The 115,343-nt window shown below is 44.7% G+C and carries 99 protein-coding genes, 2 tRNA genes and 8 pseudogenes (2 of these 109 only partly in view); 65 read left to right on the top strand and 44 right to left on the bottom strand.

Annotation, left to right across the window (positions count from 1 at the left end):
- Nucleotides 1-880: the 5' portion of a Do family serine endopeptidase gene (locus BUQ89_RS03825; RefSeq protein ID WP_028460630.1), read on the bottom strand. Its footprint begins 260 nt before the window's first position; 880 of the gene's 1,140 nt are visible here — the first part of the coding sequence; the start codon lies at nt 878-880; the stop codon falls past the left edge of the window.
- A gap of 72 nt (nt 881-952) precedes the next feature.
- Here BUQ89_RS03825 and BUQ89_RS03820 point away from each other — a divergent pair, with 72 nt between their 5' ends.
- Both BUQ89_RS03820 and mltA read left to right on the top strand, forming a co-directional pair.
- Complete coding sequence (locus BUQ89_RS03820) at nt 953-1,699, top strand: Nif3-like dinuclear metal center hexameric protein (RefSeq protein ID WP_028460629.1); 747 nt, start codon at nt 953-955, stop codon at nt 1,697-1,699.
- Nucleotides 1,700-1,952: 253 nt separating this feature from the next.
- Nucleotides 1,953-3,152, top strand: a complete 1,200-nt coding sequence (gene mltA, locus BUQ89_RS03815) for a murein transglycosylase A (protein WP_028460628.1) — start codon at nt 1,953-1,955, stop codon at nt 3,150-3,152.
- Nucleotides 3,153-3,399: 247 nt separating this feature from the next.
- Here the strand turns inward: mltA and BUQ89_RS03810 are convergent, their stop codons facing one another.
- Nucleotides 3,400-4,116 (bottom strand): DsbC family protein, encoded by a 717-nt coding sequence (locus tag BUQ89_RS03810; protein ID WP_036572403.1) that lies wholly within the window; start codon nt 4,114-4,116, stop codon nt 3,400-3,402.
- A 44-nt stretch (nt 4,117-4,160) separates the two neighbouring features.
- Nucleotides 4,161-5,330 carry a UbiH/UbiF family hydroxylase gene (locus BUQ89_RS03805; RefSeq protein WP_028460626.1) on the bottom strand — a complete coding sequence of 390 codons (1,170 nt, stop codon included), beginning with the start codon at nt 5,328-5,330 and terminating at the stop codon, nt 4,161-4,163.
- Between the two features lie 293 nt (nt 5,331-5,623).
- Here BUQ89_RS03805 and BUQ89_RS03800 point away from each other — a divergent pair.
- From BUQ89_RS03800 to BUQ89_RS03765, 8 genes are all read left to right on the top strand, one after another.
- Nucleotides 5,624-5,699, top strand: a tRNA-Met gene (locus tag BUQ89_RS03800).
- Between the two features lie 51 nt (nt 5,700-5,750).
- Nucleotides 5,751-6,068: a hypothetical protein gene (locus BUQ89_RS03795; protein ID WP_245812886.1), complete on the top strand. Its 318-nt coding sequence runs from the start codon at nt 5,751-5,753 to the stop codon at nt 6,066-6,068.
- A 60-nt stretch (nt 6,069-6,128) separates the two neighbouring features.
- Nucleotides 6,129-7,457: a tRNA (N6-isopentenyl adenosine(37)-C2)-methylthiotransferase MiaB gene (gene miaB, locus BUQ89_RS03790; RefSeq protein ID WP_028460624.1), complete on the top strand. Its 1,329-nt coding sequence runs from the start codon at nt 6,129-6,131 to the stop codon at nt 7,455-7,457.
- Between the two features lie 75 nt (nt 7,458-7,532).
- Nucleotides 7,533-8,522 (top strand): PhoH family protein, encoded by a 990-nt coding sequence (locus BUQ89_RS03785; RefSeq protein ID WP_083399484.1) that lies wholly within the window; start codon nt 7,533-7,535, stop codon nt 8,520-8,522.
- Between the two features lie 12 nt (nt 8,523-8,534).
- Complete coding sequence (gene ybeY, locus BUQ89_RS03780) at nt 8,535-8,975, top strand: rRNA maturation RNase YbeY (protein WP_028460622.1); 441 nt, start codon at nt 8,535-8,537, stop codon at nt 8,973-8,975.
- 82 nt (nt 8,976-9,057) lie between these two features.
- The gene (locus BUQ89_RS03775) at nt 9,058-9,891 is read left to right on the top strand and encodes a CorC family transporter (RefSeq protein WP_028460621.1); all 834 of its coding nucleotides are present in this window, start codon (nt 9,058-9,060) and stop codon (nt 9,889-9,891) included.
- A gap of 76 nt (nt 9,892-9,967) precedes the next feature.
- Nucleotides 9,968-11,776, top strand: coding sequence for a single-stranded-DNA-specific exonuclease RecJ (gene recJ / locus BUQ89_RS03770; RefSeq protein WP_028460620.1), 1,809 nt, complete (start codon nt 9,968-9,970; stop codon nt 11,774-11,776).
- Entirely contained in the window at nt 11,773-13,038 is a 1,266-nt protein-coding gene (locus tag BUQ89_RS03765; RefSeq protein WP_028460619.1) for an MgtC/SapB family protein, read from the top strand. Before recJ ends, BUQ89_RS03765 begins: the two co-directional genes overlap by 4 nt.
- An 82-nt stretch (nt 13,039-13,120) precedes the next feature.
- Here BUQ89_RS03765 and BUQ89_RS13675 read toward each other — a convergent pair whose 3' ends face one another.
- Nucleotides 13,121-13,258, bottom strand: coding sequence for a hypothetical protein (locus BUQ89_RS13675; protein WP_178377639.1), 138 nt, complete (start codon nt 13,256-13,258; stop codon nt 13,121-13,123).
- A 301-nt stretch (nt 13,259-13,559) separates the two neighbouring features.
- On the opposite strand from BUQ89_RS13675, the pseudogene BUQ89_RS13455 reads away from it, so the two are divergent.
- A pseudogene (locus tag BUQ89_RS13455) lies at nt 13,560-13,763 on the top strand (IS3 family transposase); the annotation flags it as partial.
- A gap of 175 nt (nt 13,764-13,938) precedes the next feature.
- On the opposite strand, the gene BUQ89_RS03750 reads toward BUQ89_RS13455, so the two are convergent.
- The gene (locus BUQ89_RS03750) at nt 13,939-15,441 is read right to left on the bottom strand and encodes an NHL repeat-containing protein (protein ID WP_028460618.1); all 1,503 of its coding nucleotides are present in this window, start codon (nt 15,439-15,441) and stop codon (nt 13,939-13,941) included.
- Between the two features lie 584 nt (nt 15,442-16,025).
- Here BUQ89_RS03750 and BUQ89_RS03740 point away from each other — a divergent pair.
- Nucleotides 16,026-16,670, top strand: coding sequence for an IS5 family transposase (locus BUQ89_RS03740; RefSeq protein WP_074202495.1), 645 nt, complete (start codon nt 16,026-16,028; stop codon nt 16,668-16,670).
- 542 nt (nt 16,671-17,212) lie between these two features.
- Here BUQ89_RS03740 and BUQ89_RS03730 read toward each other — a convergent pair.
- The 5 genes and pseudogenes from BUQ89_RS03730 to nirK form a co-directional block, all read right to left on the bottom strand.
- On the bottom strand, nt 17,213-17,587 hold the full coding sequence (locus BUQ89_RS03730; RefSeq protein ID WP_028460615.1) for a putative quinol monooxygenase: 375 nt from the start codon (nt 17,585-17,587) through the stop codon (nt 17,213-17,215).
- Nucleotides 17,588-18,239: 652 nt separating this feature from the next.
- Nucleotides 18,240-18,743 (bottom strand): hypothetical protein, encoded by a 504-nt coding sequence (locus BUQ89_RS03725; protein ID WP_028460614.1) that lies wholly within the window; start codon nt 18,741-18,743, stop codon nt 18,240-18,242.
- On the bottom strand, nt 18,740-19,399 hold the full coding sequence (locus tag BUQ89_RS03720) for a hypothetical protein (RefSeq protein ID WP_028460613.1): 660 nt from the start codon (nt 19,397-19,399) through the stop codon (nt 18,740-18,742). The genes BUQ89_RS03725 and BUQ89_RS03720 overlap by 4 nt, the downstream gene beginning before the upstream one ends.
- Before the next feature lie 36 nt (nt 19,400-19,435).
- Nucleotides 19,436-19,705: pseudogene (locus BUQ89_RS03715) on the bottom strand (IS5/IS1182 family transposase); the annotation flags it as partial.
- Between the two features lie 59 nt (nt 19,706-19,764).
- Nucleotides 19,765-20,883: a copper-containing nitrite reductase gene (gene nirK / locus BUQ89_RS03710; protein WP_028460612.1), complete on the bottom strand. Its 1,119-nt coding sequence runs from the start codon at nt 20,881-20,883 to the stop codon at nt 19,765-19,767.
- 671 nt (nt 20,884-21,554) lie between these two features.
- Between nirK and mfd the strand changes: the two genes are divergently transcribed.
- The 3 genes from mfd to BUQ89_RS03695 all read left to right on the top strand — a co-directional run bounded on the left by mfd (nt 21,555) and on the right by BUQ89_RS03695 (nt 26,400).
- Nucleotides 21,555-25,019: a transcription-repair coupling factor gene (gene mfd, locus BUQ89_RS03705; RefSeq protein WP_028460611.1), complete on the top strand. Its 3,465-nt coding sequence runs from the start codon at nt 21,555-21,557 to the stop codon at nt 25,017-25,019.
- Nucleotides 25,020-25,140: 121 nt separating this feature from the next.
- Complete coding sequence (yaaA, locus tag BUQ89_RS03700; RefSeq protein WP_028460610.1) at nt 25,141-25,938, top strand: peroxide stress protein YaaA; 798 nt, start codon at nt 25,141-25,143, stop codon at nt 25,936-25,938.
- A 93-nt stretch (nt 25,939-26,031) separates the two neighbouring features.
- Nucleotides 26,032-26,400 carry a nuclear transport factor 2 family protein gene (locus BUQ89_RS03695; protein WP_028460609.1) on the top strand — a complete coding sequence of 123 codons (369 nt, stop codon included), beginning with the start codon at nt 26,032-26,034 and terminating at the stop codon, nt 26,398-26,400.
- Nucleotides 26,401-26,534: 134 nt separating this feature from the next.
- Here the strand turns inward: BUQ89_RS03695 and BUQ89_RS03690 are convergent, their stop codons facing one another.
- The 3 genes from BUQ89_RS03690 to BUQ89_RS03680 form a co-directional block, all read right to left on the bottom strand.
- Complete coding sequence (locus BUQ89_RS03690) at nt 26,535-27,299, bottom strand: YiiX/YebB-like N1pC/P60 family cysteine hydrolase (protein WP_028460608.1); 765 nt, start codon at nt 27,297-27,299, stop codon at nt 26,535-26,537.
- 284 nt (nt 27,300-27,583) lie between these two features.
- Complete coding sequence (locus tag BUQ89_RS03685) at nt 27,584-30,892, bottom strand: DUF748 domain-containing protein (RefSeq protein ID WP_028460607.1); 3,309 nt, start codon at nt 30,890-30,892, stop codon at nt 27,584-27,586.
- A 284-nt stretch (nt 30,893-31,176) separates the two neighbouring features.
- On the bottom strand, nt 31,177-31,641 hold the full coding sequence (locus BUQ89_RS03680; RefSeq protein WP_028460606.1) for an FKBP-type peptidyl-prolyl cis-trans isomerase: 465 nt from the start codon (nt 31,639-31,641) through the stop codon (nt 31,177-31,179).
- A gap of 369 nt (nt 31,642-32,010) precedes the next feature.
- Between BUQ89_RS03680 and BUQ89_RS03675 the strand changes: the two genes are divergently transcribed.
- The 8 genes from BUQ89_RS03675 to BUQ89_RS03640 all read left to right on the top strand — a co-directional run bounded on the left by BUQ89_RS03675 (nt 32,011) and on the right by BUQ89_RS03640 (nt 39,321).
- Nucleotides 32,011-32,478, top strand: a complete 468-nt coding sequence (locus BUQ89_RS03675; protein WP_028460605.1) for a YbaN family protein — start codon at nt 32,011-32,013, stop codon at nt 32,476-32,478.
- Nucleotides 32,479-32,564: 86 nt separating this feature from the next.
- Nucleotides 32,565-35,369: a monovalent cation/H+ antiporter subunit A gene (locus BUQ89_RS03670; RefSeq protein ID WP_028460604.1), complete on the top strand. Its 2,805-nt coding sequence runs from the start codon at nt 32,565-32,567 to the stop codon at nt 35,367-35,369.
- Complete coding sequence (locus BUQ89_RS03665) at nt 35,369-35,698, top strand: Na+/H+ antiporter subunit C (RefSeq protein ID WP_028460603.1); 330 nt, start codon at nt 35,369-35,371, stop codon at nt 35,696-35,698. Before BUQ89_RS03670 ends, BUQ89_RS03665 begins: the two co-directional genes overlap by 1 nt.
- Complete coding sequence (locus tag BUQ89_RS03660; RefSeq protein ID WP_218146717.1) at nt 35,695-37,236, top strand: monovalent cation/H+ antiporter subunit D; 1,542 nt, start codon at nt 35,695-35,697, stop codon at nt 37,234-37,236. Before BUQ89_RS03665 ends, BUQ89_RS03660 begins: the two co-directional genes overlap by 4 nt.
- Nucleotides 37,236-37,727, top strand: coding sequence for a Na+/H+ antiporter subunit E (locus BUQ89_RS03655; RefSeq protein ID WP_028460601.1), 492 nt, complete (start codon nt 37,236-37,238; stop codon nt 37,725-37,727). Before BUQ89_RS03660 ends, BUQ89_RS03655 begins: the two co-directional genes overlap by 1 nt.
- Nucleotides 37,721-37,990 carry a K+/H+ antiporter subunit F gene (locus tag BUQ89_RS03650; protein WP_028460600.1) on the top strand — a complete coding sequence of 90 codons (270 nt, stop codon included), beginning with the start codon at nt 37,721-37,723 and terminating at the stop codon, nt 37,988-37,990. The genes BUQ89_RS03655 and BUQ89_RS03650 overlap by 7 nt, the downstream gene beginning before the upstream one ends.
- A 3-nt stretch (nt 37,991-37,993) precedes the next feature.
- Nucleotides 37,994-38,368, top strand: coding sequence for a Na+/H+ antiporter subunit G (locus tag BUQ89_RS03645; RefSeq protein WP_028460599.1), 375 nt, complete (start codon nt 37,994-37,996; stop codon nt 38,366-38,368).
- A gap of 167 nt (nt 38,369-38,535) precedes the next feature.
- Nucleotides 38,536-39,321, top strand: a complete 786-nt coding sequence (locus BUQ89_RS03640; RefSeq protein ID WP_036572394.1) for a polyamine aminopropyltransferase — start codon at nt 38,536-38,538, stop codon at nt 39,319-39,321.
- A 144-nt stretch (nt 39,322-39,465) separates the two neighbouring features.
- On the opposite strand, the gene BUQ89_RS03635 is transcribed toward BUQ89_RS03640, so the two are convergent.
- Nucleotides 39,466-40,884, bottom strand: coding sequence for a homospermidine synthase (locus BUQ89_RS03635; protein ID WP_051537470.1), 1,419 nt, complete (start codon nt 40,882-40,884; stop codon nt 39,466-39,468).
- Nucleotides 40,885-41,020: 136 nt separating this feature from the next.
- On the opposite strand from BUQ89_RS03635, the gene BUQ89_RS03630 reads away from it, so the two are divergent.
- From BUQ89_RS03630 to BUQ89_RS03585, 10 genes are all read left to right on the top strand, one after another.
- Nucleotides 41,021-41,200 (top strand): DUF3460 family protein, encoded by a 180-nt coding sequence (locus tag BUQ89_RS03630; protein WP_342742960.1) that lies wholly within the window; start codon nt 41,021-41,023, stop codon nt 41,198-41,200.
- Between the two features lie 1,108 nt (nt 41,201-42,308).
- Entirely contained in the window at nt 42,309-43,568 is a 1,260-nt protein-coding gene (locus BUQ89_RS03625) for an HlyC/CorC family transporter (protein WP_083399483.1), read from the top strand.
- A gap of 110 nt (nt 43,569-43,678) precedes the next feature.
- A tRNA-Arg gene (locus BUQ89_RS03620) sits at nt 43,679-43,755 on the top strand.
- Between the two features lie 424 nt (nt 43,756-44,179).
- On the top strand, nt 44,180-45,553 hold the full coding sequence (gene mltF, locus BUQ89_RS03615; RefSeq protein ID WP_028460595.1) for a membrane-bound lytic murein transglycosylase MltF: 1,374 nt from the start codon (nt 44,180-44,182) through the stop codon (nt 45,551-45,553).
- A gap of 60 nt (nt 45,554-45,613) precedes the next feature.
- A complete protein-coding gene (locus BUQ89_RS03610) occupies nt 45,614-46,219 on the top strand; it encodes a riboflavin synthase (RefSeq protein ID WP_028460594.1) in 606 nt (201 codons plus the stop codon).
- Nucleotides 46,220-46,236: 17 nt separating this feature from the next.
- Nucleotides 46,237-47,325 carry a bifunctional 3,4-dihydroxy-2-butanone-4-phosphate synthase/GTP cyclohydrolase II gene (ribBA, locus tag BUQ89_RS03605; RefSeq protein WP_028460593.1) on the top strand — a complete coding sequence of 363 codons (1,089 nt, stop codon included), beginning with the start codon at nt 46,237-46,239 and terminating at the stop codon, nt 47,323-47,325.
- A 95-nt stretch (nt 47,326-47,420) separates the two neighbouring features.
- A complete protein-coding gene (gene ribH / locus BUQ89_RS03600) occupies nt 47,421-47,903 on the top strand; it encodes a 6,7-dimethyl-8-ribityllumazine synthase (RefSeq protein WP_028460592.1) in 483 nt (160 codons plus the stop codon).
- On the top strand, nt 47,900-48,397 hold the full coding sequence (nusB, locus tag BUQ89_RS03595; protein ID WP_028460591.1) for a transcription antitermination factor NusB: 498 nt from the start codon (nt 47,900-47,902) through the stop codon (nt 48,395-48,397). The genes ribH and nusB overlap by 4 nt, the downstream gene beginning before the upstream one ends.
- A 110-nt stretch (nt 48,398-48,507) precedes the next feature.
- Entirely contained in the window at nt 48,508-49,479 is a 972-nt protein-coding gene (gene thiL / locus BUQ89_RS03590) for a thiamine-phosphate kinase (protein WP_028460590.1), read from the top strand.
- Nucleotides 49,460-50,005: a phosphatidylglycerophosphatase A family protein gene (locus tag BUQ89_RS03585; RefSeq protein ID WP_028460589.1), complete on the top strand. Its 546-nt coding sequence runs from the start codon at nt 49,460-49,462 to the stop codon at nt 50,003-50,005. Before thiL ends, BUQ89_RS03585 begins: the two co-directional genes overlap by 20 nt.
- Nucleotides 50,006-50,208: 203 nt before the next feature.
- On the opposite strand, the gene BUQ89_RS03580 is transcribed toward BUQ89_RS03585, so the two are convergent.
- Together BUQ89_RS03580 and BUQ89_RS03575 are read right to left on the bottom strand one after the other, a co-directional pair.
- On the bottom strand, nt 50,209-51,228 hold the full coding sequence (locus BUQ89_RS03580; RefSeq protein ID WP_051537468.1) for a M14 family metallopeptidase: 1,020 nt from the start codon (nt 51,226-51,228) through the stop codon (nt 50,209-50,211).
- A complete protein-coding gene (locus BUQ89_RS03575) occupies nt 51,222-52,685 on the bottom strand; it encodes a glutamate-cysteine ligase family protein (RefSeq protein ID WP_028460587.1) in 1,464 nt (487 codons plus the stop codon). Before BUQ89_RS03575 ends, BUQ89_RS03580 begins: the two co-directional genes overlap by 7 nt.
- Nucleotides 52,686-52,984: 299 nt before the next feature.
- Here BUQ89_RS03575 and BUQ89_RS13445 point away from each other — a divergent pair.
- A pseudogene (locus BUQ89_RS13445) lies at nt 52,985-53,127 on the top strand (IS5/IS1182 family transposase); the annotation flags it as partial.
- Nucleotides 53,128-53,543: 416 nt separating this feature from the next.
- Here BUQ89_RS13445 and BUQ89_RS03565 read toward each other — a convergent pair.
- A complete protein-coding gene (locus BUQ89_RS03565; RefSeq protein WP_051537467.1) occupies nt 53,544-55,385 on the bottom strand; it encodes a cation:proton antiporter in 1,842 nt (613 codons plus the stop codon).
- A 278-nt stretch (nt 55,386-55,663) separates the two neighbouring features.
- Between BUQ89_RS03565 and BUQ89_RS03560 the strand changes: the two genes are divergently transcribed.
- The gene (locus BUQ89_RS03560; RefSeq protein WP_281250603.1) at nt 55,664-56,281 is read left to right on the top strand and encodes a DNA-3-methyladenine glycosylase I; all 618 of its coding nucleotides are present in this window, start codon (nt 55,664-55,666) and stop codon (nt 56,279-56,281) included.
- A gap of 152 nt (nt 56,282-56,433) precedes the next feature.
- On the opposite strand, the gene tnpA (BUQ89_RS03555) is transcribed toward BUQ89_RS03560, so the two are convergent.
- Complete coding sequence (gene tnpA, locus BUQ89_RS03555; protein WP_074202493.1) at nt 56,434-56,850, bottom strand: IS200/IS605 family transposase; 417 nt, start codon at nt 56,848-56,850, stop codon at nt 56,434-56,436.
- 30 nt (nt 56,851-56,880) lie between these two features.
- On the opposite strand from tnpA (BUQ89_RS03555), the gene BUQ89_RS13890 reads away from it, so the two are divergent.
- The 3 genes from BUQ89_RS13890 (at nt 56,881) to BUQ89_RS03545 (ending at nt 58,568) form a co-directional block, all read left to right on the top strand.
- A complete protein-coding gene (locus BUQ89_RS13890) occupies nt 56,881-57,225 on the top strand; it encodes a helix-turn-helix domain-containing protein (RefSeq protein WP_218612768.1) in 345 nt (114 codons plus the stop codon).
- Complete coding sequence (locus BUQ89_RS03550; RefSeq protein WP_218612761.1) at nt 57,218-58,114, top strand: RNA-guided endonuclease InsQ/TnpB family protein; 897 nt, start codon at nt 57,218-57,220, stop codon at nt 58,112-58,114. The genes BUQ89_RS13890 and BUQ89_RS03550 overlap by 8 nt, the downstream gene beginning before the upstream one ends.
- Nucleotides 58,115-58,331: 217 nt before the next feature.
- Nucleotides 58,332-58,568 carry a thioredoxin family protein gene (locus BUQ89_RS03545; RefSeq protein ID WP_028462176.1) on the top strand — a complete coding sequence of 79 codons (237 nt, stop codon included), beginning with the start codon at nt 58,332-58,334 and terminating at the stop codon, nt 58,566-58,568.
- 233 nt (nt 58,569-58,801) lie between these two features.
- Here the strand turns inward: BUQ89_RS03545 and BUQ89_RS03540 are convergent, their stop codons facing one another.
- Nucleotides 58,802-59,287 (bottom strand): hypothetical protein, encoded by a 486-nt coding sequence (locus BUQ89_RS03540; RefSeq protein ID WP_074202492.1) that lies wholly within the window; start codon nt 59,285-59,287, stop codon nt 58,802-58,804.
- A gap of 726 nt (nt 59,288-60,013) precedes the next feature.
- On the opposite strand from BUQ89_RS03540, the gene BUQ89_RS03535 reads away from it, so the two are divergent.
- Genes BUQ89_RS03535 through BUQ89_RS03525 form a run of 3 tightly spaced genes read left to right on the top strand, consistent with a single transcriptional unit; the run spans nt 60,014 to nt 63,561 of the window.
- A complete protein-coding gene (locus BUQ89_RS03535) occupies nt 60,014-61,729 on the top strand; it encodes a MotA/TolQ/ExbB proton channel family protein (protein ID WP_036573668.1) in 1,716 nt (571 codons plus the stop codon).
- A gap of 3 nt (nt 61,730-61,732) precedes the next feature.
- Nucleotides 61,733-62,431, top strand: coding sequence for an OmpA family protein (locus BUQ89_RS03530; protein WP_028462178.1), 699 nt, complete (start codon nt 61,733-61,735; stop codon nt 62,429-62,431).
- Between the two features lie 5 nt (nt 62,432-62,436).
- Nucleotides 62,437-63,561 (top strand): HNH endonuclease, encoded by a 1,125-nt coding sequence (locus BUQ89_RS03525; protein WP_028462179.1) that lies wholly within the window; start codon nt 62,437-62,439, stop codon nt 63,559-63,561.
- A gap of 29 nt (nt 63,562-63,590) precedes the next feature.
- On the opposite strand, the gene BUQ89_RS03520 is transcribed toward BUQ89_RS03525, so the two are convergent.
- The 4 genes from BUQ89_RS03520 to BUQ89_RS03505 form a co-directional block, all read right to left on the bottom strand.
- The gene (locus BUQ89_RS03520) at nt 63,591-64,322 is read right to left on the bottom strand and encodes an LrgB family protein (RefSeq protein ID WP_028462180.1); all 732 of its coding nucleotides are present in this window, start codon (nt 64,320-64,322) and stop codon (nt 63,591-63,593) included.
- On the bottom strand, nt 64,315-64,683 hold the full coding sequence (locus tag BUQ89_RS03515) for a CidA/LrgA family protein (protein ID WP_028462181.1): 369 nt from the start codon (nt 64,681-64,683) through the stop codon (nt 64,315-64,317). Before BUQ89_RS03515 ends, BUQ89_RS03520 begins: the two co-directional genes overlap by 8 nt.
- A gap of 231 nt (nt 64,684-64,914) precedes the next feature.
- On the bottom strand, nt 64,915-66,204 hold the full coding sequence (locus BUQ89_RS03510; RefSeq protein WP_028462182.1) for a M18 family aminopeptidase: 1,290 nt from the start codon (nt 66,202-66,204) through the stop codon (nt 64,915-64,917).
- 274 nt (nt 66,205-66,478) lie between these two features.
- Nucleotides 66,479-66,673, bottom strand: coding sequence for a hypothetical protein (locus BUQ89_RS03505; RefSeq protein ID WP_074202491.1), 195 nt, complete (start codon nt 66,671-66,673; stop codon nt 66,479-66,481).
- A 229-nt stretch (nt 66,674-66,902) separates the two neighbouring features.
- Here BUQ89_RS03505 and BUQ89_RS03500 point away from each other — a divergent pair, with 229 nt between their 5' ends.
- On the top strand, nt 66,903-67,397 hold the full coding sequence (locus tag BUQ89_RS03500) for a CinA family protein (RefSeq protein ID WP_036573672.1): 495 nt from the start codon (nt 66,903-66,905) through the stop codon (nt 67,395-67,397).
- Between the two features lie 194 nt (nt 67,398-67,591).
- Complete coding sequence (locus BUQ89_RS03495) at nt 67,592-68,953, top strand: dihydrolipoyl dehydrogenase (RefSeq protein WP_177183607.1); 1,362 nt, start codon at nt 67,592-67,594, stop codon at nt 68,951-68,953.
- Nucleotides 68,954-69,030: 77 nt separating this feature from the next.
- Here BUQ89_RS03495 and BUQ89_RS03490 read toward each other — a convergent pair whose 3' ends face one another.
- Nucleotides 69,031-70,014: a dienelactone hydrolase family protein gene (locus BUQ89_RS03490; RefSeq protein ID WP_051537666.1), complete on the bottom strand. Its 984-nt coding sequence runs from the start codon at nt 70,012-70,014 to the stop codon at nt 69,031-69,033.
- Nucleotides 70,015-70,276: 262 nt separating this feature from the next.
- Here BUQ89_RS03490 and BUQ89_RS13440 point away from each other — a divergent pair.
- A pseudogene (locus BUQ89_RS13440) lies at nt 70,277-70,594 on the top strand (transposase family protein); the annotation flags it as partial.
- 104 nt (nt 70,595-70,698) lie between these two features.
- Complete coding sequence (locus tag BUQ89_RS03480; RefSeq protein ID WP_028462184.1) at nt 70,699-71,235, top strand: hypothetical protein; 537 nt, start codon at nt 70,699-70,701, stop codon at nt 71,233-71,235.
- Between the two features lie 501 nt (nt 71,236-71,736).
- On the opposite strand, the gene sucD is transcribed toward BUQ89_RS03480, so the two are convergent.
- The 9 genes from sucD to mnmG all read right to left on the bottom strand — a co-directional run bounded on the left by sucD (nt 71,737) and on the right by mnmG (nt 80,860).
- Complete coding sequence (sucD, locus tag BUQ89_RS03475) at nt 71,737-72,624, bottom strand: succinate--CoA ligase subunit alpha (protein ID WP_028462185.1); 888 nt, start codon at nt 72,622-72,624, stop codon at nt 71,737-71,739.
- 11 nt (nt 72,625-72,635) lie between these two features.
- The gene (locus tag BUQ89_RS03470) at nt 72,636-73,817 is read right to left on the bottom strand and encodes a malate--CoA ligase subunit beta (RefSeq protein WP_028462186.1); all 1,182 of its coding nucleotides are present in this window, start codon (nt 73,815-73,817) and stop codon (nt 72,636-72,638) included.
- 239 nt (nt 73,818-74,056) lie between these two features.
- Complete coding sequence (locus BUQ89_RS03465; RefSeq protein WP_028462187.1) at nt 74,057-75,004, bottom strand: HpcH/HpaI aldolase/citrate lyase family protein; 948 nt, start codon at nt 75,002-75,004, stop codon at nt 74,057-74,059.
- 304 nt (nt 75,005-75,308) lie between these two features.
- Entirely contained in the window at nt 75,309-76,277 is a 969-nt protein-coding gene (locus tag BUQ89_RS03460) for an ADP-ribosylglycohydrolase family protein (protein WP_028462188.1), read from the bottom strand.
- A gap of 94 nt (nt 76,278-76,371) precedes the next feature.
- The gene (locus BUQ89_RS03455; protein WP_028462189.1) at nt 76,372-76,554 is read right to left on the bottom strand and encodes a Trm112 family protein; all 183 of its coding nucleotides are present in this window, start codon (nt 76,552-76,554) and stop codon (nt 76,372-76,374) included.
- Nucleotides 76,555-76,601: 47 nt separating this feature from the next.
- Nucleotides 76,602-77,438 (bottom strand): ParB/RepB/Spo0J family partition protein, encoded by an 837-nt coding sequence (locus tag BUQ89_RS03450; protein WP_028462190.1) that lies wholly within the window; start codon nt 77,436-77,438, stop codon nt 76,602-76,604.
- Between the two features lie 12 nt (nt 77,439-77,450).
- Entirely contained in the window at nt 77,451-78,254 is an 804-nt protein-coding gene (locus BUQ89_RS03445) for a ParA family protein (protein WP_028462191.1), read from the bottom strand.
- 39 nt (nt 78,255-78,293) lie between these two features.
- Nucleotides 78,294-78,965, bottom strand: coding sequence for a 16S rRNA (guanine(527)-N(7))-methyltransferase RsmG (gene rsmG, locus BUQ89_RS03440; protein ID WP_028462192.1), 672 nt, complete (start codon nt 78,963-78,965; stop codon nt 78,294-78,296).
- Nucleotides 78,962-80,860 (bottom strand): tRNA uridine-5-carboxymethylaminomethyl(34) synthesis enzyme MnmG, encoded by a 1,899-nt coding sequence (gene mnmG, locus BUQ89_RS03435; RefSeq protein WP_028462193.1) that lies wholly within the window; start codon nt 80,858-80,860, stop codon nt 78,962-78,964. Before mnmG ends, rsmG begins: the two co-directional genes overlap by 4 nt.
- Before the next feature lie 1,080 nt (nt 80,861-81,940).
- On the opposite strand from mnmG, the gene BUQ89_RS03430 reads away from it, so the two are divergent.
- On the top strand, nt 81,941-82,339 hold the full coding sequence (locus tag BUQ89_RS03430; RefSeq protein WP_028462194.1) for a surface-adhesin E family protein: 399 nt from the start codon (nt 81,941-81,943) through the stop codon (nt 82,337-82,339).
- 686 nt (nt 82,340-83,025) lie between these two features.
- Here BUQ89_RS03430 and BUQ89_RS03425 read toward each other — a convergent pair.
- Nucleotides 83,026-84,099 (bottom strand): annotated as a pseudogene (locus tag BUQ89_RS03425) (IS5 family transposase).
- A 360-nt stretch (nt 84,100-84,459) separates the two neighbouring features.
- On the opposite strand from BUQ89_RS03425, the gene BUQ89_RS03420 reads away from it, so the two are divergent.
- Both BUQ89_RS03420 and BUQ89_RS03415 read left to right on the top strand, forming a co-directional pair.
- On the top strand, nt 84,460-85,686 hold the full coding sequence (locus tag BUQ89_RS03420) for a YcjF family protein (RefSeq protein WP_028462523.1): 1,227 nt from the start codon (nt 84,460-84,462) through the stop codon (nt 85,684-85,686).
- A complete protein-coding gene (locus tag BUQ89_RS03415; RefSeq protein ID WP_028462524.1) occupies nt 85,686-87,236 on the top strand; it encodes a GTPase family protein in 1,551 nt (516 codons plus the stop codon). Before BUQ89_RS03420 ends, BUQ89_RS03415 begins: the two co-directional genes overlap by 1 nt.
- A 178-nt stretch (nt 87,237-87,414) precedes the next feature.
- On the opposite strand, the gene BUQ89_RS13885 is transcribed toward BUQ89_RS03415, so the two are convergent.
- The 3 genes and pseudogenes from BUQ89_RS13885 to BUQ89_RS13875 form a co-directional block, all read right to left on the bottom strand.
- Nucleotides 87,415-87,690 (bottom strand): zinc ribbon domain-containing protein, encoded by a 276-nt coding sequence (locus BUQ89_RS13885; protein ID WP_218612758.1) that lies wholly within the window; start codon nt 87,688-87,690, stop codon nt 87,415-87,417.
- An 11-nt stretch (nt 87,691-87,701) separates the two neighbouring features.
- Nucleotides 87,702-87,973: pseudogene (locus BUQ89_RS14540) on the bottom strand (transposase).
- A 359-nt stretch (nt 87,974-88,332) separates the two neighbouring features.
- On the bottom strand, nt 88,333-88,512 hold the full coding sequence (locus BUQ89_RS13875; RefSeq protein ID WP_218612755.1) for a helix-turn-helix domain-containing protein: 180 nt from the start codon (nt 88,510-88,512) through the stop codon (nt 88,333-88,335).
- A 30-nt stretch (nt 88,513-88,542) separates the two neighbouring features.
- On the opposite strand from BUQ89_RS13875, the gene tnpA (BUQ89_RS03405) reads away from it, so the two are divergent.
- A complete protein-coding gene (tnpA, locus tag BUQ89_RS03405) occupies nt 88,543-88,959 on the top strand; it encodes an IS200/IS605 family transposase (protein ID WP_074202490.1) in 417 nt (138 codons plus the stop codon).
- A gap of 507 nt (nt 88,960-89,466) precedes the next feature.
- Here tnpA (BUQ89_RS03405) and secA read toward each other — a convergent pair.
- Nucleotides 89,467-92,190 (bottom strand): annotated as a pseudogene (gene secA / locus BUQ89_RS03400) (preprotein translocase subunit SecA).
- A gap of 89 nt (nt 92,191-92,279) precedes the next feature.
- Nucleotides 92,280-92,662, bottom strand: a pseudogene (locus tag BUQ89_RS14100) (M23 family metallopeptidase).
- A 569-nt stretch (nt 92,663-93,231) separates the two neighbouring features.
- Here BUQ89_RS14100 and BUQ89_RS03390 point away from each other — a divergent pair.
- The 6 genes from BUQ89_RS03390 to mgtE all read left to right on the top strand — a co-directional run bounded on the left by BUQ89_RS03390 (nt 93,232) and on the right by mgtE (nt 100,647).
- Complete coding sequence (locus tag BUQ89_RS03390) at nt 93,232-93,705, top strand: DciA family protein (protein WP_028461015.1); 474 nt, start codon at nt 93,232-93,234, stop codon at nt 93,703-93,705.
- Nucleotides 93,706-94,059: 354 nt separating this feature from the next.
- Entirely contained in the window at nt 94,060-95,916 is a 1,857-nt protein-coding gene (locus BUQ89_RS03385) for a ribonuclease catalytic domain-containing protein (RefSeq protein ID WP_028461016.1), read from the top strand.
- 102 nt (nt 95,917-96,018) lie between these two features.
- Nucleotides 96,019-96,924 (top strand): energy transducer TonB, encoded by a 906-nt coding sequence (locus tag BUQ89_RS03380; RefSeq protein ID WP_245813030.1) that lies wholly within the window; start codon nt 96,019-96,021, stop codon nt 96,922-96,924.
- 286 nt (nt 96,925-97,210) lie between these two features.
- Nucleotides 97,211-98,029, top strand: coding sequence for a shikimate dehydrogenase (gene aroE / locus BUQ89_RS03375; RefSeq protein ID WP_036572731.1), 819 nt, complete (start codon nt 97,211-97,213; stop codon nt 98,027-98,029).
- A gap of 236 nt (nt 98,030-98,265) precedes the next feature.
- Complete coding sequence (mtgA, locus tag BUQ89_RS03370) at nt 98,266-99,003, top strand: monofunctional biosynthetic peptidoglycan transglycosylase (RefSeq protein WP_083399505.1); 738 nt, start codon at nt 98,266-98,268, stop codon at nt 99,001-99,003.
- Nucleotides 99,004-99,204: 201 nt separating this feature from the next.
- Nucleotides 99,205-100,647: a magnesium transporter gene (gene mgtE, locus BUQ89_RS03365; protein WP_028461020.1), complete on the top strand. Its 1,443-nt coding sequence runs from the start codon at nt 99,205-99,207 to the stop codon at nt 100,645-100,647.
- A 67-nt stretch (nt 100,648-100,714) separates the two neighbouring features.
- Here the strand turns inward: mgtE and BUQ89_RS03360 are convergent, their stop codons facing one another.
- The 5 genes from BUQ89_RS03360 to BUQ89_RS03340 form a co-directional block, all read right to left on the bottom strand.
- A complete protein-coding gene (locus BUQ89_RS03360) occupies nt 100,715-101,803 on the bottom strand; it encodes a nucleotidyltransferase domain-containing protein (protein WP_036572736.1) in 1,089 nt (362 codons plus the stop codon).
- Nucleotides 101,796-102,704: an HprK-related kinase A gene (locus BUQ89_RS03355; protein WP_028461022.1), complete on the bottom strand. Its 909-nt coding sequence runs from the start codon at nt 102,702-102,704 to the stop codon at nt 101,796-101,798. The genes BUQ89_RS03360 and BUQ89_RS03355 overlap by 8 nt, the downstream gene beginning before the upstream one ends.
- 10 nt (nt 102,705-102,714) lie before the next feature.
- Nucleotides 102,715-103,002: an HPr-rel-A system PqqD family peptide chaperone gene (locus tag BUQ89_RS03350; RefSeq protein WP_028461023.1), complete on the bottom strand. Its 288-nt coding sequence runs from the start codon at nt 103,000-103,002 to the stop codon at nt 102,715-102,717.
- A 52-nt stretch (nt 103,003-103,054) separates the two neighbouring features.
- The gene (locus BUQ89_RS03345) at nt 103,055-103,471 is read right to left on the bottom strand and encodes a hypothetical protein (RefSeq protein ID WP_028461024.1); all 417 of its coding nucleotides are present in this window, start codon (nt 103,469-103,471) and stop codon (nt 103,055-103,057) included.
- 1,693 nt (nt 103,472-105,164) lie between these two features.
- Nucleotides 105,165-105,761, bottom strand: coding sequence for a Maf family protein (locus tag BUQ89_RS03340; protein ID WP_028461025.1), 597 nt, complete (start codon nt 105,759-105,761; stop codon nt 105,165-105,167).
- 57 nt (nt 105,762-105,818) lie between these two features.
- On the opposite strand from BUQ89_RS03340, the gene BUQ89_RS03335 reads away from it, so the two are divergent.
- The 10 genes from BUQ89_RS03335 to BUQ89_RS03290 form a co-directional block, all read left to right on the top strand.
- Nucleotides 105,819-106,319, top strand: coding sequence for a YceD family protein (locus tag BUQ89_RS03335; RefSeq protein WP_028461026.1), 501 nt, complete (start codon nt 105,819-105,821; stop codon nt 106,317-106,319).
- A 28-nt stretch (nt 106,320-106,347) separates the two neighbouring features.
- Nucleotides 106,348-106,527 (top strand): 50S ribosomal protein L32, encoded by a 180-nt coding sequence (rpmF, locus tag BUQ89_RS03330; RefSeq protein WP_028461027.1) that lies wholly within the window; start codon nt 106,348-106,350, stop codon nt 106,525-106,527.
- A gap of 69 nt (nt 106,528-106,596) precedes the next feature.
- Nucleotides 106,597-107,637 carry a phosphate acyltransferase PlsX gene (gene plsX / locus BUQ89_RS03325; RefSeq protein WP_028461028.1) on the top strand — a complete coding sequence of 347 codons (1,041 nt, stop codon included), beginning with the start codon at nt 106,597-106,599 and terminating at the stop codon, nt 107,635-107,637.
- The gene (locus BUQ89_RS03320; RefSeq protein WP_028461029.1) at nt 107,634-108,593 is read left to right on the top strand and encodes a beta-ketoacyl-ACP synthase III; all 960 of its coding nucleotides are present in this window, start codon (nt 107,634-107,636) and stop codon (nt 108,591-108,593) included. Before plsX ends, BUQ89_RS03320 begins: the two co-directional genes overlap by 4 nt.
- A gap of 3 nt (nt 108,594-108,596) precedes the next feature.
- Nucleotides 108,597-109,535: an ACP S-malonyltransferase gene (gene fabD, locus BUQ89_RS03315; protein WP_028461030.1), complete on the top strand. Its 939-nt coding sequence runs from the start codon at nt 108,597-108,599 to the stop codon at nt 109,533-109,535.
- A gap of 55 nt (nt 109,536-109,590) precedes the next feature.
- On the top strand, nt 109,591-110,331 hold the full coding sequence (gene fabG / locus BUQ89_RS03310) for a 3-oxoacyl-ACP reductase FabG (RefSeq protein ID WP_028461031.1): 741 nt from the start codon (nt 109,591-109,593) through the stop codon (nt 110,329-110,331).
- Nucleotides 110,332-110,489: 158 nt separating this feature from the next.
- Nucleotides 110,490-110,726: an acyl carrier protein gene (gene acpP, locus BUQ89_RS03305; protein WP_028461032.1), complete on the top strand. Its 237-nt coding sequence runs from the start codon at nt 110,490-110,492 to the stop codon at nt 110,724-110,726.
- A gap of 35 nt (nt 110,727-110,761) precedes the next feature.
- Nucleotides 110,762-112,003 (top strand): beta-ketoacyl-ACP synthase II, encoded by a 1,242-nt coding sequence (fabF, locus tag BUQ89_RS03300; RefSeq protein ID WP_028461033.1) that lies wholly within the window; start codon nt 110,762-110,764, stop codon nt 112,001-112,003.
- 20 nt (nt 112,004-112,023) lie between these two features.
- A complete protein-coding gene (mltG, locus tag BUQ89_RS03295; protein WP_028461034.1) occupies nt 112,024-113,022 on the top strand; it encodes an endolytic transglycosylase MltG in 999 nt (332 codons plus the stop codon).
- A 46-nt stretch (nt 113,023-113,068) separates the two neighbouring features.
- On the top strand, nt 113,069-115,343 hold the 5' portion of the coding sequence (locus BUQ89_RS03290) for a glycosyltransferase family 39 protein (protein ID WP_036572741.1). Its footprint extends 323 nt past the window's final position; 2,275 of the gene's 2,598 nt are visible here — the first part of the coding sequence; it begins with the start codon at nt 113,069-113,071; the stop codon falls past the right edge of the window.

The raw sequence follows: 115,343 nt of genomic DNA, 5'->3' as shown, positions 1-115,343 counted from the left end.
ACTCTTGTGTCATATCCTGCATACTGACACCCAACCAACCACGCGTTACACTACCCGATTGAATAATCTGCTCCATTATTTGTTGGGCAATATGCACAGGGATGGCAAACCCAATTCCCAGAGAACCCCCCGTACGAGAATAAATAGCTGTATTAATACCAATCAGGTTGCCTGATGTATCAGTCAGTGCTCCTCCAGAATTACCAGGATTAATCGCAGCATCGGTTTGAATAAAATTCTCAAAAGTACTGATTCCCACCTGAGATCGTCCCAACGCACCGATAATTCCCATTGTCACCGTTTGCCCCACACCAAAAGGATTCCCTACCGCAAGTACAATATCACCAACCTTGGCTTGATCAGATTGACCAAAGGTTATCGCCGGTAAATCCTTCAAGTTTATTTTTAGCACGGCAACATCCGTTTCGGGATCCGAACCGATAACTCGGGCGCTGGCTTTTCTACCATCTAACAGCGCAATTTCAACTTCATCTGCAGCTTCTACCACGTGGTGATTCGTGAGAATGTAACCTTCTGGGCTGACAATAACTCCAGAACCTAGACTAGTTGATCGTCTTGGTCTCGATTCAAAACGATCTCCAAAAAATCGCTGAAACATGGGATCATTCATTAATGGATGAGAAGGCTCCGTCACTTCCTTGCTGGTAAAAATATTTACCACAGATGGCATGGCTATCTTTGCAGCATCATAAAAGCTATCTGGCCGTAAGGTGCTCGTAACAGGAGCTGCTTCCTTAATAGTGACTAATGTTCCCCGAGGACTCCATGGCAACAATTCCGGACGCAATGTAGAAACGACAAAAAATATAGCTAAAAGCATCGTTACAGTTTGTGCAAAAATTATCCAGAGTCTGCGCATATTCAAAAGTAGTACTAAAGATTAAAATAACCACTATCGTGTTATATAGTGTAATAACTGGGAGACACATTAATGCATCGAAATGAACTTGAGAATTATCTGAATCAGTTACTAGAGATTTCTCATTTCCGTGATTATTGCCCAAATGGGCTGCAAGTGGAAGGGCGCGATAAAATTCGTAAAGTAATTAGCGGCGTCACGGCTTCACTTGATTTCCTGCAAGCCGCTGTAGCAGCCAATGCTGACGCCATACTCGTTCATCATGGTTATTTCTGGCGTGGAGAAGTCGAGCGACTGGTCGGCATAAAACATCATCGCATTGCTCTGCTAATGGCACACAATCTAAATCTATTTGCTTATCATTTACCGCTGGATGCTCATCGGGAGCTGGGTAATAACACGCAACTGGCTCACAGATTGGGTCTGGTTGAAACAGCTCGTTTTGGTGAGCAGGATATCGCTGTACAAGGAAAATTAACGCAACCCTCGACACTACGAGAATTAGGGAAAAATATATCCCGGGTTCTACTGCGCGATCCAATGATCATCGGCGATCAGGACAAACCAGTTCAACACATTGCCTGGTGTACCGGCGCCGCTCAAGGCTACTTCGAAGAAGCAGCTCAACGCGGAGTAGATGTGTTTATTACCGGTGAAATTTCTGAACAGACAGTACATATCGCACGAGAATCAGGCGTAGCATTTATCTCGGCCGGACACCATGCTACCGAACGTTATGGAGTACAAGCACTCGGAGAACACATTGCCCAGAAATTTGATATCCATCATCAATTCATTGATATCGAAAACCCGGTATAATCAAATAACTGAATACAATTTATCCATTGCTCAGACAGTTAAGCCGTACTCTATTATTTAATATAGATCGATAAAAAACAGCCATCAGTCTTTCTTGTCATCATCATCCTTTTTTTTACCCGAAAACATAGTCCACCACATAATAAAAATAAATAACCCCAAGGCTAAAACTGCTTCAATTGCGATTACCCACATATTCTAAGATCGTTATATTAGTTAATAAATTCTAGGATATTACTCTAGCTAAAATTTGATGAAAAACCAATTCAGTTTTCCTGTGATGCTTTTAGTCACATTACTCAATGCCTGCTCTACCGATACCGTTACGCCCACTGTCATGCCAGATAAGTCACCCGCATCTGTCATCTCACCATCGACCGGATCACCAACGATATCGACGCTTAAAGCAACTACATGGTCTGCGCTGACAGGTTGGGAGAAAGACGATCTCTTACCCGCATGGCCCGCATTTTTGCAAAGCTGTGTTGCTTTAAACAAACAAATATTATGGAAAAAAGCCTGTACAACTGCGGTTTCAATGCAACAACCAAGCAACACAATGGTGAGACATTTTTTTGAAACACACTTTATTCCACACCAAGTTATTAATGCAGACGGCAGTGATGATGGGCTGGTCACTGGCTACTATGAGCCTTTATTGCAAGGCAGTCGTAAGCCATCTGCGCGCTATCGTTACCCGCTCTATGCTACACCAGATAGCCTCCTGATTGTTGAATTAGGAGAAATATATCCTGAACTCAAAGGCTTAAAGCTACGCGGACGATTACAAGAACGTAAAATAGTCCCTTACTACAGTCGTGCCGAAATCATGAATAATCCTGAAAAATTACAGGGCCATGAACTGCTGTGGGTAGATGATGAGATCGAACTGTTTTTCCTTCAAATACAAGGATCCGGCCGGATTGCACTGGACAATGGTGAAACCCTGAAAATTGGATATGCCGAACAAAATGGTCATCCTTATAACTCTATCGGAAAATTACTGGTTCAACGAGGCGAATTACCCCTAGAAAAAGCTTCTATGCAAGGCATCAAACAATGGGGGCAACGAAATCCGGACAAACTGGCCGAATTATTGCAACAAAATGCACGTTTCGTATTCTTTCGTGAGCTACCCGCCGATCTATCGGGCCCACTGGGCGCATTGGGCGTGCCATTGACGGCCGGCAGAAGCCTCGCTATCGATCCACGCGCCATACCTCAAGGCGCTCCCACATTTCTTGCCACAACCTGGCCAAACTCTAATAAGCAATTACATCGTTTAATGATGGCACAGGATACCGGTGGCGCGATCAAGGGTGGGGTACGCGCCGATTTTTTCTGGGGTTTCGGCTCAGAAGCCGGAAAACAGGCCGGGAAAATGAAACAAAAAGGTAAAATGTGGGTACTCATGCCGCAGGGGTACACGCCACCAAAACTGGTTCAACAATAAGCCCGCTTATCTATTCAGATAAACAGGCTTTTACGGTATGTTGTCAATCATGGGCTCCATGATTGACAACATACCGCAATACTTTTCATGCTCTCTTTTGAATCAGGCGAAAAACCAGACGGTTCAGACTCTCGTTAGCTTCTACATTTCCCGAGACTTTTGCAAAAATTCTCATAAAAAGCTTCTTACTATTGATTATAAAGGGTTAATTTTTCAGCTGCTGGGGTTTTGCAAAGGTCTCTTCCCTTTAATGATTTTTTATTGCGCTATCCAACTTTTTCACAATCATCTCAATGGGAATCATTCCACCTACCACCGAACCATCAGCAAAAATGAGCGTTGGTGTTCCGTTTACCTTGTTTTCCTTACCTGCTTGAAGAAGAGTGGCCAACGGTGTTTCGCAGTCTTTGCCCTTTGGCGCAATATTCCTTAGCATAAAATCATCCCATGCCTTGACTCGATCTGTAGCACACCAAATTCCCGCAGCTACTTCAACAGAACCATTCAATATTGGATACAGTAAGGTATAAATGGTGACATCGGTAACCTTCGTTAATTCCTTTTCCAATTGCTTGCAATAGGGGCAGTTTGGATCAGTAAAGACAACCAATATACGCTCACCATTCCCCTTAATCGTTTTGATGGCAAGCTCCAATGGGAGGGAATCAAGAGCAATTCGGCGAGCATCTTTAATTTCCTGTAAGCGCTCACCCGTCAGACTTTTCCGAGTTTTTCCATCAACCACATGACCAAAAAAGAAATAATTCCCTGTTGCATCCGTATAAAATATCTCGCCATCAACCACTACTTCGTATAGTCCCAGATAAGGCGTTTTTTTCAAACTCTCGATTTTATCAACCGGGAAATGTAACCCGATTGACTCCCTGAGTTCTGACTGATCAGCCAGTACCATGCCAGGAAGCGTGTATACCAGCAAGATTAGAACCAATAAACTCAAACGCATGACGATGATCACTCCAATAAAATTAATGAAAGCCGGTTGAACATTTAACTCAAGGCATGTTGCATCAAGCGATTCTTTAATAACGGCAGACGGTTAGTTATTTCCAGCCCCAAATTTCGTAAGCGGGCAAGTGTTGGATTAGTATTGTTAAATAATTTTTGCAGACCATCAGTCATTAATTCCATAGCCAGAATATCTTCCTTACGTGCCCGTTCGTACTGGCGCAGCAGCATGAAGTCACCACAATCTGTTTGCGGGCCGCGTGCATTTAATATTGCCGCTAGCTCTCGTGTATCGCGCAGACCCAGGTTCACCCCTTGACCAGCAAGCGGATGAATACCATGCGCAGCATCACCAATCAGTGCCAAGCGGGGTCGAACCAGCCTCTTTGCACTCACAAAATTCAACGGAAAGCCCACGGGGCTGGTTATAAGCTGAAGATTACCTAATGTCTGACAGGAAGCATCAGCTACCAGTTGGCATAGCTCGGTCGCTGGCAAATCAAGTAAAATAGCGGCTTGTTCTTCGCTAACAGACCACACCATGGATACCCGCTTATCCGGCAAAGGTAATAATGCCAGCACACTATCTCGCTTAAACCACTGATGAGCAATGTTACGATGGGATTGTTCTGTACTAAAATTAGCTACCAGGCCAATTTGATGATAGGCATGCTGCGAAACTTCGATGCCAGCCTGCTGTCGCACCCAGGAATTGACCCCATCCGCACCAATCACCAACGCAGTTTGAAGCAGACTGCCATCTGTTAACTGCACATCAACATGAGACTCATGCCAGACTAATTCAGTGCATTGCACCGGGTTAAAAATTTCAAGATCTTGTTCTTGGGATTTAAGTACATGCCAAACCGCCGTTTGTAGCTGACGATTCTCAATAATAAAGGCTAACTCGGATAAACCAATATCATAAGCGCTGAAATCCAGATGAGTCGTATCATCATCACCGAATACTGTCATATCATAAACCGGCGTTATCCGATCGGCTTCTAACCCCTGCCACACACCCAGATTCTGTAGAAATGTCGCACTACCCGGACTAATTGCATAAAGCCGACTATCCCAGCTTGCATCAGCCGGAAGCGAGGCAGGCACGCGCGACTCTATCAGCGCTATTTTCAAACCACTACCTTTAAGCGCGACTACCAAGCTTGCGCCTACTAATCCACCGCCGATAATTACAAGGTCAAATTTCATAAATAGATTATACAGGTCCTTTACACTTGATAACTAATAATAATGTGCCGCCACTTTCTTTATATGGTCTCGCATCGCATCGATTTATCCGCGTGTGATAATCTACTATCGGATGTTGATTCATCCATCGATCATGACTACCATCCTACCATCGGAATATCTTTTTTATACTACAAAATACTGCCTGTCACACTTTATATATGGATTCACATAAATCCTTGTCAAGTCACATTATCGATCTTGACAAGCCTCATCCTCAAAGGCAAAATACTCAGTCTCGCATTAAAGCGTGTGGCGAATTAGCTCAGTGGTTAGAGCAGCGGAATCATAATCCGTTGGTCCGGGGTTCAAATCCCTGATTCGCCACCATATTTTTTATTGTCTATAGTAAAACTGACTAAACATATGAAAGGATTGTGGGTGATATGGTTTATACTCATCATCACGCTGATCAATCTGACCGCTAATGTTTATGCTCAATTGCAACGAAATTTCCCGACAGACAGCAAGCTAGGTAGACTGACGACATATGCATTTCCTGAAGTCAGAATCAATGATCAGTCCATGTATTTAAGTGTGGGCAGTCAGATTCGAGATAAAAATAATTTAATCATTTTGCCCGCAACACTGAACGAAACCGGTTTTATTCGCTACCAGCTAGACATAATGGGGCATGTCCATCGTATCTGGTTCCTGACTGCTGATGAAACTAGCCAGGCGAAAAAAGAAGAAAAATAACCAACCTAGACAACAGATTGAATTATCATATAACCTATTTGCAACTCCAACACCCTATTTGTGAGTAATAAGCTTTATATCAAAACCTTTGGCTGCCAGATGAACGAGTATGACTCGAACAAGATGGCCGATGTGCTTCGTGTTGCTCATGGCATGGAACAAACCAACGATCCTGCTGAAGCTGACATCATTTTATTTAATACCTGCTCAGTACGAGAAAAAGCTCAGGAAAAGGTATTTCATGATCTCGGGCGCGTCCGGCACCTGAAAGCATCCAATCCTCATTTACTGATTGGCGTTGGTGGCTGTGTTGCTAGCCAGGAAGGCAAAACCATCGTTAGTCGTGCACCATTTGTCGATATGGTATTCGGGCCTCAGACACTCCATCGATTGCCGCAATTAATCGCCGCACGCAAAGCGACAGGCCGAGCTCAGGTGGACATTTCTTTTCCTGAAATTGAAAAATTTGATCATCTTCCGCTCGCACGAACAGAGGGTGTCACCGCTTTCGTATCCATTATGGAAGGCTGCAGCAAATATTGTAGTTTTTGCGTTGTTCCTTATACACGGGGCGAAGAAGTCTCACGCCCGCTAGACGATATTCTGACAGAAATTGCAGTATTAACAGATCAAGGCATTAAGGAAATAACCTTGCTGGGCCAAAACGTCAATGCTTATCTTGGCGTCATGGACGATGGTGCTATTGCAGATTTTTCATTATTGCTTGAATGCGTTCATGAGATACCCGGCATTGAGCGTATCCGTTATACCACCTCTCATCCCAAAGAATTCACTACCCGCTTGATTGCCGCCTATTCAAAGCTACCCAAATTAGTCAGTCACTTACACTTACCCGTACAGTCTGGTTCTGATAGTATCCTGGCAGCAATGAAGCGTGGCTACACGGTTTCTGAATACAAATCCATTATTCACAGAGTGCGCGCAATCCGCTCGAATATCTCACTGACGTCCGATTTTATTATTGGCTTTCCCGGTGAAACAGACGCCGATTTTGAAGCCACTATGCAACTGGTTGAAGAAATGAATTTTGATGAATCCTTCAGCTTTATCTATAGCGCCCGCCCGGGAACACCCGCTGCTGATTTACCGGATAACACGCCTTACGCGGTCAAACTGGAAAGGCTGCAGCACCTACAAGCAAAAATTAATCAGCAGGCACAGAGAATCAGCCGACAAATGGTAGGTACCACACAGCGCGTTCTAATGGAGGGCGTATCCAAAAGAAATGCAGCCGAATTTCGTGGGCGTACTGACAATAATCGCATGGTAAACCTTGCGGTTGATCCAGAACTAATTGGTTGTTTTGTAAACATTAAAATCACTGACGCGCGGTCGCATTCATTACGCGGCGAAATAGTCTCCGACTAAAAACAGAGCGGGATCACTTGCAAAGTAATCCTACCACTGCGAAAATCAAACTATCGTAACAGTTCCACTACATACTTGAAATCAAAACCCATCGAGATTTCTTTTACGCCAGCTGACAATCTGCGCCTTGCAAATCTATGCGGTGCATTAGACGAAAATCTCAAACAAATTGAAACCGCACTAGATGTCACTATTGCGCGGCGAGGCGAGCATTTCAGTTTATCTGGCCAGGCAGATCAAATTAAACTGGCCGCACAAGTCTTGCGTAATTTCTATAATCAATCACAACACTATCTGTCTATTGAACAAGTGCAATTGGGTTTGATCCAGGCCATCAATCCGCATCACTTACCAGACCCAACTAATACTGACGCGTTGGCGACATCAAAAGCAGCGCCCGCCTTAATGACCCGGCGCAGTAATCTATATGGTCGGACGCCACGTCAAGCTCAATATCTACAACAAATCCAGGAACACGATATTACTTTCGCCATTGGTCCCGCCGGAACCGGCAAGACTTATCTTGCTGTAGCCAGCGCAGTAGATGCCTTGGAACGCGATATGGTGGCGCGCCTTATATTGGTACGTCCAGCAGTCGAAGCGGGAGAACGCCTGGGATTTCTACCAGGTGATATGACACAAAAGGTGGATCCCTATTTACGCCCCCTCTATGATGCGCTGTACGATCTAATGGGCTTTGATAAAACCAGCAAACAATTTGATCGCAATACGATTGAGATTGCCCCGCTGGCCTTTATGCGTGGGCGCACACTGAACCAGTCATTTATTATCCTGGATGAAGCACAAAATACCACGCCGGAACAAATGAAGATGTTTTTAACGCGGATTGGCTTTGGCTCCAAGGCGGTAATTACAGGGGATATAACACAAACCGACCTACCCAAGCATCAGAAAAGTGGTCTGGTTGAAGCCAAGCAAGTACTCAATCAGGTACGTGGTATCGCCTTTACTCATTTTAAATCTGAAGATGTCGTGAGACATCCACTGGTACAACGTATTGTCAATGCCTATGAAAGCTATGATGAACAGAAACGGGACGATTGATGAAACACGGTTATGGAGAAAAAACTCAAACTAACGGTGCAATATGCCACAAATATTGCAGACATTCCAACCCGGCAACAATTCCGCAGATGGATCAAAGCGGCACTGATGCAAGCGGCCGAAATTACACTACGCATCGTAGATGAAAGTGAGGGGTGCGATCTCAACTATCATTTCCGGGGCAAAAATAGCGCGACCAATGTTTTGACTTTTGTCTATGACGACACACAACCGCTCTCCGGTGATATCGTTCTATGCACAGCAATCATTGAACAGGAAGCGCAACAACAGCACAAAAATTTAACGGCACATTATGCGCATCTCACAGTACATGGCGTGCTACACCTGCAAGGCTATGACCATCAGAACGACACCGAGGCAGCAATCATGGAACAACTTGAGACTGAGATTATTACCAAACTTGGCTATGATAATCCTTATAAGGAGCAGTAGATTTGAGTAGATTAACCCCGTCGCTTTTAGTAAAAAGTTTTTTTTATTTTTTCTAACAGACAATTTGATGTATTTATACCATATGGATGACCCCGCACCTAAATCTGGATGGCTGGAGCGTCTTAGTACACTGCTCTTGCGCAAGCCAGAAGATCGCGAACAATTAATTACATTATTACATTCCGCCTTTGAGCGTAATCTGCTTGATTCTGATGCGCTCAGCATGATCGAAGGAGTCATGCAGGTTTCTGAAATGCAGGCACGTGACATCATGATACCGCGCGCGCAAATGGGCGTCATTGATATCAGCGAAACGCCCGACAAGTTTATTCCGTTTGTGATCGAGACAGCACATTCACGTTTTCCCGTGATCGAGGGCAGTAAAGACCACATCATTGGCATCTTGCTGGCAAAAGATTTACTCCGTTATTATGCGGGAGAAGAGGAATTTGATATCCGCGATATGTTACGTCCCGCCGTATTTATTCCGGAATCCAAGCGGCTTAATATCCTGCTCAAGGATTTCCGCAGTAACCGCAACCATATCGCTATTGTCGTTGATGAATATGGCGGCGTAGCCGGCCTCGTCACCATTGAAGATGTACTTGAGCAGATTGTTGGTGACATTGAGGATGAATATGATTTTGATGAGGAAGAAGATAATATCGTGCTGGAATCAGATAATCACTATCGCGTCAAAGCCATTACCGAAATAGACAATTTCAATGATGTACTGAATGCAAACTTTAGTAATGGAGACTGCGATACCATTGGCGGGTTGGTACTGAAGGAATTTGGCCGCTTACCAGATCGCGGCGAATCTGTTGTTATCGGTCACTTTAAATTTACCGTATTACGCGCTGATAGTCGTAGATTACATATACTGAAAGTTGAAAAAATTGTTGCAAACTCATAAGACTGCTCACTACCTGAAACGATGCTAATTCAATGGATAAGCCATCCAAGACTTAAGATAATATTTATCCTGATACATGGCTAAAATTACTGTCCGCAATTATTCTTCACAAGCTTTTAATATACTTAGCCAATCCGGACTGCCGCCTGTATTAGCCCGCATCTACGCAGCGCGGGGAATTGAAGAAACGCACCAACTTGAAACAGAGCTATCGTGCTTGCTTCCATTTGATCAATTTAAGAATATTATTCCAATGGCCGCATCACTCGCTGATGCCATTCTCGCAAAAAAACGGCTATTAATTATAGCCGACTACGACTCTGACGGCGCAACGGCTTGTACTGTCGGAATGCGTGTGTTACGAAAACTGGGTGCCACCGTTGACTATCTGGTTCCAAATCGTTTTGAATATGGCTATGGATTAACACCTGAGATTGTGCAGCTGGCTCATACGACCAAACAACCCGATATTCTCATCACCGTTGATAATGGCATCGCCAGCATAGCGGGCGTGCGCACAGCCAATCAGTTAGGCATGCAGGTATTTGTTACCGACCATCACCTGCCAGGAGACGAATTACCGGACGCAGCCGCGATTATGAATCCTAATCAACCGGGCTGTCATTTTCCCAGTAAAAATATAGCCGGTGTCGGCGTCATTTTCTATTTAATGCTGGCACTACGCGCAGAGCTACGCAAGCGCGGCGTATTCATGACGACCTCAACACACAATACAAGCCATCAATCCGGAGCCATAAAAGAACCTAACCTGGCCAGTTTATTGGATTTGGTCGCCCTGGGAACGGTCGCCGATGTGGTCAAACTCGATGATAATAATCGCATCCTGGTACAGCAAGGTTTGCAACGTATTCGAAAAGGCCGCGCCTGTGCGGGCATTAACGCCCTGTTAAAAATAACACGACGGGATTATCATCAAACATCTGCCTACGAACTGGGTTTTGTGCTGGGTCCCAGACTGAACGCCGCCGGGCGGCTAGACGATATGTCCCTGGGTATCGAATGCCTCATTACCGATGATGAAACACACGCCACGCATCTGGCACAACAACTCGATGAACTCAATAGCCAGCGCCGTGAAATTGAATCTGACATGCAGGAAAGCGCACTGCAGATGCTTGCAGCCATTATCGAAAAACAGCATGCGAACATAGACACATCGTACAGTCTCTGTCTGTTTGATCCGGAATGGCATCAGGGCGTCATCGGAATACTGGCATCCCGCATCAAAGATCAGTTTCATCGTCCAGTCATCACTTTCGCACCCGGCAATGGGGGTGAGCTCAAAGGCTCAGGGCGTTCGATTGGCGGATTCCATTTACGTGATGCATTAGATCTGGTTTCCAAACGCCATCCCGAGTTGATACTCAAGTTTGGCGGGCATGCAGCAGCAGCTGGCTTGACCATCAATAGCGATAATTTTGAACAATTCCGCGAGGCTTTCGAACAAGCCGCACAGGCGTTACTCACGCCGGCCGACCTGACACGCGTTATCGAAACCGACGGCCAACTCGATGAGACCGAAATCTGCTTGGAACTGGCGCATACTCTGACACAACAAGTATGGGGGCAAGGTTTCCCCCCGCCAACATTCAATGCATCTTTTTATGTGGAAGAACAACGCATCGTCGGTGAAAAACACCTGAAATTAAAACTTAGAAAATGCAGCCTCGAAGAAGAACAATTTCAGACCTCTGTGCAATCCAGTGATCTCTATGACGCTATTTTATTTGCCCACAGCGATCCGCTGCCAGAAATCATTGACGCAGTCTATCGATTACAAATAAACCAGTTCAGGGGTAACACCACCCTACAGATTCAAATCGATCACTGGTCTCAATCTGAGCGCTGGCCAACAACACAGTGAACATTGACTTCTTGCAGGGTGGAGGCCTGGAGTCATTACCTCAATTCGCTACCAGCCTCGCAATTGGTCTTCTAATTGGCCTGGTGCGCGAACGTAATCCAGCCGCTAAAGCCGGCCTGCGTACCTTTTCCCTGGTTGCATTATTCGGCACACTGGCCGCCATGTTATCCGAGAAAACCGATGCCCCATCGTTATTGCTGGGAGGTTTACTCATTGTGGGCTTGATGACCATCGCCGCTTACTTTCATGCAAAAGATGAAATCAATGATCCAGGTACGACAACCGTAGCAGCCATTATCATGTGTTATGGATTAGGTGCAACAATCTGGTATGGCGATACCACGCTGGCCATTATGCTGGCGATTATCACGGCCACCCTGTTGTATTTTAAAACCGAGCTGCACGGAATTAGCCAAAACATTGAGCGGCGGGATGTGGTTTCCATTCTCCAGTTCTCCGTCCTTACTTTTATTATCCTGCCCATATTACCCGACAAAAGCTATGGCCCTTACCAGGCCATTAATCCTTATCATATCTGGCTCATGGTTGTACTGATCTCTGGCGTCAGTCTGGCTGGCTACATTGCATTAAGGCTCTTCGGCCAACGTTATGGGGCCGTACTATTGGGCCTATTCGGCGGACTCGTCTCCAGCACGGCCACAACCCTGGTGTATTCACGTCGCAGCAAATATAAACAGGACTTTGTTCAGCTTGCCGTTGTCGTTATCCTCATTGCCAATCTCATGGTACTTATCCGGCTGGCGCTGGTCAGCGCAGTTGTCTCTCCGGCCATATTGCCCGTGCTATTACCGGTGCTCGGCTGTGGCCTGATCTTCGGATTGGGGATAACCGTTTACTGGTGGTATAAATTAAATCAACAAAATACAATACCCATACCAGAAATCAATAACCCAACCGAGATTCATACTGCAACAAGTTTTGGTCTACTCTACGCCGTTGTACTGTCTTTTGCCGCCTGGCTGTCAGATATCGCGGGTAGTAGTGGACTCTATATGGTCGCGTTGATTTCCGGAATGACTGACGTAGACGCCATTACGCTGACAAGCCTGCGCCTGTTCGGATTGGACAAACTAGAAGCCACTGAAACAGTCACCGCCATTTCTATAGGCATATTATCCAATATGGGTTTTAAGTTGGGATTGATATTTTTCATGGGTAATCCGTTACTGGCCAGACAATGCACTTTCGGTATGATTGCGACAGGCATTGGCATAGGGTTGGCACTATTACTTTTCAACTAAAATGGAAAAGTTATCGCAAAATATCAAGCGCTATTCTTTGCAACCAAATCAAATTTACCAAGCCGAATATTCGCACCATCGGTTAGCGCGATGAAATCAGTGGAGCGTATCCGCCAAACATGCCTCTCACGCCTTTGCTCAACGCGTCCTGTTGACAAGCCAGTACTACGAATCCTTCTTTACCTTCGACGCCACCGTTCAGATCGATGAATCGAACCATGAGACCTTTGCACGGCAGGCGGCACATTTGACTGCTCTTTGTGGTAAAATATTATTTTTAATCAACGAGATGAGTGTGCATTGCGAGCTTCTCAGATTTTGATGTCGTGCGTCGCACCCGCAAAGGAAACTTTCTGAGACTTTTGCAAAGGTCTCAAGCCTATGTGAATCGACGTGCTGCTCAAGGGATGTCAAATAAGGAAATTCAACGTTGCCTGAAGCGATACATTGTTCGCGAGCTGTATCCGCTTATTCTCGCAGATTTGTCAGATGCGGCACCAATTATTTGACATAGGAGCGTCAATGCGGTTGCAGAAAGTTTCTTTGGCAGCCTAAAACAGGAACGTGTCCAATGGAAAAGTTATCAGACCCGTTATGAAGCACAGCAGGATATATTGCAGTATATTTCCATGTTCTACAATAGTTACCGACTACATTCATATCTGGGATACAAAAGTCCAAATCAATATGAAGCAGAAGCCGCAAAAATGATAAAAGTCGCTTAACTGGGGTATACAGTTTTACTTGGCCATGCCAAACTTCGCAAATAACTCTGTCTTATTGCAGACAATAAACTGCCTCCTCAGTAAGCAGCATTAAAGTCTGATCCCATTAATTGCTATTGATTGGGTCAGATCAAGGATCGGCACTCGCTAGTGCCGATCGACCCGACATAGCTAATTATTGAGCGCCGACCAGTTCGGAATCGGAGATCTTTAGTTCCTTTCCGACAAAAATAGCGCCTTCAATCAGGCTGTTTTTTTCTATTTCCGCTTCACCATCGAGCACTAAGAAAGTCCCACGTGCGATACTGTCATCTTTTATTTTCAGCTTATCCTTACCCAGCAGATTAAAGATCACTTGGTTCGGCGTAACCCCGCCCTGCAGTACGATAACTGAGCCCTTTTCAATTGCCATTTCGCTAGTAACGTTAAATACGAACTCGGATTGCGCATCGCCCACCAAAGTCAGCGTATTATCTTTCAGTTTGATCTTTTTTACCTGAATCACATTAAGACCAGAATCGCCGAATATTGTGGTCGATTCTTTGATCTCACCAAATTCTTGAGTAGGCTTTAGATCTCCCGTCATCTTCGCAGCCTGCACCACATGTGCTACCATTCGCGAAAGATCCGCCATGACGGAGCCGCCGAGAATTGGCACCTTTTTATCCAGTTTAATTTTTTTGGCGTCAGGGTCGATGAAAAGCGTACCGGTAATCTCACCATCCTTAAGATCGGCTTCTGAATTCTCCGCAATGCCGACGTCACCGTTTATAATCGCTCCCTTCTCTAACTTAAATTTTGCTTTGTTAAATGCCAGCACACTGACCATCTCGACAATACCTGTTACGCTGGGTTGATACGCGATGCCTGTGGCGTTCTCCGAAGCCGGGTCATAACTACTGGTCGAAAAAGAAAAAATCTCTGCCCCGGTAGTACGGCTGAGATTGTAAATCCTATCGCTACCCCGGTCCGACACCCACAAGGAACCGTCTGACGTAGACACGGTAATGCCTTGCAGATTATCGAACGACGTGTCCGCTCCCAGCGGCAGTGACTGTATCAGTTCGCCGGTGCGCTCGATGTTGTAAATGGTATCCGTACTGTTGTCGACAATCCAGAGCGTACCGTCGAACGGGTCAATCGCGATACCCTGGGGGCTAATTGATGCAGGATCATACTTCGCAGTTGCAAACCGACTGACTACAGTGCCGTTTTTTTCTACCTCGAAGACCGTCGGCGTCGGACCAGAGCCTGGAACGGGGTCATCCACCACCCAAAGCACATCAGCGAATCCATCAATGGCAACAGCAACCCCTTCAGTCCCTTTAGTGCCAAAGCTCGCGGCTAATATCGGCTCGCCAAGCTGGTCGCCCGTGGTACTGAAGTTAATGAGACGGCCAGGATTCTCGCTGACGATCCACAGGGTTCCATCTCGTCGGTTGAAATCAATTTCAGAAGGGGCACCTAATGTAGTTTCAATCGGAAACGATGACAACAGTTCGCCGTTAAGAGTCACCTCATAAGCACTACGAGTAAAATCGTCGGTAATCCACAGACGTGGTTGCATGGTCTGTGCGTATGTTGCTGAACCAAATACCAACCAACATGCTGCAGCCACCAGATAAAAAAATCCTTTTGTCACCGAGCGTTCTAAAAGTAAACCGGATATTTTTTTCATTAATATATTCTCTCACCAAATTAGTATTATTATTAAATTCCACGATGGCACAACAAGGCCCTGTAATTCGGACCTTGAAGTAAATTAATCGTTAAACATATTAAATCTCCGAGACAAATTAATAATAATAAGCTTCCGGAATTAAAATGCTATAAGGAAAATGCCTAAATTAATTTAAGAGTCTGTTTCAAAATTCCTGCCCCAGGGTTGAGTGAGGGCTAATCCTTTGATTCACTAGTAGAGTTGTTGAATCTTTACAAGGAGGATCAAATGGTATGAACATCCTTCACCCGCAAGGATTATGTGCGAGGCCGCAAGGAATATGCAAGTAACATGAGGGATGCGGAATGGGAGAAGATAAAACCGTATTTTCCACCCCCTGCAAAAACCGGTCGCCCGCGTACCACCTGCCTTCGCTCGGTCATGAACCCAAATTTTCCATTAGGAGAACCTATTGAATACATTTGGAATTCTCTAAATTATGGTTGCTTTAATTTGCAAGTTTTTCTTCCTGATTGTTTTGATGTAGGCTATTCATTCCATTAGTTTTTCGTTATTGGGAAATTCCTAATGGAAAATCTGGGATGAACGCTATTTTCTACCTTTTGCAATCAGGCTGCCAATGGGACATGCTTCCCGGTGATTTTCCGCCGTGGCAGACGGTTTACCGATATTTTCGGGGCTGGATAAGGGACGGGACATGGAACCACATTCACGATACCCTGTACCGTTCCATTCGTGATCTGGAAGGGCGGAAAGAAAGCCCGACGCTGGCGACCATCGACGCGCAATCCGTCAAGACCGGTCCCGACGCGCGGGGCGATATCGGCTTTGATGCGGGCAAGAATGTCAAAGGCCGCAAACGCCATATTGTCGTCGATATTTTGGGTATGATCCTGAAAGCCGATGTCCACTCCGCCGGAATACAGGATCGAGACGGCGCGATTCTGGCGCTGGATAAAATCACGGGACGATTTCCATTTATCGAAAAGGTTGTCGCCGATGGCGCTTACGCCGGACCCATAGCCCAGAGCAACAGTCCCAGACCCATCGAAATCGTCAAACGTTCCGATCAGGTCAAAGGCTTCGTCGTCCTGCCGAAACGACGGATCGTCGAACGCACCTTCCCATATTTCTACTGCCTGCGCAAAATAGTCTTAGACTCCGTAAATCTTTGTATCCATTTAGCTCGCGTATCTGGCGACAATTCGTACACCTTAGCGACGTAATGAACAATGAACCGATTATACTTTCCATATATTATCTTTGCTATTTCATGCTGACTGGGCCAGCTCAGGCAAGGCCTTGCCTGCCATTCATACAAAATGCTGTTTTCATTCTTCTCAATTACATTCCATTTTGTTACACCGGGGCATTGCTTTTCCCTTATCGCTTTCAAACCATTAAGCGAGTCTTCTGGAGAATCACCACCCTGCCATGACTTACGATTAAAGTTTTGTATAGTAACCAGTTCCCGCCAGTTATTGATATCGTCTCCTTCACGTATAAACTCTGTGAAAGAATACTGGTTAGCTATCTCGGTGTTGTGCCCAGCCTTCCAACCAGGTTCAAATTCAAAGTACAGGTATTCATGTTCTTCCGTTTTTAGCGTAGCGCATCCAGCCGACAAAACGAGATATAGGAAGACAACAACTCTCGTCACATTTTTCATGACCCCCTCCTGGAATTGTTCTGTTTCGCCCTCAGCAAGCTGATCTGTCTAACGTTTGAGTTAAGCGGCACGCCGTTGCAGGTCCGCTTGAACGAAGGGTTAAGCCTCGCTCGCTCTGCGGATGCCCTCTTCTAGAACAAAGAACTGTGGATTCAAAGATGCCAGGGGTTCCCGAAGCTTCACGACTTCAGACGTCGGCGCATGCACCTCGAGCCGGATAATTTTCGCAATCTTAAGGGCTTCATCAAGCAAAACGCTAACATTCTCCAGGTGGGCAAGGACGGCTTCTGCATTCTCGTAACCCTCTCGACAGTGGGCGATGCTCCCATTAAACGAGAATGCATAGTGCATGCATCCGGGCTCAGCCTGTGTCCGGGTGACGAACTGAGAACCAAGAGCCTTGAATTCTGGAAGCTGACTTTCCTGTACTTCGAAATACGGGACCAAGGTGCAGCAGGTGTCTGGTTTGAACATGTGTCTCTCCTAGCGGTTGGGGGGTTGCACAACCAGGACCAATCGTAGCTGCGTTAACCACGCATCACAACGCACATCAGCTGTGGAGTACCTCAGCCGTGCTTGCGAGGCCTAACTAGAACTAGGCGTCCGAAATGACACAATATATTGCGTCAAAAATAACATCTATTAAGGCAAGTATCATGATTTTTCATTAATTTTTATAGCATTTGGTAGATTTAGCTTTCATTATAGCAAAGTCTTTAGATCCAATAGTATGATGAACACACAAGGATCACGTCTTGCATTAATGTAAGCAACAACCAAAAATATAGAGAAGAAGCAGCATGGATGTTATATAACAAGACCTGACACTTTTTTTGAGATTCATACTGCAACAAGCTTTGATCTACTCTACGTCGTTGTACTATCCTTTGCCGCCTGGCTGTCAGATATCGCGGGCAGTAGTGGACTCTATGAGCCTGTCCCGAAATAACCCAAAATTGAGATACTTATCGCATCTATTTGTTAATAATTAATCGGTTGTATAGTTAAAAACGAATAAATCATATATTACGAGACAGTTCCATAAACGATGACAGATGGATTGATAAGATATAGTAATCGTTTTGTATTCACTCCAATTCTCAGGAGGAATCTGTTGATGAGCACTTTATTTATCTGGTGTAACAAAAAGAAAAAAAGGCAAATCCTCGGTTATGCAGCCCGACCCGATGAACGTGCAACCCCTCAAAAGGATAAAACTGGACCACTTGCTCGCTGGCTTCTCGTCACGTCGAATTCTCACGGCCCAGTAATATGCCTGGCTTGATTTAAGTTGAATTTCCAGTGTGTGTTCTAATGCCTGAAGTCCCTGGCGATAATAAACTTCCGGTCCTATCGCCCACGTTAAAGGGCTATTTTGGTAGGTTTCGTGAATCGCGATATCATATTTGTCGGTTTCTATCGGCTCATCTATTGGACTCCAGCGCAATGTGGGTCTCAGACTATCAACTACAGGTGGAGAATATGACTCGTCCGTTACAAACACAGACCCATACCCCGATGCTTGAGTTGGTGGATAAACTGCGAAAACGGTCTCGTTTAATGTTCCACCGTAACCAACACAGCCACTAATCCAAAAAACACTCAGAAGCATCAGCCACCAGCGCTTCATTGCTTCTTCTCCAGCCGCATCAATCTCTTTTTGGCCGCTCCTTTGGCCCCAGGAATATTGATTTGTTGTTGGTGAAGCCCGTATCGATCATTATCAACAACCTGCATTTCAGGAAAGGCTCGTGGCAATTTCCAGGTTTTTTTAGAATACGCACGAGCGCCTGTTTGCATGAACTTAATTACGAGCTCACCTATATAAGCAGGTTCTAATTGTTCAGAAACCGAGAAATTCGCAAAGACAGGCCGAATCAAATAATGATTCCCTCGCATCCACTTAAAACTCGTGATCGTATAATCCCCGGGCGGCAAATGCCAACTGAAAGTGCCATCGTGAGCCAAGGTATAGACAACTGGTTCTGAATCCGAATCGGACATCAGATACAAATGAAATTTGTCCCACAAGGGTTCATCCCAAATAAAGGATTCATCATTAGTGACAACATTAACACGTCCAAAAATAATGGCCTCTCCAACCGGGACTGATTTCGCTGTTTTCAGATCAATAGGAGAACTTGGAGAAAGATGACGCGGGGGCTGGGCGCAACTTGTAAACAAAAATAGAATGGTCGCCACGACAAATAATTCGACGGCTATCTCATTCCCCTGAAAGACAACTCTCTTAAGGCCCCCTATTCGATTTATAAAAGCACAAGTCATCGCATTACACCTGAATAATCTAATCAGATAATCTAATCATGAGATGTTTGTCCGGAGAGCAATACATCTGATTTGCACAGCGGCAAGGAATGAAGCGGTATTTTCGGCGTATCTTGTGGCAATGCCGTGCCAACACTTGAGATGGAGGAAAGCATTTTTAACCAGATGTCGTAATTGATAGCGCTCTTTGTCGTAAGACCTTCGTGCTGTACGGTTTCTCTTTGAGGAGATTACGATTCCCATACCCTGCCTCCTTGCCTGTTCAAGCATTGCATTGCTGTCATAACTGCGATCTACCAGCAGATAAAACGGCGGTATGTATTGCTCTCCGGACAAACATTTCATAATTACATTATTTAGGCGTATCAATTAGTTTTAATAGGACCGGGCTTTGAAACTTGCTCCATTAAATCATTATTCCATTTGCCCTTTACTTCCACATGAGCTTCGCCGCCAAGCATAAATGCTTGAATCAAATCATGATTGAGATAAGCATAAAGACCTGGCTGCTTAAATGTGTAAATAGCGGCCACTGCTTCACCGCCATTGACATGCCAGGTTTCTCTGTCAACCGTGGGTGTATTCATAAAAGAGCCGCCAGGCCAGACTAAATCGCCATGTCCCCCTATTAAATGGATACGAGAATCTTCATTAGCTTGCGAATGAATAAACAAGACAGTTTCACCAACCGTGGCCTTCATTGCATTTTCGCCAGTTAAAGCACCTTTTTTCCCGTTGTAAGTTACATGTGTCGGAACGAGCCCGCGCATAACGGTTAAAGTATCAGTATAAGGCTCTACTGCATTTGAATATCGTTTGTAGTTTCCATTTTTGTCCTTTGGAATGTACCAGCCCTGTTCACCAATATAATAAGCCCTATCATAAACAATCTTATTTCCCTTATGATCTTTTAAGCCATCTTTTGGTAATATCATGAGCGCACCATACATACCTGAAACAACATGATAAGGAGTCATAAATCCTCCTGGCGCACAGTGATAAACATAAGTGCCCGGCATCTCAGCTTTAAAGCGCAATGTGACTTGCTCTCCTGGCGACACCTTGGTTAACGCACCACCGCCTAGTGCCCCCGTTGAGGCATGAAAATCAATATTATGTAAGAGCATGTTTGTGCTAGGGTTTTTAAGCGTTAACTCAACATAGTCACCCTCATGCACCACCATCATTGGGCCAGGATTAGTACCATTAAAAGTCATCGCTTGAACAAAAACATTGGGTTCAATTTCTATTTCTTTTTCCTCAATCACCATTTCCATTTCGATGATTCTAGGCTTCCCGGAATAAGCTTGTTGATGCTTCGGTAAAAAGGGCGGCGCAACTAAATCTTGCTGTACTCTCTCCAGGTCTTGTAAGTTTGACTGGGTGCCTACATTAGCAATATAAGATAATGCTTCCTCATCAGCATATGAAACCGATGAAAATGACACGAGATAGAAAGCAAAACACATGATTAATTTTTTCATTATTGATCTCTGCAGTATGTTAAAAATTCGAAACAAAAAGGCTATTCGAGCGCCTAACGTAAAGTTGATAGGCCCTGCGCTTTTACGAGGCGTTGTTGAATAAATCATAACGAAGTCGATACAAAATTCGGAATATAACCGCCGTTAAGCTTTTTTCAGTAGCTTCTCGCCGTCTACTCGCAAAGATCCATCTGGGGAAATATGTCGATAAAGCGTTTGGTGTGATCCCAGTTTCTTTGCATAAATCACTAATGTTTGTTTCCTGTCTCCCTATTGACGCCATAGCCAATCCTGATTTAGCTGGGTCATTTTATAAGGTGCACCGCCATTTCGGGATCCAGGGCGCAGCGGAACGTAAAACCCAGTTAATCACGCTAATCGGCCAGAGTCGCTCATACCGCATAGCACAGCAGCACGACTTAATGTGAAAACCGCCCAAGACGGAAAACCAGAATCGTCTCCTTACCTCCCTTGTCTGAAGGTCCGGTTTTTCGAAGATCTTGATAAAAATAAGCATCATGCATAAAATGACGCGGCTCACGTCAATTCCCGCTGCATAGTCGGAACGGAGAATTTCGGGTGAGAACTATCATATAATACTCGCTTTCTACAATCCAACAGTCATATTACACGGTCAGTGATATTGTTTCCCATGACCGATATGCCACGCAATGCAATTAAAGCTTATACCTCCTGCTCCCGGCGCCATTTCACGTTATGCTGGATTTGATGGCTCCAGTGATTCGCTGGCACTTGCCCAATTGGCACAACAGGCGAAACCGATCACTATCATTACAGCAAATGCACTGGATGCGCAAAGATTGCTGGAAGAAATTCCTTTCTTTGCAGCGGATCTAAGAATCCACCTATTACCCGATTGGGAAACGCTGCCTTACGATACGTTTTCTCCCCATCAGGATCTGATTTCAGAGCGGCTCGCTACGTTCTATCAGGTCATGAGCGGAAATTGCGATGTCCTGATCATGCCACTCACCACCGCACTGTACCGCGTATTACCGCCGGCATATCTTGCGGCATATATCTTTTTTCTGAAACAGGGCGACCAGCTCGATTTAGATGGACTCCGCAGCCAGTTAACACTGGGCGGCTATTCGCACGTCACACAGGTACTTTCACCGGGAGAGTATAGTGTTCGCGGTGGACTCATCGATCTATTCCCCATGGGTAGCCCGCTGCCCTACCGCATCGATTTACTGGATAACGAAATAGAAACGATACGCACTTTTGATGCGGATACACAACGCAGCATCTATCCTGTTAATGAAATACGGTTACTGCCCGCCCGCGAGTTTCCTCTGGATGAGGCTGGACGCACTTGTTTTCGTAGTAAATTCCGTGAACAATTTGAGGGCGATCCATCAAAGAGCCGCATATACAAGGATGTTAGTAAAGGGACGGCGTCCGCAGGGATTGAATACTATCTCCCCCTGTTTTATGAACAGACAGCCACCGTATTTGACTATTTACCACAAGATACGCTGATTTGTTTGCACCAGGATATCCGGCCGGTAATAAAAGATTTCTGGCAGGATACTCAATCACGCTATCAGTTACTTCGGGGTGATAGCGATCGTCCATTATTACCACCAGAAACCTTGTTTCTTCCTAGTGATCTCTTTTTCAGCAAATTAAAGCCTTATGCACGCATTGAAATGCTGTCTGATCCACAAGCACAGGATATAAAATGTATTGCGGAAAAAATAATCCGTCCACTGCCTTCTATTCAGGTTAATCGGCATGCTGATAATCCTTTAGAAAAACTCGCTGCATTTATGGCTGCGTTTACTCAGTCTAATGGGCGAATTCTATTGTTAGCGGAAAGCATGGGGCGGCGTGAATTAATCGCTGAATACCTGAACCAGCATCATTTATACCCAGATAATTGTGCTGATTACACGCAATTCCTGGCCAGCACACAGCCTTTTATGCTGAGTGTTGCGCCACTGCATAACGGCTTTATCCTTGATCAAGCGCAGATTGCTTTTATAACCGAAAGCGAGCTGTACGCCACGCATCTACATGGACGACGTGAGCGCGAATCTCGCAAAACAACGTCGACAGATACCCTGTTACGTGATCTATCCGAAATCAAACCCGGTGATCCAGTCGTACATGAACAGCACGGCATCGGCCGTTATTTGGGTCTGGTCAGCATGGATATGGGAGAAGGAGACAATGGCGCACTCAGTGAATTTCTCATTTTAGAATACCATGGCGGAGATAAGTTATATGTGCCCGTTTCACAACTATCCCTGATCGGACGATATAGCGGCGCTTCTCCTGAGTCTGCGCCACTGCATAAATTAGGCAGCAACCAATGGGATAAAGCCAAACGCAAGGCCATGCAGCAAGTTCGCGATACGGCAGCCGAACTACTCAATCTTTATGCTCAACGAGCTACCCGCAAAGGGCACGCCTTTGGCTTCAGTCAGCATGATTACGATGCTTTTACTGAAGGCTTTGGCTTTGAAGAAACAGCGGATCAAGCCGCAGCGATCAAGGCGGTAATCGCTGATCTGACATCAGACAAACCCATGGATCGCCTAATCTGCGGCGACGTGGGATTCGGTAAAACGGAGGTCGCATTGCGCGCAGCTTTTATGGCTGCTGCAGATGGCAAACAAGTAGCCGTGCTAGTTCCAACTACGCTCCTGGCTGAACAGCATTTTCAAAATTTCTCCGATCGCTTTAGTCTGATTGCAGATCAGTGGCCGATAAAAATTACAGAGCTCTCACGCTTTCGTTCAGCCAAAGAACAAACCCAGGCACTAGCAGAACTGGCTAAGGGAGAAATTGATATTATCATTGGCACCCATAAGTTGATTCAGAAAAGTGTCAAGTTCAAGAATCTGGGTTTGCTCATTATTGACGAAGAACATCGGTTTGGTGTGCGTCAAAAGGAGCAGTTAAAAAAATTCCGCTCAGAAGTGGATATTCTCACGCTCACCGCCACACCGATTCCCCGCACATTAGCCATGTCACTGGAAGGTTTACGGGATTTCTCTGTGATTGCCACAGCACCACAACGCCGACTCGCCATCAAAACTTTTGTCAACCGCTTTTCGATGGGGACTATTCGTGAAGCCTGTTTACGTGAATTAAAGCGCGGGGGACAAATTTATTTCTTACATAATGAAGTCAATACGATTCAACTCATGTATGAGAAACTGACTCAACTGTTACCAGAAGCACGTATCAATGTCGCGCACGGGCAAATGCGTGAACGTGAACTGGAACATGTAATGCGGGATTTTTATCAACAACGCTTTAGTATTCTATTGTGCACCACGATCATTGAAACCGGTATTGATATCCCCAGCGCTAACACCATTATCATCAATCAGGCCAATAAATTTGGCCTGGCTCAATTACATCAGCTGCGAGGTCGAGTCGGTCGTTCTCACCATCAGGCATACGCATACCTTCTAACACCCGAAGAAGAGGCACTGGGCGCACAAGCCAAAAAACGACTCGAGGCCATTCAAACCATGGAAGAACTGGGTTCAGGATTCTTTCTGGCCATGCACGATTTGGAAATTCGCGGCGCCGGGTCAGTACTCAGTGAATCCCAAAGCGGAGAAATGCAGGAAGTGGGCTTCCATCTTTACAGTACTATGCTCGATTCTGCCATTAAATCATTGCAAGCAGGACAGGAACCCGACATACAGCATCCGCTGGGTGTCGCAACCGAGATTAATTTGCATGTTCCTGCGCTACTGCCCGATAATTACTGTCATGACGTACATGAACGTTTGGTCTTATATAAACGAATGGCAAATTGTGTCGATGATGAGCAACTCGATGACATGCAACGCGAATTAATCGATCGCTTTGGCCTATTCCCTGATCCGGCCAAGGCATTGTTAAATTGTCATCGCCTGCGTATTGCAGCTAAGCCGCTGGGCATTATACGTATTGATGCCAGCACAGATCATATTCAGATTCATTTCATACCGAATCCACCCATCGACCCCGTCAGGATTATCCAACTAATCCAGAGTAATCGTGAATATGTTCTGTCTGGCCCTGATCGCCTGAAAATCCAGGCACAAATTCCATCAGTGACCGAACGGGTGGCACGAATACAGAACTTAATTCATACGCTCAGCACGTAAAATAAAATAGACATAACACAAAAAACCAGTACTATTCATACAGTCGTTTATCAGTTTTTCTGATATCACATTACATCAGATTTACAGTGATGATCAATCTCATATTTCAGGATAGTGATGCATGATTATTGTTATTTCACCTGCCAAAACACTGGACTTCGAAACACCGCCCGCTATCAAAGAGCACACCTTACCGGTCTTTCTGGATTGTTCGTCGGAACTCATTCAGCAGCTCAGAAGATTAGAACCGGATGAGCTCGGTCGCTTGATGAGCATCAGCTCAAAACTGGCCACCTTGAATTCAAATCGCTATCACGAATGGTCTTTACCATTTAACATGGATAACGCAAAACAATCCATATTCGCTTTTAAAGGTGACGTCTATACCGGTCTTGAGGCAGCCTCTTTGAATACCGTTGATATCAAATTTGCCCAAGAACATCTGCGCATTCTTTCCGGACTATATGGGGTATTGCGCCCGTTAGATCTTATTCAAGCCTATCGACTAGAAATGGGTACGTCGTTTAAAAATAATCGAGGCAGTAATCTATATGAATTCTGGGGCCATCGCATTACCGAATCACTGAACCAGAATTTGAAAAATGAGCAAAATCCTACAGTAATAAATCTGGCCTCTAATGAATATTTCAAATCGATAAAGACCGATCAGTTAAACGCCAGAATCATTACGCCCATTTTTAAAGATAATAAAAATGGCACTTATAAAATTATCAGTTTCTTTGCCAAAAAAGCGCGGGGCCTAATGAGCCGCTATATTATCCAGCACCAACTAACAGATCCTGAAGATATCAAGGCATTTGATTATTCAGGCTATCATTTTAATAAACACACCAGCACCGACAATGAATGGATCTTTACCCGAGAAGATATCAAGATGAATCATAGTAATTTACATTAGTCGATTTCCCACTCATTTATTACTATCGCCGCGCTTGTTATAAACAGACACGCGCTAAATATTAAATTAATATTTTTGATAAATATGATTAAAATGAATGCAGCAAAATGTGTCGATCTAGCAAAAACCTATGTTGCTCTGTCAAATAGTCACAATCTGCAACATATCGCACTGATGTTTATTGATGAAGCGACCTATCATTCCTCCTATTCCGGTGAACTTAAAGGAAGTCCTGCCATCAATGAAATGATGGTCAGTTTTTTCTCTCGCTTTCCGGATGTACATTGGGATGTACCGGAATATCGGATCACCGGAGATCTGAGTGTCGAATTTGAGTTCACCATGAATGCAACAGATGCCACATCCAGAAAGCGCGTCGAACGGCGAGGCTTGGAACAAATTAATTTTACTGCAGATGGCCTCATCAGCCATATCGCTGTGCATAAGCCGAATAAAGAATAAACTACTCGAGACTTTTGCAAAAGCCCTCGCTAGAAGTTTTTGACTATTGATTATAAAGGATTAATTTCTCAACTATTGGGGTTTTGCAAAGGTCTCCTCCTATCGCTAAAATATAAAACGCCATATTCACCTCTTTACATTGCATCATCCCATGTCAGTGAATGGTAATCGAAGCCATTCACTATCGTTGGTTTGATAATCTGAAAAAAAGGTGAAATATCAAAATCACGCGGCACAAGTAGACTGTGGTGACGAACTCGATAGATCTCCGCGTAAAAATCAGCATACGTGGGGTTATCAAGCCATTCTCTCCGAACCTCAGGCAGAATAGGATAATGCACTGATTGAAAGGCCTGCGCAATCAACGTAGAGCAAATCGCACGGGTTGGATCCCCGCTACCGAGCGTTAACATGCGTCGTCGGTAGCGTGTTGGAATAGGCGGCATTGGGAAAAGGTAGCGTGCAAGATCTAATACATTTTTTAGATCATATTGTTGTCCGATCCGGGTAACGGCATATTCCACTACCCGCCTACGATCCTCGTCACTCAAATTGACTGCGCGACAAATTCGAGTGTGCATATACGCATAATGTGCAAGCGTTACTCCTCGTATTCCTTCCTCCAGGTCAGCCTCAATCAGCGTCAGTGGCAGTTGCCATGGTTCTCGGGCAGGCAGCGCGTCGCCAATATATAACGCAGCGTGCGACCAGGTCGATTGTGTCAGATATTTAATCGGGACACTGATACGCGTATTACCTTCGATAAGCAAAACATCAGCAGGCTGTAGTACTGCAGCAAGCTGTTCCTGGGTTGTCGTCGAAACCTGAGTATTGCGTCGAACCGGCGTGGTTAAGAAACGTGCTAACCCGTGACCTGCAAATTCAGCTATCCAACCCATCGATACACTCTCTTGATTGACGATATAGCGATATAAATAACACAACGATAGCCTTCATACCCAGTCGAAATATTCAGTCTCCTTTATCAAATTAAACGCCTGTCTAAATTCCATTTTCTCATAGTGACGCTAAATCAAACACTTCGCGTTTATAATATCCCACGACCGGTACTCCGGTAACTTTATGTTATATCGCATAATTTTCAGCATCTTATCCAACGCGTAATATGAATACTCCTAGACCTGCGACAGATGAATCTCAGATTAGCTGATTATATAAGCGATCATCTCACTGAAAATTCAACTTGCCCACCCTCCATTTTATTACCCGTTTCCACTTTTATTTTTGCGCTCAGCACAAATATTCTGTCATGAGCGATACCGCCCCGACCAACAAGCCAGTCGCGTGCAGCACTGGCACGTTGATCAGCAAGTGCCTTTAAATCATTATCATCAATTTCAATATGAGCCAATATCAATTGCTCCATTTCCGGAACCGGCAAGCTTTTGGTGAAACCCAGTATATTGGTTGGTTTCTCAAATTCTTCATTTTTATAGACTAACTCCAGATACTTGTCATAGCTGCCGGAATCGAGCTCGATATCATCCAGCGCCCCCCCTGCTTCCCCACGCTCTGTCTCCTCCACGAGTTTCTGTGTTTTTACCTTACGCTCGAGTATCACTTGTTTAAGCCCCTCATAATCACGCTCAGGGCTCGCATAGCCGGTGATTTCCAGTTTCAACGCTGGCCGATCAATTAAGGCCTGAGAAAGCGCTTCAAGACGTTTCTCAGCTTCTGCCGCAATCTGTGCCTGGCCTGGCACAAAATTAATCATCGATAATTCCTCGCCGTCACCGAGAACTGAACCTAACAATGCAAAAGGAGCCGTAGCCGCTTTCATAACCAGGTTAATAAACGCATCAAAAATAATCTTACCCAGGCTAAACTGAGGATCATCGAATGAGCCTCTAACAGGCAAATGAATATCAATTTCACCGCGTCGGTTTTTCAACAAGACAATAGCAAGGCGCAACGGAATTGATAATGCCTCCGGACTATCCGTTTCTTCGCCCAGCGTCAATTGATCAAGAAAAATATTATTCTTTGCTTTCAATACGCCCGCCTCAATTTCATAATGCACATCGACGGACAGCTTTCCCTTTTTGATCGTATAACCGACATATTTACCCGAATAAGGGCTAAAAGACGGCAAATCAATATCCTTGACCTGAGCCGTTATATTCAGCAAAAGTTCACTGCTAAATGGATTGATATTACCTCGAATCGCCAATGGCGCAGATTTATCTACCGCACCCTGGATATCGATCGTGCCTGATCGATCAGGTTTCAATGGTCCGATTTCGCCTGTAAGGCCCGTCAGATTCGCTCTATAATTGGGTTTAATAAATTGATCCCTAAAGTTGACACGTCCATTTCGCAAGATCACCTGATCAATATGTATCGGAGCAGGCTGATTGGATGAGGATGCGACATTATTCTCTGTGGCGACTGCTTCTGCTTGATCTTCCTGTCGAATGATTGCTTTAAGGTTGAGATCTCCTTCTGGTGAAAGCATCACACGAGCAAAAAAATCATCCAGCTCAACCGTAGTCATATCAATTCGTAGTGGCTCATTGATAAAATTAATACCCGTAACATCCAGGCTTTTCCAGCGGAGCAAGTCAGATCCATTCACTTGATCAAAAATATTAAAATTGGAAAGTCGCCCCTGACCCTTTGCCACCACCTTCAATGGCTCGCCATTCGCGACAACTTTACCCTGAAAGGAAACAGCCCCGTCGGTTAGCAGCGCATTTAGATGATCTCCCGCCCAACCCTGTAACGACACGACATCCATCTCTTTAAGATCAACGTCTAAATTAACCGCCAATGGCGCCCACCCCAACGAACCTTTGGTATCGATACTGCCATACTCATTTAACCGGGCCTGCAAGGCCAGATTAAGAGGCTGGGCACCACTGAGATCAATACGGTCTAGTGTTAAATTAAGTGAATCGACCACCATAGGAGCTACTTTTGTGAGTGCTGCATCTTCAAAACGAAATGACCCAGCCGTAAACCTAATCTGTTTAATCTCGGCTGCCCATGATGGCGGCACGCTTTTCACCGGCTGGGCGGAATCTGCAACGGAGGCAGCATCCGTCATGGCCTGTTTTGAAGCAACCCGGATTCTGTCTGCAACAGCGGGTTTATGTGCTGGAATAGGAATAGCCGCATCCGCCATGAGTTGTTTTTGAGCAATCCGGATTCTGTCTGTAACAACGGGTTTATGTGCTGGAATAGGAGTAGCCACATCCGCCATGGCCTGTTTTGGAGCAATCCGGATTCTATCTGTAGCAGCAGACTTATACCCTGGAACAGGCATAGCCGCATTCGGTAAGGATGCTGTAAAAAGCCGGATCAAATCGAGATGGCCATCCTTTTCCCTGCGCATGGAAACATTAAAACGATCGAGCAAAATTTTATTCAAACCAATCTTCTGTTGTTCAATATCAACTTGAATATCACTCACCGTCAGCTTAGACAGGGATAATACCGGTACGGATTCACTCTTGCGCGTTAATGCGATTTTGTCGGCAGCAGCAGCCATCTGTGATTGTCTTCGACCCGTCAGATCGATCTCAGTCAACTGAATATCCAGTTGGTCGAGTCCAACCTGATAGGGTGCTTCAACAGCTTGATTTTCAAATGCCAGTTGTCGTAATGTCGCATGGCCAGACAAGGTAAGATTAGGTAACTCACCTGTCATCTGTTTGAATGTCAGCTCCAGGTCACTATCAAGATATCCCGACAGCAGACTGATGCCTATAGGTGTGGGTGCGTACTCATCGATATCTGTCAAATCGATATTAGTAAGCTTGATTTCGAATACGGCTTCGCGTTCATCCATAAACGGACGCAACTTGCCATCCAGTGAAAATGGAGCACCGTTAACCTTGGCATTGAAGTGGGGCTGAACCCAGATTGCTTCTGCGCTTGTGAAATTAGCAACAAAGGGAATCCCCAGATTAATGTCGGCTATTTCCTGATGACTTTGTTTGAAGCGATCAACAAATTCTAAATGGCCGCCTGCGATAATAATGTTGCTAATGAAAAAAGATGGGGTTTCTGGTTTATTAATTTCATCATCTGCAGAAGATTGTGTCAGTGTCTCAATCAGATCGGTGATGTTGAAATGGTTCTGATCTTCGCGTACCAAGCGTAATGTTGGCGTTTTTAATGTGATCGCACTAATAATCGGTGCGCGTTGCGTGATCGATGCGGCACTCAGATCAACATAGAGTTGATCAAAAGAAAAAAAGCGTTCATCCGCATGATTACCTGTCTTTCTTTCTCCTATCTGAAATCCATCGACCGTGAATTCCAGTGAAAAGAGTTGAATATTGATTGACTCTATCGTTACAGGCCGGTGCATCATTTCTGATAGCCTGATTTCAATTTGCGACTTGGCATAGCCTGGTAGCCAGAAATAACTCAGCAGCCCAAGCAGGATAATGACACAGTTCAGCACAACGAAACTAATTGCAAGACGTTTACGAATAACAAAATAATGCTGTGCAGTCGGCGTCATAGTAATATCCTTTTAAGCGATATAGTTTCCCGAAAACATATCGGACCGAATGAAACACCGTGATTAATAATACTAATCACTTTTATTTCGTCATTCTCTCAGATTAAAATAGAATCGCTAATCTGAAAAATAATCGCATTAACAGCCTGACTCAAATTAAATAAATATTTATCCTGATCCTTTAAACTCGGTGGGCTGTTAACAACAATCCGGGCAGCATAGCGGAGAGAACCGAAATTACCCGATTTTTCCCCTATGCCCAGTCCCTCTATCAAGTGCAGTGTTTATTGCAGCCCCATTAACTCTACATCAAAAATCAGGGTTGCGTTAGGCGGAATCACATTCCCGGCACCCTGTGCACCATAGGCCATAGAGGGTGGAATAATTAAAGTCCGACGCCCACCGACTTTCATGCCAGCAACGCCCTGATCCCAGCCTTTAATAACGCGCCCTGATCCAAGTAAAAAGGAAAAATAATTATCACGATCATATGAACTATCAAATTTCTTTCCCTTATTATCCGGTGCAGCTTCATCATAAAGCCAACCGGTATAATGGACATTGACGGTTTTTCCAACGACAGCTTCCTCACCCGTTCCTATTTTCTTATCAATTTTCTCAAGCTTACTAACATTAGATTCAGCATGACCAGCAACGGCATGTTCCTTATAGGAATAAGCCACTTGAGGTAGCGTGGCCAGAGCCATAAAGATAATGCTCAAATGGAACAGGGTCTTTATTTTGTACATAATTTCCTCAGAAAAATAAATTAAAACAGGATAAATTCTAATAACTCGCTCTCAGGTATTATACTCGGTATGATTCATTCGTCATTACGGTTCATTTATTTCGGAAAATCAATTAAACATAGAATAACATCATAACTCACTGATTAAAATAATTATAAAAAAACAGCTAACGTGTTATCCGTCAATCAGGTGGGTTTTTAGTTGTATGAATCGCGCGCTCACTGGTGTTGAAGACCAATCGCCCAATCGATTTTTCAGATCAATCCGTTATGATAAATGGCCTGCTCGATTACGGCCGATATTTATAATCAGAAAGGATTCCATAGATTATTTTGACTACTTGCTTACTCATTGATCATGCAACAACCCTTGAATAAAGAAATAGACCTAACTCAGGATAAAAAAAAGCAAAACACCCAAGAAAACAGTTTATTGCGCATACACGATTCTCGTCTTATGCGTGGATTGTATTTAGGGGGCGGCATCATCGCACTCATACTCGGCGCACTCGGTGCGATTCTGCCAATTCTGCCGACCACGCCATTTATTCTGTTAGCTGCCGCCTGTTTTGCACGGAGCTCAGAATCTTTTCATAACAAGCTATTAGCCAATCGTATCGCAGGTCCCGTGATTCGTGAATGGTGTCTGTACAAAAGCATTCCCTATCGCGTAAAACGCTGGGCATATCTATTAATGGCACTGTCATTTGGAACCTCTATTTTGCTTGTACCTGCTGTCTGGCATAAGGTCATGCTCGGTGTAATAGCAGCTATACTGGCCATATTCATCTGGCGTATTCCGGTCAGAGATTCCTGCACACGTTATAAAACCAGTTAACTGGTACAGTTATATATGTATTCTTAAAAATAGAGGACGCAGTCCTACCATACAACTCAACCGGCTCTACTATAACTCTTCGCGTTATGAATTTACTTCTCATTGTCCTTACGCCCTTCATCGGTGCCATCTTTGTTGCCTGGATTTCCCGATTAGGACGACTTCATGCTGCCTGGGCAGCCGGCGCAGTAACGCTGACTTCACTCATTATCCTCTTGCCGCTGATAACAGATACTTTTTCTGGATATACGCTGATTCAACGCTTGAGCTGGATACCTCTGAGTGGCCTCGATATTGCGTTCCGTCTGGATGGATTGAGTCTCCTGTTTGCATTACTCATTCTAGGCATCGGTTTGCTGATTATTCTCTATGCCCGATATTATCTATCCGAGCGAGACGATATGGGACGGTTTTATGCCTATCTGCTTTTATTCATGGGCTCCATGCTCGGCATTGCATTATCCGAAAACATTATCCAGCTGCTCATTTTCTGGGAATTAACCAGTTTATCTTCCTTTTTACTGATCAGCTATTGGCAGCACCGTTCTGAATCTCGGATTGGCGCACGCATGGCATTGGCAGTAACGGGTGGCGGGGGATTGGCCTTACTCGGCGGTTTTCTGTTACTAGGCCAGATAACGGGTAGCTATGATTTAGCCGTAATCCTGGTATCTGCCGACACGATTCACGCACATCCACTTTACCTGCCCATGCTGATTTTGGTGCTACTCGGCGCTTTCACTAAATCAGCACAGTTCCCATTTCATTTCTGGCTGCCAAATGCCATGGCTGCACCTACACCCGTGTCGGCTTATTTGCATTCAGCCACCATGGTTAAAGCGGGTGTATTCTTATTGGCGCGATTATTCCCAGCTTTATCCGGCACACCTGAATGGTTCTGGCTAGTCAGCATGACCGGACTCACCACACTCCTTCTGGCAGCATATATTGCGATGTTCAAACATGATCTTAAAGGATTACTCGCATACTCAACCATCAGTCACCTAGGCCTGATCACACTATTATTTGGTATCGGTACGCCCATTGCCGCAGTAGCCGGCGTTTTTCATATTATTAATCATGCCATTTTTAAAGCGTCATTATTTATGGCAGCCGGGATTATCGATCATGAAACGGGAACCCGTGACATGCGTCGTCTCAGTGGTTTATGGAAATTCATGCCACATACCGCACTATTGGCTATGGTGGCGGCCGCTTCTATGGCTGGCGTGCCATTATTTAATGGTTTTTTATCCAAAGAAATGTTTTTTGCTGAAACATGGCATGTGATTAATCAACCCTGGGGATGGCTATTACCCACGGCCGCCACCATCGCGGGGGTATTTGCAGTCGCCTATTCGCTGCGTTTCATCCACAATGTGTTTTTTCAAGGCGAACCGGTTGATTTACCCAGAACACCTCATGAGCCGCCGCGCTGGATGAAAGTGCCTGTGGAAATACTCGTTGCGTTATGCTTACTGGTAGGGATCTTCCCTGCCCTGACAGTCGAACCCATTCTGGCAATAGCGGCTGCCAGCGTATTACAAGGTCCATTGCCCGAACACAACCTCGCTATCTGGCACGGTTTTAACCCCGCATTGTGGATGAGTGTTATTGCCTTGATTGGAGGTGGACTGATCTATCTTGGTCGACAGCCTTTATTTATATTACATGAGCGGATGGAAGGGCGACTGGAGCTCAAATCGTTGTATCATTATCTGTTAGAGACTCTGTTCAAGTGTGCCAAAACGGTCAGCCGTTTACTGGATGCCCAGTCATTGCAGCAAATGCTGTTCATATTCATAACTTTTATCGTGATACTCGGTGCTCTGGGTTATCTGGATAGCCCAACCACACTCACTGGCGAACGCATATTACTACCGGTTGACGGTGTGAGTTTGGTCATTGCGTTAATACTCATGATAGCAGCGCTTGGTACGGTTATTTTACATCAACAACGCCTGACTGCGCTGATTCTAATGGGAATGGCAGGGCTGGGAGTGGCATTAATTTTTGTTAAGTTTTCAGCCCCGGATCTGGCACTGACACAGCTCTCGGTGGAGGTCGTCACCATTGTACTGTTACTTTTGGCATTATATTTTTTACCACAGCAATCGCCATCCGAATCAAGCCAATGGCGCCGCGGTCGCGACTGGATCATCGCTATCGCTGCAGGCAGTAGTGTGACTATCTTAGTTTGGGCAATTCTGACTCGTCCATATCAGAGCATCGCTGATTATTTTATTACCAATAGCGTTTCGGGCGGTGGCGGCACTAATGTGGTGAATGTGATTCTGGTTGACTTTCGTGGATATGATACACTCGGTGAAATTACCGTACTGGCGCTAGCCGGACTGGGAATTTATGCGATGCTGGATTGTTTAAAACTACCCGGTTCCAGTCATGATAGCCAGGGCCGCCCTTGGGATCAGGATATGCATCCGGTCATCCTGGCTTCATTTGCTCGTTTGTTATTACCACTTGCCATGTTAGTTTCAATATTCATTCTATTGCGCGGACATAATTTACCGGGTGGTGGCTTTATTGCCGGACTGATTACTGCCGTCGCGCTGATCATGCAGTATCTGGCCAATGGCGTAACCTGGGCGCAATCCCGCCTGCCCGCCGACATGCATGTGGTGCTTGGCTCGGGCTTGTTCATAGCAACCTGCACTGGATTAGCCAGCTGGTTGTTTGATTATCCTTTTCTCACGTCCACATTCAGCCATGTATATTGGCCGGTTATTGGTGAGTTTGAACTGGCATCTGCCATGATCTTCGACTTGGGCGTTTATTTAGTTGTGGTAGGAGCTACTCTGTTAATTCTTGTCTATCTGGGTCTGGCACATAGTCAGGATCATTCGTTCAATTCTAGAAAACATACCCGCTAATGGAAGCGCTGATATCCCTGGTTATTGGCGTGTTCACCACTTGTGGTGTCTATCTCACATTACGCGGCCGCACGTTTCCTGTAGTGCTCGGCTTGACATTTTTATCCTATGCAGTCAATCTTTTTCTGCTGGTAATGGGAAGACTGACTATCGGTAGCCCGCCGGTGATTACCGATGGCATCATGAATTATGCAGATCCTTTGCCTCAAGCCTTGGTGCTGACTGCTATCGTGATCAGTTTCGCTATGACCGCTTTTGTTATTATATTATCCTTAAAAGCGCATATGGAACTGGGTAATGATCATGTCGATGGAAAGCATAAATCATGATGAACCACCTGATCATTACTCCCGTAATACTGCCATTGCTCGCTGGTATTCTATTACTGTTGCTGCCGAAGAAAAATATAGGATGTCAGCGTATACTGAGTATTACATCGGTGGCTGCTCAGATTATATTGACCGTAGCGTTACTGCATGCCGTCAGTAATGGTGAAATTCTGGTTTATGCCTTGGGAAACTGGTCGCCACCTTTTGGAATTGTTCTGGTTGCAGATCGCCTGGCTGCCTGGATGCTCGTAATTACCGCATTGCTTGCCTTGTGTGCCTTACTTTATGCAATTCGAGGTACAGATACTGCCGGTCCACATTTTCATGTCTTATTCCAGCTACAGCTGTTCGGCCTGAATGGTGCTTTTCTCACCGGCGATTTGTTTAATCTGTTTGTGTTTTTTGAAATTTTGTTGCTTGCCTCTTACAGCTTATTGTTACATGGCGGAGGACGGTTACGTACCAAAGCCGGATTACATTTCGTTGTGATCAATCTGGTCGGGTCTACCCTGTTTCTATTTGCAGTAGGTACGCTTTATGGTGTGTTGGGAACGCTCAACATGGCTGATCTGGCCGTTAAAGTAGCGACCGTTCCACCCGAAAACATCTTTTTAATCCGCATAGCAGGCTTACTGTTATTTGCTGTGTTTGCTCTCAAAGCAGCCTTGTTACCACTTTATCTCTGGCTACCGGCTGCCTATGCGCACACTACCGCGCCAGTTGCGGCATTATTTGCCATTATGACCAAGGTGGGTGCCTATAGTATTTTACGTGTTTATACATTAATTTTCGGCGAACAAGCTGGTCCTGTTGCCAACTTGATCGATGGGTTGTTGCTACCATTAGCATTAATTACGCTGGTGGCAGGCATACTAGGCGTCGTGGCAAGTACTCATTTACGTCAGCAAGTAGCCTACCTGGTCATTGCTTCAATTGGTTCACTGCTCATCGCATTTGGGTTGAATACGAACGAAGGAATTGCTGCAGGCATTTATTATTTGCCACACTCCACGTTTGCTGTAGCCGCTTTCTTTTTATTGGCAGACGCAATTGCTATCCGACGCGATGATATGAGCGATCGGCTGGATCCAGGGCCAGTAATCAAACAGGCACGACTATTGGGTGCCTTCTTTTTTGTAGTGGCCATATTAATCGCGGGTCTGCCGCCCTTGTCTGGCTTTATCGGAAAATTTCTAATTTTACAGGCCGCATTAACTCACCCAACTTTACCATGGATAATGAGTGTTATATTGATTACCAGTTTACTTGGCTTAATCGCGCTGGCCCGCAGCGGCAGTTTATTATTTTATCGAGCACAACTCACAAAAGTTATAATATCGAGCACAGGAACAGATACCCGAACAAAACCCCTGTCAATTGTCGGTGAATGCGTACCAATTGCTGGCTTACTTGCTTTATGCCTTGCGCTGATTATATGGGCCGGGCCCATTACCAGTTTCGCGCTGGCTACTGCCGATCAGTTATTACAGCCGGATGCCTATGTCCATACCGTACTGCGCCATGGAGCCCCGTACTAATGCGACACTGGTTACCCCACCCTCTCCTGACACCCATTCTGGCCGTACTATGGCTGTTATTAACAAACAGCATGGAGATAGGCCAACTGGTACTTGGCTTGGTATTAGGGTGGGCTATTCCCATACTGACAATCCGTTTCTGGCCCGAAGCCATACGTGTCCATAAGCCACTTCTCTTGCTACGCTATGCTGGCGTACTGCTGATCGATATTGTATTAGCTAATTTTACTGTAGCACGCCTTATCCTCGGCCACCCAGCTAAGCTCAGGCCCGCTTTTGTCTTTCTACCATTGGATCTCACTACGGATCTGGCCATTAGTATTCTGGCCAACAGCATCACGCTAACCCCCGGTACCCTGTCAGCAGAACTCTCGCTGGACCGGCGTCATCTGTTAATTCATGCCCTACATGAAACCGATACCGACGCATTGATTACGACAATCAAACAGCGTTATGAAGCACCTCTCAAGGAGATATTCGAAAAATGTTAGCTATTGCGATTCCCATTGCCCTTGCATTAGTAACCGTCGCAGTGGCCTTGAGTTTCTGGCGGCTATTGCAGGGACCCAGCATACCCGATCGTATTCTGGCCCTGGATACTCTCTACGTAAATACGATTGCATTACTGGTGTTACTAGGTATACACCTTTCCCGCACGCTCTATTTTGAAGCAGCGCTTTTAATTGCCCTGATGGGTTTTATTGGTACCGTCGCATTATGTAAGTATCTATTGCGCGGTGATATCATCGAATAAATTATGTTGGATTATTTACTTTCACTGCTTATTCTCACAGGCGCTACGTTTACTTTCATTGGCTCTCTGGGATTGGTGCGGCTCAAGGATTTTTATACTCGTCTGCATGGCCCTACTAAGGCGACCACATTAGGTGTGGGCAGCTTACTCATTGCCTCCGCTCTCTACTTTAGCTTGTATACAGACAAAATCAGTATGCATGAAATACTGGTAGCCTTACTTCTCTTTATCACGGCTCCAGTCAGCGCGCATATGCTTGCCAAGGCTGCGCTCCATCTTGGATTGCATTCATTGGCAAAAAAACCGGAAAAGAGCGATCAAGGAAGCCCACCCAAAACACAGATACCGCCTTCCGATAAGTCAGACTCTATCGGCTGACATTCAGCAAAAAACCTCATCCCAGCAAACTTACATAATTTAACCGGTCTGCTTTTGGGAAAGGTGAAAATTGCTGCAGCGTCACAAAGGAGATTCCCCTGGAAAAGATTATCCATCAGAAAGCGTGAAGATCATCATTATTATTCTATTTTTTCTGCGACTGTCCTATGTCTCGATTTTTTAAACACGGTATCCCTGCCAATGAATCCAGCATTGAGATAAGCGAACAAAATGGTGTCCGCTCACTGCATTTAGGCGGCAGTATGATACAAAGTTCCATGAGACTGGCTGCACCGAATAATCTGGAGCTGCTTTACACTCAATGTATGATGGGCTTTTTGCTGTTCCATCCTGATCCAGCGCATATCCTGATGATAGGTTTGGGCGGCGGATCACTGGCAAAATTTATTCACCATAAAATGCTCGGGACTAAAACAACTGTGATTGAAACTAATCCACAAATTGTCACCACAGCACATCATTATTTTGCACTGCCCACTGAAGATGATCGGTTTCAAATTATTGTGGCAGAGGGCAGCGAATATATTGCCAGGCAGGCATCCGGTACAGATATATTGATGATTGACGGTTTTAATGATGGCCATCAGACACCATCACTCTGCACACAGGATTTTTACAATAATTCGCGTAATATATTAAATAAAAATGGAATATTAGTTATCAACCTACTCAGTCGAGATAAAGGCCTGAACCATTGTCTGCGACACATTGAAAACAGTTTCAACGGACATATCGTAACCATGTTGTCCGAAATACGCGGGAATCTGATTGTTTTCGCATTCAAGCAGAATCCTGGCAGGCTGACATGGCAATCGCTAAAAACGCGGGCAAAAACACTCGAGGAAAAATACTCACTTCCATTTCCTAAACTGGTATCAAAATTACGCCAGCAATCTCCCCATGATGGAAACTATCTGAGATTTCTAAAATAGTGTGCGCAATGAGAGAACAGGCAGCAATTCAATGTCAGGAATGATGAGCCTTTACTATCCAGCTCTGTTTCAAATCAAAATGTCTCTACTGCGCCCAGACTGTATAGCCTGAACTCCAGGTTTTTTCGGAGACTTTGATCAGTGTCAGGTCACACGAAAGTTTTTGAATTGCCAAGGATCCGTGCTATCCATATCTTCTTCAAATAATACGCCCCGGTCCATAATCGGCGTCCAGTCACCATATTCTCCCACAACTTTGCCCAGATAAGGCGTCGCAACTTCTAAAACGCGCTCAAAAGGCATCTCATCTGGTTCAATAATGCCTGCGTCAGGATTTTCTATCGCCCAGACTATCCCGCTGAGAACGCCTGCGACTACCTGCAGGCTCGTGGCATTATTATAAGGGGCCAGTTTTCTTGCTTCCTCAATAGAAAGCACAGATCCATACCAATATACATTTCTACTATGCCCCATCAACGATACACCCAGCTCATCAATGCCATCAACAATATCATCCATTAATAAGCGTTGGGTTGTTTGTAACGTCAAATTTTTACCGCTAAACTCATGCACTGACAATACAGCGCCATCACAGGGATGATAAGCATAATAAACAGTGGGACGATAACATAGCCGATCCTGCTCCTTAATTGTCAAGTAGTCAGCAATAGAAATAGATTCACCATGCGTAATGAGAAAACCCTGATAGGCGCCCTCCCGCGGTGTCCAGGCGCGTACCCGAGTGGAAACACCCGGGCGCTCCAGATAGATAGCTGCATCACCGCCAAAGTTATGGTGCTTTCCATCTATCGGGAAATATTTTTCATGGCTACCCCATCCCAGCTCGGCAGGCTGGCTACCCTCACCTGCAAAACCATCCACTGACCATGTGTTGATAAATTCATCAAGTTGTTTCGGCGGATCCGAGATTTGCGTGTCTCGCTCAGCGCATTGAATCACTGATATATTCAATTTATAGGCTAATTGTGCCCACGCCTCCCGCGTTTGAGGTATTTCACTGTCGAGACCGATATCCTTCGCAAGATTAAGCAGCGCCTGCTTGACCCAATGAGAAACCAGCCCAGGATTCGCGCCATGGGATGGAATAGCGGTCGCTCCTTTACCCAGCTTTTGTCGCAATGCCAGCATTTCCTCACGCAAAGCATAATTCGAGCGATCCGAAGGAGATAAGCTGGTATCCGTATAACCGCCCGCCCAAGGTTCAATACAAGCATCCAGATATAGCACATGTCGTTCATGGCAAAGTTCCATCAACGCCGTGCTAGAAACATTGATCGCAAGATTGAGCAAGAAATCGCCCTGATTCAAAGCGGAACCCAGAATCTCTCTATAATTACTGAACGTCAACGGGCAAACTGAAAATGGAACCTGATAATGATCCGCTTCTGCACGTCCAGATTCATCTGCCGTGATGATTTTAATTTGTGTTGGCAGAATATCAAAATGACGCAGCAGTACAGGAAGCAGTCCCTGACCAACGCAACCAAAACCAACAATGATAAATTTTCCTGCAAACTTAATACTCGTTTCATTACCAATCATTTTTTATATTTTATTACGACCGTATATTTTGATCTGTCTACATATGATTTGTAGATCGTATAGATACCTAAAACATAACTACTATGCTAAAGTTTACAATTTCCTACTACAATGAGCAAACTGAACTATGGATTACATGTACGAATCTGAGCATACTAAGTTTATGCGTGAATTATTTGAGAAAGACCCAACTCTGGTAGAAAAACAACTGGCCGCAAGAGCCATGTGGTGGGATAAAAAGTCAAATAAAGATGAACAACAGCGCTTTAAAGACTCAAGTATACGGCAAAAGTCTTACGTCTATTTTGGTGAATAATACAAATCTGTATACTACAGCGGATGCGTGTCATATTTGGGCATCCGCTATCTAACACCCGGTTGGCTTTCGAACAGGTCATCAACATTCAATACATTGTCTATATTTCAGCCTCTTTGGCTCTGTTTTTATTATTGTGTTTTCTCAATAATAAATAGCGGGTAATCACAATGACTCCCCGCATTAATCTATCCCTGATTATGCGCCATGACTTGAATAAAACCGCAGCTTACTGAGGTTTCCTTTTATCCAGACAGGGCATATTATCCCGTCACAGAACATTGAACATACGCTGTTTCGCTTTTCCTCCATACAGAATCTTCAATCCTTCACTTTTCAAGCAGTGCTCCTGGCATTATTCACTGCTTCCCTCCTTGAAGGAAACAGATTCCCAATCTACTAACCACAACTCGAGCACAGCCCAATGCAAACAGGATTTAAAGCATCTTCAAAGACTCACCCCACCAGCCCGGCGAATAATTAAAGGCTCGCTCATTTCTACCCGCTTCAAGGCCTTGTCGTTCCACCTAAAGCCGCTAACCGTACATTCGGCAACTTGTTTGTCATGCTTCGACTGGAATGACAGATACCGGGCACATCTGGCACCCATCCTGCACAAAATACAGCGAGGTGGTTCAATGTAAGAATCGACCGCAACCAAAACCACAATTTTTTCTTACTCCCTCGGCCTAAAAGTCGAGACTTCCCGAGAGTTTAGATGATGAACGCTATCCCTTTCGTTTTCCTATACTGGTATCAGATTGATAGTCAATGCGATACACGGTTTATAATTGACCCAGTCTTGCCGTAAGATTCTTGCTTCGGCCAGCTTGATTTCATATATTCCCCATTCTCTTTAATCTCAGATTAATTATTCGGAATAATAGGCATCCCATTTAATAATTTTATTAAAATCAATGTTATTTTCACTAGATGTCACGATAAGTCTGTTATACCCACTCTGGATTTTGCCAGGATGACTTATGCCATACCATACAAATACGATATGAACTTACCGTTTTTTTTAAGCTCATTCGTGTGTTGCTTCATCAACATCTCTCTCTAATGTGAAATAAGGTGTTTCTTGGAAAATATACCATTACATATAATGCTAATTATATTAGCCTTTTTGTTAATTCTGTCTGGCTTCTTTTCCCTTTCAGAAACCAGCATGATGGCAATCAATCGTTATCGACTCAAGCACCTCGCCAAACAAGGGCATCGCGGTGCACGTTTAACGACTAAATTACTAGACAATACAGATAGATTGTTGGGTGTCATTCTTCTTGGCAACAATCTACTCAACACGGCCTCGGCAACACTGGTGGCCGTCATTATTTCTACTTTCTTCAGTCACGATGAGCTGGCTTTGCTGATTGGTACAATATGCATTACTTTTGCCATTCTGATATTTAGTGAAATTACACCGAAGGTAATTGCTGCGGCTTATCCTGAGCGTATTGCATTAGCAGCAAGCTACGTATTGTCGCCGCTACTAAAGATTTTCTATCCAGTGGTGTGGTTTGTTAATTTGTTTGTAAGCGCTTTATTATTTATGCTGCGACTGAATCTGGAAAAGGGAGAGGGTACGCATAATATTAGTTCAGAAGAACTCAGAACACTGGTGTTGGAAGGAGGTCATTTCATACAAAAAAAACATCAAAGTGTACTGCTGAATCTATTTGATCTTGAAACCGTTACTGTAGATGATGTCATTGTCCCGCGCAGTCAGATCGAAGCGATAGACTTAAATGCCGATGACGAAACGATTCATACTCAATTACTCACCTGTCACCACACCCGATTACCCGTATACCGTGAGCGACTCGACAATATCGTTGGCATTGTGCATGTACGCAGGGTGTTGAATCAAATGAAAAATGGCAAAATAACTGCTGCCACACTTGAAAAAGTCATGCATCAACCCTACTTCATCCCCTCTGGAACGCCTTTATTCTCACAATTACAATTATTTCAGGAGAGTCGAAAACGAGTAGGTTTAGTTGTAGATGAATATGGCGAATGGATGGGGTTAGTCACACTTGAAGATATCATCGAAGAAATTATTGGTGAATTCACAACACAAGCACCAACTCAAATCAGCACTTTCCAGAAGCAAGAGGATGGCAGTATTATCGTTGAGGGGAGTAGCCTGCTACGTGATCTAAATCGTAAACTCGATCTCCAATTACCGCTGGATGGTCCAAAAACCTTAAATGGCCTGATACTAGAATATTTTCAGGATATTCCTGAAGCGGGCATCGGCCTCAATATTGCTGGATATCCCATGGAAATTATTCAGACTAAAAATCAGGTGGTAAAAATTGTACGCATTTATCCTATCCCACCTATAACAGAAGAAAAATAGCCGGTATCATACTAACCTGATGATTTATTTTTTAGTCACAGATGAAGTTGGACGAGAAGAACAAAAGCAGTTATCCTGTGCCTGTTTAATTTGACTATTTTGTTTCATATGCGCCCATAGCTCAGCTGGATAGAGTACCGCCCTCCGAAGGCGGGGGTCACACGTTCGAATCGTGTTGGGCGCACCATATTAAGATAGAAATAAAAAATACCTCTCGGTTTTTTATTTATGGTAACCATAAATCGCTTTCTAATCTAAGAATCATCTCAGGAAAAGAAAGCAATGGCTTCTGAAGGTGCACCAGACATCGTAATAATGTTGTCGTGTGCTCTAAAAAAATGTAAAACTAATAAATCTATCCGTTTCAAAGACATCCGTCTTTAGAATAATGGAGTACTAATGGACAGATTGATACTTTTCTTCAACTCCCATTATATTAACCGGTTACTTAACCAGACAATCAGATTCAGGATTCTGGGATACCGTTTTCTTTTTTCATCGATACGAGTAACAACGATAATCGCGAACACTGACCGGATACAGACATGCAGGTCAATCCAGTGTCAATCTCGTGTCGCTGTACAATCTAGTATTCGATAATGCTATTTTTCATGCGAACGACCTCACCACGTTTTATATTGATAATTCTAGGATGCCTGCTGTCCGGCTGCGATTCATTTAAAAAGCCAGTGCCGCCCTTTGGAACAACGCATGAACTGGTCATCATCACTGTAAAACATTCGGTTAATTTCTATAAAAATACGAATGGTGGTTATTCTGGCCTAACATACGATTTGGCAACTGAGTTTGCTCGTGAATTAGGATTAAAAACGAGATTCGTAGTCATGCAGCGACCCGATCAAGCATTGGCTGCATTGCAGGCACAACAAGGACATATTGCCATGGGCCTACAGATTCCAGATAACCAGCTGATCCGTTTCCGTCTGGGGCCTGTTTATCAACAAATACAGCATCAGATCGCTTACAACACAACACAGCCCAAGCCAGCAGACTTTACCCATCTGATTGGCAAGACAACTGAGATTCCAGCAGGCACCATTTATGAAACACGATTAAGCAACATTAAACAGTTACTGCCTGATCTAAAATGGCTGGCCGTGGAGACATCCAGTGATCATTTACTCGTAAAATTAGCAGAAGATGTCATTACCTTTACCGTTGCGGATTCCCTTCAAATCAAACGAGCAAAACATTTCTATCCTAATCTGGGTGTCGCATTCAATTTGGGCGAAGCAACAAATAGTTGCTGGATTTTCTCAAAATTTTCTGAACAAGCACTGATAGGTAAAACAGGACAGTTTTTTACCCGGATAAAACGGGATGGAACTTTAAATCAATTACTTGATCGCTATAATGGGCATCTTCATCGATTGGAAGAAGCTGATATACGTCATTTCCTAGACGATATGTCAGCCATATTGCCAAATCTACGCAAGCACTTTTATCAGGCAGAAGCACTAACAGACATAGACTGGCGCTTGATTGCCGCACTCTCTTACCAGGAATCGCTTTGGGATCCGTTGGCAACATCGCGAACGGGTGTGCGAGGAATCATGATGTTGACAAAAGATACCGCAAAACGCATGAAAGTGGCAAACCGGCTTGATGCACAACAGAGTATACTAGCGGGTGCGCGCTATTTGCAGCTATTGAAAAAGAGACTGCCACAACGCATCACCGAACCCGATCGTACCTGGATTGCGCTCGCGGCATACAATCAAGGTTATGGACATATTATAGATGCACGCACGCTGGCACGCCGTATCAACCTAAAGCCGGATTTATGGATAGATTTAAAAAAAACTTTACCGTTACTAAGCAAGAAAAAATATTTTGACACTTTAAAATATGGTCGTACGCGTGGTGGAGAAGCGGTTATTCTGACAGAATCGGTACGCGCATACTACGATATCATGAAAAAATATCACCCACCTTTATCTCCAAACCTGCCAGGCCTTCATTAACTCTAGTTCGCTATCCCGATTATCCGCATTAACTAACTTGAAGTTAAAAGGAGCTATTCAATGTTTACTGGCATCACAGAAGCGATCGGAGAGATAAAACAGATAACACCGCAAGAAAAATCACAACAGCATGGATTATGTCTGAATATCACAGCTGGCGGATTAGATTTAAATGATATGAAAACAGGAGACAGCATTGCTGTAAATGGTGCCTGTCTTACAGTAACCGCTATATATCCGGATATGTTCACAGTAGATGTTTCACGGGAAACATTGAATTGCACACAAAACCTGGATCAATTAGGAACACGCGTCAATCTGGAAAAAGCAATGCGCCTGTCTGATAGACTGGGGGGACACCTGGTCAGTGGCCATGTTGATAGTGTTGGTGAAGTCATTAAATTTGAACCGGTAGGAGAAAGTGTTCTGTTAGCGATTAGAGCACCTTCTTCATTGTTAAAATACATGGCAGAAAAAGGTTCAATTACAGTTAATGGCGTCAGCCTAACGATCAATCAGATCGAAGGGGATGTGTTTTCAGTTAATCTCATTCCGCATACCCTTAGTATGACAACATTAAATGAACTTAAACCTGGTTTCAGTGTGAATCTCGAAACGGATATGCTGGCACGGTATATCGCCCGATTAATAAACGTTTACGTATAAACAGGATCAATACAAACATGGTAATCAGCGCGGTCGAAGATATTGTCGCCGATCTCAAGGTCGGCAAAATGGTAGTTCTTGTTGATGAAGAAGACCGTGAGAACGAAGGAGATCTGGTTCTCGCAGCCGATTTTGTCACCCCAGAGGCCATTAATTTTATGGTCACACATGGGCGTGGACTGATCTGCCTAACATTAACAGCGGAACGCTGTCACCAATTAAATTTACCCCTGATGGTTTCTGCCAACTATTCTCCATTAGGCACCAATTTCACACTTTCTATCGAAGCCGCGAGCGGGGTAACAACCGGGATTTCTGCTGCTGATCGGGCCCGTACTATTCAGGTGGCCGTAAAGCCAGATGCGAAGCCGGAAGACATCCTTCAGCCGGGTCATATTTTTCCACTTATGGCGCAGAAAGGAGGGGTATTGGTCCGTGCCGGGCACACCGAAGCAGGATGTGACTTAGCCAGCATGGCGGGGCTGACCCCGGCATCGGTTATTTGCGAAATTCTGAAAGAGGATGGCAGCATGGCGCGTTTGCCAGACTTAATCACATTTGCCCAAAAGCATCAGCTTAAGATCGGCACTATTGCTGATCTGATTTATTACCGTAGCCTTACAGAGAGTCTCGTATCCCGGGTAGCTGAGCGTTTCATTCAAACCATACATGGCGAGTTCCTGCTGACCGCCTATCGTGATGAAACAGCCAATACGACACATCTTGCCTTGATAAAAGGTGATATAAATCCTGCAACTGAAACATTAGTACGAGTACATGCGCCCTTATCTGTCATTGATTTACTGAGTATCGATGACAGTACGCACTCCTGGAGTATTAATAATGCATTGCGCCTCATTGCTAAAGCCGAGCAGGGAGTTATCGTATTGCTATACCCTAAAGAAAATTCAACTGATCTGATAGCGCGTCTTAAATCATCCAATACTGAGCACCTGAATACGACTAAAACAGATTTGCGTAGTCATGGCATCGGAGCTCAGATATTAAAGGACCTCAAGGTTGGCAAGATGCGATTACTCGCAACACCCAGGAAAATGCCAAGCATGACCGGATTTGGCCTCGAAGTAACCGGCTATATGGAATAACAACAAAGAACAGACTTATCTCACTCACCGGAAAAGATATTTTCTGAACTTAACATTGCAATATACATCATTACAATTGGTATAGGGGAGCAAAAATGGCTTACTATGACAACATTATAGAGTATGAAACGGACCTGAACGGATCTGAATTACGAATTGGTATCGTGATGAGTCGCTTTAATATTGACGTGGGAGAAGGATTACTGAGTGCTTGTACAGAAGAACTCATAAAATATGGTGTACAGGCGTCTAATATAGTGCTGACAAGCGTTCCTGGTGCACTGGAAATTCCGCTCGTATTACAAAAAATGGCTTTATCCGATCAATTTGATGCCCTCATCGCATTAGGGGCGGTAATACGGGGTGATACTTATCATTTTGAAATCGTTTCCAATGAATCAGCCCGTGGGATCACTACCGTACAGCTTGACACGGAAATTCCTATTGCCAATGGAATACTCACGACTGAAAATGACGACCAGGCAATAGCCCGCATGAGTCAAAAAGGAGCTGAATCGGCACGTGCTGCGATAGAAATGGCGAACCTTCAAATTAAACTTGATGAAATTGAGCAATGACCGCTGCTATACCTGTACCACCGGCAACAAACAAGAAAAGCAATTCTACAGACAGAAAAAGTCGACGACGACATTCGCGTGAATTTGCTTTGCAAGGCATTTATCAATGGCGTGTTACAGGCGGCAGTATAGACTTCATTGAAGCCCAGTTACGTGAAACGGATACGTTCATGACAGCAGACCAACCATACTTTTCCGATCTGCTGCATGGCGTATTGAATAACACAGCCATACTGCAAGAAAGAATTCAACCGTGTCTGGATCGTCCTCTTGATGAACTGAGTCCGGTCGAATTTGCGATCCTGCTCATCAGCACTTATGAATTAGCGCATCATCCAGAAATTCCCTATCGGGCTATCATTAATGAAGCAATAGAACTGGCCAAGAGCTACGGAAGCACTGATGGATACAAATATGTTAACGGTGTACTCGACAAGCTGGCCGTTCAATTGCGCGCAATAGAGGTCGCAGCACGGACCCAGCCCAAAGGTTAAACTATCAATATCCGCTGCCGCGTTACGTTAAAAACGTCGGTACGGATAAACTGGACAGTAGAATGCACCATATCCTTTTATATGATTCTCTCCAGCGTAATTATTAAAGAATGTATTCAGAATTTGATCTTATTCGTCATTATTTTATACGCCCAACTACTGGCACCGTATTAGGGATAGGCGATGATGCTGCACTCATTGCTGCTGCAGGTGAATCGGAATTAGCCATTTCGACCGATACACTGGTAGCCGGAAAGCATTTCCTGGCTGATACCGATCCGCGCAGCCTCGGTTATAAATCGTTAGCAGTCAATCTCTCCGATATGGCCGCAATGGGTGCAAAACCCCGATGGGCATTACTTTCCCTCACACTTCCCAACCACTTGGCACAAGAAAATACAGCCTGGCTGAGTGCCTTTTCAGAAGGTTTTTTTGAGCTTGCCCAACAGCATCAGGTTGACCTGATTGGTGGAGATACCACCTGTGGCCCACTCAATATCTGCATACAAATTATCGGTGAAGTACCTAAGAAAAAAGCGCTGCGACGAAGTGGTGCAAAACCGGGTGATGATATCTGGATTTCTGGCTTCCTGGGGGATGCCGCATTAGTGTTAGCTCATCAACAGCAGCGACAGGTTCTTGAGACCAGTGAAGTTACACAATGCCTACCCGCATTGTATACACCTAAAGCACGCGTTGAACTGGGGCAACGGCTGATTGGGCTCGCACACAGTGCGATTGATATATCGGATGGACTGATGGCCGATCTGGGACATATACTGGAATATTCTCAAGTTTCGGCTACTATTCAGATGAACGCGATCGCCTGTTCGACCGTTATGCAGAAATATCTGCCCCAGCCATGGGCCATCCGCTGTTTGCTGGCAGGCGGAGATGATTATGAACTCTGTTTTACCGCACCACCGGAAAATCGAAAGGAAATTGACATGCTTTCACATGAACTCTCCATTTCATTGACGCGTATTGGAAAAATCGGGCCTGGAAAAGATTTAATTGTGAAAGACCGACAAGGTAAACCAATCATAATGGAGTCAAAGGGGTATGACCACTTCCATAGCTGATACGAACCCATCAAAAGATAAATCATCGCACCCACCGGCTGATTGGAATTTTGTATCCAGTCGATTCGTGCATTTTATCGCGTTTGGAGGCGGTCTTGGGCTGAGTTCAATCGCGCCAGGTACGATTGGAACACTGGCAGCCTTTCCTTTATTCTGGTTGTGCAATTATTACCTGGAACCTATCGGGCTTTTATTACTCATCGATATTATGTTTATTGCTGGCATCTGGGCCTGTGGCATTACGGGTAAAGTGCTGGGCAGACAGCATCACCAAGGTATGGTGTGGGGTGAGATAGTCGCTTTTCTGCTTGTCTTGTTGTTCACACCTGATCATTGGATATGGCAAGCGGCGGCATTTGCCCTATTTCGTTTTTTTGACATAGCCAAGCCACAGCCCATCCGATACTACGACCATAAATTAAAGGGTGGTTTAGGCGTCATGCTTGATGATTTACTGGCCGCTTTTTTCACATTACTGTGCCTGGCCGCGTGGAAGGCCATGGTGCTCCACGAAGGATACTTTTAGAGCTGTGCTTATCGCGAGCAGTATCCTCGCCACCTTAAAGGGAAGGTGCTCACCATATATCCAAACGCCTTGATGTGAACTGTTTTAATAAGGATTTTCCCGCATAAAACGGACGTAATAGAATAGATGAGACCTTTGAAAAACTCCAATAGTTAAAAACTTCTGGCGAGGGCTTTTGCAAAAGTCTCTAGATGTTCATTTCCCTAAATGGTATCAATCGTAACGTCGTTAACGAAATAGAACAGACAATCTGAGGCGGCAATGTCGGGTCGCGTCGTTGCCATGAACAGGTGCATACGCTGGACCGGGTAAAGGCAACCTGCCTCAACCCGGAAAAATTCCGACACCGCGTGAGGTTGTTGACAAGCACTGCCAATTACCAGGTGGGATAGTCCATCAACGCCCAGCCAACCCAGCATCTCGTCGACATCAATTGGTGCAAAATTGAACTTCTCTATGTCCTGACGCACGGTGATATCGCGATCATGCAGAGCACGATCAGCGTAATCAATTCGTGAATGCTGGCGCAGTTCGAGTCGCAAAGGATGCCGAAAGAGTGCAATCTCCCGTGATTCTGAAAATAATTCACTGGCAAGAAAGAAATTACGCATCCCTTGCTGGGCAACGATATCCGAGTTTTCATCCAGGCTGCCACCCGCCTCAATGGTTACCACCGGACATCCCAGGTCTTGCTCCATGAGTGATCCCAGACGCAGGTCGGTGACAATCAGTCGATTCACAAAATGGCCGACCAGAGCACGCTGTGCAGGCGTATCGCCCACAGTGACCGCAAAGGCAACGCTGGAACCGGAGGTGTTATGCATGTCCACGACCGCTTCGGGTTTTAAATCACGGATATAACGCAGGATAGACTGGGCCAATTGACCCTGTTCATCCTTGTTGTAAGGTGGGTTGAAGCAGCGATTCAAATCACGCTGATCAGGCAACTGACGTAAGAAGAACAACGGCTCCGCCCGGGCGGCCTCCACAGATCCCAATATCACCACCACGTTAACCGCAGGTTGCTCGTCACCAAGTAACCACAAGTGCAAAGCTTCCAGTCCGGATGGCTCATTGCCATGTGACAACGTAACCAATACCCGCGTCCTGGAGCTATCTCTGCCTGGCAAGTGAATGGCTACCGGACCCGGCAAAGCGCGCAGGAACTCATTGACCCGAGGCGCGATGTCTTCACGCCGTGGTGCCCGTATAACGTTTAACACCAGTCAGCCACCGGATTGCCCTCCATCACATGATCGATATAGTCGGCGAGCATGCGTGAACAGGCTTCATCCAGATCGCAGCTCTCACGATAACGTTCATATTCCCTCAGTTGCCAGGCAGCACCGGTACGACGGGTTTCAAAACGTCGCTCGATCACATGCCACAGGCGGTCAATCTCATCATCGTCAATACCCAGCATTTCAAGACCGATGCGAGCCCGTGGCAGAAATTCTTCGATCAAATCGACAATGGGGATTTCCTCCACTCCTCCGGCGCGCTTGCGCGACCAGATGACCTTCGCATCAAGACCGTGTTGAGCCGCACGATAGAAATTGAGCTCTGCAAAATGAAAAGGCAGACGCGCAAGGTGCTGATCAGTAGAGTCAGCCAAACCCACTGCCCAGCCAATGGAGAGCGCCGCGTTGGCCAGCATATCAATCACAGTCGGCCCAGCGGGGAGCGCTCGGAACTCAATCCGCAAATGGCCACCGTCAGTGGCATCGTACACTGCCCTGTTCCATGGCCAGATTGTTCCGTGATGCAGTGAAAGCTCTGGCAACCGCGGCACTGTTCGCGCCTCGGGGGCATACAGCACTGGCATGATAGGCTGATACAGGGCGACGTTTTCTGCAAATAACTCCCAAGCCCCTTCACGTACCCAACCGTGACCGAAGGATACTCTTGCCGGTTGTCGCCAATCCGAATTGCCGTGCTCACGAAGATCAATGCTTTGTTTAAACAGTGCGATACGCGATTCCTGCCAAAGTCGCATACCACCAATCAGCGGTGAGTTCGCGGCCATGGCCAACACCATAGGAGTGGTCAGCTGCGCCGCGTTGAATACCTGTGCAAATTCATCAGCTGCCACCCGCAGATGCACCTGGAAGGACGTATTGGCGCCTTCCACGGTCACCCCTTCACCGTCCATGATCAGATGATCCTTACCGTTAATATCAATATGAAAATATTTTCCACGAAGCTTACAAATTCCCTCTGCGAGCCCATGATAGCGGGCACGATCGGTCATGTAAGCCTGACTCAGGTGCTCATTCTTGAGCGTCGGCAGGATACCAATAGGGATGATGTTCGAGCCAATACTCAACGCATGCCCCTGTAAGACGTCGAGAAACTCGCGCAGCTCCTTTTCCATAGCAAAAAAAGGCTTACCGCTCGCCGCAACCGGGGAAAGATTAAATTCCAGATTGTACCGGTTTAACTCCGGCGTCAACTGCGGGTGATTAGCCAATCGCAACAGCTCTTCGTTAACGGCGGCCGGTAGATGACAGTCGTTATCAACCAGATACAACTCCAACTCCGCACCGATGCTGGGTTCGCGGCGATTGAAAGCATCCTGCGTCAGCAACTCACGCAACTCCCTCAACTGGGATTCCAGGCGCACACTGAATTCCTGATGCTCGGCTGGTGTAAACGCGTGCTTGTAGACGTCTTCTCCCATGTACTCCCCCTTCTCAGGTGGATGGATTATGCCAAGAAGAACAACTCTTGACTCCCGTCCAGACCTATACTACATATGTACCGTTATTACAAAAGACGAGGTTCGCTGAACAACCATAAAAGTCGCTATGCGCACCCCACCACTCACGCCTGATGAAACCTGTCACCTAGCCTGGGTTTTGAAACGCGGCTGAGGTGAGAATAAGAAAAATAAACACTCCTACTCATCAAACTGAAATGTACTGGAAGCTTGATTGGCAGTCAAACTGACAAGCAATCAAAAAACTACAGGAAGCCCTGATTGGCGATCCTGATTACGAGTGGCTTATGATTGATGTCAGTCATTGCAATCATCCCCATGCCGCCGAGGGCAAGGGCGCAAATCAGGACATGAGTCGCACAAAAGGGGGCTTAACACCAAGATACTTCTGGCCGTGCATGCGATAGATGCCATCCAGTATCAGATAAAAGACCGCTGCATAACTGTGTTTTTAAGCTGTTCTGATTACTTGCAGCATTGATAAATCAAACACTTAAAACCTTGCCCAGCCCGAGATAACCAGTTATGCAGCGGTCTTGATAATGCCGATGAGCACAACAAATAGGTAACGCAGCAAAATCAGAAGTAAAAACACCCATTAATGCATGAACAAGGATAATCGCCAGATAAAGCAAAGCAAAGTGGAAACATGGAGAAATATGCGCGTGAACACGCAAATATGAAGCGTGAATGCTGGGCACTAAAACAGCAGCGGCCAGGAGAAGCTACCTGTTATCCGTCAGCAAGAAACCGGTATGCCATTCACCGGTCCTCCATGCCGACATTGAACCACAGGGTTTTGTTCACAGCGCTGTTGTTTCAAGTCAAATCAGGCAATGGCTCCGCGACAGCCTCAATCTCAGGCACACCTTCCTCCCGCAGTGGCAGGGAGAGAATGGTTGCGCCGGTGGTCGGTTTCAGTTCAGCATCGCTGCTGAACGGCGTGGCGATGCCCTTGGCATCAACCAGAAACAATGGCAGCCGGGTAGCGGCATATTTCTCGCAGTAGGTTTGCCAGTCAAATTCTTCCGTCAAAGTAGTGCGCTTGATGCGCTGGCCTTTGGCAACCATACCGACCAAGTCGAGATAGGTATAATCATCACGAAACAAACGTCGACCGAGGTAGCTGCTGGAGGCCTTGTGCTGATCCGCCTGATTTTTATCTGCCAACGCAGCCACGCTGAATATCTTGTCGGCGCCAAAATCTGCGCGGAAATGCACCGCCGCAATGACGTTGATGTAGCGCAGGCGCGACAGCGCCAGCACCCCGCGGATACCGCTTAAATCCAGGTGCAAGTCGGCATGATCCGAGACCGGATTGCCGTAATAGGTTTCCAACCCTGCCATTCTCGCCTCGCGCACGCTATCCCAGCTGGGATCCGCCAACACGCAGCGAATTTCCAGATTGTTCAATTCCTTTGCCAGAGCAATAGAAAAGGCATTGGCACCGATAAGCAAGTAACCCCGTGGTGGCGGCTCCGCCACCCCCAGCCAAACCGCCAGCAGGCGCGCCGTGCTGCTCTGCAGAACCACAGTACCAATAATCATGGAAAAGGTCAGTGGCACCAACAGCGCCGCATCCTCATAACCCGCGGCCACCAACTTATCGGCGAAGATGGCCGCAATCGCCGCCGCGACAATGCCGCGCGGTGCAATCCAGGCCAGCAGACCGCGCTCGGGCCAACTGACATCCAACCCTACGGTGCTGATCCAGATCTTTACCGGACGCGCAATAAATTGCAGCACCAGCAACAACAACAGCGCCTGCCAGCCAATTTCGGTCAACTGCTCCAAATCAATGCGTGCCGCCAGCAGGATAAACAATATCGAAATCAGCAGTAAGCTCAGGTGCTCTTTGAAGTTGAGGATAGGGTGGATATCCACCTCGCGCCGATTGGCCAGCCACATGCCCATCACCGTGACGGTAATGAGGCCAGATTCGTGCTGCGTTGCATTCGCAATACTGAAGGAAGCCAGCACCATACTGAGGGTGGCCATATTCTGCAGGTAGTCAGGAATCCAGCTTTTGGTGAGCAAGCGGCCGAGCACGTAACCCGCCACAATGCCGCTGATGCCACCGACCAACACGGTTTCGAGAAACACTCCCAACACATGCAAGATGACTTGGTGTTCGAGACTGGCAAGAATAAATTCATAGGCCAATACTGCCATCAGCGCTCCGATAGGATCGATAGCGATACCCTCCCAACGCAGAATATTGGAAATCTTGCTATTGGGTCGCACCGAGCGCAACATGGGCACTATCACGGTCGGCCCGGTGACGATCATTATTGCTCCGAACAGCGCGCTCACCTGCCAGGAAAAATCCAGAATAAAACGTGTCGCCAGCGCGACGATAACCCAGGTCGCCAGTGCCCCGACGGTAATCATGCGCTGCACCACTTTGCTCACATCGCGGATTTCATGCAGGTTTAGTGTCAGACTGCCTTCAAACAGGATAATCGCTACCGACAGCGACACCATCGGCATCAACAATTCACCGAGCAGCAGGTCGGGGTTAAGCCAGCCGGATATTGGCCCCGCCACCAGCCCGACAATCAACAAAAACAGGATCGCCGGCAGGCGCACACGCCAGGCGGTCCACTGGCACAACATAGCAATCAGTAACACCAGGGCAATAACGAGTTCAGTATGGGGCATGCTCTATCCTGCGAATGAGAAATCTCCGCTATTATGACGTCTCGGTGATTGAAAGCCACAACAGAAAGCAAAAAATATTGGATTGCGCAGACCGTCTTTATAAGGTGAGCATGCGCCGAATATAGAAAAAATAAACGCCCTTTTTCATCAAGCTGATAATGTACTGGAAGCCTGATTGGCGGTCAAATATATTGACAAGCGATCAAAAAATCGCTTGATCTCGGCTTAATAAAATAGAAGCCTGTTGTTTTATAATTCAGATTAATTAGAGAATGGATATGGCCCTTCAAGTAGATGAAATACATCGATGTGCCTGGTGCGGCAAAGATCCGCTATACGTAGCCTATCATGATGAAGAATGGGGTGTACCGATATATGATGATCGGGCCTTGTTTGAAAAACTGATCCTGGATGGTTTTCAGGCCGGACTTTCGTGGATTACGATTCTGCGCAAACGGCCCAGTTTTATAGCGGCCTTCGATAACTTTGAACCTTCCCTTATCGCACGCTATGACGATAAAAAAGTCGAAAAGCTAATGCAAAACGCGGGCATTGTTCGAAATCGCGCTAAAATCACCGGTACTATCGCAGGTGCCCGCCTGTATCTGGATATCATGGAAAAAGAAAACGGGTTTTCGAATTTTCTCTGGGGTTTTCTCGATGGCGAACCGCTTCAGAACAATTGCAAAACCATGCAGGATGTGCCGACTGAAACGGACATCAGCCGAAAAATCTCAAGGGAGTTGAAATCCAGAGGCTTTAAATTTGTTGGTCCAACGATAGTTTACGCCTTTATGCAGGCTGTTGGTATGGTCAATGATCATGTCGTTGACTGCCATCGTCATTCTATCATCGCAAATCTGAGGGGTGATCTAAATGTAAAAACAATACGTTAGCGTCTTTCAATGCCTCCGCATTCGTATTGAATAACTTGCTTTCGTTTTTTGCTGATCATTATGACCGTTACCGGCGCTAGAAAAATTTTATCAAATAGCGCGTAAAACTTCGTCCTTCAGGGCGGAGATATAAGCGCACAGGCGAAGCCTGTTTAATGCGGTCTTTGCTGTTGTTCAATATATTGCTTAATAATCGAGAGTGGTGCTCCACCACAACTACCCGCAAAATAGCTTGGACTCCAAAGCATATTACCCCAAAGCTTATTTTTAATTTCGGGATAATTCTTTTTGCGAATAAGTCGGCTTGAAACGCCTTTCAAACTATTTACCAAGTTAGAAATAGCAATTTTTGGTGGATAGTTAACTAAAAGGTGAATATGATCATGCTCACCGTTAAATTCCACCAATTCTGCTTCAAAATCCAAACACACGTTTTTAAATATTTCTTCCAAATCAATTAATACCCTTCCAGATAAAACATCTCTACGGTATTTTGTTACAAAGACCAAATTAACATGAAGATTAAAAATGCAATTTCTTCCTGTTCTTACATTGTTATTAACTTGCATAGACCAATTCTTTTTTGTATAATTATAACCATGAAGCAGATTATACGCAAAGCCTTTAAATTTCGACTCAGTCCAAATTCTGACCAAATACAGAAGATGGTTGAGTTTGCGGGTGCTAATCGGTTTGTTTGGAATAAAGCCTTAGCAATGAATCTGTTCAGATTAGAGCAGAAACAGCCATTGCTTTGGTACAACGAGTTGTCATTTTGGCTAAAGCTATGGAAATCCTCAGAAGATTATGGATTTCTAAAAACCGTTCATTCTCAACCGTTGCAACAAGCCTTAAAAAACTTAGAAAAAGCGTTCAAAGACGGTTTTGATAAAAAAACAGCCTTTAAAACGGATTCCAAAATTCAAGAAAAAAGGTTTGAGTGACAGCTTTCGTTATCCACAAGGATTTAAGCTGGAGCAAGAGTCTAGCAAAGTGTTCTTGCCTAAAATCGGTTGGGTGAAATATCGTAATTCACGCCAAGTCATTGGTGACGTTAAAAATATGACGATTTCCCGTAAAGGCGGTTATTGGTACGTGTCGATTCAGACTGAGTACGAGACCGAGCTAAAGCGTCATAGCTCAACCAGTATGATTGGTGTTGATATGGGCGTTACCCGCTTTGCAACCTTGTCAGGCGGCTCATACGTAGAATCTTTAAACAGTTTCAGAAAGTTATCAAAGAAACTGGCTTTTGAACAGCATAAGCTGTCTAAAAAAGTCCGTTTCTCTGCTAACTGGAAAAAGCAGAAACAAATCATTACCCGACTGCATGAGCGTATTGCCAATGCTCGTTTAGACTTCTTACACAAAACCTCAACCGAAATCAGCAAAAATCACGCAATGGTCGTAGTTGAGAATTTAAAGATAGGAAACATGTCTAAGAGTGCCAAGGGCAGTGTTGAAAAGCATGGTAAAAACGTCAAAGCGAAATCGGGTCTAAACAAATCCATTCTTGACCAAGGATGGGGAATGTTCCTTTCGTTCTTGGAGTATAAACAGGCTTGTTCAGGCGGGGATGTATTGAAGGTAAACCCTCAATACACCTCTCAAACCTGCCCTAGATGTCAACATGTTAGTCGTGACAATCGCAAAAGCCAAAGTGCTTTTGAATGTACAGAATGTGGATTTAAAGCCAATGCCGACTTGGTAGGTGCCTTGAATGTACTTGAGCGAGGACATCGCTTGTTAGCCTGTGGAGTTGAAACGTTAGTTTCGTCTAAGAAGCAGGAACCAGTAGGCAGTAGCAATACAAACCTACTCTTAACGGCTTAATAAGTCGCTAGGAATCCCCTTCGTTTAGGAAGGGGAGGATGTCAAGTTAAGCGATGTAATCGGTATGTCACATACGCTGGGCGTTTTTCATACGCTATAATTTATTGTTAAAAAACAATATTTCTTTAATGCCCTATGCAAAACCTTGCCTTGATCCTATAATTGCTCCTTTACTGAGATCTCAGTTTGAAACAACCTTTTTGGAGATAATACATTAATGAAAAGCAAAGCCATTTTCTATCATGCAGGTTGCCCCGTATGCGTTCAAGCAGAACAAAGTGTTGCCAACGCACTTGATCCAGCAAAATATGACGTTGAACATGTTCACCTTGGTAATGACAAGGGACGTGTAAGTGAAGCTGAAGCCGCCGGTGTCAAATCTGTTCCTGCCCTGGTTATGGACGGAAGCGCATTTCACATCAATTTTGGTGCAGGCATCGAAGCTTTGAAATAAAGCCTTTTGTTGTGCCTGATCTGTACAGCGGCACCTGTCTACAAGGCAAGTGCCGCTGTTTATTTTGGCACAATACGGTTGCAGATCAATGATGCCATTGCACTTGTCGGTAAAACATTCCGCTTGTTGGTAAAATTTTGGCTAGCGACAGGCTCAGCAGCAGCCAAGTGTCCGTTCCCGTCTCGTTCCATTCCATCCTTTACTTCATGACTCGAATACCTCAGGTCCAATACTTACGGGCACGCGATAGGCTCGATACTCCCATTCGAATGATATTGTTGCGGTGTATTGCTCGTATCAAACAGAACGCCCACGACATGCCAGTTACCGCTCAACGTTGAAGTGCTCAGCATTGCATTCAACGTTTCACTCCATGTACCTGCTTCTTGTGTGTAGCCAGAGCCCGTAATTATCAGCTTAATATTGTCACCTACCACAGCTGCATTGCCATGCGCTGCAGTAATGTCTCCCAAGCCATTGTCTTCAGTGCCATATAGTGCATATTGTCCTCCTTCCTTCTCATATACACCCAGTTTGTAGCTCCACGCTGGCACTTCATTTTCCAGTATCTGCCAACAAAAATCACCATGATAAGTTTCTGCATGCGATTTGAAAGAGATTGTTAATAAGGGCAAGCTGACCAATAGCGATAAATATATGTATTTATTTATTTTTCTATTTCTATCCATGTTTAGGGATTCTTTTTCCGCTTTTCTCATTACCAATGCTCCCTGTGATTAATTATCCAGTATGTGCGCACATGATGCCCATCACAGCCCCGGACCAGCTTGCACGTCGCTTTACTGCACTATTTATATTCAGACTTACTCATAACCATTAATAGTAGGGCAGCACTCAGCCAAAAGAAATAGGTGAAAAGCTTATTTTCAGCTATGGAAAATTTTAAACGCCGGCACTCTCACCCTGGAACGATGCTGATGTCATCTATTTATCCCTGCTTACACAGGCAATTAACTGACCGAGAGTTATGGCTTTTTTCAAGATAAGCTACGACAGGTAATCTGAGCTAATTTCGATTCAATCAGCACAAACTACTGGAAAATTAAATCCATTTTGGTGTTTCGAATAAATAACCGTCAAATAAAATCGTAAATTTTGGCCCGGTTTTTAATGTAGCGTCATTTGCTTACACACCAACAGGAGTCGCCTCTACATGATGATTTTATTTGATATAATCATGAAAAGTCTTGACAAAAAATGTATGCAAATAAAGGTAATATTCCCTCTTCTCTCACTAGACTAGCGCAAGTTCCCGAGTACTATAGTGCTGGCATTATTAATGCCAATGGCTTATCTCCGGTAAAGCCATTGAAGATAAACGGAAATGACTGTTTTTCAGAAAAGAAAAATGTTATTTGTAAGCCCTATGCTAAATTTTGACTTTCTGTCACTAACGATATACCAGTAACATACAGGAATGGTGCATGACATCCTTTATAGAGAATGTTTTACGTAACAGTAACGCCCAAGGGATTACCGATATTTTTTTGTTAGTGCTGGTTACTGTTTTGCTAGTTTCACTTGTTCTGAAAAAGCAAAATAAAGCTCACCAGTTTACTCAGTATACGCCTACCTTGCTCACCACTCTGGGTATTCTGGGCACCTTTGTGGGTATCGTTATCGGCCTGCTCGGCTTTGATGTTAAAGATATCGACGGCAGCATCGAACAATTGTTGTTTGGCCTGAAAACAGCTTTTATTACCAGCTTGGTGGGCATGTTGCTTTCCATCCTATACAAGATAATGGTGACTACTGGATTTTTTTCCCCCCAGCAGAAGGATGAAATAGATGAGGATGAAATTGGCATTGCCGAACTTTATGGAGTGATGCAGGCGCAGGCTAAGGGAATACAGGGCCTGCAGACCGCTATTGGCGGTGAAGGCGATGCCAGCCTGATAAGCCAAATCAAACTGATGCGCTCCGATCTGGGCGATAACCACAAAACCATGCTAAAAACTTTGACGCCTGCGGCGGTCAGCCTGACGCAGCTGCAGGAGGTGGTCGGCCGACAGCAGCAGGAGTTTATTCAGTTTCAAGACCGTTTGTGGATAAAACTACAGGATTTTGCCGATATGCTATCCAAATCGGCCACTGAGCAGGTAATCCATGCGCTGAAGGAGGTGATTGCCGACTTCAACAACAACCTGGTAGAGCAGTTTGGCGACAACTTCAAACAACTGAACGCGGCCGTGCTCGAACTAGTCCAATGGCAGGAAAACTACAGGCAGCAGCTGGAACAGATGACGACCCAATACCAGCTTGGAGTGCAGGCCATTACCCAAACTGCATCTGCCGTCAGTCATATTAGTGAGGAGTCCAGGGTGATCCCAGCCAGTATGCAGGAGCTGAAAGGGGTGATGGAAGTCAACCAACACCAGCTGCAGGAACTACAACGACATCTGGAAGCTTTCAAGGACATCCGCGATAGAGCGGTGAAAGCCGTGCCGGAAATTCGCGCTCAGATTGATGAAACCGTCAATGGTATGAAGACAGCCACTCAAACCATGACTAAAGGTCTGCAACAGGCGACCGAAACGGTCACCGAGGGTATTGCCGAGTCAGGGCGCTCTCTGCAGCAAGCTATAGTGAGCAGTGGCGAGGAGCTGGTCATCAACAGTGAGAAGGTCAATGCCTCGCTGCAGGGTAGCTCCGCTGTTATTGCCAAAAACAACGAAGAAACCCGTCAAATGTTTGAAGATGGTCTGCGAGAGACCAACACCATACTACAGGTGCTGGTGGCAGATTTGAAAGACGATAGCATCAAGCTCACCCAATCCTACAAAACAGCCAGCGAATCACTGGTGACCAAAACTGACATCATGCGGGCCCGCTTTGAACAGGACCTCGACAGCATGCGTAAGCAACTCGGCGAACAACTACAACAGCTTGTCGAAAAGCAACGGCAGGAAAGCGAGCGAATGCTCAAGGGCATGAGCCAACATGCGGACAATGCGCTCAAAGATACCGGCGAGGCGGTGCAAAAGCAGGTGAAAATGCTGGATGACGCCCTAGCCCACGAGCTTAATCAAGTACTGACCGAATTGGGCCAGGCTCTGGTCACCATTTCCGGCAAATTCACCGCTGATTACCAAATGTTGGTGAATGAAATGCACAAAGTGGTTAAGATGAGGGGAACGTAGGACATGAGTCACTTGCTGGATCCCAGAGTAACAGAGCAAGAAGAAACTCACTGGCTGTCGGTGTCGGATCTGATGGCTGGCCTGATGATGGTATTTTTGTTTATCGCCATCGCATTGATGCGGGATGCCTTTATGGAGCGGGACAAAATTCGAGAGGTGGCCGTAGCCTATCAGGAAAATCAAGTGGCCATTTACGAGGCGCTGATGGGAGAGTTTGCCGAGGATCTGCCTCGTTGGAATGCATTCATCGACTCCGACTCCCTGACTTTTACTTTTCAATCTCCCAATGTGCTGTTCGCTCAGGGCAAAATCGATCTGAGCCGGCAATACAGGGCGTTACTGGCCAAATTTTTCCCCCGCTACATGCAGGTACTGGGGCGTTTCACCGACTCCATCAATGAGGTACGAATAGAAGGACATACCAGCAGTGTATGGAACAGTCAGACCAGTGCTACCGAAGCTTACTTTCTCAACATGGAGCTATCTCAGGGGCGCACCCGTAGTGTACTAGCCTATGTGTATGATCTGCCCGATGTAGCCGAATATCAGGGCTGGATCAAGCGTCACTTTGCCGCCGTTGGCTTGTCATCTTCTCGGCCAGTACTTAATGGCAGGGGCGAGGAAATGGGAGATAGATCTCGTCGCGTCACCTTCCGAGTGATCACCAACGCCGAAATTCAAATGAAGAAGATCCTGGAATAGCAGGCGTGAAGTTAAACGTCAACTTCTCCGAACTGTTGGCCAGCGCCGAGCGTATGGGGGAACATGAAGTAACCTTCGAGCTTACCAGGGGGAGCGAGGACGAATTCACAACAGATCAGATACTCTCTAGTACGGCCGGACTTGATATTACGATTGAAGAGTTGGAGCTGGACCATGGCGTACTTAGTTTCAAGGGCCGTCAGGTTCTACTGTTTATCCCCGATCAAGTCTTCAATATTGAGACGGTATTGTCAGGAGAGCGAGATGGGAACAAGTTTCATGTGGCAGATTGCGTAACCCTTGAGAAAATGAGAAAGATGCAGCGTTTCAGTCGTTACAAGGCTACCTACAATCTCAGTGGGAAATTTGAGGTATATGGTACCGCTCATGACTCCCGCCCTATCAAGGGAGAGGTCGAACTTAAGGTATGCAAAAACTGCCTAAGGTATCTTAACTATAAAGGCTATCAATCCGATGCATCCACCAAAACCAAATCGCAAATTTATAATGAATTTAATATCGGTGGTTTTTTATCTGAATACAGCACCCTCTTCAACGCCATGCCAGAGCGAGCGGCCTTTGTGGAGAAAGGAGGTTATTCTGAAGACTGGAAGGACATCTCCTCCCGCTACCGCCAGTCAGTCAATTTTAACTGCGAATCCTGCCAAGTCGATCTTGGCGCTGATCCTCGGCTGCTGCATACCCATCATATCAACGGCAACAAGCGAGACAACAGGGAAGATAACCTTAAAGCCCTGTGCATCGACTGCCATCAAAAACAGCCCATGCATGGCTATATGCGGGTAAAACCCGAAGATAAACGGCTGCTCAATCAACTACGAAAACAACAAGGGCTACTGAATACCGATAGTTGGGCACAGACAAGGAGCATGGCCGACAAGTCGCTAGATGGCCTGCTGCGTTATTATGAGAAAAAAGGCATAACCCTGCCCAAGGTGAGCCATGAGCTGTTGACTGCGGACAAGACCGTAGTCGCCAGGTTGGAATTAGCCTGGCCCGACATAGAAAAAGGCATCGCCATTGCGCCGCAGGATCGGGAAGAAGCTCAAAAACTCGGATGGAAAATGCTGACGATTGGGGAGGCACTAAGAGAAATGACCGCCAAATGAAATCACAGCTCGAGAGCTTTGCAAAAGCCTCAAGGAATAAACCCCATAAAGGCCAGCAGCCAGGGCAGGATAACCGCAGTAGAAAACGCTGACAACGCCATTGCAAGCCCGGAAAACGCGCCCATTTCCGAACTCACCTGAAACGCACGAGCAGTACCGATACCATGTGCTGTTACCCCCATCGCAACACCTTTAATACTGTCGTCATCAATACGCAACAACTCAAATAGTTTTGTGCCGATCGTGGCACCGATAATGCCTGTCGAAACCACCAGTATGGCGGTAAGTGCAGGCAGACCACCAATGCTTTCAGAAATACCCATGGCAATCGGCGCTGTCACAGACTTCGGCGCAAATGATAACTGGGTTAACACACTGGCATCCAATAACCAGGCAATGCTAATAGAACTCAGGGCACCGATGACCACGCCAGCAAGAAGCGAGATCGTTATCGGCAACCATATTTTTTTCAACTTGGTTATTTGATGATACAAGGGGATTGCCAGTGCCACTGTTGCAGGCCCGAGCAGGAAGTGAATAAATTGACCACCCTCAAAATAATCCTTATAAGAAATTCCTGACAGCAGCAGCACGGTAATCAATAAAATAACCGCAGTTAATACCGGATTCAGCAATGGATTGAACTTTGCGTAACTATAAAGTCGATACGCAATACCGTAGGCCACCAATGTCACCGTCAAACCTGATAAAGGTGAAGCAGAAAGATAAACCCAAGCCACCGCGATGCTCGACTTATCCATCGCGCTTTGAACTTCCTGAACAAACACGACTGCAAGCTTGCATAATCATTGCAGTCGCCGCCATGGTAATGATCGTGCTCAACACTAATGCAATACTAATAGGTATCCACTCGCTGATGATGCGGTCGAAGTGAACCATAATTCCTACCCCTGCCGGCACAAACAATAATGGCAAATGGTTCAGCAATGCCGTGGAAGTCGAACCCATTGAATCAGCCATGCCTTTACGCAACAACAACGTGATAAACAACAGCACCATGCCCAGCACTGGTCCCGGCAGCGGAATTTTCAATAACAGCACGCTTACCTCACCCACCAGCTGATAGATCAGTAATACCGTAATACCATTGAGAAAATTCATTGTATATTTATCCTATCTACGGACGAAAGCTGGTTGTATCTGGCTGCATAAAAGATCTGTTTAATGGAGAATTCGCAGCCTATGCCCATCTGCTCGCTGCTTAAATCGATGACTCCATTTTTGACAGCACATATCAGTTGGGCAAAACCATATTTTCAAATATTTTATAACAAAACGGACCCGTTAAGCAGGGCCGCCTGATATACGACAGAAATCCGTCCTGCAATGTATTCACCCCCCCAGCGTTTCCTGCCCATAAAAACGCCGCAACACCCGACTCAGACTCCAGGAGTCCTGCACGCCCGCCATTTCGCGCACTGAGTGCATGGCAAACTGAGGCACCCCAATATCCAGCGTGCGGACCCCTATTTCGGCCGAGGTAATGGGCCCGACGGTGCTGCCACAGGCCATATCCGAACGCACCACAAACACCTGCACCGGTACCTCCTCCCGTGCCGCTAGATCACGAAAAATTGCACTGGTTTCGCTACTGGTGGCATAACGCTGATTGGCATTGACCTTGATCACGGGACCTGCGTTCAGCAACGGACCATGATTGCTATCATGACGATCGGAGAAATTTGGATGCACACCATGGGCGTTGTCAGCGGAAATCAGCATCGACCTTGCCAGCATCCGCTGTCGTGCTTCAGGCTGAGGCAGCAGGCGCTCCAGCACATGCGTCAGCATCGGTCCCTGCGCTCCTATCGCACTCATGCTGCCCACCTCTTCATGATCATTGCACACCAGTAGAGCCCCTTCCCCGGTATCGCCTGCCAGCAACGCATCCAGACCGATAAAGCAGCTGAGCAAATTATCCAGCCGCGCGGACATCACAAACTCCGACGCCAGCCCCAGCAAAGAAGGTGCCTGGGTATCGTACAGCGACAGATCAAAATCCAGCACCTGCTCAACCGCATCAACACCTTGAACCCGTAACTGCTGTTTAAGCAGGGCACGAAAATCCAGCGCCTCTTCCGCCTGCCCCAGCACCACCGGTAAAAAGGTCTGAGCATTAATAGCCCGGCCGTTATTCACCTCCCGATCAAGGTGTATAGCCAGGCTCGGAATAACCGCCATCGGCCGGTCAAAATCCAGCAGAGCCTGATCGAGAGCGCCATCGGTACAACGAAAATTAATCCGCCCTGCGATGGACAGATCCCGATCGAACCACGGATTCAGCAGCGCCCCGCCATACACCTCCACTCCCAGCTGCAAGAAACCATGGCGGTACAATTCGGGCGCAGGCTTCACCTTCAAACAGGGCGAGTCTGTATGCGCCCCCACCATGCGCAGGCCAGAATCTTCAAGCCCACGACACTTGGGCATACTCCAGGCAATGATCGAGGAGCCATTGCGGCTAATAAAATAACGCCCACCCGGCTCAAGACTCCAGGCGTCTCGTTCATGCAAACCGACAAAACCAGCCGATTCAAATCGGCGAACCATCTCCGCCACCGCATGGTACGGTGTTCGCGCAGCGGTCAAAAAATTCATTAATTCCTGATTAAATTGTTGCATGCCTCAAAACTCCGATTACTTAACAGGCTTAACTTCAAACAGCTCAACCTTGTAAACCAAGACCGAGCTCAGCACAATAGTTGGTCTCACCATCCCGTATGCAAGATCAGACGACAGATACAACATCCATTGAGCCCCTTCGCACATCAACTAAAAACCCTCTATCCAGCTTGGAATAATCCGGAGTATAGGAAAATAAACGCTTTTTTTCATCAGGCTGAAATGTACTGGAAGCCTGATTAGCAGTCAAATTGACAAGCGATCAAAAAATTGCTTAATTTATCATCAATAATGAGGCAGAACGAGAAAGTACATAAGAAACTATATCTGTTTCGGATGCATTCATTTTCAGCTTTATCATTTTCTTACAGCATCCGCGTCGCGCCGTATGTAAACCCGCAACCAAGTCAACAATAAATACAACGGTAGCTAACCGTTTGATGGCGCTCATCTGGACAGACTTGCGCATATTGCCAGCTTTATTCTATAGTTAATTGATTAAACAACTTGAAATGGCGTACGATTCCCATTCAGCGGTTTGCTCATCATTTGTGGTGGTCCTTCTGCCAGGATTGCTCCATCATTAGTGCCATGAAAAGCCAAATGTATGACATGAGTCGTTCACAGGGTCACGCGTCCCAATCAAGTTGTCAAATCATAAGGGAGGAACAACCATTAACACACCAAGTGATTCATTAATGCTCCCGCTTGTCAAACAAGTAGGACAGAACCTGATCCGCCGGGGATTTATGCTTGCGAGTGCCGAATCCTGCACAGGTGGCTTGTTGGGCGAAGCAGCAACGGCCATATCCGGCAGTTCAGCCTGGTATGAACGAGGCTTCATTACCTATAGTAATGCTTCTAAATGCGAGATGTTAGGCGTTCGTAGTTCAACCTTAGAGCAATATGGTGCTATATCCGAGCAGACCGCCCAGGAAATGGCAGCGGGGGCAATCATCAGAAGTCATGCGCAGGTTAGTGTAGCAATCACGGGCATTGCTGGCCCGACAGGCGGCACCATAATCAAGCCAGTTGGCATGATCTGTTTTGCCTGGGCAGTTAAGGCAGGCCTGGCACGTAGTCAAACCCGCCATTTGTCAGGCGATCGCCAGGAAATCAGACAACAATCCGTCATCATCGCATTACAGGGAATATTGGATCTTCTTCATGAGACGCCTGCCGGAATAGCTTGAGATACTGGTGAAAACTAATGATAATCGGTAGTACATTTATTCGTTTCAGTCATAATCTGATCGCTTTAAAAGCGTGAAATTTCGGTAGGATTATATAATGCTTTTCAAACTCGTTACATTTGATGGCGAAATTGTCCCATTATCCGCCATATCCGATACCAGAATTTTTTAAGCAAACCGATAAGGAGGTGAAGATGTACGACGTTATCATTTTAGGCGCGGGGTCGGCTGGATTAAACGCCGCCAGTATTTTCAGAAAGAAAGACGCTAATTATTTAATCGTGCACCATGGTTTTAAAGGTACGACCTGCGCCAGTCGCGGGTGTATGCCTTCTAAAGCATTCATCCAGGTGGCAAAATCATTTCATGAGCGCCGCAAATTTAATGATTTTGGAATTAATGGCGGAGATCAACTTAACGTTAATATTCCACATGCGATGGCACATGTGCGCAGCCTTCGTGATCGCTTTGCAGGCGGAATCATAAATGGCATGGATAAATATAATATTATTTACGGTCAGTCACGTTTTATTGATCCTGAAACAATCGAGGTAGCAGGTAAACGATATCAAGCCAAAGCGTTTATCATTTGCACTGGCACTTCCCCGAGCATCCCGGCTCCATATAAACCATATGCCAATGATATGCTGACTACTGATAATTTTTTCGACCAAAAAGATTTTCCGGCACGAATCGCCGTGATCGGTATGGGAGCAATCGGAATCGAGCTTGGTCAGGCATTAGCGCGGCTTGGCGTCAAGGTAACAGGAATCAATCGTAGTAATAAAATTGCAGGATTGAAGGATGCTGAAATCTTATCGGTTGCGAAAGACATCTTATCGGAAGATTTAGACTTAATATTGTGCAAAGATGTTACGAAAGTTGAAAAAAGAGGGAATGGGTATACGCTGCACTTGGAAACCCAGAAGATTGAGTGCGACAAAATATTACTGGCCGCTGGGCGCGTACCCAATCTGGATGGATTGGGGCTGGAAGATATCGGCGTAAAATTTGCCGATAATGGCTTGCCCGCCATAGATTTGAACACTCTGAAAATCGATAATTTCTCTATTTATCTGTCTGGAGACGTCAATGCTTACCGCCCCCTGTTACATGAGGCCAGTGACGAATCCGAAATCGTGGCTTCACAGCTTTTAGAACTTAAAAATCCTAAGCGTCGTGTGCCACTGCAAATCACTTTTACCGATCCCGTCATCGCCCAGATAGGACAACAACCAGATGACATTGAAGAAGAGATTGTAACGGGCTCCGTCTCCTATGATAACCAAGGGCGTGCACGCATCATGGGAGAAAATCGCGGTATGCTTAAAGTCTATGCGTCAAAAAGGAATCAGGTTATTTTAGGCGCCTGCATGATAGCGCCCGGCGGAGAACACTTATCGCATCTTTTGGCACTGGCCGTCCAACAAAAGCTTACGGTAGCACAATTGCTGGAATTTCCTTTTTATCATCCTGTACTGGAAGAAGGTTTGAGGACGGCTCTTCAGCATATTAGCGATCCATGCCGAGATTGTGTGACAGACCGGTTATGCTAATCGTATGAGTATTCAGGTTTTTTCTTTGCCATTACAGAAGCATCGCTCTCTGTGCAAGTATCTCATGATTGCACTATCTAGAGATTTCGGCGAAAGAACCTGACCACTTTCTTGCGAGCCTCATACGCCTGATCTACATCCGGTATGATATTTACCGACGGAACCATGCCGGTCATAAAGATACTGCCCTCGTCTGCGAAAGGATCCAGTACCGTAATCGGAATCTGTAGTCTGTCCCAGGCATGAAAGGCGCCCTCGTAGGCCACGACCTCGACCACATCTTGGTCGTTTGGATCTATCAAGCCATCAATTAAAGATCGGCAATGCTCGGCTCCATTGTCGTAGTCATCCTCAGTTCCAATCTGGATCAGTACCGGCGCACCAGTCAGGTTCAGCCACTGGGTGCCTCTCTCATCTGATGGGTTGAGCGGAGGAATGGCCGGGTTGTTGTAACCATAGCAAAGCGGATAGTGCGCAACGTGTGCAGCAAATCTCAGATCGCCACCAAATCGATCGGCATAGAGCTCTTCAGCGGATGCCATGGTCACTACACCGCCCCAGGAAAAACCCAGAATGCCAACGCGGGCAGGGTCAATGTTGCCCTGCGTGGAAAGAAATGCCAGGGCAGCGAACGCATCCGGATAGGTAAAAATTGGGAGCTGTGGACGATCCTGCTCACCCACTAGGCCACGCGCCTCCCACATATCAATCTCCAGCGTCGCAATGCCTTGGGCATTTAGTTCCCTGGCATAGAAATCGCCGCGCGCATCAATTCCCGAGGAGCCATGCAAAATAAGCACTGCCGGCATTTTCTTTTCCGACTTCTTCAATTTTGCACAATTTAATTTACCGCTTTTACCCGGCGGTAGTTTCAGTTTTCCTTTAATCGTCAGTGTTCCCGGTGGGCTTTGCTCCAGGTTCAGGGACTGGAATTCAACAAAGGTGATATCAGGGGTGTGTCTGTCGTTACATTCCTTGTTGCTCTTGGCTTGCAAAACCGGAGATACAAACCAGAGAAGTGCACATACAAATACAAATTTTAAAGGCATTTTGGTTATCATGGATTCTCCAATGGGACTTGCCCCTGCAATGAAAAATTTGACTGCTGTTATTTTCCCTCACGGTTCCTGACTATTGCAAGTTTTTTTTACAAGCGATTTTCAACCTGACCTATGAGGCTGCTCGTCTTAGTTATTGAATATAGTAGTCACGAAATTAAAAATATGAGAAACCTTTACAAAAGTCCTCTCCAGAAGTTTTCTGCTATTGATTATGAAGGGTTAATTTTTAAATTATTGGGGTTTTGCAAAGGCCTCACAAGATACCACGACAGGTTGTACGCAGGCTAATCGCTTAGCCGAAGGACTTGATGCGGATTATTTACTGGCAAATCGTGGTTATGACAGCAATGTAATTATTGAACAGAGGGAGACAGGGCATGAAAATCGTAATTCCCTCAAAGAAAAACCTTACAACACAAAGGGTTCACAACAAAGAACGCTATAAATTGCGACATCTGGTTGAAAATTTTCTCTTCATCTCAAGAGACGCGGCATTGCCACAAGATACGCCAAAAATACTGCTTCATTCCTTGCTGCTGTGCAAATCAGATGTATTGCTCTCTGGGCAAACATCTCATGAGTACACTATCTAGTGTAAATTAGGCATTTTACTTATATTATTTTTTTTCTGAAAGCTTATTATTAGCTTATCCAAGAGACATACATAGCTACTGGGGGTATCACATGAAAAAGACAATTAATATATTTATTATATTAGCGTGCTGTATTCAAAACTCAGTTTGGTCAAGTGAGTATGTCCTGCAGCGAAGCACTCTTATATCCCCCATTGGACAGTCCTTCGATACTTTGAGAGGAGATATAGACATAACGGGCACTATGACAATTAATGATAGCAATGTAGTGCAATCAATAATAGTTTGCTCAGTTGACACTCCACCAACATGTCTATCAGTAGAAATAAAAGCCGACATTATATCAACGGGTGTAAATGATAGTTCAGTCATATTGAGGTTTGTGGACGGAAGGGTTCTTGAACACTTTCTTTTATCACTTGATCCAATTATGACCTTAATAAATGACAGCGGTTTTGTGGAAGTAGAGCAATGGGTGCCTAGTCAATCTCTATCGGATTCAGACAGGCAGCAGATTCAGAAAATGTTCGTCAACCCAACGCCAGTTGAATTTACTGGAAACGAGAGGTTTTCCTCTCCAATTATTAATATGCTTTTTTCATTAGGTTTCATTCCATTTTCTGAATGAACTAAATCAAAGAAGCTTTTGCAAAAGTCTCCAGGGGTTTATCGTTACGTTCAGCGTTATGTACCAGAAATGGCGTTTGAGATGGCTCTGGAGATCGACCATGGGCTATCGTTAGCAAATGGGCGAGGCTTGTTGTGACAGTCAACGGAAAACACCCGCCGGATACCGCTCACCGGCAGGTGAAAATCCAAACAACATTGTCAAAGCCGACTACGTGAAATTTAAACTGATGTATCTGTTCACAAAATGAGACTTTTGCAAAAGCCCTCACCAGAAGCTTTCGACTATTGATTATAAAGAGTTAATTTTTCAACTATTGGGGTTTTGCAAAGGTCTCAAAATACGACTGAGTGCATCGGAATATGAGCAGGGTCTCACAGTAGCAATCCGTTTGGTTGAACAAATACTTTAATATTTATGCCGCATAATAAGATAATCTAATTTATTGATTATTAATTTTATATTTTCCAACAAAGCTATTTTGAACACTAAGGCCACGGATTACATTTTGGCCAATACTTCTGCCACTGTTTTCCCCATCATTGCGGGTGTGGGACAAATTGTCACGCCAAGATCTTTTAAGATAGCCACTTTTTCAGCCGCACTTTCCCCCGCTGCTGAGATGATAGCCCCGGCATGGCCCATACGCCGTCCCTCAGGTGCAGTCAACCCGGCAATATAAGCAATAACCGGCTTGCTCATATTTTCTTTTGCAAATATGCCGGCCTGAACCTCTTGTGGACCGCCAATCTCACCAATCATCACAGCCACCTTAGTTTCCGAATCCGCTTCCAGCTTTTCCAGAATATCACGATGCGAACTACCAATAATCGGATCACCGCCGATACCAACCGAAGTTGAGATACCAATTCCCAACAATCTCATTTGATCAGCCGCTTCATAACCGAGTGTGCCAGAACGGCCGACCACACCCACATTACCCCGCATATAAATATGTCCTGGCATGATACCCAGCATCGCACGACCAGGACTGATCGTTCCTGAACAATTCGGCCCGGTTAACATCATGCGCTCTTCTTTAGGAAAGCGACGTAAAAAGTTTTTAACCGTCATCATATCCTGAGTAGGAATCCCATCTGTAATCGCGACACAATATTTAATCCCCGCGTCAGCCGCTTCCATAATTGAATCAGCCGCAAATGCCGGTGGCACAAAAATAATACTCGCTTCAGCGCCCGCTTGTTGCACCGCTTCCTTTACCGTATTGAAAACAGGCAAACCCAGGTGCCGTTGCCCCCCTTTTCCAGGTGTAACACCGCCCACAACTTTGGACCCATAGTCGATCATTTCCTGCGCATGAAACGTACCAATTCTGCCCGTAAAACCTTGAATAATAACGCGTGTATTTTCGTTAATTAATATTGCCACTTTCTACTCCCTTACCTGCTATTTGCAACCATTTCATTACGAGCCCGTACCACCTTTTCTGCGGCATCAGCCAATGTATCTGCCGTGATGATCGGCAAGCCGCTTTCAGCAATGATTCGTCGGCCTTCCTCAACATTTGTGCCAGACAAACGGACCACTAACGGGATGTCCATATCAATATTCCTGACAGCATGAACCACCCCCTCTGCAATCCAGTCACATCGATTAATCCCTGCAAAAATATTAACGAGCATGGCCTTAACACCTTTATCAGCCAAAACCAGACGAAAAGCTCTTTCAGTTCGTTCAGCAGAAGCCCCACCACCAACATCAAGAAAGTTAGCCGGTTCTCCGCCCGCCAGTTTAATCATATCCATTGTCGCCATAGCCAGACCTGCGCCATTGATCATACAACCGATATCCCCATCCAGTCCTACATAACTCAAGCCGGCATCAGCGGCAGCCACTTCACGCGAATCAACCTGAGTATTATCACGCAACTCTGCAATTTTATGTCGTCGGAACAAGGCATTCTCATCAAAAGCCATTTTTGCATCCAGCGCAATAATTTCATTATTACTCGTGATCACGAGCGGATTAATTTCCAGTGTGTTGGCATCCAGATCACGTAGAGCACGATAACAACCCTTGATAGTTTTCACCGCATGATTAAGTTGTGCCGTATCCAGATTCAGCGCAAATGCCATTTTACGTGCCTGAAAATCCTGTAGCCCGACAGCAGGCTCAATATAAATTTTCTTAATAGCATCAGGATTTGTCTCCGCAAGTGCTTCAATTTCCATACCGCCTTGTGCAGAACCGATCATGATGACGCGTTCAGAGCTACGATCAATTAAAAATGACAGGTAAAGTTCCTTGGCAATACTGGTTCCGGCCTCAATGTATAACCTAGAACAAATTTTTCCACCAGGGCCTGTCTGGTGTGTTACCAATTTTTTTCCCAGCAATGCCTCTGCGGCTGCCTGAACTTCATCATACGTTTTACAAATTTTGATTCCACCGGCCTTACCACGTGCACCTGAATGTATCTGCGCTTTAACAACCCAAACATCGCCTTCAATTTCCCTTGCACGCTGAACAGCCTCTTCAACGCTGTAAGCCAAACCACCTTCAGCGAATTTGACACCATATTCTGCCAAAATTTCTTTCGCCTGATATTCATGAATATTCAACTCAATTTCCTCATCAATTACATTAAACTCATTGGGATGCCCCTTTTTTATCTGAACGCGCGTCAGATAGAAAACCAATCTACGACATGCAGGAGGCAAATAACTGATATGACCTCAACTATTTATCCCGAAAATAGGCATTATCTTAAAATCCAATCAACCCGTCCGATTAAATAATATGCCGTGCTTAAACTGGTTGTTAAGAAAAAGGCCGCTAAATGCGGCCTTTTTCTTAACGTTTATTTTTTCGCTGCAATCGCTTCTGCTACCTTAACTACATTATTTGCCATTCTCTCTGATGCCGCATCAATTAAGCGGCCATCTAACGAAGCTGCACCTTTTCCTTGTGCCGCTGCCGTCTTTAATGCAGCCAGTATCCGCTGGGCCTTTTCTACTTCAGCAGCAGGCGGTGTAAACACATCATTTGCAAGCGAAATTTGTGTCGGATGAATGGCCCATTTTCCTTCGCAACCCAGTGCGGCCGCACGTTTTGCAGCAAGTGTGTAGCCATCAGGATCCTGAATATCACCAAATGGACCGTCTATTGGGCGCAAACCATAGGCGCGGCAAGCAACGATCATCCGGCTTATCGCCGCATGCCATTGATCCCCCGGATAATCTGGATTCAGACCACCAATATTGGTAGTCCTGGCACGATTGCTGGCTGCATAATCGGCCACGCCAAAGTGTAGTGCTTCCAGCCGTCCGGCTGCACCATTACGCGAAATATCCTCAACATTGGCCATCCCCAGCGCAGTTTCGATCAAGGCTTCAAGTCCAATTCTATTTTTCAACCCTTGTTGCATTTCCAGCTGAGTTACCATGGCTTCTACCATGTAAATATCAGAATAAACACCGGCTTTAGGAATCAGTATGGTATCCAGTTTATGGCCAGCTTGTTCTACCAGATCGACCACATCGCGCACCATATATTGTGTATCTAAACCATTAATCCGTACCGAGATCGTTATGCCATGACCTTTCCAGTCCAGATCGTTAATTGCCTGAATCACATTTTTACGCGCCTGAATTTTGTCATCGGGTGCAACAGCATCTTCAAGATCAAGAAAAATAAAATCTACACCGCTTTTTAAGGCCTTCTCAAACATCTGGGGGCTTGAACCTGGAACCGCCAATTCACAGCGTTGCACTCGTTGAATAGTGGTTTCATATAGCGTGTGACTCATTTTTCCTCCAGAAATTAAAAATAATAGTAGTATGCAGAATACATCTGCCTAATTATTCAACGATAAACTTATTTAACCTATCATTTATGTTTTTTTGATTGATTCCGTTTTTTTAAAGGGTTATTTCATTCGTCGATCAATTAGAAGGAAGATTATAGCATTCGTTACAACCACACTTTAAATACGATAGGCTATTTCGATGAAATAACAGGATCAGCACGGTCAAATCTTCTTAAAGCGTTGCACAGTCAACAGACTACTTACGGGCTAGCATATTGCTTCATGCCGATCCCAGCAAACCAATCTAAATTCGCTCGCAGGCGTTGGCCACATCAGTCAATTTCCGATACCTGGTCATCCATGCCAAAGGAATAGCCGACGTAAGCGCACTCTGCTTTGCAGCCTGCGCAGCAATGATTGCACCCAGCATAATAGCGCGGCCACAACTATCCCCTCCAGCGCGAATATTTGCTTCGATTGCGCTGCGATAATCTGAGGTATGCTGCGCAATATGGACAATTATGGGCAAACCCTGCATCACATGACAAGCTGAGCCAAAACGAGCAGCAATTCCCACGCTATCGAGTGCGTTAATGGCCAATACTTGTTCAAGCAAAGGCCTTAACTGCTCGCCGGCAAATGGTAATGCACGAGTGAATGCTTCTGTCGCGACCGTGCCTTTGAGGATTTCAAATAAGACCATGGCAGCATATTGTGCTGCGGCTACGGCGACATTATTATGATTAGTGATGCGTACAATATTCTCGACCCGTTCCATAAGCGCGGTGGGTGTTCCCTGATGGGTCACTACCAGTACAGGCACTGTTGCAAGTGCTGCAAATTGATCATCATCCGCTCCGGAATATTCCGGATATTCTGATGATGGAAGTGGCAATAAAGTACGTAACGTGAGTCGCGTGGGCGCATCTATATATCCCACAAACGTACCGCCAGGACCAAAATGTGCGCAAAACTCAGACTGATAAGCCATTCGGTCAAATCGACCATGCCTTGCAATATGTTGAAGCAGCAATAAACATAATTCCCCATAACCAGATCCATCGCCGGCCTGCTTATGTCCATGTGCAAAAAATCCTTTTTTGTCGGCGTAGTATGCTGCATTGGGTTGCAAAAAAACGAGGCCAGATTCCTTTTCTATGCTGGCAATACGCTCTGAGTCATACAACCAATGCAGCCCAAGCGAAGCAGAATCTGCAATCAATGCACCCAAAATGGCAGCGGCGCCCGGTTCTAACTGGATAGTTAAATTCATATCGGTGAAGTCTGTTCGTTAATATTAGAATACAAATAAATCGGATGCGGATTGAATCAGTACGCGGCACACCCCAACAATCTACAGTATTTGATCATTTTATTTCCTCCTCATCCGGTATTCGGCGCGCCTCATCTTCCAGCATAATTGGAATGCCATCTTTAATGGCAAAGGCAAGCCGATCAGGTCTACAGATTAACTCACTGGCCGTTTTTTTATATAAAAGCGGACCCTTACACAGCGGACATACCAAAATATCGAGCAATTTTGCATCCATGTTCCTTGTTCTCCCGTTTTATCTCTAGTTCATTTTACTTAAATAATTTATAGCCGGGCCAATATTCCGTCCAGTTGTTCCAGGCTGGTATAATGAATGACAATATTCCCTGCCCCATCTTTTCTTGACTTAATCATTACCTGCGCCCCTATCTTTTCTGACATATCTTCCTGTAGCCGGCATAAATCATGATCCAACTCTTTTGTTTTCCTGGTCGTTGGCCTCTCGATTTGGCTAATCAGCTTTTCAGTTTCACGTACCGAAAGTTGTTTCTGTACAATCAGGTTAGCCATGTTAATTTGCTGGGCGGACGACAATGCCAGTAAAGCACGACCATGCCCCATATCAATTTTTCCTTGCATCATTAGCGTTTGTACCGGTGCGGAGAGATTAAGCAAGCGCAGTAAATTTGAAATGGTGCTGCGGGAACTACCCAGAGCCTGGCCCGCTATCTGGTGTGTCATACCAAATTCCTTGATCAGGCGTTGAACACCGAGCGCGGCTTCCAGTGGGTTCAAGTCTTCCCGTTGAATATTCTCAATCAATGACATTGCAAGTGCCGCATCATCGGCTACCTGACGAACAAGCGCCGGGACCTCAGTGAGCCCAGCCATTTTTGCCGCATGCCAGCGACGTTCGCCAGCAATAATCTCATAACATTCCAGCGCTATAGGGCGCACCAGAATGGGTTGCATAACACCCTGTGCCTTGATGGATTCGGCCAGCTCCGCCAAAGACGCTGGATCCATATGGGTACGCGGCTGATATTTTCCAGCCTGAAGCAGGGTAATCTCTAAATTTTGCAACGATTCCTCTGTTGCACTATTTTCATTACGTGATAACAATGCATCTAAACCTCGTCCTAACCCTCTCAATCTCGCCATTTTTTTACCTTATCATTGTTGCCGTTCATCACGATCATCATCCTTGCTATTTGGTCCCGGCTTATCCAGTATTTCTTGAGCCAATGCCAAATAGGCGCGCGCGCCCTTGGATTGTTTATCATGATAGAGTACCGGAATACCAAAGCCCGGTGCTTCTGCTAATCGGATATTACGTGGAATAACGGTACGGTATACTTTATTGCCAAAGTGCTCCTTTAGTTGATCCGATACCTGTTGTGCCAGTAAATTACGTGGATCAAACATCGTCCGTAGCAAGCCTTCAATGCAAAGCATCGAATTGAAATTCGCACGTACTTTTTGGATCGTATTGATGAGATCACTCAATCCTTCCAGCGCGTAATATTCGCATTGCATGGGAATAATAACTGCATGCGCCGCACATAATCCATTTAGCGTCAGCAAATTCAGTGCTGGCGGACAATCCATCAAAATATAGTCATATTCATTTTGAACGGCTTGCAAGGCTGTTTTTAAACGCGCCTCTCGTTGTGACAAATCAACCAGCTCAACCTCCGCCCCAGCTAAATCCTGATTCGCCGGAACGAGATGATATTTGCCATGCTTTGTGACAATACGCACGGCTGCCATAGACTGATATCTCAGCAGGACATGATAAACAGTATGCTCCAGAGCATGCTTATCAATACCGCTACCCATTGTGGCATTTCCCTGTGGATCCAGATCAATCAGCAAGACTCGTTTGTCCGCAGCAGCCAAGCTGGCCGCCAGGTTAATAGTGGTCGTAGTTTTCCCTACGCCACCTTTCTGATTGGTTATTGCCAGAATCCTTGTCAAAGTATTGACTCCCGTATCACGACACAATCCAAAACAACACTATGAATTATCAAGTGAATAAAGATTGTTATTGTTTTTTTTAATTATCACCAGCTGACGCATGGCATTCAGACCCGGCACGACCAGGGGGATTATTTTATCAATCGCATATTGCTTCGGTAGCTCCCTTAATTCATCATTCGAGCAATGTGCCTTCATTGCAACCAGCCGGCTTGTTTCACTTTTTTCCATACAAAGATGCCCAGCCAAATTGGCAAAATTGCTCAGACTGGAAAAAGCACGGCTAATAACTGTGTCGAATGTTTTGCTGGATTGAAAACACTCGACCCGTTGCGCAAAAATTTCCACATTATGTAAATCCAATTCAATTTTCACTTGTTGTAAGAAAGCCGCTTTTTTATGATTACTCTCAAGTAGCACGATATGCCAATCCGGTTTCACCAGCGCAATGGGAATACCCGGCAAACCCGCACCACTGCCAACATCGGCTATTTGCGAGCCATTGATATGAGGGACAACAGCCAGACTGTCCATAATATGCTGATACAGCATATCTTCAGGTTTACGTATCGCTGTCAGATTATGTACATGATTCCACTTTTCGATGAGCATCAGATACGACAAAATTTGCGCTTGAATCATTTCCGTGTCTGCTGAAAAATCATAATCCAAGGCAGCCAGACTTTCTGAAATCTGTTTCACCCAGTTCATGCGCTTTGCTGCTTTTCTGGTACGGAAAAACCACGTTTCAAATGCACTAGCAGCAATGAAATTGCTGCCGGTGTGATACCCGAAATTCTACCGGCTTGCCCTATAGTTTCAGGTTTATGTTCATTTAATTTTTGCTGTACTTCATTGGATAATCCCCGTACCTCCCGATAATCAATCGTTTGTGGCAGCAATGTGGCTTCATAATGTGCCTGGCGCCTGATTTCTTCCTGCTGTCGCTGTATATAACCCTCATATTTAGCCTGAACCTCCACTTGTTCCGCTATCTGTATATCTAAAACCGCATTCCCCGCTCCTGGCAGAGACATCAGACTTGCATAAGTTACATCGGGTCGGCGTAGCAGATCATGCAGCGTATATTCCCGCTCAATTGTTTTGCCCAGAACACGGATGGCGGCATCTTCGGACAAAGTATGCGGAGAAATACGCACCGTATTGAGTCTTTCCTGTTCGCAGCGGATCGCCGCTTGCTTGGTTGTGAATGCCTCCCAGCGCACATCATCCACAAGGCCCAGATTCCGCCCTAGCTCTGTCAAGCGCAAGTCGGCATTGTCTTCCCGTAATTGCAAGCGATATTCAGCCCGGCTGGTAAACATCCTGTAAGGCTCAGTCACTCCACGTGTAATGAGATCATCAACCAGCACCCCTAGATAAGCCTCATCACGTCGCGGGCACCACGATTCACGCTGCTGCACTTTAAGCCCGGCATTCACGCCTGCCAATAATCCTTGGACAGCGGCCTCTTCATAGCCCGTTGTCCCATTGATCTGACCTGCAAAAAACAAGCCTTCGATTGCCCGTGTTTCCAACGAATTTTTTAGTTTACGGGGATCAAAATAATCATATTCAATGGCGTAACCGGGTCTTGTGATATGTGCCTTTTCAAGTCCCTTGATTGAATGAATCAATTTCACCTGAATATCGTAAGGTAAACTAGTCGATATCCCATTAGGGTAAATTTCATGCGTATCCAATCCCTCTGGTTCAAGAAAGATTGAATGTGATTCTCTGTTCGCAAATCGCACGACTTTGTCTTCTATGGACGGGCAGTAGCGCGGACCGATGCCTTCAATAAGGCCGGTATATAAAGGTGACTGATCCAGACCATTGCGAATAATATCGTGTGTTTCATTATTGGTATGGGTTATCCAGCATGAAAGCTGACGCGGGTGTTGTGAAACACGCCCCATAAAGGAAAAAACAGGCAAGGGAGTATCCCCCGGCTGCTCCAGCAAAGCAGTATAATCCATACTGCGTCCGTCGAGGCGAGGCGGCGTTCCTGTCTTTAATCGACCAACCGGTAGCTTCATCTCGCGTAATCGGTGTGCAAGACGAATCGCAGGGGGGTCACCTGCTCTTCCTGCCTGGAAATTCCTCGTTCCGACATGTGCCAAACCCGCCAGGAATGTACCTACTGTTAATACAACCGCTTGGGCTAAAAATCGGATATTCAGCTGTGTAACCACACCCGCTATCCTCTCCCCCTCAATAATAAAATCGTCGACGCCTTGTTGCATTATCCATAGATTAGGTTGGTTCTCTAATCGACGACGGATCGCCTGGCGATATAACACCCTATCAGCCTGAGCGCGCGTAGCCCGTACAGCCGGACCCTTGCTTGAATTCAAAATCCGAAACTGGATGCCTGCTTCATCAATTGCTGCTCCCATCGCGCCACCTAAGGCATCAATTTCCTTCACTAGATGGCTCTTGCCAATTCCGCCGATAGAAGGATTGCAAGACATCTGTCCGAGTGTTTCAAGATTATGGGTCAGCAATAGCGTCCTATGACCCATGCGGGCGGCTGCAAGCGCTGCCTCTGTACCCGCATGCCCACCACCGACAACAATTATTTCGAATTTCTCCATATAACTCATAAACCCGCTTATTTAAAATTAAGAGCTGATCACCCTATTTTACGGTAAAAAATTTAAATCTGTCATTTACCTATGAGCGTCTGTATAAATACACGACTACATAAACCGATAGCTAAAAATGTTCCACGTGAAACGCAATTATCCCACATCATCCAACTGGATAATTAAATACATGCTGTCTTATTACAAGGCAAATATCACTGACAAGCACCTCATTTTTCAATGATTAATCTAATACAAAAACTATTAAAAAAGACAAAATGATATAACATCATTCAACTGATTGAGTTTCCCAAGCGATTGACAAGCGGATCCCGAAAAAATTCACTAATTAGAAAAACGCCTATAATGATTGATTATCGACAATGTCATTCTTTCTCAAGGCGTAGATCCACGAGCTAACCAAAAGTCGTGGGCGGTACGAGCGGCCTCCCTTGAGCTCCAAGCTTAATAGTTAAATTCTATTTTTTTCCGGGAGTATCTGAGCATAGCTGACAACATCAAAAAACCCCAACCCACTCAACTTTTGAACCGCATCAAAGGATAAATTAATCAGATCTTCTCAGGTTTACACGAGATTGCTCAATCCCTGACCTACTCTTAAACGTTCATCAGCTTTTTCGTATTCACGATCTCGGATAATCTGGCGCTAAAGTCACGCTTTATTAATTAAAACAAGGCGATTATTAGAAGCACTATATATCAAAGAAACAACAAAAGTCACCCGGCACCAGCAACAAATCTAAAATCTGATTCAATACCACCCACACCTCATCTCAACCTGATGCATTCTTCTTCAGAAAGCCGTTACACAGGGATCTGATACTTGTATTACTTATAGGGACATCTTATTATAATGACAAGTCAAAAATCTTCCGTTACAAAGGATGGCGTATATAAAATAACATCTTTAATAGGATTGACCACGCAGTATCGATACTGGATATCGTTCTTAAAAAGATAGTGAACTCATATAGATCCTTTGAGCTCAATACCAAGAACACATATTAAACCCATGCTCAATATGATGCATTGCCTTTCAGACAATCCCGTCTTAATCACAGGGAATAAAAACAGATTATGAAAAAAATACTATTAGCTTTAATGCTGGCTCTCATCAGTACTGGCACAATGGCCGAATGGACGAAGATAGGCGAAAGTACCGACAAAGGCGGTTACACCGCTTACGCTGATCTGACTTCTATTCACAAGGGCGGCAACAGGGTCAAGATGTGGGTTTTTTTTGATTACACGCTTGAACAAAAATTCTCTGGCGTTATTTTTCTATCTGAGAAAATTCGGCGGGAGTATGACTGCAAGGGAAAACACATGAGAACACTTTCTTATTCGTTATTCAGCTGGAATATGGAGAGTGGACAATTAGTCCGCAAGTATAACCAACCTCAAAAATGGGAAAAAATACAGCCTGCGGAAATAAGCGAAACCGAATGGGAGACCGCTTGCAATCAGCAGGATTAATTTTACCCGTCACTTTGCATGAGTCCCATCACACACACCCTATCGCGAAATCTAAATAATGTTCTTATTTAAAAATAAGGCGTATCTTTATTTATTCCTTAATGGATTGCCCTTAACATTTGTTAACCATGACATTACCCGCAGGATTATTCGCATCACCGGATTCAAAACCTAATAAGATGCTTTTAATCCAAATTTTCCATTAGAATTTTTTAAAGGGAGAAAATGGATGTAAACCTCACTCTGAATTATGAACAATGACGACGATGTCAGGCACGATAGACCTGCGTTTTAAAAATACATTTCATTGCATCTTTTTGGCAGAATGCAGACACGACATATTCACAAAGTCGATTTCGAGCAACCCTCAAGGGATATTCGTCAACATATCCATCAACTTTGAGAACGGATTGGTTGAATTCGGCCAAGCGAATGGCCTTGGTAAATTATCCTCTCAAACTCGCTCTATCGAAACTGGTTAGTAACCTGAGAGGTTTGCCTAATCCCCTTATCCGGAAAAAACTACTCTGGAAATAAAAAACTGTGGCGTAATATTTTATGAAAGACCTCTGCACAACTGCGTAAATTTACTGTGACAATGGAAAAAATGCCCAAATGACATTTTTTATGCGTGTTATCTTGGAAAAAAATGAGGTTTTTTCTCTTTTTAAAGGGAATTTCCCCCTTTATGTAGCATTTGGACGGACTACTCCCCTTGGTGGCTTGTCCACGAAAATTTTGTTGGCCGCTTTTTTTAGATTCATGCAGATACTTTTCAGCATAACTTGGGCGTTGACTTTTGCCGTGCCGAAGTAGCTGGCGCGTCCCATCCCGAATAGGCGTTTGGCCGTGCCGAAACACTGTTCAACAATATAGCGTTTTTTGCTGATCAATTTATTCGCCAGCTTCTGGCGTGCCTAGAGTGGCTTGTTCTTGTACGCACGATGCATGATTGCGCTCTTGATTTTGTGATTTCTTAGAAACTGCCGATTGGCGTTGCTGGCTGATCCTTTGTCGGCATATACCCGATTTGCCTCAAGGTGCGCACCCTCGATAGCTGCTTCGAAATGTATCATTTCGCTCTGGTTGGCAGGGGCAGTGTGAACTCCACGCACATAGCCGTCTTGCGAGTCCACTACCAGGTAACTGCGATAGCCAAATTGCGACTTCTTGCCTTTTTTTAGCCAGGCCGCATCTGGATCCGCGCTTTGTTCTTCAATACAGGTGATTCCTGGTCGGCTGCCATCCTCAAATTGAACAGCCTTACCTTCGGTATCCACTTCAAGCAGGATAGCCTTTTTGGGGCGTGCCGCTGACTCAATCAGCGTGGCATCAATTACCGCTCCCGTTGCGCCCTTGATCATCAATCCGTGTGATTGAAGCTGTTCATTGATCGAGGCTAGCAGATCATCTAACCGATCGCCGGACACCAATCGGTTGCGAAACCGACACAAGGTGGTTTCGTCCGGTATCGCATCCGACAAGGACAAACCACAAAATTGTAGAAAATCAATCCGAACATACAGTGCTTGCTCCAACGCAGCATCCGACAAACTATGCCACTGTCCCAGCAGGATCGCCTTGAACATCATCAACCTATCAAATGGTTCCTGTCCTCCACCATGCGATAACTCGCGCTTGTATAAACCTGTAAGCTTCGAACGTAACTCCTCCCAGTCAATCAGGACATCAATCTTCATTAGCACACTGTCTCGTCTCAATCGCTGTGCCAATTCCAGTGTTCCAAAACTTATCTGCATCTCTTGTTCCAAATGTCTTTTACTTGTCACTATTTTAGTCGGTTATCGCGCTGACGGGGGAGTTGTGCAGTAGTCTTTATGATTGCCAATCTACTCTGCTGGTAGCTGCGGCGATGTGCCGATAGAAATCGGCCTATACAAGTAGAAAATGCCTCATTATACAATCAAAGAATGGCCTTCCCGACCATGCCATTTATCCCCCATTCTAGGCAATGGGACTCTTCGCACATTTCGGTAAATTATTTTATCGGCATTTTGTCTCACTATTTCTGCTGATGCATGCTATTTTTGAGTGTAATACGAATCGCAACTGATCTATCCTGTCCAATCAGAATTTTTATCGGTTTTGGAGTCAGTCTAATGAATTTTCATGATCTGAAAAACTGGAAGAGCTACTGGGAACAATTACAACTGGCCCTGCTCGATCCCAAGGTTGATGAAGCGGCATTGACAACATCCTTACAGAATGCGCGTGAAAATATCTCGGTACCCGTTCTATGGTTACTGGGCAAATCGCAAGCAGGCAAGACATCGATCATCAAAGCACTCACCGGCAGCAAAACAGCTGAGATCGGTAATGGTTTTCAGCCATGCACGCAGCATTCCAGCTTTTATGACTTTCCGGCCGAGATGCCGGTAGTCAGATTTCTTGATACACGCGGTCTGGGAGAAGTTGCCTATAATCCTCAGGATGATATCCACTATTGCGAATCTCAGGCTCATTTACTACTGGCCGTTATGAAGGTCGCTGACCAATGCCAAGAAACGGTATTTGAAATTTTGCATACGATTCGCGGGCGTCATCCCGAATGGCCTTTACTGATCGTACAAACTGGTTTGCATGAACTCTATCCGCCTGAAAGCAATCATATCTGCCCTTGGCCCTACGATAACGAACCCCTACCTGACGCCGTTCCAGCTGATTTGAGACGGGCTATCCTCGCGCAGCGACTCGCCGCAAAAAAATTACCCGGCTCTGCACCCGTTCACTGGGTCGCCGTCGATCTGACTCTGCCCGAAGATGGTTTTAATCCACCGGATTATGGTCTGGAAGCACTGTGGCTCGCAATTGAATCCCTGTCCTCACTCGGCCTACAGCGCCAGCTAAGTGGAGATAAAGAAATTCGTGACCTCTACGCACGTACGGCGCATCAGCATATTGTCAGTTTCTCACTAACCGCAGCAGGATTAGGTGCACTGCCGGTAGTCGACCTCGTCGCGGTATCCACCGTTCAGGCAAAACTGTTGCACAGTTTAGCTCGTCTTTACGGTCAACATTGGGACAAACGAACCATTACAGAATTCTTCGGACTGGTTGGCGCAGGAGTCGCATCCGGTTTTTTAGCACGGGTAATCGGACGTACTATAGTCAAACTGATTCCCTTCTGGGGTCAGACCGCAGGCATGGTATGGAGTGCCAGTTCCAGCGGCGCGACAACCTACGCTTTAGGTAAAGCCGCAGTCTATTTCTTCGTCAGGCGAAAGGATGGACTTAACGTGGATCCAGATACGCTGCGCCGGGTCTATTCTGACGCATTAAAGAACGGCGTATCCATACTCAAAAACCGTTCACGTGATCCATCTTAATGAAAATACCACACTTTCGAATTAACCCGTTACAGCTCATTGCACTCGTCCTGTTTACGGTACCCGTTTTGATCGTATTTGGACTCGGGATGCTATGGCTATGGCAAACGGGCAATCTACATTATTGGTTTTTTACCACGATCACATGCAGTGGCTGCGGTTACGGCTTACAGCAATGGCTGGCGCAACGTGAGCGTAAATTCTTAACTGAAGCAGGAGCCGAGCCCAACCCAGAGTGGCCACCCGATGCAGACGCTGCCTGGCAACAAATTAAAACACTCGCAGAAACTTGCAATCCAAATGACTGGCCTCTCGAGGATGGATCGTGGATACTGGAACTGGGTCGACGTACCCTGGAAACCGTTGCACGCTGTTACCACCCATCTGTAGAAAAACCATTACTTGAACTCACCATACCCCATACGTTACTCATCATTGAGCGGGCCAGCCGTGACCTACGTCAGGATGTAACTGAAAATATACCGTTTAGTAATCGCCTGACAATCGGCGACCTGTTCCGGATAAAACATTGGAAAAACAAAGCAGAGAAGATATTTAATGTCTATCGGGCAGGACGCATGATAGTCAATCCTGCGAACGCCTTACTCAGCGAGGCCTGGCGTCACCTTCAGGCACGCAGCTTTGGCTTAGCCCGAAGCGAGCTCCATTCCTGGTTTCTGCGCGCTTATATACGCAAAATTGGTTATTATGCAATTGATCTCTACAGTGGCCGGTTGCCGCTGGATGATGGCGAACCTATTACGGCTAAAACACCCATATCCCATATTGATATGGAAAAGAGCAACAATACGGAGACCGCAGAGGAACCGCTGCGTATTCTCATTTTAGGGCGTGCGAATGCGGGCAAATCAAGCCTAATCAACGCGCTATTCAAAAAACTGGCCACGGCTACCGATGTCTTGCCAGACACCACCCAGATGCTCACACCATTCGTCCTGTCACGCGAAGGATTCACACAGGCCCTGATATTCGATAGTCCCGGCTGTAATAGCCCTCATTTTGATTTTCAGCAGATGCAAACAGCGGTACTGAATGCTGACCTGATTTTGTGGGTCACGCCAGTGCATCGGCCCGATAGACAGATTGAGCGCGACTGTTTAGACGCATTGCGCACAGCGCAATCCCGACGGCCCCACTCTCATCCAGCCCCCGTACTCATCGCAGCGAGTCACATTGATTTGCTGCGACCGGCTAATGTGTGGCAACCCCCCTATAACCTGACCAATCCGCAGAATACCAAAGCCACCAATATACGTGCTGCCATACAAGCCATAGCGATCGATCTGGCTACGCCCGTTGAACAGGTCATTCCCGTCTGCCTGGTACCTAACCAGATCTACAATGTTGATGACACGCTTTGGGCTGCCCTGCTACATCATCAAGATGAAGCGCTCAGGGTACGCTTATTGCGCTGCCTGGAAACAAAAAAACGGGCGGAGGATTGGGTCATGCTACGCCGTCAGCTAATCAGTACAGGACGATTCCTTTGGCAGCTGCCAGACAGATTCGGCACACATGTCGATAAATGAAGAATTACTACTTGACATCCTCCCCTTCCTAAACGAAGGGGATTCCTAGCGACTTATTAAGCCGTTAAGAGTAGGTTTGTATTGCTACTGCCTACTGGTTCCTGCTTCTTAGACGAAACTAACGTTTCAACTCCACAGGCTAACAAGCGATGTCCTCGCTCAAGTACATTCAAGGCACCTACCAAGTCGGCATTGGCTTAAATCCACATTCTGTACATTCAAAAGCACTTTGGCTTTTGCGATTGTCACGACTAACATGTTGACATCTAGGGCAGGTTTGAGAGGTGTATTGAGGGTTTACCTTCAATACATCCCCGCCTGAACAAGCCTGTTTATACTCCAAGAACGAAACGAACATTCCCCATCCTTGGTCAAGAATGGATTTGTTTAGACCCGATTTCGCTTTGACGTTTTTACCATGCTTTTCAACACTGCCCTTGGTACTCTTAGACATGTTTCCTATCTTTAATTCTCAACTACGACCATTGCGTGATTTTTGCTGATTTCGGTTGAGGTTTTGTGTAAGAAGTCTAAACGAGCATTGGCAATACGCTCATACAGTCGGGTAATGATTTGTTTCTGCTTTTTCCAGTTAGCAGAGAAACGGACTTTTTTAGACACTTACGCTGTTCAAAAGCCAGTTTCTTTGATAACTTTCTGAAACTGTTTAAAGGTTCTACGTATGAGCCGTCTGACAAGGTTGCAAAGCGGGTAACGCCCATATCAACACCAATCATACTGGTTGAGCTATGACGCTTTAGCTCGGTCTCGTACTCAGTCTGAATCGACACGTACCAATAACCGCCTTTACGGGAAATCGTCATATTTTTAACGTCACCAATGACTTGGCGTGAATTACGATATTTCACCCAACCGATTTTAGGCAAGAACACTTTGTTAGACTCTTGCTCCAGCTTAAATCCTTGTGGATAACGAAAGCTGTCATTCAAACCTTTTTTCTTGAATTTTGGAATCCGTTTTAAATATCAAAACCGTCTTTGAACGCTTGTTGTTTTGAACGTGGATTTTTTAATTTCCATGCTGAACAAATTTTTTACTATAATCGCGGGGCTTTAGGCAATTAGCTTCCATAGCTTTAGCCAAAATACTCGTTGTACCAAAGCAATGGCTGTTTCTGCTCTAATCTGAACAGATTCATTGCTAAGGCTTTATTCCAAACAAACCGATTAGCACCCGCAAACTCAACCATCTTCTGTACTTGGTCAGAATTTGGATTGAGTCGAGATTTAAAGGCTTTGCGTATAATCTGCTTCATGGTTATAATTATACAAAAAGGAATTGGTCTATGCAAGTTAATAACGATGTAAGAACAGTAAGACATTGCGTTTTTAATCTTCATGTTCATTTGGTCTTTGTAACAAAATACCGTAGAGATGTTTTCTCCGGAAGGGTATTAATTGATTTGGAAGAAATATTTAAAAACGTGTGTTTGGATTTTGAAGCAGAATTGGTGGAATTTAACGGTGAGCATGATCATATTCACCTTTTAGTTAACTATCCACCAAAAATTGCTATTTCTAACTTGGTAAATAGTTTGAAAGGCGTTTCAAGCCGACTCATTCGCAAAAAGAATTATCCCGAAATTAAAAATAAGCTTTGGGGTAATATGCTTTGGAGTCCAAGCTATTTTGCGGGTAGTTGTGGTGGAGCACCACTCTCGATTATTAAGCAATATATTGAACAACAGCAAAGACCGCATTAAACAGGCTTCGCCTGTGCGCTTATATCTCCGCCCTGAAGGACGAAGTTTTACGCGCTATTTGATAAACACAAAACAGCATTCCAGAAAAAACCATATCTACCTGAAATATAATCACAATAATTACAAATGCTCGCTCTCATCCCTAATCATGTTCGCTCAACACGCTCAAACATTTCAGTCGAGTTTATACTGCAAGTAAGCCAATTTTCATCAAAAAAATGCAAAAACCGTCTACATAAAATGTGCTATACACAAGCAAGCATCCATATGCTAAAACCACAAAAGTACTCTTTCATAGTAATAGTGTAAAGTACGCTACACATCGTACATCGGCATCATTCGTCTATAGAATAAATGGGAAAGCATCAACCCATAATGCATTATTCCCATATTTCATACATGAGTTGAACCATGCTCCAATATATTGGACATAATCCTTTATACGCCAACCTAAAAAATTAATTCATCCATAAAAATCCAAGCTTCATCGGGATTTTCTGGCGATAACTAGCGAATTTTACCGTGACATTGTTTATATTTCTTACCAGATCCACAGGGGCATGCCTGATTGCGGCCAACTTTATCGCCTTCACGCACGAATGGCTGAGGCTTATCTTCTTGGGTTTCCTCATCTACCGATTTTTCATTCAAAGTTTCTTCATAAGCCGCATGATGATATTGCATATTTGTCGGTGATCGCAATGTTTCAGACACCGCTTCAACTTGCTGTTCATTTTTTATCTGTACTGTCATCAAAATTTTAGTTACTTCACTTTTGATTTCTTCCAGCATATTTCCAAACAATTCAAAAGCTTCACGCTTGTATTCCTGCTTAGGATTTTGCTGCGCGTAACCACGCAAATGAATCCCTTGACGCAAGTGATCTAGTGCTGCCAAATGCTCTCGCCAGTGCGTGTCCACACTTTGTAACATCACGGCCCGCTCATACTGATACATCACATCAACACCCACCTGATCAACCTTGCTTGATAGTGATCACGCGCAAAACTAATAATGCGTTCTTGCAAGCTTTCTTCGTGTAAATCGGGATCTTTCTCTAACCATTCCTGTATCGGTAAATGTAATTGATATTCGACCGCCAGCGCCTTCTCTAGACCCGGGATGTCCCATTGTTCTTCTACACTTTGCGGTGGAACATGAAGACTGAAAAGAGTGCTCAGTACACTTTCTCGAATTGCGCTAATTGTTTCTGAAATGTTTTGCGGTGCTTCTAGCAACTCATTACGCTGTTGATAAATCACATTACGTTGATCATTCGCTACATCATCGTACTCTAGCAGTTGCTTACGGATATCAAAATTTCGTGCCTCTACCTTGCGTTGGGCATTCTCAATCGCCCGTGTCACCCATGGGTGTTCTATGGCTTCACCTTCTGGCATCTTAAGGCGTGTCATGATATTAGCCACACGATCAGATGCGAATATACGCAAAAGTGGATCTTCAAGAGAAAGATAGAAACGACTTGATCCAGCATCCCCTTGCCTTCCAGAACGTCACGTAATTGATTATCAACACGCCGTGATTCGTGCCGCTCTGTACCAATAATGTGCAAGCCCCCCTTACTCAATACCTCATCATGGCGTATTTTCCATTGCTTATCCAGCTCAGCAATACATGCAGCCTTCTCTTCCTCACTCAATTTTTCATCCTGACTAATACGATGAATTTCAGGCTCTGGATTACCACCCAGCACGATATCGTGCCTCGCCCTGCCATATTAGTGGCAATGGTAACCATCTTAGGCTGCCCAGCCTGTACAATAATATCGGCTTCACTGGCATGTTGCTTTGCATTAAGAACCTGATGGGGCAGTTTTTCTTTCGTTAATAACCTGGATAATAATTCATTATTCTCAATCGAAGTCGTTCCAACCAGAACAGGCTGCCCCGCTCGTAACATTCCTTACACCTTCAACAATAGCCTGATTTTCTCTTTCATCGTACGAATATCTGATCCATGCGATCATCACGATCATTGGCCGATGAGTTGGAATAATGATCGTCTCCAACCCATAAATTTGCTGGAATTCAGCCGCTTCAGTATCAGCAGTGCCAGTCATACCACTTAATTTTTGATACATGCGAAAGTAATTCTGGAAAGTAATTGAAGCAAGCGTTTGATTCTCCTTCTGAATAGCAACACCTTCCTTTGCCTCCACCGCCTGATGCAATCCATCTGACCAACGCCGGCCTGACATAAGCCGCCCAGTAAATTCATCAACAATAACGATTTCATCATCCTGCACCACATAATGCTGATCCAGGAAATACAAAGCATGTGCGCGCAAGCCCGCATTAAGATGATGAATCAGATTAATATTAGTTGGATCATAAAGACTCGATCCAGGTGCCAGAAGCTTAGCTTCAGCAAGCAATTTCTCTGCATGCTCAAAACCTGATTCACTCAATAAAACCTGATGAGATTTTTCATCCACACTAAAGTCGCCAGGGCTATCCTCTGTTTCTTGACGAATCAACTTTGGAATCAATGCATTGATACGAATATATATATCTGTATCACCCTCTGCCTGACCAGAAATAATCAAGGGAGTACGCGCTTCATCAATCAGAATTGAATCCACCTCATCAACAATGGCATAATTAAGCACGCGCTGCACACGTTCAGACGGATGCGTCACCATGTTGTCGCGCAAGTAATCAAAACCATACTCATTGTTGGTACCGTAGGTGATATCGGCAGCATACGCCGCCTGTTTTTCACTATGCGCCATTTGTGAAAAAATAACGCCGACACTAACACCGAGAAACTGATAAATCTTCCCATCCAAGCAGCGTCACGTTTGGCCAGATAATCATTCACCGTTATCAGGTGAACACCCTTCCCTGTCAAAGCATTGAGATAGGCAGGCAATGTCGCCATCAGTGTTTTACCTTCGCCCGTACGCATCTCGGCTATGTTACCTTCGTTCAATACCATGCCACCTATGAGCTGAACATCGAAATGGCGCATTTCCAGTACGCGCTTACCTGCCTCTCGCACAACTGCAAAAGCTTCTGGCAGTAAGGCATCCAACGTCTCTCCGTTAGCAATCCGTTGCTTGAATTCATCCGTTTTCGCACGTAAATCAGCATCAGATAGTTTTTCAATACCTGACTCTAATCCATTGATATCGCGAACGACCTGAAAATATTGCTTAATCATTCGGTCATTACGACTACCAAAGACTTTTTTGAGTAGATTATTTAGCATAAAGTTTCGAAAATTTTTTGTTGAAACAACCAGGAAAAAACAAAGGGTGAGATCTTTGACCTCACCCCACGATAAATTTTTAATATAGTTCAGCCAGACATTTTTAAAAATCTCGATGGATTTTGCGGTACATCTTTATATCTAATTTCAAAATGTAGGTGCGGGCCAGTAGAACGACCTGTACTGCCAACCTTGGCAATTATCTGTCCCGCAAGACCACTTGCCCGAGTTTAACCAAACGCTTGGAGGCGTGGGCATAGCGACTGATCAGTTCATCTCCATGATCAATTTCAATCATATTACCATATTCAGGATGACGATCAGAATAGACTACCACACCACCCGCGCTAGCTCTGATTGGGGTTCCTGCTTTAACTGCAAAATCAACACCTTTATGAAAAGCACGCTTCCCCGAAAATGGATCAATTCTATAGCCATAGCCAGAGGAGTACCATTTTGTATCAACGGGCATAATAGAAGGCAGTACACGTTCCGCAAGTCGACCATAACGGAATAAAGAATCTAATGCACCTAGTCTATCAGCCCGTTCATCCAGCGCGTACGATAATGCTTGGAGTTTCCGATTAAATTCACTAAAAGTTATCTCTTCAGTAGGCAAGACGGCATGTCCGCCACCTTGCCCAGGCACATGGTTAATCGAAGATTCTTGCGACTGAATACCCGATGACTCCGTTAATCGTTCGCCCAAAGCGTCTAATCGCAATAACTGCGCTTGCATTTGTCCGAGCTTAATCGCCATGACATTCAGGTTATTGTGTAGATGCAACTGAATTTTACGATGCCTTTCTTCTTGGGGATTAACTAACAATGTTCTTAAAAGAGGAGATTTTATCCCATCTGCATAGCGCAATGACAAATAATTCAACCCTAATGACGATAATACGATTATGATAAAGAAAACGCTGATTATCAATAAAAAATGCGTACCTGTCAGAGTCAAACTCTTTGTTCGCGCCAGTTTATTAGAAATCAGAATAATGTTCATCTTTTGCCTTTTGCTTTAGCTAGTTTTATATAATTATGACCACGCGCAAAGTAAACAGTTACCTTAATCTTCTTGGTAGAACACCTAAATATCAGGGTTTATTTACTAAAATCAATGAATTAAACAAAATGCAGCAAATTTTTATGGCAGTTGTTCCGCCTTACTTAGCAAAACAATGTACGTTAGGCCGAATCTCCAATGGAACACTAATTGTATATACCGCAAATGGATCAATCGCAACAAAACTGAAGCAAGTTTCACCATCCTTATTATTGAAATTACAGAAAATCAATTGGCAGATTACTGCAATTCAAATCACTGTGCAAGCAGATTACTTTACTAAGAACACAGCAAATTTTCCAAGCGATTGCACTCCTAAAAAAAAATTACTCATGAGCCAGGCGGGAATAAAACATCTCAGCCAATTAGCCGAAAAACTACCTAATTCAGTGCTCCGACATGCTATCGAGTTATTATTAGAAAAACAACGAAAACTCCACGACAAATAAAGGGCTATCACGAAAAGGAACTTATATCTTACAGGCCGGTGCCTTCCAGGCACGCATGAAAAATTAGCTTAATTGAGGACTCCTAACAACTACAAATAGTCACCGATTTACTATTTCAATAAAAGAACATAACACTACTCCATTTCAAAGCACCAAGTAATTTATTCTAACCATATTTCATCTTCGCCAGACCGCTCGTATATAATATAATTTTTTTATGCTTCCATACGTTATTAATTTTTGCTCACCACAGCCCTGCGTATAAAAGCCAAGAATACTTTTGATGAAAACTAATTCTCCTTTAATTCAACTACTTTCGTTTTACCATCTGACCATATCGATAAAAACAATCTTATGAATGTTTTTTACGAAGAAGCAGGAGCATTCAAAGTCGGTTCGATACTCATTGACAACAACACATCTTTGCAAATAGAAGCTTCGCACGGCAAGCGCTCTAAAATTAAGGCGACATCAGTATTGCTCCGGTTTGACACACCACCCTTATCCGAATTCATGAACCATGCTCAGGAAACAGCAGATCGGTTAGATCCCGACTTTCTTTGGGAATGCTGTGAAAGCGACACTGAATTTGCCAGCAATACTCTAGCAGCAGATTATTTTGGCCACTCGCCCAGCCCAATAGAAGCAGCTGCAATCCTGATCATGCTGCACGATGCACCCATATATTTTTATAAAAAAGGTCGAGGACGCTATAAGGCTGCCCCGCCAGAAGCACTTAAGGCAGCTTTGGCTAGTCGGGAGAGAAAACAGCGTCAGGCAGAACAACAAGCGATTTATATAGCACAACTAAGTGCATTTACTTTACCTGAGGCATTTAGACCACAATTATTAAGCTTACTCTATAGCCCAGATAAAAACTCCATCGAATGGAAGGCACTCGAAGCCACTTGTGCTACAACAAAACTTACTCCATCGAAATTATTAGAGAAGTGTGGTGCCATTCCATCTACCCATGACTACCATTTAAATCAATTTCTTTGGGAGCATTTCCCAGAGGGTATAGATTTTGATGAGGTCAATCCAGAAAATAACCGGGACAATCTACAAGACTTACCCATCTCAGATGTTACGGCATTTAGCATAGACGATGCTACAACCACAGAAATTGATGATGCCTTTTCAGTTACGCCACTAACATTGGGCAGTTTCCGAATAGGTATCCATATAGCTGCGCCTGCACTTGGCATCACGCCTGCATCATCATTGGACAAAATAGCGGCACAACGACTCTCCACCGTTTATTTACCTGGCAACAAAATTACCATGTTACCAGCCACCATAATTGACCACTATACCCTAGGTGAAGAACGATTATGCCCAGTGCTTTCCCTCTATCTGAATGTAGCCGATGATTTTACGGTGGTCTCCACTGAGAGTTGCATTGAAAGAATAAAGATTACAACTAATTTACGTCATGAGGCGCTAGAAGAATATTTTAATGAGACCACATTAAGAAACAACAACTTGAATCACCCATTTAGTAAGGAATTACGACTATTATGGGATTTTTCTTGCAAAATGGAGATACTGCGCGGTAAAGCAAGCGATCTTAATAATGAGAAAATTGATTATAACTTCAGTATTAAAAATGATCGCGTTACCATTAGTGAACGGCGCCGGGGGTCACCAATAGACAAGTTGGTCTCAGAATTGATGATTTACGTTAACACAGAGTGGGGTAAACAATTGGCTGACGCCAGCATTGCAGGAATTTATCGCAATCAAGGCGGTGGTAAAGTAAAGATGAGCACCTCTCCCGCGCCACATCAGGGTCTAGGTGTTTCTCAATATGCGTGGAGCAGCTCACCACTACGCCGATATGTCGACTTAATCAATCAACGCCAGTTAATTGCATTGCTACGTGCTGAAGCACCTCCCTATACTAAAGGAAGTGATGCACTCTTGATTCCCATGCGGGATTTTGAACAAGCATATGCTATTTACAGTGATTTTCAGCGAGGAATGGAACGTTATTGGTGTTTACGTTGGCTGCTACAGGAAAATGTACACACGATTGATGCGCAGGTAATTAAAGAAAACCTGGTGAGATTCGATCATTTACCCTTGGTCGCTCGTGTTCCATCATTACCGGAAATATTACCCGGCACCTACGTTAAACTGAAAATATCTCAAATTGATTTACTTGAACGTAGCCTGCATGCACAATTTTTACACAAGCAAGAATCATGAAATCAGGCTATTAACCTTGAAACAAATAACCAGTTGCTATCCTTAATAAATATAATGAGATATTCCAAGATTTAACTTTCAAGGTGTTATCCGTTGGCAACTATCCTCAATATACTAAAGCCTTTATTTTCTTTATTTCATAATCAACAGCGCTTACAGAAGAATCGCTTGCTTGTAGCAATATTTTTCTCGCTGTTGCTGCATGCAGCTATATTATTTGGCGTCGCTTTTCGATTCCCAGACTCGAGCTTTAATAAAACTGCCACATCTTTAGAAGTCATCCTGGTTAATAACAAGTCCTCATCAGAACCAACCCAAACTAAAATACTTGCGCAAGAAAATTTAGAGGGCGGTGGAAATACTGATGATAATCGTCGTGCCAAAACACCTTTTCCGGCATTACCTAAAAGCAAGCCTCTAATAGATAATGTAACTTCTCAGCAGAAAGTTAAACAACTCGAGCAGAAAGCAAAGCAATTAATAACGGCTACAGAAAGTATGCAGCATATTGATCAACCCGATTCACAGACAAACTCATCCGATAAAAATCATGTATCGGATACCAGCAATTTACTCCAACGCAGCCTTGATATTGCTCGCTTAAAGGCACAAATCTCACAAGATTACGATACCTATCAAAAACGCCCAAAGCGAAAGTTTATCGGTGCACATACCAAAGAGTATCGATTCGCACGTTATGTTGAAGATTGGCGTATTAAGGTAGAACGCATAGGCAACCTCAATTACCCTGAGGAAGCCAGAAAAGGCAAGCTTTATGGCAGCTTACAGCTTACCGTTGGCATTCGATCCGATGGCAGCCTGGAATCAATTGGTATCAATCGCTCATCAGGAGAACAAATTCTAGATGAGGCTGCTATACGTATCGTGAGGCTTGCAGGCCAAAACGGATTTGCATCTTTTCCACCCGATATCAGCCATGATACAGATATTCTGCACATTACACGTACCTGGGTATTTACCCGCTCTGATCAATTACTCAGCCAATAATAGTCGGCTACCGTTGATTGAATGTATAAGTAAATCCGTTTACTATCAGGTCTCAGAAGATTCACGGGATTTTACAGCATTGCATCATAAAAGAACTTCGGTTTCATTTATGGAGACTTTTGCAAAAGCTCTCGCTACAAATTTTAACCTATTGATTGTAAATAGTTAATTTTCATCTATTGAGGTTTTACAAAGGTTTCAACCAGCCGATTTAATAAATTCTAATCACATACTCACTAAGCTTTAGCTTATTTGGTTCTTGTTTAACACATAAAATCCTAGGCCCATGATCGATTCATATGCTGTTATCGGCAATCCAGTTTCTCATAGCAAATCACCGTTCATTCATACCCAGTTTGCCCACCAGACCGGTCAAGAGATGCATTATCAAACAATTCTTGCACCATTAGATGGCTTTGAGATAGCCGTCAAACACTTCTATCAACAAAACGGAAAAGGTTTAAACATCACCGTCCCCTTTAAACTAGAAGCATACAAGTTACCGACCCGCTTAACTGAACGAGCCAGCTTAGCTCGGGCAGTTAATACGCTTAAATTCGATAATAATGAAATTCTGGGTGACAATACCGATGGCATTGGATTGGTACGTGATATTGCAGTCAACCTAGGCATGCCCATTACAAATAAACGAATATTATTAATGGGTGCAGGGGGGGCTGCGCGTGGCACGATTTTACCATTGCTGGAACAAAAACCAGCCATACTCGTTATCGCCAACCGTACGAAACATAAAGCAAACAGGTTACATCAACAATTCATTACCTATGGAAATATAGCATCTGGCGACTATCCGGATTTTTCAGATCAGGGTTTTGACATTATTATTAATTCGACTTCTGCCAGCTTACATGACAAATTACCGCCATTATCTCCCAATAACTTCACAGAGGAATCATTAGCCTATGACATGATGTATAGCAACGAACCTACCCCTTTCTTAAGGTTTGCTAAAGAGCAAGGCGTTCGATATCTGGCAGATGGGATTGGCATGCTGGTTGAACAAGCAGCTGAATCGTTTTTTTTATGGCGCGGGGTCAGGCCAGAAACAAACAGCATAATAGAAATACTCAAGCTAAAAACATAAACCGAAGAATCATATTTTCCCATATGCCGTACCCATCTGCCCCCTGTCAACATGACATACTAATGCCATTTCTAGTTTGAGATAAGCAATAACTTCACCTGCTATGATCTGGGTTATTCGCCGCCACCAACAAGCTCATTTCTGTGAAATTTGATATCACATAAGGGAACTGTCTCGTAATATGGAATTTATCCATCTTTTACTATACAACAAATTAATTATTAACAATTAAAATTTTGGAAAATTCTATTACGAGACAACCCCATAAAACATACGGAAGAAAAACTCTCAAGCGCTGGATCTGGCGGTTTATTTTTATACTTATTTATTCCATATTCCTGTACCAGCTATGGATTCTTAGTCATGTTGTCTACTGGAATGTCTATAATCCAACAACCAGCGCATTTATGCAAAACCGATTAAATGTCATGCGGGAAAAGGATGCGGCAGCAACTTTATTTCAAACATGGATACCCTACGAGCTGATCTCTGTTCAGATGAAGCGAGCCATTATTGTCGCCGAAGATGCTAAATTCAAGAATCACAAGGGCTTTGATTTTGATGCCATACAGAATGCGTTTGAGAAAAATTTAGAAGCTGGCAGGATGGTTGCCGGAGGCTCTACTATTAGTCAGCAGCTCGCAAAAAATTTATTTCTCTCTGATAAAAAATCACTATTACGCAAGATCCAGGAAGCGATTATTACATTAATGCTGGAAAATATTATGTCAAAACGTCGAATCCTGGAAATCTATTTAAACATCATCGAATGGGGAAATGGCATATTTGGAGTGGAAGCCGCCGCTCACCACTATTATGCTACACCTGCTTTATCGCTCACTGCAGAACAAGCGACCTATCTTGCAGCAATGGTTACTAATCCCCGTTATTATGATAAAAATCGTCAGTCGCAACGGCTATTAAAAAAAGGAAAAATTTTTCTCAAACGATTACATTCCGCAGAAATTCCTTGATACCCCCTTGAATTTCAGATGAATCCAGTCGCTTTCGACTCGTCTATAGACCAGACGTGAAATGCTTTATGCCTATTAGGAAGGATTTATACTTTTCGCTTATCTATACTCGCTGAGTATGACAAATGAAATTATAAAATTAGTTCATCAAAATAGTGAGTGCTATTTTGCCATTGCTATTTTTCCATTGGATAATCTGCTATGACCAAAATCAACAATCAGGATGAAAACCAGGAAGCACAGACCCCTCTACAACGCGTTATTTGTTTACTGCACAAATATAAACTCGTTGAAGGCTTTGTAAATCTACAGGAAAAGCCGGATCAGGCACTTACCCAGTCCCCTGTACAAAAGCAAAATCTGGCTGAGCTTCAATGCTTACTTGACAAACTGCATCCTGCTGATATTGCCTACGTCTTAGAAGCCTTACCATTGGAAGATCGTCTATTGATATGGAATATGGTTAAAGCAGAGCATGATGGGGAAGTGTTGCTAGAAGCCTCCGATGCTATTCGCGAAACGCTGATTACAGACATGGGTAATACAGAATTAGTGGCCGCAGCAGAGCAACTGGATGCTGACGAGATTGCAGATCTTGCACCCGATCTCCCTCAAGATGTACTGGAAGATGTCTTATGGGCGTTGCCTATTACAGAACGCGAACAACTTCGTGCTGCCATGTCTTTTCCCGAAGATGCCGTAGGTGCATTAATGGATTTTGATGTCATTACTATCCGCGAAGATGTCAGATTGGAAGTTGTCTTGCGTTATTTAAGACGCTTAGATGAATTACCTGACCATACTGACCAGCTATTCGTAGTAGATAGAGACGAACATCTCAAGGGAGTATTATTGGTCAGTCGGTTATTGGTCAGCGATCCAGAAACCCAAGTTGCCGCAGTAATGACCAAAGAAATGGTAAAGCTACACCCTAATGATAATGCACAACAAGCTACCTATGCTTTTGAGCGTTACGACCTTGTTTCCGCCTCGGTAGTCGATGTGGATGATAAATTGCTAGGCCGCGTCACAGTCAATGCAGTCATTGACTTTATCCGTGAAAAAGCCGAAAACGAAGCACTAAACTTAGCTGGTTTGAGCGAAGAAGAGGATCTTTTTGCGCCTGTATTAAAAAGCGTAAAGAATCGCTGGTTCTGGCTGGCTGTCAACCTGGTAACCGCATTTATTGCTTCACGCGTCATTGGCGTATTTGAAGACTCAATCGAAAAACTGGTTGCACTAGCGGCACTTATGCCTATTATTGCAGGAATTGGTGGAAATTCTGGTAATCAAACAATTACCATGATTGTACGTGCACTGGCATTAGGACAGATCAATACCGATAGCGCCTGGAAATTAATCGCTAAAGAACTCGGGGTGAGCGCTGTGAACGGCTTAATGTGGGGTGGTATTGTCGGACTATTTACCTTTATTATTTATCAGAATGCGTCACTCGGATTAGTCATGACCGCTGCAATGATACTCAATCTTCTTTTGGCTGCGTTATTAGGCGTACTCATCCCATTGACATTGAGTAAATGTGGTCGTGATCCTGCAATTGGCTCCAGTGTAATGATTACCGCTGTTACTGATAGCGGCGGTTTCTTTATTTTCCTAGGGCTGGCCACAATCTTTTTGTTATAGATTAAGCTTTATAATCAATACGTTCTATCCCAATAAGAGAGCACTCCCATTCTATGAATAGAATTATTTACTTCTTTTGAGAGACCGCCAGAAATGTTTTGTACGCTAAATGGGGTAGCAAGAGGTAAAGTGGCATCCGTATCCAGTGACTACGTATGTACAATAAGAATCGGGCGATTACCGCACGTCTAGACGGTCGATCTGGATGTAATGGGAATAAGCCCAATGGAACCAAACCATTCATAATCCATAAGATTATTCTGCCCGGTTTCTCATTGAGGTTATCCGCAACATGATCAGGAATCGGCGTTGTAAATATGGCACGACTAAAATGTAAGCTATAAAACAGGGGACGCCCTAAACACAGCTGATTTGCTCGTGTAATTAATTTTTTCCAAAAATCCGGTTCCTTCCTATAGAAAAACAGCAGTAAATCATGAAAATCCAGCAAGTCGCGTAAATCATTGGCCAGCTCATTATTTTGAAACAAATTAACCGCACAATGTAGCACCATATCTTCCGGGCCGAGTATTTGCGCGTTTAAGCTATCTACGGCTACTGCACTCTCAAAAAGTAACTCAGGCTTTATTTTTAATCGGCTGGTCGGCGGCGCAACAGTATGATGAATATCTACTTCCGTTTCTCTTTCAATGTGAATCAATGGTGGAATTTCATGACTCCATACTCGGTAATAATATTCATCATAAGCTGAGAGTTCATGATGCTGCCACCCTTTTTTCTGCAAGACCGATTCAACATGTGACATATCACTTTTTGTAACCATGAGATCCAGATCGACATAAACACGTCCACTCGCTTCAGGTAATCCGGCAAGCAAATAAGCAACGCCTTTTAGGATAATAATTGGCGCATCAACCTTTCGTAATGCCCATAAGACTCGATTCAATTCCCAATATGTCAACTGCTGGAGTTTTTGAGCTTGAATAAGGCCTGAGTGAAGTTGATTGGCTGCTCGTATGGGAATTTTTTCCAGCAAATTTCTTTTATTCAGCTCTATTGCTAAGCGTCCCAGCAATTTTACCTTTCTTGCCAGCCTTAACAATAATTCCCAATCAGCCGCATTATATTCAACCAGACGCGCCGGGTTAGTCAGCCCAAGCAGTAATAGCTTATGATGGTCCTGCCACTTATGCATCACGAGTCAATGTATCAATTGCTTCTAAGACATCATCAAAATTAGAATACACCAGTTTATAGCAGCGACAGGTTTCGATAAGGTGTGTAATAGCCTGAAATCCGGCCTCACCCAGTATTTCATAGTTAAACGAATTACTCGCCAACAATAAAAAAGCTTCCGAGTCAGATAGTGGATCCAGTTTTAATGCAGCCCCTGCGATCCATTTAGGAAACAAAATCCAGTTTGCTTTTGCAGTTTCTCCCGAGCGTATAATACTTTCCTTGGGTGGACAAACATGTGCGACCGTACCTTTCTGGGTATTGGATATTTCATGCCCCAATATGGCCTCAGGTAAATAATCTCTGATAACACGAATAGATTCATTCTTAAGTGGCATCAAACGCGGTATTGGAAGAAAGCGCCCCTGCCCGGGGTCCATTAATCCAAATTCATCAGAAAACAGGCGGTATCCCCGGTGCACCAAAACAGTGCATAGTGTCGTTTTACCACTCCCTGGCCAAGCCGGGAATAAAATTGCATGACCATTCTTTTCAATTACAGCTGCATGCAATAACAGCAAATGGTTAACGCGAACTGCAATAGCAAGGTTAATTCCCCATTCCAACGCCACAAGCGCTTGTTCAGGCGGAAAAAGTGAAAATGGTGAATATCCATCAAGCAAAAAACCAATTTGGTTAGAGAATGGTGCTTTTATTGAACGAGTTGAAACAACACGCACATGAAATTCGGCTATTTCATCCTGTGCCAGCTTATAATGCTTATACAGCTTATAGAGATGATTCGAAAGCGATGAATGATTGGTATTGATGCACACGTTAAAAGGCCCCATTTCAACTCTAAGCCCCGTGTTTGAAAGCAAGGTAGTGACTTCTTTAAATGAAAGCTGCCCCACAAACATGAAAAGATTCCTATCCAGTTTTCTCGATCAATCCTAATGCTTCAAAACGATACAATACTTTTCTGATCGACAATACAAAATCCGGATCAGGGGATAACTGGAATCGTTTAGCCAGATCACTGCAGATTTCATCTATTGATGCTGGTGTCTGATTAAGCGTGGAAATAACATGCATACCCATCTGATTTATAAAATGGGTTTTTCCAGAATCAGGCTGATAAACGGTGAATTCATCATCCCACTCTTCTATTCGCAAAGACGAAAAATTGGTGGATCGCCAGATCACTTCTGAGCTCATCTATGCATCGAATGGTTTTGAATCTAAAAATACTCGGCCGATTGAAATAGACCTATATTGTCGGCGGTAATATGGGAACTCTGGCACTGATCGAATTAAATGCCGTTGATGAAACCATGATTCCACCCCGCCTTTCACATTCCTTAGCCTGCTGCTTCGGTTTAAGATCTCTATCCACAAGAGTGGCTGTAGGACTATCTCCTAGATCATATTTACTGCCATCCGGCTGCCCTTCATGGTTAAGACAATATAAATCACCATGCTCGTTTCTAGCGACATCATCATCAATTCCAACTTCCCCTATGAGGTTACTCGTACGAGCCAATGCAGCACCACTGTGCAGCGTCATAATCACAGGAATCGCCACCGCACCTTTGAGTAATCGTCTTCTTTTACCTTCCGACGGATTACCTTCCGAATCTTTTAATATAGGCTGTTCAGTCTGTTTACGTAATTGTTCTTCACTCATTTATATTGACCTCTCATGATAGATTAGGAAGTTTTAAGCTAACCACCACTTCGCTAACAGTATGTGAAAATTCATAACATGGCATATCAATCAATTAAAAAAACAACCAACCTTGTTTCCTAATAACATTGAGATATAACCAACCATCCCTATTATCAATCATATATCTCACGCAATGTTTCTCTAAAAGATCAGAAGCAAAATACATGCCAAATTAATGACTAAAATATTAGAACAACAAATACATAAAGTTATAATAAAAATAGTCTCACTAAATGAGCACCACATTATCAGTTGTAATAAATTTCGACAATCATCACGATATCGAAATGAACTATTGCATCAAGATAAATCAGTTCGTACTAGCAGGTTCGCGCTCATCGATAAATCGGCTAGACTAGATGCTGATATACAGTTATACCTGAATTTGCTCGTGTATGAGCAATTTTTTATTGCCCCTTATTTGTTAAAGCACCGGTAGCATCCATAAAATTAATACCGCAGGGGATAAAACGCCTCCGATTACCACGACCGCCAAGGGCCGCTACACGTCTACGCCAATACTTGCAGCCAATGCCATAGGAACAAAGCCAACCGCATCTGTTACTGTAGTCACCAGGCCAAGATCAGGCGTGCCAGGGCGCCTGTTTGAACCGCATCGCTTAATGCGTATCCCTGCGCGCGCAAATCACGAATAAATGATAGCATAACCAATGAGGCTGTCACGTAATTCGCCCGCCATCAATAATTTTCCACCCTTAGATCCTTCTGCCCATTCTCAATCAAGCGCCGCATCCCGGTTAGGCGGCAAAACCTCATGCGCTCTGTCTTCTGGAATCATGCGATCCCATCCGATAATCATTGCATCTAGCGCCATACCAATGAAGAACCCTCTACAAGATTTATATTTACATCTGGTTTGCTATCTACCAGGCAATGAATAAAACCATTTGTGTAATATTAAAAAGACCACTGCATAACTGGTTATCTCGGGCTGAGCAAGATTTTTAAGTGTTTGATTTATCAATGCTGCAAGTAATCAGAAAAGCTTAAAAATACAGTTATGCAGCGGTCTTTTAAAGAGTACCAGCATCTATTCAACAGCCTGATATTTAAGGCTATTCAACATCATTTTACATAAATTAATTTACATTGACATTGCCCGACCTAAGGCTTTAACGGTTTTGCAGCATGTCGAGGAGGATGAAATAGCGAATCCAAAATTGATTCGGAAATTGAAGCAGGAATAAATACAGCTAAAATTTCTTTGCCTATAGCAGTCGACATCAACGACGGAAGCATAAAGAAAAAGGATTGATATCGTTCCGCTGCGGAAAAATACAGGCACATCATCACATCCACATCTTCCCTGATCCGAAAAGCCGTTCTGCCGTTGAAATGTCTTATCTGCTATCTGTGCAAAAGGCAACGCATGCTGGTGATGATCCAGTTCATGAACAAATACCTCACCCTGAAATGATCAGGCCAAGTGTATTTGTCAGCAAACCGACAATAATGTCAAGGCAACTGAATTCACAATTAAGAATCCGCTCATAGCGTCAGGATTATATACTCGACAGGGAATCGCTACCAACCTAACATTAATCACTCATCGCGACTTGAATTAGGTCAGAATGAATAGAACAGCTTCACATCCGAGATTACCAGAATACAACGATTACACAATATCCGATTACACAATATCAATTCCTTCCTGTGCCAACATTCCTACTAGCGCAATCAGGGGTAATCCAATCAGGGCGTTAGGATCATCACCCGTCATACTTTCAATCAATACAATCCCCAGTCCTTCAGACTTGGCACTACCGGCACAATGATATGGCTGCTCTCTGGTAAGGTAATTCTCAATTTGTTGGTCGCTTAGCTGGCGAAACTTGACATAATAAGGAACAACACGCGTTTGCATGTAATCGCTCCGACTATTAAGAAGACTTAAAGCGGTGTAGAATACCACTTTTTTCCCGCGCATAAACTGTAACTGTTTTGTTGCGTTTGCATGACTTAAAGGCTTGCCCAACCGGATACCATCTAGCACCGCGACCTGATCAGCGCCTATTATCAGCGCATCGGTATAAGTTCTAGCAACAGCGCGAGCTTTAGTTTCAGCTAAACGAACAGCGGTCCTTTCTGGTATCTCGCTTGGCAAAGGCGTTTCATCTATTTCTGGGCTGGCTGTTACAAACGGGATTTCTAATCGCCTGAGAAGTTCCTGGCGATAGATGGAACTTGACCCTAGTATAAGTTTTTGAGTGATATTGCGAGTTTTCAAGATTACCTTCTGGATGATTTTGACACTTAAAGGTAAAAAATATAACATGCGCCCATTATGTCTGCACGATTTGTCATAAACCTGCTTGATTTCGTACGCGATTCGGGAGCACATCATGGTAAAATTCCGCTCGCAGAACTAGAGCGGCTACAAGATTATCTATTTGACAATACTAATGAATTAATTTACACCATTGATGGAAGACTGAATAAGGATAATAAACCAACACTGCAAATCAGCATTAAAGGTGAAGTTAATCTCTATTGCCAACGCTGTCTTGACAAAATGGCACATGCAATTGATCTCAAAACAAGCCTACTACTGGTAGAAAATGAAGCTGAACTTTGCCAATATGATGAAGAGGATTCAATTGATACTATTTTGGCAACGCCCAGTATTGATGTTTGGGTACTTATAGAGGATGAAATTATTCTAAATTTACCCATGACGCCGTGTCATCAGGAGGACACATGCAAAATAGATCATTTAGTTAAAAATAGTACAGAACAATTGACGCATCCCTTTGCTGCACTGACAGCATTAAAAAAAACGCACTAACTAGAATTATTTAAGGAGTTAACACAAAATGGCCGTTCAACAAAACAAAAAATCTCCGTCAAAACGAGGCATGCATCGTTCGCACGACTTTCTGATTAAGCCACCGCTAGCGGTGGAACCCAGCACTGGAGAAGTGCATTTACGTCATCATATTAGCCCCAATGGCTATTATCGCGGTAAAAAAGTGATCAAGACTAAGAACGATTAAATATAAATTCTATTATTCCAGACTACCACGTCAAGCACATAGCCTTTTCCAGTCATAAGAGCTCCCAAATTGGACATTACTGTAGCGATAGACTGCATGGGTGGTGATCACGGCCCCCATGTAATCGTTCCATCAGCTGTTGATTATCTTCGTCAAGACTCTGAAGTCAATATCATTCTGGTAGGAATATCCGATGCAATTGAATCGGAATTACACGCGATCAAGGCTGAGATGGGCCCGCGTTTAAGACTGCATGCTGCAAGTGAAGTCGTTGGTATGGATGAATCGCCTGCCCTGGCGCTACGGAATAAAAAAGATTCCTCGATGCGGGTTGCTATTAATCTGGTCAAAAATGGTGAAGCACAGGCTTGCATCAGTGCAGGTAACACGGGTGCATTATTGGCAACTTCCCGCTTTGTGTTAAAAACAATCCCAGGTATTGATCGCCCTGCACTGGCAGTTATATTGCCCACAATCACGGGTCATACGTATATGTTAGATTTAGGTGCAAATGTTGACTGTAGCGCAGAACACTTACTTCAATTCGGGGTCATGGGCGCCTCTCTGGTTTCATCAGTAGAAGATAAAGCATTACCAAGCGTAGGCCTATTGAATATAGGCGAAGAAGAAATTAAAGGAAATGAAATAGTAAAACAGGCAGCAGAGCTGTTACGTAATAGCGGGCTTAATTTTTATGGCAATGTTGAAGGTAACGATATATACAAAGGCACAACTGACGTAGTGGTGTGTGATGGCTTTGTCGGAAATGTCACTCTAAAAACTTCGGAAGGCTTAGCACAAATGCTCGCGACCTACTTGCGCGAAGAATTTCAACGTAACCTATTCACAAAATTTGCAGGTATTTTTGCCAAACCAGTAATTAATGCCTTCAAGAACCGGGTAGATCATCGCCAATATAACGGTGCCAGTCTGCTAGGGCTACGTGGTATCGTTATTAAAAGTCATGGCTCTGCCGACAATTATGCATTTTGCTCCGCTATTAAGCGTGCGGTTGATGAGGCACGCGGCGGAATGCTACGTCGTATTAGTGAGCGCGTTGCAGAACTGTCTTATCACTCCAAACCTTCTCCGAGAGAAACTGTAAAATGATGTATTCAAGAATCATTGGAACAGGTAGCTATCTACCAGAAAAGATTCTTACTAATCATGACCTTGAGCGCATGGTTGACACTAGCGATGAGTGGATACGCAGCCGTACGGGTATCACCCAGCGACATATCGCAGCAAAGGGTCAGGTTGCCAGTGATTTGGCACTCAACGCCAGCCTGATGGCGATGGATGCGGCCAATGTAGCGGCTAAGGATATTGATCTGATCATCGTTGCCACGACAACGCCAGACATGGTTTTTCCCAGCACTGCTTGTATTTTGCAGGACAAATTGGGAATAGAGGATTGCCCTGCATTTGATGTACAGGCTGTTTGCAGTGGATTTGTCTATGCGCTTGCTACAGCTGATATGTTTATTCGCGCAGGCCAATGTCGGAATGCATTGGTAGTAGGTAGCGAGATTTATTCCAATATAGTGGACTGGAATGATCGCAGTACTTGTGTATTATTCGGTGATGGCGCGGGCGCAGTAGTACTAACCGGAGGCGATCAACCGGGAATATTATCCAATCATCTTCATGCCAGCGGGCGTTATAGTAAAGTGCTTTCTGTACCTGGCAATATTTGTGGCGGTGGCCTACAGGGTAATCCATACATCCGTATGGATGGAAATGCCGTCTTTAAGTTTGCCGTAAAAGTACTGGAGGAAGTCGTACATGAAGCGGTCGCTGCAAATAATCTGAAAATATCTGATATAGATTGGTTGATTCCACATCAGGCAAATATACGTATCATACGCTCTACTGCAAAAAAACTGGGCATCCCCATGGAGAAAGTAGTCGCAACGGTTCATGAGCATGGCAACACTTCTGCTGCTTCCATTCCGTTAGCATTGGATGTTGCTGTGCGTGATGGACGCATCCACTCTGATCAATATGTGCTACTCGAAGGTGTTGGGGGCGGCTTTACTTGGGGGGCGGTTTTACTCCGCTGGTAACTTATGAAATTTGCATTTGTATTTCCTGGGCAGGGGTCACAATCAATCGGCATGATGCACGGGTATTCGGATATACCGATTGTGCACCAAACATTTATCGAGGCATCAGATATTCTCCATCAAGATTTCTGGGCAATCATTAATGATAATCCGATTGATGATCTAAATCTTACAATCAATACACAACCGTTAATGCTGATTGCAGGTATTGCAGTATATCGGGCATGGATGAGTCTAGGTGGTACAGAACCGGCATTTATGGCAGGACACAGCCTCGCAGAATATACTGCCTTGGTAGCCTCAGAAGCACTTACTTTTACTGATGCGCTATCATTGGTGCGTTTTCGCGCACAGGTAATGCAACAAGCGGTCCCAGATGGCACCGGGGGAATGGCAGCAATACTAGGACTAGATGATGATGCAATACGAGCGGTCTGTATTGAAGTAACTAATAATGCTGACGGAGAATCATTGGAACCGGCAAATTTTAATTCACCCGGTCAGGTAGTCATTGCAGGCCATAGAAATGCCGTATCTCAAGGAATTAAACTGGCTCAGACAAAAGGTGCCAAACGTGCTGTCATGTTACCCATGAGCATTCCTTCACATTGCACACTAATGAAATCAGCCGCACAAGAAATGTATCAACAATTAGAAAAAATAGACTTTAAACCGCCAAGAATTCCTATTTTTCATAATGTTGATGTACAAATACACCAGAGTGATGCTGCTATCAGGGATAGCCTGGTAAAACAGTTATATAGTCCAGTACGATGGGCAGACACCATTCAAACCTTAGCTGCCGCTGGCGTAACTCATATCGCGGAATGTGGCCCTGGTAAGGTGCTAACAGGACTGAACAAACGTATAGATCGAGATTTACATAGCCTGGCATTAACCGATAGTGAAGCTATTAGACAGGCTATCAATATATTGAAATAGAACAGGATGGGTATTGATTACGCATCATTATGAGCGATACTCTTCATGGAGATAGATGTTGGAAAATAAAATAGCATTAGTAACTGGCGCCAGTCGCGGCATTGGACAGGCTATTGCATTGCAATTAGGCAATCAGGGAATTATCGTGGTTGGTACAGCCACAACCCAAAGCGGTGCCGAAACAATCAGCCAATACCTGGATAAAGCTAATATCAGAGGTATGGGGATTGCATTGAACGTGAACGATGCGACACAGATTAATAATACGGTACAAATTATACGAGAACAATTGGGCGAGATTACAATTCTCGTCAATAATGCGGGTATTACACGCGACAATTTATTGGTCCGCATGAAGGACGAAGAATGGGATGCAATAATGGAAACTAATTTGAAGTCGGTATTCCGTTTAAGTCGAGTAGTACTCCGCCCCATGATGAAAGCCCGTTTTGGTCGTATCATTAATATTTCTTCAGTAGTTGGTTCAATTGGAAATGTGGGTCAGGCAAACTATGCCGCTGCCAAAGCCGGTATGGTTGGTTTTAGCAAATCGCTGGCACGTGAGGTAGGTAGTCGCAATATTACGGTCAATTGTATTGCTCCGGGTTTTATTGATACCGACATGACGCGCTCGCTTACTACCGAACAACAACAAAACCTGATTCAACACGTTCCATTAGGAAGACTAGGGCAGCCTGAAGAAATTGCTTCTGCAGTCACCTTTCTTGCTTCATCCGCTGCAGGATATATTACTGGGACTACGCTGCATGTGAATGGGGGAATGCATATGGATTAGTTATAATGTGACATAGAGAAAAACAAGATAATTTATTCTTGTTCTGAACTCCCATTATAAACACTACATTCGTGATTTCTAATTATATTTCAGTTTTGCTAACATTGAAAATTTGTTAAAATGCCGGAATTTTTCTTACCTGAGAAGGAAATATTTAGATGGAAAATATAGAGCAACGCATAAAAAAAATCGTAGCCGAACAACTCGGTGTCAATGAAGCCGAAGTTAAAAATGAATCCTCTTTTGTAAACGATCTCGGAGCCGATTCGCTCGATACCGTGGAATTAGTTATGGCATTAGAAGAGGAATTTGAATGCGAAATTCCCGATGAACAGGCAGAAAAAATAAATACCGTCCAGGAAGCTATTGATTACGTTACCTCTAACACAAACTAATATCTTATCTTTACGTATTTAATATTGGAGTTATTTTGTCCAAACGCAGGATAGCCATTACCGGGTTGGGTATTGTCTCACCCGTTGGAAACACACTTTCAGATGCCTGGGAAAATATTGTATCCGGAAAATCCGGCATTACTCGGGTTACTCGCTTTGATGCATCAAATTTTTCTTCTCAAATTGCTGGAGAGGTGAAGGGTTTCGATGTCCAACAATACTTGACAGCTAAGGACGCACGTCGTATGGATGTTTTTATCCACTATGGTATGGCGGCGGCTATTCAAGCTATCAAGGATGCGGGGATTGAAGACACAACCAATCTAGAGCCAGAACGTGTTGGCGTCAACATTGGCTCTGGTATTGGTGGTCTTCCTATGATTGAAAACACTGATACTGCCTACCATGCTGGGGGACCACGTAAGATATCGCCCTTCTTTATTCCTGGCACCATTATCAATATGATCGCCGGTAATTTATCTATTATGTTTGGTTATAAAGGACCCAATATCGCGATTGTTACCGCCTGCACCACTGCAACTCACAGTATCGGCTATTCTGCCCGAATGATTGAATATGGCGATGCCGATATCATGATCGCCGGTGGCGCTGAATCGTGTGTCAGCCCACTTGCCATTGGTGGTTTTGCGGCTGCAAAAGCTTTATCAACCCGCAATGATGACCCTACAACGGCAAGTCGACCATGGGACAAAGGGCGAGATGGCTTTGTCCTCGGCGAAGGCGCCGGCGTTATTGTCCTGGAAGAAATGGAACATGCTAAACGTCGTGGTGCAAAAATTTATGCTGAATTGGCAGGATTTGGCATGGGTGCAGATGCTTTTCATATGACCGCTCCCTGCGAAGATGGAGAAGGCGCAGCGCGCTGTATGTCAAATGCACTTAAAAATGCGCATATAAATAGTAGCGCAGTAAATTATGTGAATGCCCATGGCACCTCTACGCCACTTGGTGATATTGCTGAAACGATCGCTGTAAAGCGTTGTTTCGGTGCTCATGCTGAGAAACTGGTGGTCAATTCCACTAAATCAATGACAGGGCATTTACTGGGTGCAGCCGGCGGTGTAGAAGCCATATTTTCTATACTCGCATTACATCACCAAATTGCACCACCCACAATTAATCTTTTGGATCCGGATCCACAGTGTGATCTGGATTACATCCCTAATACAGCAAGAGATATGAAAATAGACGTAGCCATATCGAATTCTTTTGGATTTGGGGGAACTAACGGTACGCTTGTTTTTCGTAAAGCATAATTTATATACTGTTGTGGTGCATGCGCACACTAAAACGGCTTTCCTTTCTTATTTTATCAGCGATTCTCTTATTTCTTGGATATCTCCATTATCATATTAATGCAGACACCCAGCTTCCTGCTACACCCTATGAGTTTTCGATTGAACCCGGCAGTAGCTTAAAAAATATTGCACGTCAACTTGTTGATGAGGGCGTGCTTCCCAATGCCTGGTCTTTTATTTTATTATCACGTCTCATGGGTAATGAGTCCTCGCTCAAGGCAGGCGACTACATACTGACTAGCAATCTCTCACAAACGGCCTTACTGGAATATTTAATCAAGGGAGATGCTAGGCGTAATGAAGTCAAATTTCTTGAGGGATGGACATTTTTACAACTTAGACAGGTATTAAACGAACATCCGGCAATTCGACACGATACCCTTCACTTCAGTAATCAGGAAGTTCTACAACTCATTGGAGCAAGTGAGACAGCGGCGGAAGGCTTATTTTTTCCAGACACTTACTATTTTCAGAAAAATAGTCGTGATATCGATATCTTACGGCGCGCCTATCATAGGATGCACGATAAATTACAAGCTATCTGGTCTACCCGCGCTCAATCCTTACCGCTGACAACCCCATATGAAGCCTTAATCCTAGCTTCTATTGTTGAGAAAGAAACTGGCTTGGAAAGTGATCGTACCAAAATAGCCGGTGTTTTTATGAATCGATTAAGATTAGGAATGCGCCTACAAACAGACCCTACCGTTATTTACGGCTTAGGTGAAGAATTTGATGGAAATCTACGTAAAAAAGATCTGCGAGCTGATCACGCATATAATACCTACACACGTTCGGGACTACCACCAACCCCCATTGCTATGCCAGGATTAGCCTCGATTTTGGCCGTACTCAATCCTGCTGAAACAGATGCTTTATACTTTGTTGCAAAGGGAAATGGAGAATCGCAATTCTCAGCTACCCTGGCTGAGCATAATCGTGCCGTCGCCAAATATCAGAAACGTTCGGCACCATAATGTCTCCCACGTTACAGTCCCCAATTAGAATTAGTAGAGCTACATAATGCAGTTTTCCATAATAGTTCCTACTCTAAATGAATCTCAAAATATTGACTTACTCTTAACTCGTCTCTTCGCACTCCATCTTGATCCAGGTAATTTCGAAGTTATTATTGTTGATGATAACTCAACCGATGGTACACCTGAGAAAGTTCGAATCTGGACCAGCCATGCAAATGTACATCTCATTGAAAGACGAGGAAAGCCGGATTTAACGGCATCAATCCTAGCCGGCGTAGCAGCCGCACACAGCAACGCCATCGTTGTGATGGATGCCGATCTCAGTCATCCGCCTGAGCAGTTACTCACAATGGTTACACCGATACTGGATAACAATTATGATGTAGTCATTGGCAGCCGGTATAAAGCAGGCGGCAGTACTGAAAATTGGCCGTTATATCGGCACTGCCTATCCCGCATTGGCGGATGGCTGGCGCGATCGATCTGCGATGTTAGTGATGCCACTTCCGGTTTTTTTGCATTTCGTCGAGAACTCTCAGCCCATATATCCGATAAAGCATACGGCTACAAAATCTTACTTGAGCTACTCATGGCGGGCCAAGGCAAATATCGAATACTCGAAGTTCCCATCTGTTTTCGTGATCGCATGCACGGGACTTCTAAACTGTCGATTTCTCATCAATGGGCTTATCTTCAAAGATTAATGATACTGGCCGGCGGTGCAATCAATGTAAATACCGCCGGTCGGTTCGCCTTGGTTGGCTTGCTTGGCGTATTCATCGATGCGTTTGTTTTCCAATGGCTGATTAATCAAGCCGCTGGGCTGGCCACAGCTCATATTCTGGGCTTCCTTGCCGCGGCAACTGTAAACTATGCATTAAATTCAAAATGGGCGTTTCGGCAGCATCACACAGACTGTTTAAAGTGGAACCAGTTCGCACGCTTTCTAACTGTTGGAGCGCTCGCCTTATTACTGCGTGGAGGCATATTAGCCCTGCTAGTCTATGTTGGACATATACCCGCCACGATCGCGATTTATCCGGCAATCATCGCAACTGCGATCGTTAATTATTTCGGTGCTGCTTTTTATGTATTTCCAGATAAAAGTAATCTTCCGTCAGTTGATATACGCTGGCGCGTTGCCTCAATCGGCATCGTAATCTTTATTATATTGCTACGCCTGGTCTACTCTGGCCTAGCGCAACTCATTCCGGATGAAGCCTATTATTGGAATTATGCTCAGCATATGGATTTGAGTTTTTTTGATCATCCCCCTATGGTCGCTTGGTTGATCTGGCTAGGTACAGGCATTATGGGGCAGAATGAATTTGGTGTAAGAATTGGAGCATTCCTTTGTGGCCTGGTAGCAATGGGATACCTCTATGCATTTGCATATAATCTGTACGGCAAATCAACCGCAATGCGTGCGGTAATGTTATTAGCTGTTTTACCCTTTGGATTTAGTTCTGGTCTGTTGATGATACCAGATGCACCATTAGTCGCTGCCTGGATAGCTACGTTATATTATATGGAACGCGCATTGATAAACGGCCGTAATTCAGCCTGGCTCGGTATGGGTATCGCGTTCGGACTGGGTATACTATCCAAATACACACTGGGTTTACTGGGTATTGCCGCTTTGGTCTTTGTCATTATAGACCCAACTGCACGGCGCTGGATGAAACGACCACATCCATATCTTGCGGCGATACTTGCGTTACTGCTGTTTTCTCCCGTCATTATCTGGAATATCGAGAATAACTGGGCATCATTTTTATTTCAATCAACACGCCTCCTAGCGGATGATTATCACTTCTCGGTGCATTACCTGATTCTCCATATCATCATTATGCTTACGCCAGTAGGCTTCTTCGCTGCAGCATTCATTCTGTTCTCGTATAATCCGAACACACAAGATCAATATGAACACAGGCGTCGTCTATTTGTACAGATATTTACCGGCATTCCATTATTGATTTTTTTGATTCTGAGTACTTTTGATCTACCTCGTTTCCATTGGACTGGCCCAATCTGGCTCGCCATCTTACCGACGATAGCCTGGATGATCGGGCAAACGGGCGATATGCGTGTATTGTCAAGCTACTTACGTAAGGCCTGGCAGCCTACTCTTATTATCTGCATGTTTATCTATGCATTTATACTTCACTATGTCGTACTGGGTATACCAGGTATCCCCTATCAGATCTTTGCAGAACACTATTTCTGGCGCGAAGCAACAATCGAGATTGAACGGATTGTAGAAACAGTACAGCATCAAACCGGAAAAAAACCTATCGTGGTTGGCATGAGCAAGTGGT

This window comes from Nitrosomonas cryotolerans ATCC 49181, from assembly GCF_900143275.1.
Taxonomy (GTDB): domain Bacteria; phylum Pseudomonadota; class Gammaproteobacteria; order Burkholderiales; family Nitrosomonadaceae; genus Nitrosomonas; species Nitrosomonas cryotolerans.
Note: the sequence above shows the minus strand (reverse complement) of the source record. Positions and strands in the feature narration are given on the sequence as shown.

Excerpts from the sequence above, each read along its gene's own strand:
- BUQ89_RS03610 (WP_028460594.1), top strand. The coding sequence starts at position 45,614 with ATGTTTACTGGCATCACAGAAGCGATCGGAGAGATAAAACAGATAACA.
- BUQ89_RS03585 (WP_028460589.1), top strand. The coding sequence starts at position 49,460 with ATGACCACTTCCATAGCTGATACGAACCCATCAAAAGATAAATCATCG.
- BUQ89_RS03510 (WP_028462182.1), bottom strand. The coding sequence starts at position 66,204 with ATGCAACAATTTAATCAGGAATTAATGAATTTTTTGACCGCTGCGCGA.
- ribBA (WP_028460593.1), top strand. The coding sequence starts at position 46,237 with ATGGTAATCAGCGCGGTCGAAGATATTGTCGCCGATCTCAAGGTCGGC.
- BUQ89_RS03670 (WP_028460604.1), top strand. The coding sequence starts at position 32,565 with ATGAATTTACTTCTCATTGTCCTTACGCCCTTCATCGGTGCCATCTTT.
- BUQ89_RS03560 (WP_281250603.1), top strand. The coding sequence starts at position 55,664 with ATGGCCCTTCAAGTAGATGAAATACATCGATGTGCCTGGTGCGGCAAA.
- mnmG (WP_028462193.1), bottom strand. The coding sequence starts at position 80,860 with ATGAGTTATATGGAGAAATTCGAAATAATTGTTGTCGGTGGTGGGCAT.
- mltA (WP_028460628.1), top strand. The coding sequence starts at position 1,953 with ATGAAAAACCAATTCAGTTTTCCTGTGATGCTTTTAGTCACATTACTC.
- BUQ89_RS03530 (WP_028462178.1), top strand. The coding sequence starts at position 61,733 with ATGAGTCACTTGCTGGATCCCAGAGTAACAGAGCAAGAAGAAACTCAC.
- yaaA (WP_028460610.1), top strand. The coding sequence starts at position 25,141 with ATGATTATTGTTATTTCACCTGCCAAAACACTGGACTTCGAAACACCG.
- tnpA (WP_074202493.1), bottom strand. The coding sequence starts at position 56,850 with ATGCAAGTTAATAACAATGTAAGAACAGGAAGAAATTGCATTTTTAAT.
- BUQ89_RS03685 (WP_028460607.1), bottom strand. The coding sequence starts at position 30,892 with ATGACGCCGACTGCACAGCATTATTTTGTTATTCGTAAACGTCTTGCA.
- BUQ89_RS03480 (WP_028462184.1), top strand. The coding sequence starts at position 70,699 with ATGAAAAAGACAATTAATATATTTATTATATTAGCGTGCTGTATTCAA.
- BUQ89_RS03495 (WP_177183607.1), top strand. The coding sequence starts at position 67,592 with ATGTACGACGTTATCATTTTAGGCGCGGGGTCGGCTGGATTAAACGCC.
- BUQ89_RS03625 (WP_083399483.1), top strand. The coding sequence starts at position 42,309 with ATGCTAATTATATTAGCCTTTTTGTTAATTCTGTCTGGCTTCTTTTCC.
- BUQ89_RS03640 (WP_036572394.1), top strand. The coding sequence starts at position 38,536 with ATGTCTCGATTTTTTAAACACGGTATCCCTGCCAATGAATCCAGCATT.
- mltF (WP_028460595.1), top strand. The coding sequence starts at position 44,180 with ATGCGAACGACCTCACCACGTTTTATATTGATAATTCTAGGATGCCTG.
- BUQ89_RS13675 (WP_178377639.1), bottom strand. The coding sequence starts at position 13,258 with ATGGTTCGATTCATCGATCTGAACGGTGGCGTCGAAGGTAAAGAAGGA.
- BUQ89_RS03740 (WP_074202495.1), top strand. The coding sequence starts at position 16,026 with ATGAACGCTATTTTCTACCTTTTGCAATCAGGCTGCCAATGGGACATG.
- tnpA (WP_074202490.1), top strand. The coding sequence starts at position 88,543 with ATGCAAGTTAATAACGATGTAAGAACAGTAAGACATTGCGTTTTTAAT.
- BUQ89_RS03725 (WP_028460614.1), bottom strand. The coding sequence starts at position 18,743 with ATGAAGCGCTGGTGGCTGATGCTTCTGAGTGTTTTTTGGATTAGTGGC.
- BUQ89_RS03540 (WP_074202492.1), bottom strand. The coding sequence starts at position 59,287 with ATGAGAAAAGCGGAAAAAGAATCCCTAAACATGGATAGAAATAGAAAA.
- BUQ89_RS03505 (WP_074202491.1), bottom strand. The coding sequence starts at position 66,673 with ATGCGCAAGTCTGTCCAGATGAGCGCCATCAAACGGTTAGCTACCGTT.
- mgtE (WP_028461020.1), top strand. The coding sequence starts at position 99,205 with ATGACCAAAATCAACAATCAGGATGAAAACCAGGAAGCACAGACCCCT.
- BUQ89_RS03650 (WP_028460600.1), top strand. The coding sequence starts at position 37,721 with ATGTTAGCTATTGCGATTCCCATTGCCCTTGCATTAGTAACCGTCGCA.
- BUQ89_RS03455 (WP_028462189.1), bottom strand. The coding sequence starts at position 76,554 with ATGGATGCAAAATTGCTCGATATTTTGGTATGTCCGCTGTGTAAGGGT.
- rsmG (WP_028462192.1), bottom strand. The coding sequence starts at position 78,965 with ATGAACTGGGTGAAACAGATTTCAGAAAGTCTGGCTGCCTTGGATTAT.
- BUQ89_RS03320 (WP_028461029.1), top strand. The coding sequence starts at position 107,634 with ATGATGTATTCAAGAATCATTGGAACAGGTAGCTATCTACCAGAAAAG.
- BUQ89_RS03665 (WP_028460603.1), top strand. The coding sequence starts at position 35,369 with ATGGAAGCGCTGATATCCCTGGTTATTGGCGTGTTCACCACTTGTGGT.
- BUQ89_RS03385 (WP_028461016.1), top strand. The coding sequence starts at position 94,060 with ATGAATGTTTTTTACGAAGAAGCAGGAGCATTCAAAGTCGGTTCGATA.
- BUQ89_RS03630 (WP_342742960.1), top strand. The coding sequence starts at position 41,021 with ATGTACGAATCTGAGCATACTAAGTTTATGCGTGAATTATTTGAGAAA.
- BUQ89_RS03565 (WP_051537467.1), bottom strand. The coding sequence starts at position 55,385 with ATGCCCCATACTGAACTCGTTATTGCCCTGGTGTTACTGATTGCTATG.
- BUQ89_RS03655 (WP_028460601.1), top strand. The coding sequence starts at position 37,236 with ATGCGACACTGGTTACCCCACCCTCTCCTGACACCCATTCTGGCCGTA.
- BUQ89_RS03645 (WP_028460599.1), top strand. The coding sequence starts at position 37,994 with ATGTTGGATTATTTACTTTCACTGCTTATTCTCACAGGCGCTACGTTT.
- BUQ89_RS03450 (WP_028462190.1), bottom strand. The coding sequence starts at position 77,438 with ATGGCGAGATTGAGAGGGTTAGGACGAGGTTTAGATGCATTGTTATCA.
- BUQ89_RS03750 (WP_028460618.1), bottom strand. The coding sequence starts at position 15,441 with ATGAAAAAAATATCCGGTTTACTTTTAGAACGCTCGGTGACAAAAGGA.
- nusB (WP_028460591.1), top strand. The coding sequence starts at position 47,900 with ATGACCGCTGCTATACCTGTACCACCGGCAACAAACAAGAAAAGCAAT.
- fabG (WP_028461031.1), top strand. The coding sequence starts at position 109,591 with ATGTTGGAAAATAAAATAGCATTAGTAACTGGCGCCAGTCGCGGCATT.
- aroE (WP_036572731.1), top strand. The coding sequence starts at position 97,211 with ATGATCGATTCATATGCTGTTATCGGCAATCCAGTTTCTCATAGCAAA.
- BUQ89_RS03460 (WP_028462188.1), bottom strand. The coding sequence starts at position 76,277 with ATGAATTTAACTATCCAGTTAGAACCGGGCGCCGCTGCCATTTTGGGT.
- nirK (WP_028460612.1), bottom strand. The coding sequence starts at position 20,883 with ATGAAAAAATTAATCATGTGTTTTGCTTTCTATCTCGTGTCATTTTCA.
- BUQ89_RS03695 (WP_028460609.1), top strand. The coding sequence starts at position 26,032 with ATGAATGCAGCAAAATGTGTCGATCTAGCAAAAACCTATGTTGCTCTG.
- thiL (WP_028460590.1), top strand. The coding sequence starts at position 48,508 with ATGTATTCAGAATTTGATCTTATTCGTCATTATTTTATACGCCCAACT.
- ybeY (WP_028460622.1), top strand. The coding sequence starts at position 8,535 with ATGGAGAAAAAACTCAAACTAACGGTGCAATATGCCACAAATATTGCA.
- BUQ89_RS03545 (WP_028462176.1), top strand. The coding sequence starts at position 58,332 with ATGAAAAGCAAAGCCATTTTCTATCATGCAGGTTGCCCCGTATGCGTT.
- BUQ89_RS03680 (WP_028460606.1), bottom strand. The coding sequence starts at position 31,641 with ATGTACAAAATAAAGACCCTGTTCCATTTGAGCATTATCTTTATGGCT.
- BUQ89_RS03635 (WP_051537470.1), bottom strand. The coding sequence starts at position 40,884 with ATGATTGGTAATGAAACGAGTATTAAGTTTGCAGGAAAATTTATCATT.
- BUQ89_RS13890 (WP_218612768.1), top strand. The coding sequence starts at position 56,881 with ATGAAGCAGATTATACGCAAAGCCTTTAAATTTCGACTCAGTCCAAAT.
- recJ (WP_028460620.1), top strand. The coding sequence starts at position 9,968 with ATGGCTAAAATTACTGTCCGCAATTATTCTTCACAAGCTTTTAATATA.
- BUQ89_RS03350 (WP_028461023.1), bottom strand. The coding sequence starts at position 103,002 with ATGAGCTCAGAAGTGATCTGGCGATCCACCAATTTTTCGTCTTTGCGA.
- BUQ89_RS03500 (WP_036573672.1), top strand. The coding sequence starts at position 66,903 with ATGCTCCCGCTTGTCAAACAAGTAGGACAGAACCTGATCCGCCGGGGA.
- BUQ89_RS13875 (WP_218612755.1), bottom strand. The coding sequence starts at position 88,512 with ATGAAGCAGATTATACGCAAAGCCTTTAAATCTCGACTCAATCCAAAT.
- BUQ89_RS03355 (WP_028461022.1), bottom strand. The coding sequence starts at position 102,704 with ATGTTTGTGGGGCAGCTTTCATTTAAAGAAGTCACTACCTTGCTTTCA.
- fabD (WP_028461030.1), top strand. The coding sequence starts at position 108,597 with ATGAAATTTGCATTTGTATTTCCTGGGCAGGGGTCACAATCAATCGGC.
- BUQ89_RS03415 (WP_028462524.1), top strand. The coding sequence starts at position 85,686 with ATGAAAATACCACACTTTCGAATTAACCCGTTACAGCTCATTGCACTC.
- BUQ89_RS03810 (WP_036572403.1), bottom strand. The coding sequence starts at position 4,116 with ATGCGTTTGAGTTTATTGGTTCTAATCTTGCTGGTATACACGCTTCCT.
- BUQ89_RS03805 (WP_028460626.1), bottom strand. The coding sequence starts at position 5,330 with ATGAAATTTGACCTTGTAATTATCGGCGGTGGATTAGTAGGCGCAAGC.
- BUQ89_RS03775 (WP_028460621.1), top strand. The coding sequence starts at position 9,058 with ATGGATGACCCCGCACCTAAATCTGGATGGCTGGAGCGTCTTAGTACA.
- BUQ89_RS03430 (WP_028462194.1), top strand. The coding sequence starts at position 81,941 with ATGAAAAAAATACTATTAGCTTTAATGCTGGCTCTCATCAGTACTGGC.
- BUQ89_RS03420 (WP_028462523.1), top strand. The coding sequence starts at position 84,460 with ATGAATTTTCATGATCTGAAAAACTGGAAGAGCTACTGGGAACAATTA.
- BUQ89_RS03345 (WP_028461024.1), bottom strand. The coding sequence starts at position 103,471 with ATGAGTGAAGAACAATTACGTAAACAGACTGAACAGCCTATATTAAAA.
- acpP (WP_028461032.1), top strand. The coding sequence starts at position 110,490 with ATGGAAAATATAGAGCAACGCATAAAAAAAATCGTAGCCGAACAACTC.
- rpmF (WP_028461027.1), top strand. The coding sequence starts at position 106,348 with ATGGCCGTTCAACAAAACAAAAAATCTCCGTCAAAACGAGGCATGCAT.
- BUQ89_RS03690 (WP_028460608.1), bottom strand. The coding sequence starts at position 27,299 with ATGGGTTGGATAGCTGAATTTGCAGGTCACGGGTTAGCACGTTTCTTA.
- BUQ89_RS03520 (WP_028462180.1), bottom strand. The coding sequence starts at position 64,322 with ATGGATAAGTCGAGCATCGCGGTGGCTTGGGTTTATCTTTCTGCTTCA.
- BUQ89_RS13885 (WP_218612758.1), bottom strand. The coding sequence starts at position 87,690 with ATGTCTAAGAGTACCAAGGGCAGTGTTGAAAAGCATGGTAAAAACGTC.
- BUQ89_RS03465 (WP_028462187.1), bottom strand. The coding sequence starts at position 75,004 with ATGAGTCACACGCTATATGAAACCACTATTCAACGAGTGCAACGCTGT.
- BUQ89_RS03730 (WP_028460615.1), bottom strand. The coding sequence starts at position 17,587 with ATGTTCAAACCAGACACCTGCTGCACCTTGGTCCCGTATTTCGAAGTA.
- BUQ89_RS03390 (WP_028461015.1), top strand. The coding sequence starts at position 93,232 with ATGACCACGCGCAAAGTAAACAGTTACCTTAATCTTCTTGGTAGAACA.
- ribH (WP_028460592.1), top strand. The coding sequence starts at position 47,421 with ATGGCTTACTATGACAACATTATAGAGTATGAAACGGACCTGAACGGA.
- BUQ89_RS03515 (WP_028462181.1), bottom strand. The coding sequence starts at position 64,683 with ATGAATTTTCTCAATGGTATTACGGTATTACTGATCTATCAGCTGGTG.
- BUQ89_RS03575 (WP_028460587.1), bottom strand. The coding sequence starts at position 52,685 with ATGGGAGAAGACGTCTACAAGCACGCGTTTACACCAGCCGAGCATCAG.
- mfd (WP_028460611.1), top strand. The coding sequence starts at position 21,555 with ATGCAATTAAAGCTTATACCTCCTGCTCCCGGCGCCATTTCACGTTAT.
- BUQ89_RS03720 (WP_028460613.1), bottom strand. The coding sequence starts at position 19,399 with ATGACTTGTGCTTTTATAAATCGAATAGGGGGCCTTAAGAGAGTTGTC.
- BUQ89_RS03660 (WP_218146717.1), top strand. The coding sequence starts at position 35,695 with ATGATGAACCACCTGATCATTACTCCCGTAATACTGCCATTGCTCGCT.
- BUQ89_RS03490 (WP_051537666.1), bottom strand. The coding sequence starts at position 70,014 with ATGATAACCAAAATGCCTTTAAAATTTGTATTTGTATGTGCACTTCTC.
- mltG (WP_028461034.1), top strand. The coding sequence starts at position 112,024 with ATGCGCACACTAAAACGGCTTTCCTTTCTTATTTTATCAGCGATTCTC.
- BUQ89_RS03535 (WP_036573668.1), top strand. The coding sequence starts at position 60,014 with ATGACATCCTTTATAGAGAATGTTTTACGTAACAGTAACGCCCAAGGG.
- BUQ89_RS03360 (WP_036572736.1), bottom strand. The coding sequence starts at position 101,803 with ATGCATAAGTGGCAGGACCATCATAAGCTATTACTGCTTGGGCTGACT.
- BUQ89_RS03820 (WP_028460629.1), top strand. The coding sequence starts at position 953 with ATGCATCGAAATGAACTTGAGAATTATCTGAATCAGTTACTAGAGATT.
- BUQ89_RS03335 (WP_028461026.1), top strand. The coding sequence starts at position 105,819 with ATGTCTGCACGATTTGTCATAAACCTGCTTGATTTCGTACGCGATTCG.